The sequence below is a fragment of the Shewanella psychromarinicola genome (assembly GCF_003855155.1).
Lineage (GTDB): Bacteria > Pseudomonadota > Gammaproteobacteria > Enterobacterales > Shewanellaceae > Shewanella > Shewanella psychromarinicola.
In genome coordinates, this window is record NZ_CP034073.1 from 807398 (window position 1) to 922740 (window position 115343).

The 115343-nt window shown below is 44.1% G+C and carries 86 protein-coding genes, 4 tRNA genes, 7 rRNA genes and 1 pseudogene (2 of these 98 running past the window's edge); 38 read left to right on the top strand and 60 right to left on the bottom strand.

All coding sequences use genetic code 11. The annotated features are described in order from the left end of the window. Positions 1 to 193: the final stretch of a lyase family protein gene (locus EGC80_RS03410; protein WP_101033193.1), read on the top strand. Its footprint begins 1184 nt before the window's first position; the window shows 193 of its 1377 coding nt (coding positions 1185-1377); its start codon lies beyond the left edge, outside the window; its stop codon occupies positions 191 to 193. 148 nt (positions 194 to 341) lie between these two features. Here EGC80_RS03410 and EGC80_RS03415 read toward each other — a convergent pair whose 3' ends face one another. The 3 genes from EGC80_RS03415 to EGC80_RS03425 form a co-directional block, all read right to left on the bottom strand. Then, entirely contained in the window at positions 342 to 797 is a 456-nt protein-coding gene (locus EGC80_RS03415) for a hypothetical protein (protein ID WP_101033194.1), read from the bottom strand. A 41-nt stretch (positions 798 to 838) separates the two neighbouring features. Further along, entirely contained in the window at positions 839 to 1120 is a 282-nt protein-coding gene (locus EGC80_RS03420) for a sll1863 family stress response protein (protein WP_232772099.1), read from the bottom strand. A gap of 342 nt (positions 1121 to 1462) precedes the next feature. After that, positions 1463 to 2386, bottom strand: a complete 924-nt coding sequence (locus tag EGC80_RS03425) for a LysR family transcriptional regulator (RefSeq protein WP_124012744.1) — start codon at positions 2384 to 2386, stop codon at positions 1463 to 1465. 456 nt (positions 2387 to 2842) lie between these two features. Here EGC80_RS03425 and EGC80_RS03430 point away from each other — a divergent pair, with 456 nt between their 5' ends. From EGC80_RS03430 to EGC80_RS03440, 3 genes are all read left to right on the top strand, one after another. Continuing rightward, positions 2843 to 3937, top strand: a complete 1095-nt coding sequence (locus EGC80_RS03430) for an L-dopachrome tautomerase-related protein (protein ID WP_124012745.1) — start codon at positions 2843 to 2845, stop codon at positions 3935 to 3937. Positions 3938 to 4065: 128 nt separating this feature from the next. Continuing rightward, a complete protein-coding gene (locus EGC80_RS03435; RefSeq protein WP_124012746.1) occupies positions 4066 to 5109 on the top strand; it encodes an alkene reductase in 1044 nt (347 codons plus the stop codon). Between the two features lie 152 nt (positions 5110 to 5261). Then, on the top strand, positions 5262 to 5552 hold the full coding sequence (locus EGC80_RS03440; protein ID WP_124012747.1) for a putative quinol monooxygenase: 291 nt from the start codon (positions 5262 to 5264) through the stop codon (positions 5550 to 5552). A gap of 546 nt (positions 5553 to 6098) precedes the next feature. On the opposite strand, the gene ansB is transcribed toward EGC80_RS03440, so the two are convergent. Beyond that, positions 6099 to 7157, bottom strand: coding sequence for an L-asparaginase 2 (gene ansB / locus EGC80_RS03445; RefSeq protein ID WP_101033199.1), 1059 nt, complete (start codon positions 7155 to 7157; stop codon positions 6099 to 6101). Positions 7158 to 8281: 1124 nt separating this feature from the next. Here ansB and aspA point away from each other — a divergent pair. The 6 genes from aspA to EGC80_RS03475 all read left to right on the top strand — a co-directional run bounded on the left by aspA (position 8282) and on the right by EGC80_RS03475 (position 16238). Further along, positions 8282 to 9724 (top strand): aspartate ammonia-lyase, encoded by a 1443-nt coding sequence (gene aspA, locus EGC80_RS03450; RefSeq protein ID WP_124012748.1) that lies wholly within the window; start codon positions 8282 to 8284, stop codon positions 9722 to 9724. A gap of 115 nt (positions 9725 to 9839) precedes the next feature. Next, positions 9840 to 11141 (top strand): anaerobic C4-dicarboxylate transporter, encoded by a 1302-nt coding sequence (locus EGC80_RS03455; RefSeq protein ID WP_124012749.1) that lies wholly within the window; start codon positions 9840 to 9842, stop codon positions 11139 to 11141. A 139-nt stretch (positions 11142 to 11280) separates the two neighbouring features. Then, complete coding sequence (locus EGC80_RS03460; RefSeq protein WP_124012750.1) at positions 11281 to 12006, top strand: fumarate reductase cytochrome b subunit; 726 nt, start codon at positions 11281 to 11283, stop codon at positions 12004 to 12006. 203 nt (positions 12007 to 12209) lie between these two features. Beyond that, positions 12210 to 14219 (top strand): fumarate reductase flavoprotein subunit, encoded by a 2010-nt coding sequence (locus tag EGC80_RS03465; RefSeq protein WP_124012751.1) that lies wholly within the window; start codon positions 12210 to 12212, stop codon positions 14217 to 14219. Then, positions 14216 to 14941: a fumarate reductase iron-sulfur subunit gene (locus tag EGC80_RS03470; RefSeq protein ID WP_124012752.1), complete on the top strand. Its 726-nt coding sequence runs from the start codon at positions 14216 to 14218 to the stop codon at positions 14939 to 14941. The genes EGC80_RS03465 and EGC80_RS03470 overlap by 4 nt, the downstream gene beginning before the upstream one ends. A 244-nt stretch (positions 14942 to 15185) precedes the next feature. After that, positions 15186 to 16238, top strand: coding sequence for a porin (locus EGC80_RS03475; protein ID WP_124012753.1), 1053 nt, complete (start codon positions 15186 to 15188; stop codon positions 16236 to 16238). Between the two features lie 184 nt (positions 16239 to 16422). On the opposite strand, the gene EGC80_RS22620 is transcribed toward EGC80_RS03475, so the two are convergent. The 3 genes from EGC80_RS22620 to EGC80_RS03485 all read right to left on the bottom strand — a co-directional run bounded on the left by EGC80_RS22620 (position 16423) and on the right by EGC80_RS03485 (position 17606). Then, positions 16423 to 16536, bottom strand: coding sequence for a nitronate monooxygenase (locus tag EGC80_RS22620; protein WP_232772100.1), 114 nt, complete (start codon positions 16534 to 16536; stop codon positions 16423 to 16425). Between the two features lie 87 nt (positions 16537 to 16623). Further along, positions 16624 to 16893, bottom strand: a complete 270-nt coding sequence (locus tag EGC80_RS03480; protein ID WP_124012754.1) for a hypothetical protein — start codon at positions 16891 to 16893, stop codon at positions 16624 to 16626. 77 nt (positions 16894 to 16970) lie between these two features. Continuing rightward, entirely contained in the window at positions 16971 to 17606 is a 636-nt protein-coding gene (locus EGC80_RS03485) for a hypothetical protein (protein ID WP_101033206.1), read from the bottom strand. Between the two features lie 646 nt (positions 17607 to 18252). Between EGC80_RS03485 and EGC80_RS03490 the strand changes: the two genes are divergently transcribed. The 10 genes from EGC80_RS03490 (at position 18253) to EGC80_RS03535 (ending at position 29179) form a co-directional block, all read left to right on the top strand. After that, on the top strand, positions 18253 to 18585 hold the full coding sequence (locus EGC80_RS03490; protein WP_101033207.1) for a hypothetical protein: 333 nt from the start codon (positions 18253 to 18255) through the stop codon (positions 18583 to 18585). Between the two features lie 175 nt (positions 18586 to 18760). Next, complete coding sequence (cyoA, locus tag EGC80_RS03495) at positions 18761 to 19792, top strand: ubiquinol oxidase subunit II (RefSeq protein ID WP_124012755.1); 1032 nt, start codon at positions 18761 to 18763, stop codon at positions 19790 to 19792. Between the two features lie 2 nt (positions 19793 to 19794). After that, positions 19795 to 21774, top strand: a complete 1980-nt coding sequence (cyoB, locus tag EGC80_RS03500; RefSeq protein ID WP_101033209.1) for a cytochrome o ubiquinol oxidase subunit I — start codon at positions 19795 to 19797, stop codon at positions 21772 to 21774. Between the two features lie 2 nt (positions 21775 to 21776). Next, positions 21777 to 22400 carry a cytochrome o ubiquinol oxidase subunit III gene (cyoC, locus tag EGC80_RS03505; RefSeq protein WP_101033210.1) on the top strand — a complete coding sequence of 208 codons (624 nt, stop codon included), beginning with the start codon at positions 21777 to 21779 and terminating at the stop codon, positions 22398 to 22400. Beyond that, entirely contained in the window at positions 22400 to 22729 is a 330-nt protein-coding gene (cyoD, locus tag EGC80_RS03510; RefSeq protein WP_206191842.1) for a cytochrome o ubiquinol oxidase subunit IV, read from the top strand. The genes cyoC and cyoD overlap by 1 nt, the downstream gene beginning before the upstream one ends. Positions 22730 to 22794: 65 nt before the next feature. Beyond that, a complete protein-coding gene (cyoE, locus tag EGC80_RS03515; protein ID WP_372491447.1) occupies positions 22795 to 23727 on the top strand; it encodes a heme o synthase in 933 nt (310 codons plus the stop codon). Between the two features lie 233 nt (positions 23728 to 23960). After that, positions 23961 to 24761 carry a hypothetical protein gene (locus EGC80_RS03520; protein WP_124012757.1) on the top strand — a complete coding sequence of 267 codons (801 nt, stop codon included), beginning with the start codon at positions 23961 to 23963 and terminating at the stop codon, positions 24759 to 24761. Between the two features lie 117 nt (positions 24762 to 24878). Continuing rightward, positions 24879 to 25604: an osmolarity response regulator transcription factor OmpR gene (ompR, locus tag EGC80_RS03525; protein ID WP_101033213.1), complete on the top strand. Its 726-nt coding sequence runs from the start codon at positions 24879 to 24881 to the stop codon at positions 25602 to 25604. A 9-nt stretch (positions 25605 to 25613) separates the two neighbouring features. Beyond that, a complete protein-coding gene (gene envZ, locus EGC80_RS03530) occupies positions 25614 to 26948 on the top strand; it encodes a two-component system sensor histidine kinase EnvZ (protein ID WP_101034768.1) in 1335 nt (444 codons plus the stop codon). A 275-nt stretch (positions 26949 to 27223) separates the two neighbouring features. Further along, positions 27224 to 29179, top strand: coding sequence for a methyl-accepting chemotaxis protein (locus EGC80_RS03535; RefSeq protein WP_124012758.1), 1956 nt, complete (start codon positions 27224 to 27226; stop codon positions 29177 to 29179). 80 nt (positions 29180 to 29259) lie between these two features. Here the strand turns inward: EGC80_RS03535 and EGC80_RS03540 are convergent, their stop codons facing one another. The 3 genes from EGC80_RS03540 to EGC80_RS03550 form a co-directional block, all read right to left on the bottom strand. After that, positions 29260 to 29733, bottom strand: a complete 474-nt coding sequence (locus EGC80_RS03540; RefSeq protein WP_101033215.1) for a peroxiredoxin — start codon at positions 29731 to 29733, stop codon at positions 29260 to 29262. 34 nt (positions 29734 to 29767) lie between these two features. Further along, a complete protein-coding gene (locus EGC80_RS03545) occupies positions 29768 to 30280 on the bottom strand; it encodes a DUF2937 family protein (RefSeq protein WP_101033216.1) in 513 nt (170 codons plus the stop codon). Positions 30281 to 30506: 226 nt separating this feature from the next. Then, the gene (locus tag EGC80_RS03550) at positions 30507 to 31403 is read right to left on the bottom strand and encodes a LysR family transcriptional regulator (protein WP_124012759.1); all 897 of its coding nucleotides are present in this window, start codon (positions 31401 to 31403) and stop codon (positions 30507 to 30509) included. A gap of 146 nt (positions 31404 to 31549) precedes the next feature. Between EGC80_RS03550 and EGC80_RS03555 the strand changes: the two genes are divergently transcribed. Both EGC80_RS03555 and EGC80_RS03560 read left to right on the top strand, forming a co-directional pair. Next, a complete protein-coding gene (locus EGC80_RS03555) occupies positions 31550 to 31993 on the top strand; it encodes a DoxX family protein (protein WP_101033218.1) in 444 nt (147 codons plus the stop codon). Between the two features lie 45 nt (positions 31994 to 32038). Then, entirely contained in the window at positions 32039 to 32734 is a 696-nt protein-coding gene (locus tag EGC80_RS03560; protein ID WP_124012760.1) for a pirin family protein, read from the top strand. A gap of 69 nt (positions 32735 to 32803) precedes the next feature. On the opposite strand, the gene EGC80_RS03565 is transcribed toward EGC80_RS03560, so the two are convergent. The 3 genes from EGC80_RS03565 to EGC80_RS03575 are packed head-to-tail and all read right to left on the bottom strand — an operon-like array spanning position 32804 to position 34989. Next, the gene (locus EGC80_RS03565) at positions 32804 to 34396 is read right to left on the bottom strand and encodes a PepSY-associated TM helix domain-containing protein (RefSeq protein WP_164839414.1); all 1593 of its coding nucleotides are present in this window, start codon (positions 34394 to 34396) and stop codon (positions 32804 to 32806) included. A 15-nt stretch (positions 34397 to 34411) separates the two neighbouring features. Beyond that, entirely contained in the window at positions 34412 to 34669 is a 258-nt protein-coding gene (locus EGC80_RS03570) for a hypothetical protein (protein WP_124012762.1), read from the bottom strand. Positions 34670 to 34671: 2 nt separating this feature from the next. Further along, positions 34672 to 34989: a hypothetical protein gene (locus tag EGC80_RS03575; RefSeq protein ID WP_124012763.1), complete on the bottom strand. Its 318-nt coding sequence runs from the start codon at positions 34987 to 34989 to the stop codon at positions 34672 to 34674. Positions 34990 to 35720: 731 nt separating this feature from the next. Here EGC80_RS03575 and EGC80_RS03580 point away from each other — a divergent pair. Genes EGC80_RS03580 through EGC80_RS03590 form a run of 3 tightly spaced genes read left to right on the top strand, consistent with a single transcriptional unit; the run spans position 35721 to position 39804 of the window. After that, positions 35721 to 37019, top strand: a complete 1299-nt coding sequence (locus EGC80_RS03580) for a cytochrome c (RefSeq protein ID WP_124012764.1) — start codon at positions 35721 to 35723, stop codon at positions 37017 to 37019. Between the two features lie 18 nt (positions 37020 to 37037). Further along, a complete protein-coding gene (locus EGC80_RS03585; RefSeq protein ID WP_124012765.1) occupies positions 37038 to 37517 on the top strand; it encodes a (2Fe-2S)-binding protein in 480 nt (159 codons plus the stop codon). Continuing rightward, positions 37501 to 39804: a xanthine dehydrogenase family protein molybdopterin-binding subunit gene (locus EGC80_RS03590; RefSeq protein ID WP_124012766.1), complete on the top strand. Its 2304-nt coding sequence runs from the start codon at positions 37501 to 37503 to the stop codon at positions 39802 to 39804. Before EGC80_RS03585 ends, EGC80_RS03590 begins: the two co-directional genes overlap by 17 nt. A gap of 286 nt (positions 39805 to 40090) precedes the next feature. Here the strand turns inward: EGC80_RS03590 and EGC80_RS03600 are convergent, their stop codons facing one another. The 7 genes from EGC80_RS03600 to argC all read right to left on the bottom strand — a co-directional run bounded on the left by EGC80_RS03600 (position 40091) and on the right by argC (position 47880). Then, entirely contained in the window at positions 40091 to 41236 is a 1146-nt protein-coding gene (locus tag EGC80_RS03600) for an HlyD family secretion protein (protein ID WP_101033227.1), read from the bottom strand. 2 nt (positions 41237 to 41238) lie between these two features. Then, positions 41239 to 41622 (bottom strand): DUF3302 domain-containing protein, encoded by a 384-nt coding sequence (locus tag EGC80_RS03605; RefSeq protein ID WP_124012768.1) that lies wholly within the window; start codon positions 41620 to 41622, stop codon positions 41239 to 41241. 741 nt (positions 41623 to 42363) lie between these two features. Beyond that, complete coding sequence (argH, locus tag EGC80_RS03610; RefSeq protein ID WP_124012769.1) at positions 42364 to 43728, bottom strand: argininosuccinate lyase; 1365 nt, start codon at positions 43726 to 43728, stop codon at positions 42364 to 42366. Positions 43729 to 43870: 142 nt separating this feature from the next. Further along, complete coding sequence (locus EGC80_RS03615; RefSeq protein ID WP_101033230.1) at positions 43871 to 45094, bottom strand: argininosuccinate synthase; 1224 nt, start codon at positions 45092 to 45094, stop codon at positions 43871 to 43873. Between the two features lie 75 nt (positions 45095 to 45169). Beyond that, entirely contained in the window at positions 45170 to 46075 is a 906-nt protein-coding gene (locus EGC80_RS03620) for an ornithine carbamoyltransferase (protein WP_101033231.1), read from the bottom strand. A gap of 14 nt (positions 46076 to 46089) precedes the next feature. Next, complete coding sequence (gene argB, locus EGC80_RS03625; protein WP_124012770.1) at positions 46090 to 46869, bottom strand: acetylglutamate kinase; 780 nt, start codon at positions 46867 to 46869, stop codon at positions 46090 to 46092. Between the two features lie 30 nt (positions 46870 to 46899). Beyond that, positions 46900 to 47880, bottom strand: a complete 981-nt coding sequence (gene argC, locus EGC80_RS03630) for an N-acetyl-gamma-glutamyl-phosphate reductase (protein WP_124012771.1) — start codon at positions 47878 to 47880, stop codon at positions 46900 to 46902. A 261-nt stretch (positions 47881 to 48141) separates the two neighbouring features. Here argC and argE point away from each other — a divergent pair, with 261 nt between their 5' ends. From argE to EGC80_RS03650, 4 genes are all read left to right on the top strand, one after another. Further along, a complete protein-coding gene (argE, locus tag EGC80_RS03635; protein ID WP_124012772.1) occupies positions 48142 to 49293 on the top strand; it encodes an acetylornithine deacetylase in 1152 nt (383 codons plus the stop codon). Between the two features lie 152 nt (positions 49294 to 49445). After that, the gene (ppc, locus tag EGC80_RS03640; protein WP_124012773.1) at positions 49446 to 52094 is read left to right on the top strand and encodes a phosphoenolpyruvate carboxylase; all 2649 of its coding nucleotides are present in this window, start codon (positions 49446 to 49448) and stop codon (positions 52092 to 52094) included. Beyond that, positions 52091 to 52630 (top strand): DUF1439 domain-containing protein, encoded by a 540-nt coding sequence (locus EGC80_RS03645; protein ID WP_124012774.1) that lies wholly within the window; start codon positions 52091 to 52093, stop codon positions 52628 to 52630. The genes ppc and EGC80_RS03645 overlap by 4 nt, the downstream gene beginning before the upstream one ends. 182 nt (positions 52631 to 52812) lie before the next feature. After that, positions 52813 to 55875, top strand: a complete 3063-nt coding sequence (locus tag EGC80_RS03650) for a DUF2339 domain-containing protein (protein ID WP_308199778.1) — start codon at positions 52813 to 52815, stop codon at positions 55873 to 55875. 56 nt (positions 55876 to 55931) lie between these two features. Here the strand turns inward: EGC80_RS03650 and EGC80_RS03655 are convergent, their stop codons facing one another. Then, positions 55932 to 57206 (bottom strand): CinA family nicotinamide mononucleotide deamidase-related protein, encoded by a 1275-nt coding sequence (locus EGC80_RS03655; RefSeq protein WP_124013003.1) that lies wholly within the window; start codon positions 57204 to 57206, stop codon positions 55932 to 55934. A gap of 547 nt (positions 57207 to 57753) precedes the next feature. Here EGC80_RS03655 and EGC80_RS03660 point away from each other — a divergent pair. Both EGC80_RS03660 and EGC80_RS03665 read left to right on the top strand, forming a co-directional pair. Next, positions 57754 to 58822 (top strand): IS630 family transposase gene (locus tag EGC80_RS03660; protein WP_407695562.1). Its coding sequence is split into 2 segments (ribosomal slippage): positions 57754 to 58257 and positions 58259 to 58822, totalling 1068 coding nucleotides; the frame shifts between segments, so codons are not numbered across the junction. Between the two features lie 11 nt (positions 58823 to 58833). Next, positions 58834 to 58983: pseudogene (locus EGC80_RS03665) on the top strand (IS630 family transposase); the annotation flags it as partial. Positions 58984 to 59061: 78 nt separating this feature from the next. Here the strand turns inward: EGC80_RS03665 and EGC80_RS03670 are convergent. From EGC80_RS03670 to EGC80_RS03730, 13 genes are all read right to left on the bottom strand, one after another. Then, positions 59062 to 59138 (bottom strand) — tRNA-Asp (locus tag EGC80_RS03670). A gap of 103 nt (positions 59139 to 59241) precedes the next feature. After that, a 5S ribosomal RNA gene (gene rrf, locus EGC80_RS03675) occupies positions 59242 to 59357 on the bottom strand. A 192-nt stretch (positions 59358 to 59549) separates the two neighbouring features. After that, positions 59550 to 62453, bottom strand: a 23S ribosomal RNA gene (locus EGC80_RS03680). 381 nt (positions 62454 to 62834) lie between these two features. Beyond that, positions 62835 to 64377, bottom strand: a 16S ribosomal RNA gene (locus EGC80_RS03685). The 16S, 23S and 5S rRNA genes sit together here with 1 tRNA gene alongside, the layout of an rRNA operon. 2484 nt (positions 64378 to 66861) lie before the next feature. Beyond that, positions 66862 to 66977 (bottom strand): 5S ribosomal RNA (gene rrf, locus EGC80_RS03690). Positions 66978 to 67013: 36 nt separating this feature from the next. Continuing rightward, positions 67014 to 67089, bottom strand: a tRNA-Thr gene (locus EGC80_RS03695). A 31-nt stretch (positions 67090 to 67120) separates the two neighbouring features. After that, a 5S ribosomal RNA gene (gene rrf, locus EGC80_RS03700) occupies positions 67121 to 67236 on the bottom strand. Between the two features lie 192 nt (positions 67237 to 67428). After that, a 23S ribosomal RNA gene (locus EGC80_RS03705) occupies positions 67429 to 70332 on the bottom strand. 352 nt (positions 70333 to 70684) lie between these two features. Next, positions 70685 to 70760: transfer RNA gene (locus EGC80_RS03710), tRNA-Ala, on the bottom strand. A 145-nt stretch (positions 70761 to 70905) separates the two neighbouring features. Continuing rightward, positions 70906 to 70982 (bottom strand) — tRNA-Ile (locus EGC80_RS03715). Between the two features lie 88 nt (positions 70983 to 71070). Next, positions 71071 to 72613, bottom strand: a 16S ribosomal RNA gene (locus EGC80_RS03720). Positions 72614 to 73236: 623 nt separating this feature from the next. Then, positions 73237 to 75957 (bottom strand): preprotein translocase subunit SecA, encoded by a 2721-nt coding sequence (gene secA / locus EGC80_RS03725; protein ID WP_124012775.1) that lies wholly within the window; start codon positions 75955 to 75957, stop codon positions 73237 to 73239. 58 nt (positions 75958 to 76015) lie between these two features. Beyond that, complete coding sequence (locus EGC80_RS03730) at positions 76016 to 76915, bottom strand: M23 family metallopeptidase (protein ID WP_124012776.1); 900 nt, start codon at positions 76913 to 76915, stop codon at positions 76016 to 76018. Positions 76916 to 76942: 27 nt separating this feature from the next. On the opposite strand from EGC80_RS03730, the gene EGC80_RS03735 reads away from it, so the two are divergent. Continuing rightward, a complete protein-coding gene (locus EGC80_RS03735) occupies positions 76943 to 77395 on the top strand; it encodes a DUF721 domain-containing protein (protein WP_101033241.1) in 453 nt (150 codons plus the stop codon). Between the two features lie 4 nt (positions 77396 to 77399). Here the strand turns inward: EGC80_RS03735 and lpxC are convergent, their stop codons facing one another. From lpxC to mraZ, 15 genes are all read right to left on the bottom strand, one after another. Continuing rightward, positions 77400 to 78320 carry a UDP-3-O-acyl-N-acetylglucosamine deacetylase gene (lpxC, locus tag EGC80_RS03740; RefSeq protein WP_101033242.1) on the bottom strand — a complete coding sequence of 307 codons (921 nt, stop codon included), beginning with the start codon at positions 78318 to 78320 and terminating at the stop codon, positions 77400 to 77402. Between the two features lie 210 nt (positions 78321 to 78530). Continuing rightward, complete coding sequence (gene ftsZ, locus EGC80_RS03745) at positions 78531 to 79709, bottom strand: cell division protein FtsZ (protein WP_124012777.1); 1179 nt, start codon at positions 79707 to 79709, stop codon at positions 78531 to 78533. Between the two features lie 26 nt (positions 79710 to 79735). Continuing rightward, positions 79736 to 80971, bottom strand: coding sequence for a cell division protein FtsA (gene ftsA, locus EGC80_RS03750; RefSeq protein WP_011639211.1), 1236 nt, complete (start codon positions 80969 to 80971; stop codon positions 79736 to 79738). Further along, positions 80968 to 81738: a cell division protein FtsQ/DivIB gene (locus tag EGC80_RS03755; RefSeq protein WP_124012778.1), complete on the bottom strand. Its 771-nt coding sequence runs from the start codon at positions 81736 to 81738 to the stop codon at positions 80968 to 80970. Before EGC80_RS03755 ends, ftsA begins: the two co-directional genes overlap by 4 nt. Positions 81739 to 81859: 121 nt before the next feature. Then, entirely contained in the window at positions 81860 to 83317 is a 1458-nt protein-coding gene (gene murC / locus EGC80_RS03760; protein ID WP_124012779.1) for a UDP-N-acetylmuramate--L-alanine ligase, read from the bottom strand. Between the two features lies 1 nt (position 83318). Continuing rightward, positions 83319 to 84422 carry an undecaprenyldiphospho-muramoylpentapeptide beta-N-acetylglucosaminyltransferase gene (gene murG, locus EGC80_RS03765; RefSeq protein ID WP_124012780.1) on the bottom strand — a complete coding sequence of 368 codons (1104 nt, stop codon included), beginning with the start codon at positions 84420 to 84422 and terminating at the stop codon, positions 83319 to 83321. Beyond that, entirely contained in the window at positions 84422 to 85636 is a 1215-nt protein-coding gene (ftsW, locus tag EGC80_RS03770; protein ID WP_101033247.1) for a cell division protein FtsW, read from the bottom strand. Before ftsW ends, murG begins: the two co-directional genes overlap by 1 nt. Then, positions 85626 to 86948 carry a UDP-N-acetylmuramoyl-L-alanine--D-glutamate ligase gene (gene murD, locus EGC80_RS03775; RefSeq protein ID WP_101033248.1) on the bottom strand — a complete coding sequence of 441 codons (1323 nt, stop codon included), beginning with the start codon at positions 86946 to 86948 and terminating at the stop codon, positions 85626 to 85628. The genes ftsW and murD overlap by 11 nt, the downstream gene beginning before the upstream one ends. A 22-nt stretch (positions 86949 to 86970) precedes the next feature. Next, positions 86971 to 88053 carry a phospho-N-acetylmuramoyl-pentapeptide-transferase gene (gene mraY / locus EGC80_RS03780; RefSeq protein ID WP_101033249.1) on the bottom strand — a complete coding sequence of 361 codons (1083 nt, stop codon included), beginning with the start codon at positions 88051 to 88053 and terminating at the stop codon, positions 86971 to 86973. Continuing rightward, complete coding sequence (locus EGC80_RS03785) at positions 88054 to 89442, bottom strand: UDP-N-acetylmuramoyl-tripeptide--D-alanyl-D-alanine ligase (RefSeq protein ID WP_124012781.1); 1389 nt, start codon at positions 89440 to 89442, stop codon at positions 88054 to 88056. It abuts the gene before it with no gap. Further along, positions 89439 to 90932 carry a UDP-N-acetylmuramoyl-L-alanyl-D-glutamate--2,6-diaminopimelate ligase gene (gene murE, locus EGC80_RS03790; RefSeq protein WP_124012782.1) on the bottom strand — a complete coding sequence of 498 codons (1494 nt, stop codon included), beginning with the start codon at positions 90930 to 90932 and terminating at the stop codon, positions 89439 to 89441. Before murE ends, EGC80_RS03785 begins: the two co-directional genes overlap by 4 nt. After that, complete coding sequence (locus EGC80_RS03795; protein ID WP_124012783.1) at positions 90916 to 92655, bottom strand: penicillin-binding transpeptidase domain-containing protein; 1740 nt, start codon at positions 92653 to 92655, stop codon at positions 90916 to 90918. The genes murE and EGC80_RS03795 overlap by 17 nt, the downstream gene beginning before the upstream one ends. 11 nt (positions 92656 to 92666) lie before the next feature. Next, positions 92667 to 92981: a cell division protein FtsL gene (ftsL, locus tag EGC80_RS03800; protein WP_101033253.1), complete on the bottom strand. Its 315-nt coding sequence runs from the start codon at positions 92979 to 92981 to the stop codon at positions 92667 to 92669. A gap of 17 nt (positions 92982 to 92998) precedes the next feature. Further along, positions 92999 to 93937, bottom strand: a complete 939-nt coding sequence (gene rsmH / locus EGC80_RS03805; RefSeq protein WP_124012784.1) for a 16S rRNA (cytosine(1402)-N(4))-methyltransferase RsmH — start codon at positions 93935 to 93937, stop codon at positions 92999 to 93001. A 25-nt stretch (positions 93938 to 93962) separates the two neighbouring features. Further along, positions 93963 to 94421, bottom strand: coding sequence for a division/cell wall cluster transcriptional repressor MraZ (gene mraZ, locus EGC80_RS03810; protein WP_124012785.1), 459 nt, complete (start codon positions 94419 to 94421; stop codon positions 93963 to 93965). Between the two features lie 1054 nt (positions 94422 to 95475). Between mraZ and EGC80_RS03815 the strand changes: the two genes are divergently transcribed. Next, positions 95476 to 95796 (top strand): hypothetical protein, encoded by a 321-nt coding sequence (locus tag EGC80_RS03815; RefSeq protein WP_124012786.1) that lies wholly within the window; start codon positions 95476 to 95478, stop codon positions 95794 to 95796. A gap of 12 nt (positions 95797 to 95808) precedes the next feature. On the opposite strand, the gene glpK is transcribed toward EGC80_RS03815, so the two are convergent. From glpK to leuA, 6 genes are all read right to left on the bottom strand, one after another. Next, the gene (gene glpK, locus EGC80_RS03820) at positions 95809 to 97305 is read right to left on the bottom strand and encodes a glycerol kinase GlpK (protein ID WP_124012787.1); all 1497 of its coding nucleotides are present in this window, start codon (positions 97303 to 97305) and stop codon (positions 95809 to 95811) included. A gap of 641 nt (positions 97306 to 97946) precedes the next feature. Continuing rightward, positions 97947 to 99293, bottom strand: coding sequence for an outer membrane protein transport protein (locus tag EGC80_RS03825; protein WP_124012788.1), 1347 nt, complete (start codon positions 99291 to 99293; stop codon positions 97947 to 97949). A gap of 477 nt (positions 99294 to 99770) precedes the next feature. After that, positions 99771 to 100376, bottom strand: coding sequence for a 3-isopropylmalate dehydratase small subunit (gene leuD, locus EGC80_RS03830; protein WP_124012789.1), 606 nt, complete (start codon positions 100374 to 100376; stop codon positions 99771 to 99773). Positions 100377 to 100397: 21 nt separating this feature from the next. Next, the gene (gene leuC, locus EGC80_RS03835; protein ID WP_124013005.1) at positions 100398 to 101798 is read right to left on the bottom strand and encodes a 3-isopropylmalate dehydratase large subunit; all 1401 of its coding nucleotides are present in this window, start codon (positions 101796 to 101798) and stop codon (positions 100398 to 100400) included. Between the two features lie 11 nt (positions 101799 to 101809). Beyond that, positions 101810 to 102904 carry a 3-isopropylmalate dehydrogenase gene (gene leuB / locus EGC80_RS03840; RefSeq protein ID WP_124012790.1) on the bottom strand — a complete coding sequence of 365 codons (1095 nt, stop codon included), beginning with the start codon at positions 102902 to 102904 and terminating at the stop codon, positions 101810 to 101812. After that, positions 102901 to 104469, bottom strand: coding sequence for a 2-isopropylmalate synthase (gene leuA / locus EGC80_RS03845; RefSeq protein WP_101033261.1), 1569 nt, complete (start codon positions 104467 to 104469; stop codon positions 102901 to 102903). Before leuA ends, leuB begins: the two co-directional genes overlap by 4 nt. Before the next feature lie 525 nt (positions 104470 to 104994). Between leuA and EGC80_RS03850 the strand changes: the two genes are divergently transcribed. Further along, a complete protein-coding gene (locus EGC80_RS03850) occupies positions 104995 to 106836 on the top strand; it encodes a hypothetical protein (RefSeq protein WP_164839415.1) in 1842 nt (613 codons plus the stop codon). Positions 106837 to 106840: 4 nt separating this feature from the next. On the opposite strand, the gene recQ is transcribed toward EGC80_RS03850, so the two are convergent. Then, complete coding sequence (gene recQ / locus EGC80_RS03855; protein ID WP_164839416.1) at positions 106841 to 108688, bottom strand: DNA helicase RecQ; 1848 nt, start codon at positions 108686 to 108688, stop codon at positions 106841 to 106843. Between the two features lie 201 nt (positions 108689 to 108889). Between recQ and EGC80_RS03860 the strand changes: the two genes are divergently transcribed. Then, positions 108890 to 109354, top strand: coding sequence for a thioesterase family protein (locus EGC80_RS03860; protein ID WP_101033263.1), 465 nt, complete (start codon positions 108890 to 108892; stop codon positions 109352 to 109354). 125 nt (positions 109355 to 109479) lie between these two features. Next, the gene (gene rarD, locus EGC80_RS03865; protein ID WP_101033264.1) at positions 109480 to 110388 is read left to right on the top strand and encodes an EamA family transporter RarD; all 909 of its coding nucleotides are present in this window, start codon (positions 109480 to 109482) and stop codon (positions 110386 to 110388) included. Positions 110389 to 110504: 116 nt separating this feature from the next. Here the strand turns inward: rarD and argA are convergent, their stop codons facing one another. The 4 genes from argA to radC form a co-directional block, all read right to left on the bottom strand. After that, a complete protein-coding gene (gene argA / locus EGC80_RS03870) occupies positions 110505 to 111824 on the bottom strand; it encodes an amino-acid N-acetyltransferase (RefSeq protein ID WP_101033265.1) in 1320 nt (439 codons plus the stop codon). Positions 111825 to 112302: 478 nt separating this feature from the next. Next, complete coding sequence (gene rpmG, locus EGC80_RS03875) at positions 112303 to 112476, bottom strand: 50S ribosomal protein L33 (RefSeq protein WP_011494790.1); 174 nt, start codon at positions 112474 to 112476, stop codon at positions 112303 to 112305. Positions 112477 to 112482: 6 nt separating this feature from the next. Continuing rightward, positions 112483 to 112719: a 50S ribosomal protein L28 gene (gene rpmB / locus EGC80_RS03880; protein WP_101033266.1), complete on the bottom strand. Its 237-nt coding sequence runs from the start codon at positions 112717 to 112719 to the stop codon at positions 112483 to 112485. Positions 112720 to 112840: 121 nt separating this feature from the next. Beyond that, entirely contained in the window at positions 112841 to 113518 is a 678-nt protein-coding gene (radC, locus tag EGC80_RS03885) for a RadC family protein (protein WP_101033267.1), read from the bottom strand. 215 nt (positions 113519 to 113733) lie between these two features. Between radC and coaBC the strand changes: the two genes are divergently transcribed. Next, positions 113734 to 114930 carry a bifunctional phosphopantothenoylcysteine decarboxylase/phosphopantothenate--cysteine ligase CoaBC gene (gene coaBC / locus EGC80_RS03890; protein WP_124013006.1) on the top strand — a complete coding sequence of 399 codons (1197 nt, stop codon included), beginning with the start codon at positions 113734 to 113736 and terminating at the stop codon, positions 114928 to 114930. Then, a protein-coding gene (gene dut, locus EGC80_RS03895; RefSeq protein WP_124012793.1) for a dUTP diphosphatase crosses the window boundary here: on the top strand, positions 114927 to 115343 show its 5' portion. Its footprint extends 42 nt past the window's final position; the window shows 417 of its 459 coding nt (coding positions 1-417); it begins with the start codon at positions 114927 to 114929; its stop codon lies off the right edge, out of view. Before coaBC ends, dut begins: the two co-directional genes overlap by 4 nt.

Sequence of the window (115343 nt, forward strand, 5' to 3'; positions counted from 1 at the left end):
ATTGCAGAAAAACCCCATTCTTGCCACCGCACTCAATTCAGTACTGGGCTACGATATGGCCGCTAACATTGCCAAGCGTGCTGATGCAGAGCATAAATCTGTTTTAGAAATTGCACTTGAAGAAACCGAACTGGGCGAAAGTGAACTAAAAGCCATACTCGATCCCTTGCATCTGGCAAAACCCCATCAATAACAGGTATGAATAGGTATGAATAGGCCATAACGATTGGTAACAATAGCGAAGGAAGTAAACACCTAGGGGAAACCTGCTGTGAGGAGCCTCATGCAAGGTGTTGAGGGCGCGAGAGGTTAAATAACTCCGGCTACCCGTTTATGACAGTTTATTCTTTGTGCCTAGATTCTTTTTCAGATTTTCTCCAGGCATCCTCGAGGGTTTTATATGAATCCAAGAACCCTTTTTTCATCTGGTCCCACGAATTGGCAGAACTGGTTTTCATGCTGCCATACCATTGGGCAACTTGATTGCGTTGCTTGCGAACTACCCTAAGATTCTCTCGAGCTTCCTTGCGCGCGGCCTCGCTCATTTTGTCCCAGTTTTGATCAATCGCCGCCTCCAGCGTATCGATACGTTTATCCAGTTTATTCAGGCCCTCTTTTGCTTTTATAACCGCCTCATCTCTTTTATCAGCAGTATATGAGTCGATGGCGGCAAGCAAATCCTGCGTTTCTTTTTTAACCTCTTCTAATGAAGTATTGGCGTTTTCCGTTTGGGCATAACCTAATGGAGTCACACCCAATATGCCGATCAATATCAATGCAAAGACGTGTGATTTCATTTTTAACCGCCTAAATGATTAGCAGCCATAGTGAAGGATGTTTACTTGAATCTTGAAGTCGCAGACTTAAATGCATGACCAAGAGAATCCCACGCACTATCAATACCGACTTTAAGGTCCTCCCAAGCATCGTCACTCGCGTTCTTAAGCTCGGTAAGCTTATTGGTGGCAGTTACCTGCATAGCTTGCAGTTCCTCAATTTTCTTATAGTATTCAAGTTGTTTATCAGCTGCTGCACCGTCGGCTTTTGCTCTGAGTTTGTTGATCTCCGCACTCCACTCGTCTAATTGTGCCTGTAATTTCTTTTCGTATACTTGTTTCATACTCATCATTACGTTCCTGTTAATAAATGGATTAATAAATGGGTTAATAACCCATTTATACTACTAATGTGTCGAATTTTTCGCTTTCACCCCCTTTACTTTTACAGGCATGAAAGTTAAATGATATGACGTCTAAAAAAGCATATTAGTTTTTAATGGCATCGTCAAACAATCACCTGCCCATATTTATTAAGCTCTACAATGCTTTTATTGGCTTTCACTGCCTCAATGATAATGCCAACAAGCGATCAAATAATACAAAGGTTTAAATGGTTTTAATGTTAGCGGCCTTGCTTCAGTCTTTGAGTCAACAAAAGTATTCCATACTGAAGAGGATTGACCTCAACGATCTATGCCATTTTCATCAAGAATAGAATGGATCATTTTTCGAACCTGCGCCCTTATGGCATCATGCTGGGTTCGTTCATGCCAAATTTGAAACACATTGACAGTCGATAGTTGTACTGGACTATTAAAGCGCTGTAAGTTAGCAAATTGATCCATGGCCTGATCGGCAACTGAATCGAGACAAGTCAATATAAAATCTGATTGACTCACTATCTGTGCAGGGATCATAAAGCTTGATATACCAGAGATAACATTTCTCTGTTTTCCCATCAGTGACAAGGCTTTATCAACAACACCATTGAGATCTCCCGTGAGCGTGGTCACGATATGCTTGCATTCTAGGTAGGCATCGAGGGAGAGTGTGTCACCAATGATTGGATGGTCTTGTCTGGCTAACACATTCAATCGTTCTTCTTTTAACTTTTGCTGATAAAAAGTACTGGGGAGATCTGAGTAAAATCCAGCAATCGCGATATCACATTGGCCATTTTCTAGCATTTTTCTGGGCAATTTCCCCTGGGTATTATGAGTCACAATCTGCACAAAAGGCATGATTTTTTGAATTTCAGATAGCAATTTAGGTAGCAGGATGCTTTCCATATAATCGGTTGTATAAATATGGATCACATCTTTCACTTTATCTAAAGGAACGTCTAATTCAGATTGATAAAAGTGTTCTAGCTCACTCACCAAGCGAGATATTTGTGGCGCAATAGCATGCGCCTTGGGGGTTGGGACTAGGCCTTTTATTCCCCTAACGAATAAGGGATCGTCAAACTCCTTTCTTAACTTATTGAGCCTGTGGCTCAGTGCGGGTTGGCTTATCGCCAATCTTTCTGCGGCTATCGAGGCGAGCCCTTCTTGATACAAAATCTGAAACAAATAGAGAAGGTTAATATCACGATTTCTAATATTCATATTTTGGAACTCAGTTATAAATTATATTCAATTTTTAATTATATAGATTAGATCTAAAATGCACACGAGTTAAATAACCGCTTAGCTGAGGACAAAAAGTGAATACGCTTCAGCACAAAGACTCACTCTCAGCGCTATTGTTTATTTGACGCTTGAGCAAGTAACAAAAGGCTGTGATTCACTGACTATTTGAGCTTGCGATGATGCGGTTGATACTATGATAATACTTATCTTTGAAGCCAATAGACGCTTTAGCTATAAAATAATTGCCATCGTCGACATCGACAAACACTGGGCAAACTCAAGATAACTATCACTCATGCTCAACAGTAAATCGTTATCGTTTTAGCAACAGCTCCTGACGGTCACATAATGGTTCTGATCCAAAGAGACAAATCTGAAAATAACGCTAAAAGGTTTTAAAAAATGATAAATAATTTATCCAAGGTTTTGCCAATGCAAAAAACGTTTACGGGCCTACTACTGACACTCGTAGTTTCAGGTTGTGGTTTATTAGAAAACACCAATACCGACCAAAACGTCGAAAAGGCAGCCACTCTTGCTCAGCTAGAAACCGTTCTTGAACTGCCTTTTCGCCCTGGTAATGTGAGTGCCACAAAATCCGGTAGAGTCTTTGCCACAGTCCACCCCTTTGCTGGTGAACAAGGTATACAACTACTGGAGGTGACGGGGCCAAACAGCTATCAACCTTGGCCATCAAGCAAGGTGCAGTCCCCAAAAGGCCAATACAGTGAAAATACCATTGATACACCACTGGGTATCACTAAAGATAAGCAAGGCGGTTTGTGGATCGTAGACATGGGACTGCATATCGGTAAAACCCGAATTTGGGGTTTTGATATCGACAGTGGTGAATTAATCAGCAAAATTGTTCTGCCAACGGATATCGCACCTGCTAACAGCTTTGTTCAGGATTTAGTGGTAGACCGTGAAAGAGGTTGGGTTTATTTAGCCGATTTGGCCAATCCCGGCATACTCGCGGTGGAATTGGCAACCAATAAGGTCCGACGTTTTGGCAACCACCCATCATTAAAGCCCGAAGTTAACGCTAAAATGGTGATTAATGGTCAAGCCGTCATGTTTGGCGGTAAGCCAGCCAACACAGGCATCAACCCAATCACCTTATCTGCTGACGGAGAAACATTGTTTTTCGGTGCAATGAATGGCAGAACTTGGTATAGCGTACCGGCTAAATTGTTCCGTGATGGTGTCGCCGATGACGTTATTGCCCATCATATTACACGCGTAGGTGAGAAACCGATTTCAGACGGTGCCACAACGGATAGCTTTGGCAATCATTTCATTACTAACTTAAATGAAAATGGCATCGATAAGTTGAGTGCTAACGGAGTGTTTACCCCATTTATCAGAGATGCTCGCCTAAATTGGCCAGACAATGTATCGGCTGATGATAACGGCTGGCTCTACATTTCAGTCAACCAACTGCACAAATCTCCGCGCTTTAATGACGGAGCGGATATAGGCAAAGCGCCATATTATATTTACCGTGTATGGGCTAATACTCAATAAAGTCAGTCGTTATTTACACTTAACATTAATCATTTTAAATGATTGATTAACAGTATCGAACTCGTACTATTTTCAGAATATTTACGATGAATTTAAAAACCGGCAAATGATGTAGAGAAGTAATCAACATGACCAGTAATTTATTCCAATCATTCCAATTGAATGATGCAATAACACTACAAAACAGAATTCTTATGGCACCACTCACTCGTTGTATGGCAGACGATAATTTGGTGCCAACCAAAGCGATGGCTGACTATTATGCCCGTCGTGCCGATACCGGTTTAATTATTTCAGAAGCGGTCGTCATTCGACCGGACGCTCAGGGAAACCCTAATGTACCGGGTCTGTTTACCCCTGAGCAAATTGAAGGATGGCGACAAGTTACCGATGCAGTCCATGCCAATGGAGGGAAAATGTTCGCTCAGCTATGGCATACCGGTAGACTTGCACATTCTTATTTTTATGGTGGCGGTGATATTTTAGCCCCATCAGCACTAGCGATTGAAGGCACAGTGCCTCGTCAGCGTGAATTAGTGTATGAAACACCTAAAGCCGTCACAATAGAAGATATTGAACAACTGATTAAAGATTATAGTCAGGCAGCTGCAAATGCTATTGACGCCGGTTTTGATGGTGTTGAAATTCATGGTGCAAATGGTTATCTCGTTGATCAGTTTCTTCACCATAGTAGCAATATTCGCCAAGATAAATTTGGTGGTTCGCCTGAAAATATGACCCGCTTTCCATTAGCGGTTGTTGATGCCATTTCAGAGCGTATTGGTGAACATCACACCGCACTTCGCCTATCACCCGGCGCTTATCATTATATGGAAGAGGACTCTCGTGACCGCCTCGTTTTCGACTACCTGCTTGCTGAGCTTGAACAACGCAACTTAGCTTACCTACATGTTGGGATTTTTGATGACAGCATGATCTTTACATCATTGGATGGCAGAGTATCAGCATATATGCGTGCTCATTACAGCAAGACACTTGTGGGTGTGGGTAGCTATACGCCACGAACCGGGAGCCTGGCTATTAGCGAAGAAAAATTTGATTTACTTGCCATAGGTCGTCCGCTTATTGCCAATCCTGATTACGTTACCAAAGTAAAAATGGGCGAAGCGTTAATTGAATTTTCAGACGATATGCTCTCGCAATTGATTTAACCTTACTTATGAGCTGAAATATTAGGTATTCCCTATATATTTCAGCTAATAAGCCTCAATAACAAGTCTATTTTCAGTGAAGGATTCACTCACGGGCCTCCCAATGAGTGTCTATTCCGACAGTGTATAAACGTCTATTTAGGTAAATAAATATGAGCAATAAATTGACAATCGTAGCAAGAATTGAAGCTAACAACGACAAAGTCGAACGGGTTAAAGCTGAGCTATTAAAGCTAATTGAACCCACGTTAAAAGAAACGGGCTGTATTCAATATCACTTACACCAAGACAACGAAAAACCTAGCGTATTTGTATTCTATGAAATATGGGAAAGTCGAGCGCTTTGGCAGCAACACCTGAGCAGTGTTCACATTCTTGAGCATAGAAGTGCCGTCGATGGTGCTATTTCATCTTTTACCCTAAATGAAATGACTCATCTATAGCATCTTACATGCAGCTAACCTATTTAAAATAAAGACTTTAGTGGCACAATGTCGTTAGGAGTAATATAAATATAACTAATATAAATAGCTCCCATATAAATAGGACAAATATAAATAGAAACCATGTGATTATTTTATTATATGCACAAGATTCATTAGCAATAAAAGCGCACGTTAATCGTTATTAACGTGCGCTTTTATGTGTGGCAGCGCTTAACCTAAATTAATGATATATATGCAATACAATTCGATTACATTATCAAGTACAAGCCAAAATCAATATGGTTTTAGACAGCAATATGATTTTAGACAGCAATGAGCCAGAACATGTTCTCTAACCCAAAGCGTTTAGATAGTACAGATCTTTGCCGGTATCCACTCTAGAATGCCCCAAGATAAACTAAACTGCACGGATGTTCTTTGTTCGGCGCCACGACTGTGATGTTGATAAAAATCAAAATGTAGCACATAAAAAAGCCAGTCGGAGTGGCCGCTGGCTTGATAACATAGTCGATGAAATTTAGTGCTAATCACATAAATTAGCGCCTAAAACGTCTGGAACCAACGCTGAATTTGTTGAGGATCTTTGCTTTGGGTTAAAGATAGCATCAACAGAATACGGGCTTTTTGTGGATTAAGATTGCCTGCAGCGATAAAGCCATATTTGTCATCATCTATCTCGGCATCAAGAGTCGTAGCACCCGTTGGTACGCGGCTAGAGCGAACAACTAAAATCCCTTTTTTACTCGCCTGAGCTAACGTGTCGAATATAGAGTGGTACATGTTACCGTTACCCACACCAGCACTCACTATGCCATCAAATCCCGCTTCAACCATAACTTTGGCGGGTAAATCACTGGCATTAGCGTAGTTATAAACGATGCCTACCTTTGGTAGCTTGTCGAGTTTACTGATATCAAAAGGCGTTTGAGTCGTATGTTTACGCTCAGTGTTGCCCATGTATTCAACCTTACTGTTATGAAGGACGCCAAGTGGACCAAAATTAGGCGCGGCAAAGGTGTGCACTCCGGTAGTATTAGTCTTAGTCACATCGCGGGCGTTAAGTACGGTATCGTTCATTACGACTAAAACACCTCGGCCTTTAGATTCAGGGTTAGCAGCGATGGCAACCGCGTTATAAAGATTCATCGGACCATCGGCACTCATCGCGGTTGATGGACGCATTGCACCAACGAGTACGACAGGCTTATCGCTCTTAACAGTTAGATTCAAAAAATAGGCGGTTTCTTCTAAGGTGTCGGTACCGTGGGTAATGACGATGCCGTCGACACTTTTATCGGCCAGTAAAATATTAATCCGCTTGGCTAAAGCTAGCCAAACTTTATCGTTCATGTCCTGTGAACCGATTTTAACCAGTTGCTCACCTTGGATATCGGCAAGTTGTTTCATCTCTGGCACAGCCGCAATTAAACTATTAACCCCCACCTCTCCAGACTGATAAGTAGACTCAGTGGCCGACTGGCCCACCCCAGCAATAGTCCCACCAGTGGCAATAATGTGTACCTGTGGAAGTGCCTGCGCCGCAGAGGAGATAAATAACCCCAAGGTGACTGAAAGCAAGAGCTTACGCATAGAAAATTTCATCTTTGTATCCTTTTATTCATTATAAACGCCCCACAGTTTGCACTATTATTTAAGTATCACTGTGACAGTTCTCACTAAAATAGAATAACAATATTGGAGCAAAAAATTTAATTTATTAATAATTAAATACAAATTAACTTATCTGTTCTTTACTAAAAATTACTAATAACATTCAATATTAACGCTAAGGTAACATAGTAGGATGATTAACCTTATAATACCAATTTAATTAATATTTTCTTTATTAAAAAAATCTAATAGACCGGCATTAAATAACAACATCCGAGTAACACCGTTGATTGGTTAATACTAAAAAATATATATTGATGAATCTATTATTTATTAAACAAACCTAATAGACCTTCATTAAATAACAACATATCAGTAACACCGCTGATTGGTTAATACAAATAAAATATATACTTGTTCATCTATCCTTTATTAAGCAAGCCTAATAAGTTTTTATTAAACAACAACATTCGAGTAACACCGCTGATTATTTATTACTAAAAAATATATTTCGATTAACCTATTATTTATTAAGCAAACCTGATAGGTCAGCATTAAATAACAACGTTTGATAGATTAACACTAAAATATATATATATTGATTAATCTATCCTTTATTATGCAAACCTAATAGACTTGCATTAAATATCAACATTTGAATAACACGATCTATTTATTAAACCTCAAATACATCTTGATTAACCTACTCTTTATTAAAAATATCTAATGGATTAAAATAAAATTCGTTAATTAATAAAGTGTAACTTTATACGGCTATTTATTTAATAAAACTTTGGATAACTATTTCACAAGTTAATAAATAAAATAACAAAATATTATCTAATTTATATCAAGACGTAATAGCTCACACAAACTTATCTAGTTGAGATATTTATCTAACAACTAAAAAAAACCTTCCATTTCTGGCGTTTAAGTGATCTTCATCGATATTGAGCTACCTCTAAAAGAGTAATCTTCAATTCAATAGTTAAGGAGACGATTCTCCTTTATGTTTTCGAAGAGTAATTTTCATGTGTAACTTAAATTTATATACACATCCCCAACTCTAAGGTCGAAAATATATCTTACTATTAACTAGATTTAATAGGACCGAAATGAAAGATACTAATAACGTACGGATCGAAGAAGACTTATTGGGTAATAAAGAAGTTTCCAATGAATTCTATTACGGAATACACACATTACGTGCCATCGAAAACTTTAAACTAAGTAATCAAAAAATTTCCGATGTCCCTGAATTAGTTCGAGGCATGATGCTGACAAAAAAAGCGGCTGCCATGGCTAATAGCGAATTGGGTGTCGTTAACCCCGAAATCGCCGATAAGATTATTGAAGCCTGCGATCTGATCCTCACAACAGGGCGATTCGTCGATCAATTCCCAGTCGATGTTTATCAGGGTGGCGCTGGAACTTCGGTGAACATGAATACCAATGAGGTATTAGCCAACGTAGCATTAGAACTCATGGGGCTAGAAAAAGGCCGTTATGATGTCATCAATCCTAATGACCATGTTAATAAGTGCCAATCCACTAATGATGCTTATCCAACGGGTTTTAGAATTGCAGTGATCAACAGCACTGATACCCTACTAGACGCATTAACCGATCTCATCAGTGCTTTTGATACTAAAACCAAAGAATTTGAGACCGTCTTAAAAATGGGCCGCACTCAGTTACAAGACGCAGTGCCTATGACATTAGGCCAAGAGTTTCATGCCTTTGCTGTCACGCTGCGAGAAGAGATTAAATCCATCAAGCGTTGCCAAGAATTATTACTCGAAGTGAATTTAGGCGCAACGGCCATTGGTACGGGTCTTAATACCCCAGAAGGTTACTCCTCACTGGCCATTAAACGTCTGGCGGAAATAACTGGACGCAACTATGTGCCAGCGGAAGATTTGATTGAAGCGACATCGGATTGTGGCGCCTACGTCATGCTACACAGTGCTATTAAGCGTATGGCTATTAAAATGTCCAAAATCTGTAATGATTTGCGCTTGCTTTCGTCGGGTCCACGTACCGGTCTCAAAGAGATCAATTTACCTGAGTTGCAAGCGGGTTCATCTATCATGCCCGCCAAGGTCAACCCTGTAATCCCAGAGGTCGTTAATCAGGTCGCCTTTAAGGTTGTCGGTAACGATATCACTATTACTATGGCCGCCGAAGCGGGCCAATTACAACTTAACGTAATGGAACCTGTCATTGGTCAGGCGATGTTTGAGTCACTCAGTCTTATGGGGAATGCCTGTGTCACGCTGCGCGAGAAGTGTGTTGAAGGGATCACTGCCAACCCAGAAATCTGTATGAACCATGTGATGAACTCCATCGGTATCGTGACTTACCTTAACCCAATTATCGGCCACCATGAAGGTGACATTATCGGCAAAATTTGCGCCCAAACGGGTAAAAATGTTCGCGAAGTGGTGTTAGAGCGCGGTTTATTAACCGTTGAAGAACTAGATGAAATTCTCTCGGTTGAAAATCTGATGCATCCTAAGTTTCAGGCTAAACGAAATACGAGCAAAACCAAAGTGTAACTCAGTGGGGCTGGGGGATCCTCCTCAGCCCAAACTCGATTATTCAACAATAAGCCTGTGTATAACTGACACTTAGAGATACATTGGCAATTAACAACAAAACAGAGTTAACGCTATGATTATATTAGAAATAATTATTGTACTTGGGTCGATTTACCTAGGTGCAAGAATGGGTAGCATGGGGATCGGCTTTGCTGGCGGTCTCGGGGTACTGATACTGACAATGGGACTTGGACTGACACCGGGGACTATACCGATTGATGTGATCCTAATCATTATGTCGGTAATCACCGCCATTGCAGCCATGCAAGAATCGGGTGGGATGGACTATCTCGTCTCACTAGCAGAGAAGTTATTACGTAAACATCCAAAACAAATCACCTTTCTGGCACCTGTCGTCACTTACTTTATGACACTCTTTGCGGGAACGGGTCACACAGCATTTTCAACCTTACCTGTTATTGCCGAAGTGGCAAAAGAGCAAGGTATACGTCCATCTCGCCCTCTCTCTATTGCAGTTGTAGCATCTCAAGTCGCCATTACCGCCTCACCTATTTCGGCGGCAGTTGTGTTCTTCTCGGGCATCCTAGAACCCTTTGGAGTGGATTATTTAGTACTCCTAGCCATATGTATCCCTTCAACTTTTATCGCCTGTATGGTCGGGGCCGTCATAGCCAATGTAATGGGTAAACCACTCGCGGAAGATCCTGTCTACCAAGATCGTTTGGCCAAAGGATTAATCAAAAAACGCGGTAAAACCCAAATTAATATTAAAGACGGTGCTAAACGTTCAGTAGTGATTTTTTTGACAGCGATTGCGACCGTGATGATTTATGCCACTGCAATTTCGGAAAAAGTGGGATTAATTGTTGATCCTGTTTTGCCTCGCAACTCAGCCATCATGGTGATAATGCTAACTGCAGCTGCAGCTATTACGATTATTTGTAAATTAGACGCAAGCAAAATATCGAATGCTGCCACCTTTAAATCAGGTATGTCTGCCTGTGTCTGTGTGTTGGGCGTTGCGTGGTTAGGCGATACTTTTGTTTCTAATCATATTGATGAAATCAAAGGTTTTGCCGGTACTTTATTGCAAAATCAGCCTTGGTTATTGTCGGTAACCCTATTCTTCGCTTCTATGCTGCTCTATTCACAAGGGGCCACAACTAAAGCGCTGATGCCTGCAGCCTTAGCTATTGGTGTAAGTCCTTTGACTGCTATTGCCTCTTTCGCTGCGGTAAGTGCGTTGTTTGTATTACCTACCTATCCAACACTACTGGCTGCTGTCGAGATGGATGACACCGGTTCGACTCGAATTGGTAAAGCTGTATTTAACCACCCATTCCTGATCCCAGGAGTGGTGACCATTGCTACCAGTGTCGCGTTAGCTTTCTTGTTTGGCGGCATGGTTTTATAGCTCAATTTAAAGCAAAATAATTGACGGGCTAATGCCAACAACTGGATTAACCCGCTTATTTTAATCTGTATCTATAGACTTTGTTTTGGCGTAATGCTTGCGCAATTACATCATGACAAACCTTTTAAGTGGTGAATTAATGTCAACAAAAACGCGTGTTCCAACCGCCATAAATGGCGGACCATTTGGGCAAGCTTGGTCGGCGAGAGCCGACGGTTTACAAAGTTTGGCCGGTATTTTACTGGGCGCTTTCTTATTAGTGCATATGCATTTTGAGGCAAGCATTTTATTAGGCAAAGAAACCTTCTTTCATGTCGTGCAGTTACTGGAAGGTAGCATGTTTAGTTCTACGGGGCATGGCTTCCAGATAGTGACACAAATCTTTTCGGTCTTTATTTTAGTGTTAGTTGTCGTTCACGCAGCACTGGCATTACGTCGTTTTCCGGTGCAAATAGGTCAATGGCGGGCACTGCGTGGCTTTATGTCCAATATAAAACATAAAGATACTCGAGCATGGTACTGGCAGATGATCACTGGGTTCGTGTTATTTTTCTTAGTATCCGCGCACCTTGGGACTATGATTTTGAATCCTGAAATTGGTCCACACCTCTCGGCCGAACGAGTCTATGATGGCCACGCTTGGCTCTTATATATCGTCTTCCTTCCGGTCGTATTAGTACATGGCATCATTGGGTTATACCGCGTGATATTAAAATGGGGAATAAGCAGTAACCGTCCCCTCATCCGCAAAATAGCTCAGATTTTGATCATCTATTTACTCTGTTTAGGCTCATTAAGTCTAATTACTTACATCTCTATTGGCAGTGAATTATTACATCCAGTACAGCCATTTATGCCTAAGTAATAGACATGCTAAGGGTGACGCTAAGTGTGATTGCATGGCAACAAACAGCCATAACAAATAACGATATGGGCGCACCCATTCCTTTTCGCAAGGCGAAACTAACACACAGATCATCCTCTAACGGTAGGTGCATCACATCTATCGTAGGGGAGTGCAATGATAAATCCATACATATTATCTAAATTATTAGATAAGGAGCTGATTTGAAACTTATTTATACAGACTCATTAGTTATTGGTGCAGGACTAGCGGGCCTTAGAGTCGCAATTGCCACCAAAGAGCAAGGCCTAGATACACTGGTATTATCGCTCATTCCCGCAAAGCGTTCACATTCAGCGGCAGCTCAAGGCGGAATGCAAGCGAGCCTTGGCAACACAGTTAAAGGTATGGGTGACAACGAAGACATACACTTTCAGGACACGGTAAAAGGTTCTGACTGGAGCTGTGACCAGGATGTGGCACGTATGTTTGCCCACTGCGCACCCAAAGCTATACGTGAAATGACTAACTGGGGAGTGCCTTGGTCTAGAGTTTCTGCTGGTCCGCGCGATGTGATCATGAACGCGAAAAAGGTGACCCTACATGAAGCCAAGGAGGCCCATGGCCTCATCAATGCCCGTGATTTTGGCGGCACCGAAAAATGGCGAACCTGTTATACCGCCGATGGTACAGGTCACTCATTACTGTATGCGGTAGATAACCAAGCGATATCTATGGGTATTCCGGTACACGAACGGATTGAAGCCCTGTCATTGATCCATGACGGTAAGCGTTGCCAAGGAGTAATAGCACGTTGTTTAGTGACGGGTGAGCTGCGCGCCTATGTGGCCAAATCAACCACGATTGCCACTGGCGGTTACGGCAAAATTTATGAAATTTCAACCAATGCCACCATTTGCGAAGGTATCGGTCAAGCGTTAGCACTCGACACAGGTGTCGCGACCTTAGGCAATATGGAAGCGGTACAGTTTCATCCCACGGCAATCGTCCCCGCGGGGATCCTTACCACTGAAGGTTGTCGTGGTGACGGCGGCATATTACGCGATAAAGACGGTCATCGCTTTATGCCAGACTACGAGCCTGAAAAAAAAGAACTCGCCTCCCGAGATGTGGTATCACGCCGCATGACGGAACATATGCGCAAAGGTAAGGGTGACGACAGTCCTTACGGTCCACACCTCTGGCTAGATATTACCATTCTAGGGCGTGAGCATATTGAAACCAATTTGCGCGAAGTAAAAGAAATTTGTGAATATTTTCTCGGAATTGATCCCTGTAAAGAGTGGATCCCTGTTAGACCAACCCAGCATTATTCCATGGGCGGAGTCCGTACCAATGCCACAGGTGAAAGCCCACAACTTAAGGGACTATTCAGTGTCGGAGAAGCCGCATGTTGGGATATGCATGGTTTCAATCGTTTAGGTGGTAATTCTGTTGCAGAAACCGTAGTGGGTGGCATGATCATCGGCCAATATGTAGCGGATTTTTGTCAACAAAATTCCTTAGAAATTGATACTGCTCTCACCCAACAATTTATCGATAAATTACAAAACGAGATCGATAATTTAGTCGATGGTAACGGCACAGAGAATCCCTTCCAATTAAAGAAAGAAATGCAGCGGGTCATGATGGACTATGTCGGTATTTTCCGAAATGGTCCCGAGCTAGAAAAGGCCATCAAAGAGCTTAAAGCATTACTTGTTCGCACAAAAAATCTTGGCCTTAAGTGTAAAAAACGTCATTCAAATCCCGAATTGGTTGAAGCTCTGCGCGTCACCAGAATGTTGCGAGTAGCCTTAACGGTCGCCTGTGGAGCCGCAGCCCGCACAGAAAGCCGAGGAGCCCATTCGAGGGAAGATTACCCACAACGTAATGATAAAGATTGGCTCAACCGAACACTGGCCACTTGGCCAGATGCCGAGTCACTGGAACCCGTATTGCATTACGAAAACCTAGATGTGATGAAAATGGAGTTACCACCGGGATACCGTGGTTACGGCAACGATAACACTATCGCCCATCCGGATACTGAAAAACGGAACCAAGAGATAAGCAAGGTAATCGCAGAGCTAGGCGGCAACCCAGATAGAGAGACGCTGCAACAAGCCCTGATGCCATATACGCTACCTAGCCATCTACAGCCATCCAATGAGCGTCTTAGCGATACTTTAGCGGTCACGCCATCTCAACCAGTAGGAAATAAACCATTATGAGCCGTCAAATCAGCTTTAATATCTTCCGTTTCGATCCGCAAGATGACCAAGACAAGCCAAAGATGGAACGTTATCAGTTGACAGAAACAGATGGTATGACAGTGTTTATCGCATTGAATCAACTGCGCGAACAACAAGATAGCTCGTTACAGTTCGACTTTGTCTGCCGAGCGGGTATTTGTGGTAGTTGCGCCATGGTGATTAATGGCTTGCCAACGCTTGCCTGTCGAACCTTAACGGCGAATTATCCTGACGGTGAAATCACCTTAATGCCCCTGCCCGGCTTCGAACTGATTGGCGACTTGTCCGTAAACACGGGTAAATTTATGCGTGAATTAGCCGAAAGATTAAAGCTATGGCTGCATCCTAAATCCGATGACCAAGACATGCACCGCCTTGAAAATCCAATGGCGCCCGAAGAAGCTGCGCGGATTTATGAGCTGGAGCGCTGTGTCGAATGTGGTGTCTGCGTCTCCGCATGTGCCACAAAACAAATGCGTGAAACCTTTGTAGGCGCGGTAGGTCTGATGAAAATTGCCCGTTTCGAAATGGATAGCAGAGACAACCGCAGCGCGGATGATTTCTACCATGTTATAGGAAATCAAGATGGCGTATTCGGTTGTATGACACTGTTAGGCTGCCAAGATAACTGCCCTAAAGATCTACCTCATATGAAGCAAATTGCCTATTTACGCCGAAAAATGGCCTCGACAATACTCTAACCTTAAGCCCCCTTTAATCAATATCCCGTTGTGGTTTGGCTGGATTGATAAGGGTGACACAACGCCAAAATTGCTGACAGGCCTCCCCATCTGCCAGCAGCCGACATGAGGGGCCTTGGCATTTTAGCTAGGCTCCCCTACTCAAGCACTATCACAAGTGCACATCCTTACTACTTGCAGTGCTGTTGCATCGGCAATAAAACTGATTAACAGAGTGCTCGTAGTTGTTATGTAAGGAACACAAATGAAACAGTTCAAACTAACATCAGCAGTGCTGATGTTAAGCTTTGCCGCGCCGACTTTCGCAGTCCAATCCAATAACAACACAGAGACTAACGACGAGTTACGAACTGAATTACAACAAATTCAACACAGACTCGCCATGCTCGAAGCGCAAGAAAGTCAGGCATCTACTCCCTCAAATACTCAGTTTACTGTTTATGGTACTTTACGTCCCACGTTCGGTCTTACCCACACCAATTCAGACGATGTGTGGGATGTTAACGATGCCAGCTCACGGATTGGTTTTGCGACAGAGCAACAATTAGGCGACGGCCTAACGGCCTTTGCTAAAGGTGAGTTTAAGGTCGATATAAAGAATGACGGCGACTTTGGCGATGCACGAAAAGCCTATGTAGGAATAAAGGGATCTTTGGGCCGAGTTGCTATTGGTAAGCAAGCTGTCACACAGGAAATTATTTCCAACCCCGTTGATATTTTTAATCGTTCAGGCACACCCATCGCCTATGACAGTGCGGGTCCATTTAGACTGAATAATCTAGTGACCTATCGCAAACAATTCGGCGATATATTATTTTCAGCTGATGCCCAATTCGATGGTAACAAAGGCAGTGGCGGAAGTGATTTTGTCAACGCCGGTGTCCGTTACAAAAGCGACCTAATCTATATTGCCGCGGCGTTTTACAACAAGGAATTAGAAGACGATAAAGATGAAAACACGCTAGGTGTAACCATCGCAAAAAGCTTCGAATCTCTTTACCTAGCGGCAGCTTATCAAAACATAGAAAAAGACAACGTCGATGGTTCAACGCTGGATGTAGTCGCAAGCTACTTCATCAATGAAACCTATAAAATTAAACTGGGAGTGTCGAAATTCGATGATGGTGGCAACGATATCAGCTCTGGGAACTATAATGCATATAACACGACACTCGAATGGCATAAAACACCGAAATTTAGAACCTTTATCGAGTATCAAGTAAAAGATTATGAATACCGTGAAACCAATGACCAGATAATGGTCGGTATGCGCTACAACTTCGATTACACGTTTTAAGCAGCGCTAAACCAACAACAATTAATGTCATTACACACTCATGCCTGAATCATTGTTGTTGGTTTATCTCTTGAACAAATAAAATACCGACCGTTATCGGTACAGTAATCAGTCCTTTAAACGTACGCTGATTTTTTGTCTCATTGGTATATCTTGAATATAATTAAGTGTCAATAAACCCCATCTACTGAATATACTGTGCTTTTTGTAAATGGGTTGCTGTGGCGATGGTATAAATACCGGCTTGCTTTAGGGCGCTAATTTTTTCACATGATGGCAAGCCAAAATGAAAACTCATCACCGCAGGACGTTCATTAAGCTACATCTTGAACATGGCTTCATCGTCGACAAAACTGTTATCAATTTCGTCAATTTGGGTTGGCGTTTATGCACTGCACACTACAAATAAGTCAGCAAGATGATGTAACCAAGCATGTTCTTTTATTGCATCACGCTGCGCCGGTGCATGACAAAATACATTCACATTAAACGGCGCATTGGTAAGCAAGCGTGTTTCACTAATCGACTGTTGAGCTTGCGCTACTGAACTCGCACCAATCCCCAATGATCCAAGGCCGCGGCATTCGATACAGCGGCGGCCAATTGCGCCGTGGATACACCCGCCATTGGCGCTTGGATAATAGGGTAATATCAAAGCGTGCAGTGAAAGAATTAAGTCTACTCACAATAACGCCTCAAATTTTAAACATAACATTAAGCCTAAGGTAAGTATTACTGCTCTGTTTGATCCATAGATTTGGGGTTCGGGATTAAACCAATGAACCTCGCTAAACTTAGAAGCGTCATAAAAAGCCCAATCATTGCCTGGCCAATAACAAGAGTGTAAGCCAGTACGCCAAGAGGAGTGACGTTATAAAACCCAAAACTAGTCATAACAACAAAGCTAGTATATATCGCCCCTAAAATGCTTTCTTGAGATCCTGCAACGGTAAAACCAAACATATCCTGAAAAAATATGTATTGAGCTGCAAACCAGAATATAATTTCAAAGTAATTCTGAATAAGAAGAATTATCATACGACGATAACCGTGTAATGCGTATGAACCTCCCGATTTGATCGCTCGATACTCGTCAAATAACAGCACATTTATTTGATAAATAACCACTTCGAACACTCGCAATAGCGCATAAATCGCGATACAAAAACTAATTATATCGTTTTTAATATATAGGACGGCTGGAACTGACGCGATTGAAAGAAACACATGAGAAAGAGCCCAAACCTCTGAGAAAAAGCCCGTTTTCGCTTTAGGAAACATCCATCGAACAAAATTAAAGAACGATATTTTGCCCAAATATCGAAATACCACTTCCCAAAAGTTAACAATAAATGAACTTTGCATCATTACCCTAACGTCCCTAATTTATAATATTTGTATAGTCCCCATGGGCATTTACTTCAATAGAACAGAAAAAACGCGCATGGCTAATCATCTGATTTAGTGAATATTATCAGATTTTTTCCCACTACACTCTAAACCTAATCACCCACAGTTCAGATAAGTATTGGCCAGAATCGCATACAGAATAAATACGCCAATATTAAGCCGCCATTCAACGCTATTATCCTTGTTGATCTGAATAGATAATGCACAGATAAACTAGCTTACTAACATCAAATAGAGCGCTTTGGTGGTGAAAGTAATCACAAAACAATACCGCTATCATCACACTAACCCGCCCAAGTTAGGTGCGGCCGGTCACACTTTTGTGGTTATTGCGACCTCAAATCATGACCGCTTGGTTAATTTTGTAAACGAATAGTGTAAACATTGTTCTAGTTAAGATTTATTTAATAATCCCACGGCTCCCCTACCGTAATTTACTTTCAATTAATAGTCCCTTGTTGTTACTCTGCAGCTAATGAAATTGCCAGTTGGATCTGTTGATTTAACTACCCACTCCTTTGAGCTCGGTTGAAAACGTTTCTTGAAACTAACCCTTTGCCAATTCCTTGTTAAACCGCTTAATCGCATCGCAAGGTTGTCCAAATTGAGTAAAACACATTTAACCTTGTGTTTCGGATTACTGTTGCTGCAACCTTTAGCTGATTCTTTTTCTCTGTCGATGGGGCACTTCATCGATATTACTGAATTTATTGCCATTGCGGATACCGTATTAGCTGAAGTCCTGGGCGTAAGTTTACTGGGCTTATTAATATTTAATCCATTGGTGATCGAGCAATTTTGGCGTTTATTTCATCTCAACTCTACATTTTGTCATCTTCTTGCACTTAGCAATGGGTTAAGTGCCTTGTCGGTTATTGTCCCAAAACCCCTTGAATATACGGCTCACGGTTGCCGCGCTCCTCCTCTATCAGCTTAAGTTTTCACTCAACATACATCATTCGCTCAATACCGCCTTAAAACGCAAGCCAAATCACTCGCTACTGATTTAGTTAAGCTTTTTGACGCCGCTATTGGCGTGTGACGATTATTCTGCAACTGCCGATCCCCCCATTGGTAGCGTAGTAAGCTTTTAAGGTTAGAGGAATCTTCCTTTGTTAATTCGACATTTAAGTAAACCAGCACTGGCAGCATTAGCTTTTATGCTAGCCGGTTGTGAAGGCGGCGTACTGGATCCCAAAGGTCAAGTAGGCATGGATGAGAAACATCTCATTATTGTGGCGACTTTACTGATGCTGATTGTGGTTATTCCGGTAATTTTCATGACGTTATATTTTGCATGGAAATACCGCGATGGCCGCGACCAAGAAATCTATGCGCCCAAATGGGCACACTCAACCACCATTGAAATCGTGGTGTGGGTCATACCGATTATTATCGTGGTCATTCTTGGTGTTATCACTTGGAATTCGACTCACGATTTAGACCCTTATAAGCCTCTCGATCATCCCGCTAAGCCGGTGACGGTTGAAGTGGTGTCACTAGACTGGAAATGGTTGTTTATCTATCCAGAATATGGCATTGCATCAGTTAATGAATTGGCCTTTCCTGCCAATGTGCCAGTTAATTTCAACATCACTTCAGACACGGCAATGAACTCATTTTTCATTCCGCAGTTGGGCAGCCAAATTTACTCAATGGCCGGTATGGCGACCAAGCTACATCTTATCGCGAATGAACCTGGCACTTTCAATGGTATTTCAGCTAACTACAGTGGTGCAGGGTTTTCTGGGATGAAGTTTAAGGCCATTGCGACGCCAACCATTGGCGATTTTGATGCCTGGGTGGCTAAGGTAAAACAGCAAGGTAGCAGCTTGAATGTTGAGCAGTACAAGCTACTGGCTAAAAAGAGCGAAAATAATCCCGTTCAATATTATGGCTCTGTGCAACATGGCATATTTAACCACATCGTTATGCAGTACATGCACCCAGATTCGAATATGAAACCAATGGACACCATGGAAGAAATGAACGACATGGAATCGATGTCGAGTAGGGATCATGCCAAGCATATGCAAGACATGGAACACATTACTGACACGGACGTTGAACATCATTCTGGACATTCATCCTCTACACACTCAACCACAGAGCATTCATCGACTGCTTCTGGGGAGGCGGAATAATTATGCCATTTTTTGGAAAATTAACACTCGAGTCAATTCCATATCACGAACCGATTATTATGGTGACCCTTGCGGCTGTCGCCATTATTGGAATCGTTATTGCGGCCTTAATCACTAAGCATCAAAAATGGGGCGTGCTTTGGCACGACTGGTTAACCTCGGTTGACCATAAGCGCCTTGGTATTATGTATATCGTGCTAGCGATGGTGATGCTGGTCCGGGGTTTCTCTGACGCACTTATGATGCGAACCCAGCAAGCACTGGCTACCAATGGCGCGGCGGGTTATTTGCCTCCTGAGCATTATGACCAAATCTTCACCGCCCATGGCGTGATCATGATTATCTTTATGGCGATGCCATTTATGATTGGTCTGATGAACTTGGTCGTGCCGTTGCAAATTGGTGCTCGCGATGTGGCGTTCCCTTTCTTAAACAACCTAAGCTTTTGGCTCACCGCATCTGGGGCGATATTAATCAATATCTCACTTGGATTAGGTGAGTTTGCCAAAACAGGTTGGGTAGCCTACCCACCCTTGTCAGAGCTGGCGTACAGTCCGGGGGTGGGGGTCGATTATTATATCTGGGCCTTGCAAATATCCGGGATAGGGACAACCTTAACCGGGGTGAACTTTATCGCCACCGTGTTAAAAATGCGTGCGCCTGGCATGAAGCTAATGCAGATGCCCATTTTTACTTGGGCCTGTACTTGGGCGAACGTGCTAATTGTTGCGTCGTTCCCAATTTTAACCGCTGTTTTAGGTTTATTAACCTTAGACCGTTATTTAGATTTCCACTTCTTTACCAATGATGGTGGCGGTAACGCCATGATGTACATCAACCTGTTTTGGGCTTGGGGTCATCCTGAAGTATACATTTTGGTATTACCGGCCTTCGGTATTTTCTCTGAAGTGCTTTCAACCTTCACCTCGAAGCGCTTATTTGGTTACACCTCAATGGTGTGGGCAACGGGTGCGATTTCTGTGCTTGGCTTTATCGTGTGGTTACACCATTTCTTTACCATGGGGTCGAGCGCTAACGTTAATGCCTTCTTTGGGGTGATGACCATGGTGATTGCGGTGCCGACGGGGGTAAAACTGTTTAACTGGTTATTTACCATTTATCGCGGCCGTTTACGCTTTACCGTCCCAGTATTGTGGTCTTTAGGCTTTATGGTGACCTTCACCATAGGCGGCATGACCGGAGTACTGTTAGCATTACCTGGCGCAGATTATGTATTGCATAACAGCTTATTTTTAATCGCTCATTTCCATAACACCATTATTGGTGGAGCGGTATTTGGTTACATGGCTGGTTTTGCCTATTGGTTTCCTAAAGCCATGGGCTTCCACCTCAATGAACGTTTAGGCAGGGCATCATTCTGGTGCTGGCAAATTGGTTTCTATGTCGCATTTATGCCGCTATATGTGCTTGGTTTTATGGGTATGACTCGTCGTATCAATCACACTGATAACCCGGCATGGAACTTGTGGATTTACTTTGCGGTAGTAGGCGCGTTTATCATCCTCGCGGGCATCATTTTACAGTTTGTACAATTGTATGTCAGCTTCCGAGACCGTGAGCAAAACTTAGATACTACTGGCGATCCATGGAATGGCCATACGCTTGAGTGGTCAACTTCTTCACCACCGCAGTTCTATAACTTTGCCCAGTTACCCCAAGTAACTGACATTGATGCATTCACCGATATGAAAGAAAAAGGTGAAGCGTATCAACGCCAGAAAACATACCAACCTATTCATATGCCCAGAAACACTGCCAGCGGTATCTTGATGGCGGCGGCCATTACCTCGGTGGGGTTTGCCGCAATTTGGCATATTTGGTGGTTAGCTATGGTTGGGTTTGCGGGTACGTTTGTGCTGTTCTTGATCCGTGCTTACAACAACGACATTGACTACTACGTGCAACCAGACCAAGTCGCGCAGATTGAAAATGCACACTTAGATAACGTAGCAAGGGGCTGATAATGAGTATTGCTATCCAAGCAGATTTACACCTGGCTCACTCTGCTGAGCATCATGTTGAACATCATGATACAAGCGGCAACACCTTATTCGGTTTTTGGATTTATCTGATGACCGACTGTATTTTGTTCGCATCCGTTTTTGCAACTTATGCTGTTTTGTACATGAACACCGATGGTGGTGTGTCCGGTAAAGATATTTTCGAATTAGATTTCGTGCTTATGGAAACCGCCGCCCTGTTGATCAGTAGTATTACTTATGGCTTTGCCATGATTTGCGCTAAACACCAAAAGAAAGTCGCCACATTAGTGTGGTTGCTGATCACCTTCGCCCTAGGGTGTGCGTTTATTGCTATGGAAGTGTCCGAATTCAGTCACCTGATTGAACACGGTAATGGCCCAGATCGCAGCGCCTTTTTATCGGCATTTTTTGCTTTAGTGGGCATGCATGGTTTGCATGTCACTGCTGGTTTAATTTGGATGCTGATCATGATGGTCGAAGTGCTAACAACAGGTTTAGGTCATCGCAGTATTACCCGCCTAAGCTGCTTAAGCTTATTTTGGCACTTTTTAGACATCGTTTGGGTGTGTGTGTTTACCGTCGTTTATTTGTTAGGAGTCTTGTGATGAGTCATGCACATTCAAGCCACACCGAAGGTGATTTTGCCGCTAGCGTTAAGTCTTATATCGTCGGCTTTGTGTTATCGGTGATTTTAACTGCTATTCCATTTTGGTCAGTGATGACCCACCACTTTAACCATGCAACCACCTTATGGATTGTGGTTGTCATGGCCATAGTGCAAATTGTGGTGCATTTAAAATACTTCCTCCATTTAGATTTTTCTAAAAAAGGTAAGCTTAATACATTTTCGTTCTTATTCACTGCGTTGATTATTGTCATGGTGGTGGGTTTATCTGTGTGGATTATCACCGCAGCTAACGAATTGATGATGTAAACAGCGCAATGTCATTAGCGCAATGTCAAAGCACTGCAACCAAAGTATGCAACCAGACAGCTATCATCAATAATCAAGGTCAATCTATGTCAGCACAATTAACCTCACGCTTGCGAGGATATGTTCAGGTTACTAAGCCTGGCATCATCATGGGCAATTTAATTTCTGTCGCCGGCGGTTTTTTACTCGCCGCTCAAGGTAGCGTTGATTGGACCTTGATGCTTGCCACTATGATAGGACTGTCATTGGTGGTGGCGTCGGGTTGCGCTATCAATAATTGTATTGATCGTGATATCGACGCCAAAATGCAGCGAACGCGCAACCGAGTCACCGTCACAGGTGAAATATCGGTGCAAGCGGTATTGAGCTTTGGCATTGGTCTGGGGATCATTGGCTTTACTATGCTAGCAATATTCACCAACAGCTTAGCGGTATTGTTTGCCGCTATCGGCTATGTGGTTTATGTCGGCGTGTACAGCCTATACATGAAGCGCAACTCGGTTTACGGCACTTTAGTGGGCAGTTTCTCCGGTGCGGTGCCACCGGTTGTCGGTTATTGTGCGGTCACCGGACAAATGGACACAGGCGCCATTATTTTGCTGCTAATGTTCAGCTTATGGCAAATGCCGCATTCATACGCGATTGCAATTTTTCGTTTTGACGACTATGCCGCAGCCAATATTCCGGTGTTACCTGTGGCTGAGGGCATGGCTAAAGCAAAATTACATATTGTGCTCTACATTGCCGTGTTTGCATTAGTGAGTGCGCTGTTACCTTTGGCCGGTTACACGGGTATCGCCTTTATGGCTGTCACTTGCGCCACGAGTTTATGGTGGTTAACTATGGCGTTAAAAGGCTATCGTCGCGACATTAATCTGCAGTCTTGGGCTAGGCAAGTGTTTGGCTTTTCCATTGTGACTATCACGGCATTAAGCGTGACCATGGCATTGGATTTTCAAGTAGTTGCTCAACCTGCACGGCTAATATTGGTGCCTTAATAAGGCAGCATTATCAAACAAGCCCATGGCCTCTTGGTCAGTGGGCTTTTTTTTATTTGATTAATCAGCATTTTTTACTACGATTGAGTACTAGAATTGAATACTGGAATTGAATACTACGATTGAGTACTAGAATTGAGAACTAGAATTGAGTACGACTCAAAAATACCGCCCGCGGTTCTAAAAATAAAACTGAACTGCACAGGCAAACATAAAGGGATCTTATGTTTATCATGTCGCGCACCAGCCAGCGCAAAACACCTTCACTTAACACCATAAAAAACTTTGTCCTGCTGTTAGCATTCGGGTGCAGTGTACTCACGGTCAACTCACTGCAGGCGACCCCATCACCTCGGCCTACAACCACAGACAGCATTTTTGGTAATTGGATAATCGATACTCCAGAACAAATAACACTATTACAGTTAAATCGCGACCACAGTTACTTATACATGGAATTTAACTTAACTAAACCGCAAAACAGCGTCGCAGAATGGGGGCAAATAGACATCCAGCCAATAGGAGTGCGCTTTATCCCAAGCTATAGCAATAATCAGCAACAAGGCCTCGTTGCTTATCAAATTAACCATCTAAAACTGCAAATAATGCTCACGCCACAACGGCAACAGTTAGCATTCACTATCGACACTAATGCCGACAGTGTTGCCGATGAACAATATCAATATCATATCTACCCGAGTCAATCCGTTTATGGCGTATGGCATGAGCTGTCAAGGTTTATGCTGAGTAGCTTAGTGCTACTCGATAATGGTTACTACGCTGTGGTGCAAATCAACTTACACCAAGACCCGCAAGCTAATCCTCATTACACACATTTACAATGGGGACGCTTTGAACGTCAACAAAACCAACTGTTCATCGAGCCTATTTTTGATAACCCTCCACAACAAAGCGTTAGCCAATTCGACACCATGACAAGCGTTTTTTATCACCTTACTCGTCAACAATTGGCGCTATCGTTTGCGGTTGAAGATGACAATGTAAATGCCCATCAACGCCGATTTAGACGATAAACCGTCATTTACAGCTATTTAGTTACAATTTCTGCCACAATCAGCTATTCAAATTCAAGCCATTACACTTCATACTGAACCATAGCTGGTATCAATTTAGTGTTAAAAGGATATTTCATGGGCCAAGAAACCTCGAAGATTCTCGTCGTCGATGACGATATGAGATTACGTTCATTATTAGAGCGTTACTTGATAGAGCAAGGCTTCCAAGTTCGTAGTGCAGCCAATGCCGAACAAATGGATAGATTACTTGAGCGCGAAAACTTTCATCTTTTAGTACTCGATCTGATGCTACCCGGTGAAGACGGTTTATCAATTTGTCGCCGTTTACGCCAGCAAGAGAACCCTATTCCGATTGTGATGCTGACCGCAAAAGGCGATGAAGTCGACCGCATTATCGGCCTCGAGCTCGGCGCAGACGATTACTTACCTAAGCCGTTTAACCCGCGCGAACTACTCGCGCGTATTAGAGCCGTAATGCGGCGTCAAATTGCCGAAGTCCCTGGTGCGCCAGCGCAGCAAGAAGAAGTGATTGCCTTTGGTGAATTTTCACTAAACCTTGCCACCCGCGAAATGTTTCATGGCGATGAGAGTATTGCCCTCACCAGTGGTGAATTTGCGGTATTAAAAGTGCTGGTTAACCATCCTCGTGAACCCTTGTCTCGTGACAAGTTAATGAACCTTGCCAGAGGTCGTGATTATTCCGCTCTTGAGCGTTCAATTGATGTTCAGGTATCACGCCTACGTCGTTTAATTGAAAAAGATGCCGCCAACCCTCGCTATATTCAAACTGTGTGGGGCCTTGGCTACGTATTTGTACCCGACGGCACCACGCGTAAGTAAGCCATGAAACTGAAGTTAAAATGGTGGCAACGCTTTTTACCCCGAAGCGCTTTTAGTCAGACGGTATTGTTGATTGGCAGCTTATTGCTGATTAATCAATTAGTGTCTTACTGGTCTGTCGCCGTTTACTTTATCAAACCCAGTTACGAGCAAATCAACCAACTGATTGCCCGCCAAATCAATATTTTATTTGTTGATGGTGTCGATGTTGGCCGTGAACACCTCACCATGGTTGATGCCTTAAATGCCAAAGTTCGTGACGATGGCATGACGGTTTACAACCTCAAACAAGCTCAAGACGCTGGACTAAATCAAGCCACTTATTATAGCTTTCTATCTGAGCAAATGTCGGTGTATTTGGGCGGCGAAGCCGAAGTGCGTTTTTCGCAGGGTGACAAACTCGATGTATGGATTAAGCCACCGCAAGCACCTTCTTTGTGGATAAAAGTGCCGCTGACCAGCATTAACGAATCTGATCTATCGCCGTTGACCTTATATTTATTAGTGATTGGCGCGCTCAGTGTCGCCGGTGGCTGGTTGTTTGCCCGCCGGCAAAACCGGCCGTTAAAAAGACTTCAAAAAGCGGCATTTGCCGTATCAAAGGGCGATTTTCCGCCGATGCTGCCGTTAAGTGGTTCAACCGAAATTGTTGAAGTAACCCATGCTTTTAACCAAATGGCCAACAGCATGAAGCAACTTGAACAAGACCGTGCCTTATTGATGGCTGGTATTTCACACGACTTGCGTACACCCTTAACTCGTATTCGGTTAGCGTCTGAAATGATGGTCGACGATGACCAGTATTTAAAAGAGGGCATCGTCACCGACATTGAAGACATGGATGCAATTATTAACCAATTTATTGCTTACATTCGTAACGACCAGGAAGGCGTGCGCGAGCCAGATCAAATTAACCGCCTAATACAAGAAATTAGCCAACAAGAATCGCACCGCGAAGAGACGATAGAATTGTCGTTAGCAGACTGTCCCGACATCGCGATGGATAGTGTGGCCATTAAACGGGTGTTGAGTAATTTAGTTGAGAATGCCTTTCGATATGGTAATGGCTGGATAAAAATAAGCTCGTACCATCAAGGTAATGCAGTCTGTTTTAGCGTTGAAGATAATGGCCCAGGCATTGATGAAACTAAAGTTGAGGCACTGTTTCAACCCTTTACCCAAGGCGATTCAGCCCGTGGCAGTGTTGGCTCTGGTTTAGGCTTAGCCATTATTAAACGCATTATTGACCGTCATCATGGCAAGGTAAAACTGTCTAACCGTCCCCAAGGTGGATTAAAAGCACAAGTATGGCTGCCGTTAATCAGCAAACGCCGATACAGCTAAACTTACATAATTCAGCTATCACGACGCTGCTATTTCAATGTCTTGATGAAGACGCAGCTATTCCAATGTCTTGATGAAGGTGTCGTGCTGAAAATGTCGCGCTGAAAATGTCGCGATCAATGTGCGTGAACTCAAAAATAAATCACAAAACAATGTAGTGACTCAATTTAAACGGTTTTACGGCTCCCTCGAAATCAATAATCATCCCACACGATAAACGGTAACATTAGTGCCATAAAATACTCATAATGGTCTTTATCTGAAGTCTGGGTAGCATGAAAATATCAACATTATCACTTAGTGCATCAGCGTTATTATTACTCCTTGCAGCCTTATTAGCCGCAACCGTGTTGTGGAGTAACCAACAACGCCAAGTGAGCGAGCAGCTCAATCAAAACTTACAGCGGATCCAACATACGTTTCAGTACGATGTGCGCAATAACATCAACAATTACCTACGAACAGGACAAAGCAACTACCTAGAACAGGCGCGCGCCGACATCACCAGTATCACCGTCAGCATCACCCAATTACACCAAGCGCATCCACAATTAGGCAGCGCCTCGCTGATCGAGTTAATGGCCCAATTAATTGGCGACTTAGACACTAAATACCGCGCCGCGGGTAAATTGGCAGGTAACCCGCGTCAATTACTGGCCTTTGCTGAGTCAGAGATGCTCGATTACAATCGCAACTTAAGCCGTTATGCTCAATCCGCCCGCCAAGGCAACAACATCGCACAGCAATACCTAGCCCTCAGCCTTGAATTACCCAGCTTGGTTTACCCATTATCGCAGCAAACTCAGACCCTACTGATAGACCAAGATACCAGCGTGACCAACAGTGTTAACTTCTCCATTAGTGCGCTTAATACCTGGCACGATAAACTACAAAGTCTACCCTTATTAAGGATTTACCGCACCGAAGCAGTGGATGAGTTTGCCTTAGGTGATGATGAACCCGAACGCATTGAAGTTGGCGAAACGCCACGTGCTGAATTACTTAGTTTGACCCAACGCTACAGCAAAGAAGTCGCCAATACCAAGCAGATGATCGCCGACAACCAAACGGTGCAAACCGCACTGATTAACGCCACCAGCCAAGTCGAGCAGCAATTAGTGACCCTAGCAAATAGGCAAACTCAAACAGACCAACAATTAAAGCTCAACTTACAATGGTTGCTGTATGGCATGGTGACCTTGCTAGCGTTGTTTTCGGTGAGTTACTTCATCTTGCAGCAACGCCGAGTGGTCACCCCGTTACGACGCTTAAATCGCGCGTTCTCGATGTTAAGCGAGTCTAACCAACGTGAACAGTTACCGGTAACAAGCCAATGTGAAACCGGCCAGATTGCGGCACACTTTAACCGACTGCTGCAACGATTTGAACAAGATGATGAACAGCAAAAACACAATATGATCCAGGTTTCACAGTCATTAAGCCAATTAGTGACCCGAATTGGTTCGTTATCAAACAGCACCCAACAAACACAAACAGTCGTACAGCAAGCACAGGGGCAAACTGCTGATTTAATTGCATTAGCCAATAAAGTAAACCGGTCGTCTAGTGCGCTAACAGCAAGCGCACAACAGACCATGAATGACATGCTGGCCAGTCAACAAGAGGCACAAGGCGTATTAACTGCTACAGAACATACATTGACCAAAGTGGATCAATGTAACCACTCGCTAACCCAGCTAAGCACCTCGGTCAGTGATGCGGCTAAAATTGTCGATGTGATAGGTAATATTGCCGATCAAACTAACTTACTGGCACTCAATGCCGCCATCGAAGCCGCAAGAGCCGGTGAACAAGGACGCGGGTTTGCTGTTGTGGCCGATGAAGTTCGCAACTTATCCCACCGTACCCAGTTATCGCTCAAGGACATCATGGCAATATTAACCCAGTTAACGACATCGAATGCCGCGCTGAGTCACAGTGTAAATGACATTAGCGAGGCTTCAGAACAGCAAAAAAGCCGGGCCCAAAGCTTGTTAACCTTTGCTCAGCAAGTACAACAACAGGCCAGCGCCATGGCAAAGAGTGCCTGTCAAGGGAGTGAACACGCAAACCAACAAGTGCATCATCTTGACGAGTTTGTGGTTGCCATGGACAGTTTACTGCTGCGAGCAAAACACGCCTTTGAACAAAGCGAAACCATTGCATTAGAAGTCAGCAACAGCGTCAACAATATAGAACAAAACTTAGGCATTGCCGCTGGGAAGGCTTAAACGTCTATCACGTTCGAATATAAAAATGGGCGCCACATTGGGCGCCCATTTTTTATCTCTAATAACCTATTATGTATAGATTATAGTGCCGCCATCACAGCTTCTGCGGTGCTGACTTCAAATGACTTACCTTGTTCAACATTAAGTAAAGTCACTACACCATTGTCGATCACCATGGCATAACGTTGTGAACGAACACCACCAAAACCTGCGGTATCCATTTCTAAGCCTAATGCTTTAGTAAAGCTGGCATCACCGTCTGAAAGCATCATCAATTCAGATGCATTTTGTGCTTCGCCCCAGGCTTTCATGACGAATGCATCGTTAACCGCAACACAAGCAATTAAGTCAACGCCTTTGGCTTTAAATTCGTCTGCCAATACCACAAAGCCAGGTAAATGGGCTTCTGAACAGGTTGGTGTAAATGCACCAGGCACGGCAAACAACACCACTTTTTTACCGGCAAATAACTCAGTCACATCGTGGTTAACCATACCGTCTTTAGTCAGTTGGCTTAATGTAGCTTTTGGTAGCGATTGTCCTTTAGCGATCATAATTATTTCCTTAATTATTAGTTAAAACGATAGGTTATCTTGGCGCCAATACCTTACGGCAGCCCAGAAATAGAATAGATAATACGGATTCACATAAAATCGAGATCAACAGCCCCAATAACATACCAATCGCAATGGCTTCTGGTTTTAACAAAATCACATGGGAATAGTTTTGCCACACCTCAGCTTGAATGTCTTTTTTTGGCGTAAGGATCACTTGTTGATAGGGACTGTAACTGTGTTGACGAAACCGTGTTAATGCATCGGTTAATGACACATAACGTTGATAAATAGACTCGATACTTTCACCGCCAGCACTAAATACTGGATCATTATTTTGTCGATAATGGCGGATCAGTTTATTGATATCCCCACCAAAAAAGCGGTCCGCATCGTGCTGAAACTCAGCCAAACTTAGCTTAGCTTCAAGCTGGTGCGCCTCGAGTCGCTGGCCGTATTGGTCAACAAAACCGGGAACTTGAATACCAATCAATACGCCACAAACAAACAGCACTAAGCGAAGGTAATCCATTAAATGTTTTATCATGATGTCATCGGTTGCGATAAAGATAAATTCAGAAAGGTCACAATATCACCAATTAGTTAACTAAGCATCTTGTATAAATGGATGTTAATTTAACGTGCAGCCGCTGAGGATTTGTAATCCAACATTCACCAATGATGGCATCACAAGCAACGGCTTAATGTCGACACCATCATCGTATCAACACGCTCAAGGGCATCGTCATACGCCCATGAGCAATACAAATAAGTTAACTCAATCCCCAATTCACTTTAGGTAGGTGTTCAACAAACCAGTCAAAGGCGCGCCCTTGATGATCTTTATGCCAAGCAATATACACACTTTGATTGGGCCTTGGGATTGAACATGGCTTTTCAATTAGTTGACCACTATCAAGGTATGATTGCACCATATGCCGCGGTAAAAACCCAATGCCCAACCCTTGCACTTGCGCCGCAATTTTAGCTTCCATGGTATTAAGGCGGATCATCTGCTTACTTTTAAAGATACCGTTATCGCGAATAGGCAAAAGCTGTGAAGTATCGGCCACCACCAGCGCCGAATAATGTGTCAATCTGTCGGCATCCAACATGCCATCCACAAACGCCAGCGGATGATGCGGCGCTACGGCAAACACAAATTCAACTTCACCCATTTTATGGGTTTGAAATACTCCTCTTGGTAGCTCGCCTGACGCGCCAATGACAATATCGGCGCGGCGACTGTGCAGTGCATCCCAACCGCCACCAACCGCTTCAACATCTAAGGTAATATCAACACTGTGCTCTAGTTGATTAAACTGCTCGATCAAATTAAACAATGGTCTCTGATAAATAATGGTATCGCGCGATAAGCGAATTTCATTTTCCCAGCCAGACTCGAGTTGCTGTACCGAATCAATTAACCGATTTGTCGCCAATAAAATTTCTCGCCCATGCTCGAGCACTAACTTACCTGCAGGGGTTAATTGCGCTCGCTGTTTTGAGCGGTCAAACAAGGCCGCACCCATTTCCTCTTCAAGTTTTTTGATGGTATAGGTCAAGGCCGACGGCACTCGATATAAAGATGCCGCTGCGGCAGCAAAACTGCCCTTACGCTCAATGGCATCTAAGGCGCGTAATGCATCAATAGTAATCGGGTTTTGCATGACCTTCTCCATATTCAAAAAAATTGAACTATTACCTCAGTTTATTCCGATTTTTTATTCAATCAAGTACCAATATACTCATCATCAATCAGTGAGACAGGCTCACTTCAAACACACAATGTTTAACCTTATTGAGGATACATACCATGAAAGCACTCGCTAAAAACATCACCCACTCTACTGCAGGTTTCAGCACATTAGCATTACGCTTACCTATTGGGATTATTTTTATGGCTCACGGCGGGCAAAAAATATTTGGTTGGTTTGGTGGTTATGGCCTTGAAGGCACTGGACAATGGATGGCATCAATTGGCATTGAGCCTGGCGTATTAATGGCCTTCTTAGCCGGCAGCGCTGAATTGGTTGGTGGATTATTTATTCTATTGGGTTTACTGACTCGCCCATCAGCGGTGGTGTTGGCTTTTACTATGATTATCGCCATTGTCAGTGTGCATTTAACCAACGGTTTATTTATGGCTAACAATGGTTATGAATTTGCATTAGCACTGTTAGCTGCCAGTGTGTCACTTGCGCTGTCTGGCTCAGGTAAAGTCGCAATCGATAACACCATTGCCACTAAATTAGCTTAAATAAATATCGGCTTAGTCTTTTTAATGGCTCTTTAGGAGAAAGTTATGATCTCATTACGTCATGCAAATCAACGCGGTAAAGCCAACTTTGGCTGGCTGGACAGCAAGCACAGTTTCTCATTTGGTAGCTATTACGATCCACAGCATATGGGGGTTTCAGCGCTGCGAGTCATCAATGATGACCGCGTTACGCCCGGAGCAGGGTTTGCGACTCATGGCCATCGTGATATGGAAATTATCAGCTATGTCCTTGAGGGCTCTATCGTCCATAAAGACAGTGAAGGTAATGTGGAAGTATTGCCTGCGGGTGAGTTTCAATTAATGTCTGCTGGCAGCGGTATTACCCACAGTGAATACAATGCATCAAACACTGAACCACTGAAGTTTTTACAAATTTGGATCCAGCCTAATACCTTAGGCAATACACCGAGATACCAGCAAAAAAACTTTGGTCAAACATTGGGCTTGACCACGATTGCCACACCAACAGGTGAAAACGGTACTTTGCAGATCAAGCAAAATGCGACATTGTCACAACTGATTTTGGCGCCTAAATCTAAAATAACCTATCAGATTGCGACTGACCGTAAAGTGTATGTTCATCAAGTCGCTGGCGAACTGAGCATTGAAGATCAACCGCTGAGTGCAGGTGATGGCGCAAAACTCACTGACATGTCCACAGTGACCTTTATTAACCCATCAGACACTCAGTCAACGGCACTCGTTTTTGATTTACCCTAAATGAGTTCAGTGAATGATTAGCCTGCGGTCGTTTCCCTGCAGGCTAAATCACATCAATCTAACGTTAGTTTATTGTCCACTGGTGGGCGTACTATTTTCAGGCATCGATGACAATGAATGGCGGTACCCGCCTAACTGACATGCGGTCCATAAACACACTGCCGTAACCAACATCATCCCAATCTGTACCCCGATTACCCCATGATAACCAGTTTGCCATAACGCCATTATTTGCTCAGAGAACATCAGCCAATCTGCAGCAATGGTGACCACTAATATGCCACTGGTCAGTAGCAATAACTGACTAATATGCCGCTTAGTATCATTCACCTTAATGCTATACAAGATCACCGCTACTAACGATGCCACAAAACAACCAACCAGCCATTCGCTTCGCCCTGGCAAGGTTGCTGGCAATAGTCTTTCACACAAAAAGCCAACGGCTGTCGCCACAATAATGCCGCCGCAACCACCAATCGTCATCGCGGTCACAATAGCAATACTGCGCGGCGAAGACTGACGCTGAGCACGGCGTTTATTAATCCACAGCATATTGCCCGCGACAATCATGGCGCTGATGGCCATTGCCAATATAAAGTACAAAATGCGGATATCTACCCCGGCAAAGTTACTAAAATGCAATGTCACTAATACATCTCTACCTTGGCGGAATACATTGTAATTATCGACATTAACCTTATTCATCACACTGCTATCTTGGACGCGATAAGTCACTTCATCACGTTGGGCAAAATTAGCCGTGTCGGTTCCACGCACTTGCACCAGAGCATTATCGGCGCCGTAATGATGGAAAATAATATTGCGTAATTCAAAATTCGATTGCTGTTTAGTTTGTTCAATTAAGGTAAACGCATTGCTCATATCCAGTGATTTTTCACTGCGCGGTTCGCTGATACGGTTAAAGCCAGCATCATTAAATAATGCTTGTCGATCGCCCTGGTAAATAAACACCACAAAAGCCAGCTGGAACACTATGGCCAAGTTAAGGATCAAGCCGCTTAGTGCATACATCAAGGTAAAGGGCAGTGTCATCACCCCTGCTACGGTATGAAGATCGAGCAGTTTATCGCGACGCTGTTTATCGACCCGATACAAAAAGAACTGTTTTAGCAATTTGCGGGCGTGAATAAAAATCCCCGACACTAATGCAAATAAAAAGATCAGTGTCACCATACCAATCAGATAACTGCCACCGGGCAGATCGAGGTTGTAATGCAAGCGATAAATAAATTGCGATAGATAAAAGTCATCTTTGCCAGCAACAGTTTGACCGTTTTTAGGATCAACCAATATCGCCATGGATTGAGGCGCTGATTGTGGAGCGTCTCCCACTATATCAAAGTAAAAAATATAATAAGGTACTAGCTGGGTCGGCATATTTATCCGAAAACGGCCATTATAATCAAGCGGATATTCAGCCAACTTTTGCTCAACTAATGTCGCTAGTGGTATGTCTGCTTGGCTGTTATCGACAGGATGATGCGGGGTGATGGCCCATTGCGTTATTTCGTCGTGAAATAAGGTTACGGCGCCGGCCCAAAATACCAAAAATAATAACGGTGAAATAATTAACCCAAGCCAACTGTGGGCTTCGATAAGGTTTTTAATGACTTTGTGCTGTACGGGAGAATCAGATTTCATTGAGGTATTCATGACTTAGGTTTGAGAAAAAAATAACAATGCATTGATAAGGCTACTGGCCACAAGCCATTTTGCACACACCAAGCTGGCGGCCTTTGCGCTATTACGGCTATAACAAAATGCCATCACCATAACCCACATACAAAAACCCAGCATAAGCCCGACAAAGAGTTTTACATCGACATCCACAGGTAAGATCCGAAATACCATGAGCATTAAACTGATTGCCAATAATAATCCCCAAAAAAATGCCGAAAATGACTTAGGCCACATGATTATTTAACCCCAACCAGCACGATACTGACAAATAGCGCAAAGCCTAACGAGCTCACCCAAATACTGCGACCTTTATAATGCGACGCCACCAGCACCAGTAATATCCACATGGTCATCATACAAATCAGCACCACTAAACTGGCCACTAATACACTGTAAGAATGGCTAAATCCCCACAAAGCGAACAACACCGCTATACCGCATAAACTCCAAGACAGTAATTTAGGCAAAGGAAAACTGATAAGCTGCTGTTTATCAGATGCCAAATAGGCAAACAAACAACCAAGCCATAAAGAAGATACACTGACAAGTTCCATTTGATAAGGTCTCAAGATAATTAATGCAAATGATAATGATTTGCATTAATTATCCCGAATGTGCTCGGGTAATACAAGTAGATTGTCAATAAACCTTAAAAACAATCCTCAATCAGTGATCTGATAACGCAGTAACGACCTCTGGTGGCATAATTATTACTGCAAAAAATGATCACTTGTGCAAATAATCGCTGTAAAAAATAACCACCCAGGAAAATAACGACGACATTAACGCTCGCTATGACGATGAAACCGGCAGGCCACAGATAAGTGAATCGCCGAGTAACGTCGCCGCATACCTTAAAGCAATCGTATTAACGGTAAATATGCTCATTTTGGCTTATTTATCCCATCTATTAACCCTAATTGAGGTTAAATAGTTTTTTTAGTCAGCGTCTCCAACGGCCGGTCAATGCAGTTTGGCCGCTGACATTACTGATAGATCCCTAAGATTACCGCAACATAGCGTCAACCTATAAACCGGTTAGTTAACAGCAGATTAACTAAAGCTCATTATTTCTCAATCCACGTGTCACTCATCACATTGCTGATGTATTATGTGATGCTAAGACATAAACAGATAAGTTAATATCATTGCTGGACAAAGGGTCTTCCCTTGCTTAGGATTAATATTTGACCAATCACAATAATAATACAACGTCGAACAGGGAACGTGAGATGAGATATTCCCTTCTTAATACCATTTTTTATTTAAAATAAGGCAATGTAATATGCTAAAACGCATCGTTTACGGCGTATGTGGCGCAGCTATTGTTGGACTCGGCTTATTCAGTTTATACGCTTGGAATCCTGCAATTGACCCCGTCATACCCGCTCAAACAGATTATTCGCCACAGGTTATCGAACAAGGCAAAACCCTCGCCGCAGCAGGTTATTGCAGTACTTGTCACACCCCGCCCGGTGGTACGGCTTATGCCGGTAACTATGAAATGCACACTGATTTTGGCACCATTTATTCAAGTAACATTACCCCAGATGTCGAAACAGGTATTGGTAACTGGTCAGAAGCGGCTTTTAGTCGCGCTATGCGCACTGGTGTAAGTCGTGATGGACATCATTTATTACCGGCGTTCCCTTATGAGCACTTTAATAAAATGACCGACGATGACATTAGTGCTATTTATGCTTACATCATGACGTCAGTCCCAGCCGTCAGCCAAGTCAAAAAAGACAACGGTATTCCATTCCCGCTCAATATCCGATGGTTTCAAGCCGGTTGGAAACTGCTGTTTGCAGACACTCAACCTTTTGAGGTTAACAGCCAGCAATCTGCCAAATGGAACCGTGGCGCTTATTTAGCTCAAGGTATTGCTCACTGTGGTGCATGTCATACTCCGCGTAATGCACTGGGCGGCGAAAAATATGCACAAATGTACCAAGGCGCAGCCATTGATGGCTGGATAGCACCGTCATTAACCTCAACAAGTACTTCACCGATCCCTTGGCGTTCGCAAGACTTTTACGAATACCTCACCACAGGTAACTCGCCTTATCACGGCAGTGCGGCAGGCCCAATGGCGCCGGTGATGCACAAAGGATTATCTGCGCTCCCCAGCAGCGATCTTCAGGCCATTAGCGGTTATTTTGCCGATCTTGCCGGCACGAACAAAACTGACCAGTCACAAACGAGCAGCACTTTACAGGCGGCAATAACGGCGCAGCATCAACAACCGGATCTACGGATTGATGAAGGCGCGCGTTTGTATGCTTCTGCTTGTCAAGCATGCCACTACAATAGCGACCAATTAGTTAAAGGCCGTCCATTGATTACTATCGGTTCGGCGACCCATCTTGATGCTCCAACTAACCTGATTAACGTAATACTCGATGGCGTACGTAACGATCAAGGGATCCGCGGCGTGGTAATGCCAGGATTCCGAGATGCGCTGAGCGATAAAGATATTAGCGCAATAGCAGCCTATTTGCGTCAAACCGCTGGGGAAAGTACCTGGCCGAAATTACAACAACAAGTGGGCGAGATCCGCAATCAACCCCGATTTGAGCACTAATTCACTGGAGAAGTGACAATGGCAAAATTTATTTTAAACGGCAAGCCGATGACTGCCGATGTAGAGAGTGATACGCCTCTACTGTGGGTAATTCGCGATGAACTCAACATGACCGGCACCAAGTTTGGTTGCGGCATTGGCACTTGTGGTGCCTGCACAGTCCATGTTGGCGGCCGAGCAACACGGTCATGCATTACCCCAATATCGTCAGTTGAAGGGGCCGAAATCACTACGATTGAAGGTCTTTCAGAACAAGGCGACCATCCATTGCAAATTTCTTGGCAAAAGCTGCAAGTGCCACAATGTGGTTACTGCCAGTCGGGCCAAATTATGCAAGCGGCGGCATTATTAAAAGATATTCCAAAGCCTTCAGACAAAGACATTGACGCTGTGATGGGCGGAAATTTATGCCGCTGTATGACCTACGTTCGTATTCGTAGCGCCATTCATGAAGCCGCAAACGCAACCAAGGAGAGCAACGATGAGCAGACTGCCTAAACGTGGATCGGTTGGCATGAGCCGCCGCGGTTTTTTAATTGCCATGACAGCTGTCGGTGTCAGTTTTGGTTTTCCTCGTCACTTGATGGCGGCAATGGATCCTGCCAGCCCAGACGGTAAAGTACTCCCGAGTGAAGGCGATATTTACGAACCTTCATTGTGGTATTCAATCGACACCGCAGGCAAAATTAAAGTCAACATTATGCGCTCAGAAATGGGCCAACATGTCGGCACCGCTATTGCGCGTATTCTTGCTGATGAGCTAGAAGCGTCATGGGATGATATTGAAATTATCCATGTCGACAGTGATCCACGCTGGGGTTACATGGTCACTGGTGGTAGTTGGTCTATTTCGCAAAGTTGGCCGGTATATCGTCAAGCAGGCGCCGCCGGTCGTACTGCGTTAATTGAAGCTGCCGCTAAAAAATGGGGCCTTGCGCCACAAGACTGTAAAGCCAGTAATGGGAAAATTATCTCAAGTAAAGGCGAGCTGTCTTATGGTGAGTTAGTCACCATGGGCTTAACGCGTGAGTTTACTGAAGAAGAACTGAAAACCCTGCCGCTTAAACCCAATGCAGACCTAAAACTGGTCGGGCAGCAAGTGACGTCTCTTGATATCGCCAATAAAACCAACGGTAAAACGATATTTGGTATCGACGCTAAAGTCGATGGCATGGTATACGCCAACCCGATTTTACCTCCGACCCGTTATGGATCTAAAGTGGTTAAGTTTGATGACTCAGCCGCAAAAGCAGTAAAGGGTTATCAGCAAACAATCGTGCTAGACGATGCCAGTGGCAGCGTACCTGGTTGGTTAATGGTAATCGCCAGCAGCTTTAATGCGGCGCAAAAGGCCTCAAAACTGGTTAAGGTTACATGGGATGCGGGTGAAACGGCAAACGTGTCTGAAGCAGATATTATTGCCCATGGTAAAACACTGCTTGGCGATCAAACCAAAGGCAGTATTTTAGACACTGGCAATAGTAACACTGAGCCCGTTTTTGCCAGCGCCAGCAGCACTATTGCCGAAGAATATATCACCAGCACGGTATTGCATGCACAAATGGAACCCCTTAATGCCTTGGTATTTAAAAACCCAGACGGTGTATGGGAAGTGCATTCAGGTACTCAATGGCAGTCACTTACGCTACCCGTACTAGCCACAGCATTAGGCGAAGATGAAGCTAACATTGTTATTCGTAGCTACATGTTAGGTGGCGGCTTTGGCCGTAGACTTAACGGCGATTATACTATTCCGGCCGCATTAACCTCTAAAGCATTAGGCGGGAAACCGGTTAAAATGGTGCTAACGCGCCCACAAGACATGCTATTTGATAGCGCGCGATCAGCTTCAGTACAGCAGCTAAAAATGGCCTTTGACGATAAAAAAATCGTTACCGCCATGGAACATCACGCCACTGCAGGTTGGCCAACCCAAGCATTAGTCCCTGGCTTTATGCCAAAAGGCACCAATGGCGAACCCTATGATCCGTTTTCAATTGCAGGCGCAGACCATTGGTACAGCGTTGGCGCCCAAAAAGTACGGGCAGTATCAAACGATCTTGCCATGGCAACCTTCAGACCGGGTTGGTTACGTTCTGTCGGACCCGGTTGGACTAATTGGGCCGTTGAAAGCTTTATGGATGAAGCCGCCCATCATGCAGGTAAAGATCCATTGCAGTTCCGTTTAGACATGCTGATCGCCGAAGGCCGCAATGCCGGTAGTACGCCGGTTGCCGAAGGCGGCGCTGCGCGCCAAGCCGTAGTATTGAAAAAAGCCGCCGAGATGATTGGTTGGGGCACACCTCAAGCCAAAGATACCGCGCTTGGAATAGCATCAACCTTTGGTCAAGAACGTGATATGCCAACATGGGTATCGTGCGCGGTACAGGTCCATGTCGACAAAAGCAACGGTATTGTCAATGTGCAAAAGCTTTATATCGCCATCGATGCCGGTATTATTGTTGATCCAAATGGCGCAGAAGCGCAGTGTCAAGGTGCAGCATTATGGGGATTATCCATGGCGTTATACGAAGGTACTGAACTGCTTAATGGTCAGTATAAAGATTCAAACTTCAATACCTATACCCCGCTGCGCTTAGGTCAAACTCCTGAAGTTAAAATTGAGTTTATCCCAGGCAAAATGCCACCTTCTGGATTAGGTGAGCCAGCAGTAACCCCTGTAGCCCCAGCTATTGCCAATGCAATCTACAATGCAGTCGGTGTACGTTTACGTAAAATCCCGATGAAGCCTAGCGAGTTGAAAAGTGCACTCACTAAAGTGTAATAGCTTACTACACCGCTAACAAAAAGCCCGATACCTTGTATCGGGCTTTTTCATACCAATTTTCATATCATTAACACAAATCAAAGCATTAAGATTACGGCCTCCATCAGCAACAGCACACTAACTGACGGAGACTGCTCAATGAAAGATCGCTTTAGTCGCGCAGATAAAGCGCTGTATTGCGCCAAACGAGGCGGGCGAAACCAAATACAACAAGCACAGACTCGATAATCCCGATCATTTATGTGTCATAGTCATCCGTCACAAATGCCTCCATACAACAAGGCTAATGGCCTTCGGCAAATAAATAATTGAGCCAGCCCTGCATTCTTAACAATACCTTTCGCATGACCGCAACATGGCTAAAATGATCGGTATAAATAGCCACTTGTCCCGCAACCCCCGCAGGCAATGATTGCCTTATTGCGTTATCTTCTAGCTCAATCAACACCACGACTCGGCCGCGGTGAAACAACTTATTTGATGACTGTAAATTACCACTAAATTGGATCTCACCTTCTGCCATTGCGGGCAGTATTTTGGCAACTTTGCCTTTAAACACTTGCCCTGGCATGGCATCAATTATCACCTCAGCCTCATCACCTTCTTTAAGGCGTAACAGTGAGTTTTGCCAAAAAGCACCGGCAAAATATCGGGTTTCATCCGGAATAAAGGTTAATGCAGGACGTAATGGTAAAGGCACTGCCATAACACCTTTTCGCAGCGCCAACTGCGTCACAACACCATTTGCCGGCGCCCTAACGACTGTTTGTTGTAAGTCATACTCGGCCTTGGCGAGTTCAGCTTGAAGGCCCGCCACTTTGGTATTAACCCCGTCAATATTTGACTCATAGGCCAAACGAGTCCGCAGTTCCTCTGCTAAGGCGCCATCAAGTTGCGCTAATGAGGCAATGTATAACTGGCGGCGGTTGTCGAGTTCAAGCTCAGTAAAGGGTGAATTACGCCCGGCTTTTTTACGACCGTCGTCATAACGACGATAAGCGGATCCGCTACGATCTTTATCTGCAGTGGCTTGTTCAACTCTGGCAGTTGCAACCTGAAATGCGGCTTCAAGCTGCGGCACTTGCAGCTCAGCTTCTTTTAGCGCTGCTTGTTTTTGCTTAACCATTGCAAGGTAAGGTGTAGGGTCAATTTTAAATAACACCTCACCTTCTTTCACTGGCGTGTTCGGCTTAACATTGACTTCGATAACCAATCCTTTAACTGCGGGCACAATCGGAATAGTGACGAAATACTCGCGAGCAAATTTCGAATAGGGGTGGTTGTAATTCATTAAAATTAATAAAGTACCAATTAACACAATTCCGCCGAGAATGGCCGTCGGCACGGTCCATTTAGTTAACGGAATTTTAAATACTTTAAAAACTGCGATGCAAAATGCGGTATAAGTCAGTATGAGTAGTAAGTCCATGCTTATGCCTCTTGTGAATGTTCATCTGAAACGGGAGGAGTCGAGACGACAGAACGTTGCTCTAATAGCGACAAACGATCTGTTAGTACTGTGACATGATTCATTAGCTCTTTAACTTCACCCTCAAGTATCAATTCTCGCTTTCTCGAATCACTAAACCCCCAGCCTCTATCTTCACGATATAACGTGGCCCAAATCCATAAAAATGGCCAAATGGCATGCAAAGTAAATAAGCTTACCCAACCGGCAATATGCAGTGCATCTTGTTGTGGATGATTACGTTTTTTCGCAATCTCGTAGGGAATATCATGAATCGCAATAATGCCGTAAAAAATAAATATCACTACAAAAAATATAATCCCTAGCGCAAAATAATCTAAAAACATAACGTCTCCCTGTTACCTTGATTAAATATAAGTCATTTCAATCAGTATAGAACCGATTAAAAAAAGAACCTGTTGATGTTAAAAATATCCATAAAAAACCCTCTATTATGCGTCAACACAATAACGGGCTATTTATGTAAACATCAGGACAAATCAAGTCGGTATTAATCACCTACCATTGTTGCAAAAACTCAAGTCGCGACATATCTTACTCATCCGGTTGCCATGGTTCATCAGACAAGGACTCAACCGTAAAGTCACCTAACGCCGTAGGCTCTTCACTGTGACATAATGAGTTCATTGGCTAAGTAATGCAGGACGGCGCTCTAATACAATGTGCCTAGCACATAGGGCCTTTGCGTTGGGCTAATGCACCTTTATACACTTTAAGATCCATCAACACTGACCTTCCCCCTGCAAGCTCACGGTGTAACGTTGCACTAACGCCATTAACCCGTCACCCTTTCACTTCAAACGTAATGAATAGGATCTGAAAAACTAAAGCGATATTTAGGCCGCATAATGCTGGCGCGGGCGCCATAGTGTAATAACACAGACTGGAAATATAGGCATTAGGATTGAGCAAGTAACTATCATCAACCGACAGCAGCATTGAATAAGAGGACAAGGTTCACTCGCTAGCGTAACCCTCGGCCATGAGTGATTAACACAAAAAAGCCCTGCCGACTTATGTCCACAGGGCTTTTATAGGCAGTCGTCCAGCGTCGAACGATGCAAAGATTAAGCTTTTTTAGCCGCTATCGCTGCTTGAACTTGGTTAATAGCAGTGCCACCTAATACGTCACGTTTTTCTAAACAGGCTTCAATAGTCAAGTTAGGATACACGTCATCGCTGATCACCTTGGCAAACGGCTGTAACTCAGCCACGGTGAGATCTTCAATCGGCTTTTGCTGAGCAATAGCAAATACCACCACTTCACCCACCACGTGATGTGCTTCACGGAACGGCATACCTTTAGCCACAAGGTAATCAGCTAGTTCTGTTGCATTAGCATAGCCTTGTTGTGCGGCCACCAGCGCTTGTGGACGGTTCACTTTTAAGCCGGACAACACTAAAGCCGCCATATCTAAACAAATAGCCCAGCTGTCGACCACATCAAACAAGCCTTCTTTGTCTTCTTGCATATCTTTGTTATACGCCAATGGCAGGGCTTTCATGGTGGTCAAAATGCCCATTAAACTGCCATAAACACGGCCTGTTTTACCACGAATAAGCTCTAATGCATCGGGATTTTTCTTTTGTGGCATCAATGACGAGCCAGAGGTCACTTCGTCAGCCAATGAGATAAAATTAGCTTCGCCAGAGTTGAAGAAAATTAAGTCTTCGGCCATGCGGCTTAAATGCATCATGCTGATTGATGCTGCGCTGCATAATTCAACCACATGGTCGCGATCTGACACACTGTCTAAGCTGTTTAAGGTTGGGCGAGCAAAGTTTAACGCTGATGCGAGCGCATGACGATCAATCGGATAGGCGGTACCCGCTAACGCACCTGAACCTAATGGGCAGGTATCGGCACGATTAAGCGCATCTTGCAGGCGGCTAATATCACGCTCATACATTTCCACATAGGCTAACGCCCAATGACCAAAGGTGATCGGCTGTGCACGCTGTAAATGGGTGTAACCCGGCATAACCGCATCAACTTCACGTTCAGCAAGGGCAACTAACTCTGCATGCAATGTACCTAAACGTACCAGCAAAGCTGCACCTTCTTTTTTACACCATAGCTTTAAATCAGTCGCGACTTGGTCATTACGAGAACGACCTGTATGCAGTTTTTTTCCTAAGTCACCGACTTTGGCAATCAACTTTTGTTCAACAAAGCTGTGAATATCTTCCGCGCCGTTGCTGATAATGGCCTGTGGATCATTACCCACTTCCACCAGCAGTTCATTTAAAGCCGCTTTTAAGTCGATACATTCTTTAGCCGTAATAATCCCGACACTGGCAATAGCGTCTGCCCATGCGATAGAGCCGACAACATCTTGTTCAAATAAGCGGTAATCCACTGGCAGTGAGTCATTAAATAATTTGAAAAGTGCACTGGTTTCGCCCTGAAATCTTCCGCCCCATAATGCCATTTCGGTATCCTCTTTTTCGATATTACAATTCAATGATGTCGGTGTAGTTGATATCAACTTTGTTATAATCACTTTTTTAAAAATGAGCAAAAGTGATTATAAGAAAGGCGCTTTGCAGCGCCTTATATTGTTTGCTTACTGTCTATTTAGCGTTTAGCGCGCGAATACGGCTTGGTAACGAATATAAACGAATAAAGCCTTCAGCGTGTTTTTGATCGTACACGTCATCTTCACCAAAGGTGGCAAAAGATTCTGAATACAAGCTGTTTGGCGAACGTTTTTTAACAGCCGTTGCTTGGCCTTTGTAAAGCTTAATGACCACATCACCGTTAACCGATTCGGCTAATGATTCAGATGCAGCAATAAGTGATTTACATAATGGTGTAAACCAACGACCGTCATACACTAGGTGTGACATTTGGGCGGCAATTTGCTCGCGCCACGTACGGCTGGTTTTGTCCAAGACTAATTCTTCAATGGCACGAAGACCGGCAAACATTACCGTTCCACCTGGGGTTTCGTAACAGCCACGTGATTTCATCCCTACAAGACGGTTTTCGGTAATGTCGATACGACCTACACCGTGTTTACCTGCGATGTCGTTTAACGTCATTAATGCAGCATATGGCGATAAAGCTTCATCGTTTACATGAGTAATACGGCCATGTTTAACGCCTAACGACACATATTCTGGCTCGTTTGGCGCATCTTCTGGGGCAACGGTTAACGTCCATACGCCTTTTGATGGCTCGTTCCACGGATCTTCTAACTCGCCACCTTCGTGGGAAATATGCCATGCGTTTGCATCACGGCTATAAATTTTAGTCGCTGAAGCTGCGGTTTTAATATTACGCTCTGCGAGGTAATCCAGTAAGTCTTCGCGGCTACGCATTTCCCACTCACGCCAAGGCGCAATCACTTTTAAGTCTGGTGCTAATGCCGCAAAACAACCTTCAAAGCGTACCTGGTCATTGCCTTTGCCGGTACAGCCATGGCATACCGCGTCAGCGCCAACTTTACGGGCCACTTCAACTTGCGCTTTGGCAATGATTGGACGCGCCATTGAAGTGCCGAGTAAATAGGTACCTTCGTAAATAGCACCCGTTGCGATAGTGGGGTAAATGTAATCTGCCACCAACTCTTCTTTTAAGTCAACGATATAACATTCGCTGGCACCTGAGGCTAACGCCTTTTCAGTTAAGCCCACTAACTCTTCTTCACCTTGGCCTACGTCGGCACAGAATGCGACGATTTCGCAGTTATCATAGGTTTCTTTTAGCCACGGGATAATGGCTGAGGTGTCTAACCCACCAGAATACGCCAATACCACTTTTTTAACGCCGGTTTTTTTCACTGCATTAGACATGTTTATTTCCTAAAATCGATTACGTATATAGTTAATTTAATAACGCCAACGGCACTATTGACTTATATAATGAGACTAACTTAATAAGGTGACTAATACTGCATTTTGCGCATGCATACGGTTTTCTGCTTGATGTAAAACCAATGAACCTTCACCGTCCATCACCTCGTCGGTCACTTCCACGCCGCGATGCGCAGGCAAGCAGTGCATAAAGAATTTAGCCCCAGCTTTAGCCATTAACGCACGGTTGACTTGATACGGTGCAAAACGGGCTTTTATATCCGCCAGCGGTGTTTCATCACCCATTGAAATCCACGTATCCGTATAAATAGCATCGTGGCCTTCTATGGCATTAATGTCAGCACTTAAGGTCAATTTGCCACCATTTTTTTGTGCTAAAGCTTGTGCTTCGCTGACGATTGATGCGTCAGGGAACGCGCCCTCAGGGCAAATCACTGTCATCGTTAGGCCCAAAATAGCCGCACCGTAAATGAGTGAGTGTGTCACATTGTTACCATCGCCCACATAAGCCAGTTTAGCTTGGCTCACATCATCAAACTGCTCGGCTAACGTTAAAAAGTCAGCAAGTGCTTGGCACGGATGGTACAAGTCTGACAAGGCATTAATAACAGGTACGCTGCCATGTTCAGCTAATTGCTCAATCGTGGTATGCGAGTAGGTTCTAGCCACAATAGCATCGGCCCAACATGAAATGTTAGTGGCAAAGTCAGCAACCGATTCGCGTTGGCCCAAGGCACCATTTTGTTGATCTAAGTATAAGCAATGACCACCTAATTTATTAATGCCAATATCAAAACTGACTCGGGTACGCAATGATGGTTTTTCAAATAGCATCACAACGCTTTTACCATCTAAGGCGCGACGGTACTCAGCAGGGGTGTTCTTAATTTTTTTAGCCAGTTCAATGATGGCTAAAAGCTGAGATTGAGTTAACTCTTTTATCGACAATAGGTGCTGCATAGACTACTACTCCATTAAGGTTGTATTTGAGTCCCGACGGACCCACCTTTGACTAAGGTTTTTAACTGTTCAGCATCACGCCACGAAGCAATCTGCACGGGTTTCCCCATCCATTGCGCGACTTCTAATGCGGCTTCCACTTTAACTTTCATGCCTTTTTCAATCACCCCTTGGGCGACTAAGTATTCAATTTCACTTTTATTTAAGCAGTTAATTAACTGGCCTTTACCGTCTAATACGCCCGACACATCTGACAATAAAACTAAGGTGCCATTAACCAATTTAGCTAACGCAGTTGCCGCTTGGTCAGCATTAACGTTTAACATTTTACCTTGGCTAGAAATGGCAATGGAGCTACAAATTGGCATCCAACCTTGGCCTAAAATAAAGTTTAAATAGGTGGCGTCTTTTGGCTCAACTTCACCAACGAGGCCTAAACGCTCATCTTTAATTTTGGCACTTACCGTGTTGCCATCGCCTAGGCTCATGCCCACACTCACAATACCCGCTTTAGCAGCCGCGGCTTGTAGAATTTTGTTCGATGTGCCCGCTAATGCACCAACCACAATAGGAATTTGGTCTTCTGGCGTGACACGTAAACCATCGAGCTTAATGGTTTCTTTACCATTAGCGGCTAACTGTTCGTCAACTAGGCAACCACCGCCATGGACTAATATGACTTGCTGACCTGCAGCAAGCATTTCTGCTGCGGCTGTCATTAAACGCGCAATACCCATTTCGCACTGGAGTAATGCACCACCCACTTTTAATACTAATACAGATTTTGTCGCCATGATTCTTATTCCTTTACTAATGCGATCCGATTACACACCGAAATGGATTTTAATGCACTGTAGCCCTTGGCTCGCAGCACCTTTCATTAAATTATCAATCGCACTGGCGACCACTAAATAACCGCTATTGGCATCATATTTCCAACCTAAATGACAATTTGGTGTATTGACGACATCATCCACTTTAGGAAATTGATTATGCTTTACCGTCACGATGGGTGCGTTGTCATACACGCTATACGCTTTGATCACATCGGCTTCGGTGGTACCTGGTTTTAGTTGTACGGTTATCGTCGCTAAAATACCACGCTTAAAGTTACCTAAATGCGGCGTAAAGATCACTTCTTGGCCTAAATGTATGGCAATTTCAGGCTGGTGTCTGTGGCCTAACACACCGTATGGCGTTAAGCTGACTTCGCAAAAATTAGTGTGCAGTTGCGCTTTACGACCCGCACCAGTGACACCACTAACGGCATTAATCACCGGATACATCGAGGTTAATAATGACTTTAATGGTTTTAATGCAGTGAGCGACGCTGTGGGGTAACAACCTGGCACAGCAATCATTCTGGTTTGTTTAATCTGCTCGCTATGCCACTCTGCTAGACCATATACCGCCTGAGCTAATACGTCAGGATGAGTATGCTCAAAGCCGTACCATTTAGGATACTGTGCCACATCAGCAAAACGATATGCACCGCTTAAGTCGAACACTGCCAGACCTTGGTGGTAAAACCATGCGGCAAGCTCTAGGCTCACTGAATGCTCAGTCGCTAATACCACGGCATCGGCTTCGGCAACGATTCGCTTTTTAGCCTCATCGGATAGCGGCGAAAGCGTGTAAGCCATGTGGCTATATGTAGGGTATAAGTCGGCTAATTTACGACCTTTATCTACACTATTTTCCGACACATACAACCCTTGAACGCTGAGATTGCAGTCTGCGTTAATCAACGAGGTGATTTGTGCACCTGTGTAACCACTGGCGCCAATAATTGCGATGCTTTTCATAAGTTTGTTTTCTTTTTGATAGTGATAGAAAGTGTCAGCATAGACTATGTAGACGGGATCCGTCTAATTTCGGACTATCGTCGCAGGACGTTCGCGTTGATTATTGATATAGTGGATTTAGCAGCGAGAAAGCACATATTTATTTTCATTTTTATCGTTCTATTTATGGTGTCGGTTAATGCTGTTTGCTAGACTACCACACAATATTAATTATGCAATATATGTGAATAAGTATTTTAAATATTATTTTTAGGATAACCCATGAGCACACTCCCAAATCTAAAAAGTTGTTTTACACAGCTGATTGCAGCGCCATCAGTCAGTGCAATCGAAGCTGAAGACGATATGAGTAACCATGCAGTTATCAACTTGTTGCAAAACTGGTTTAGCGAGCTTGGTTTTGAATGTGAAACGCCTACAGTAGAAGATTCACGTAACAAGCAAAATCTTATTGCTAGAATAGGTTCTGGCAGCGGCGGGTTATTATTAGCAGGCCATACCGATACCGTACCATTTGACGAAGGCCTCTGGAGCCAGAGCCCATTTGAGATGGTTGAAAAAGATAATCGCTGGTATGGTTTAGGCACCTGTGACATGAAAGGCTTTTTTGCACTAGTGCTTGAAGCATTAAAAGACATGCCACTGGACCAATTTAAACGCCCGTTGACTATTTTTGCCAGCGCGGATGAAGAGACCACCATGAGCGGTGCCAAAGCGTTCGCCGATTCCAAAGCAGTGGCCCCTGATTATGCGGTTATTGGTGAACCCACCAGCTTAAAACCTGTCTATATGCATAAAGGTCACTTAGCTCAAGGGATCCGTGTGATTGGTCGCAGTGGCCATTCATCAGATCCAGCGCGCGGCCTCAATGCCATTGAAGTTATGCATAAAGTTATTAGTCAGCTAATGACACTAAAACAGCACCTAAGTGAAAATTATCGCGAAGATGCATTTACAGTGCCTTACCCAACAATGAACTTTGGCCATATTCATGGTGGTGATGCTGCCAACCGTATTTGTGGCTGCTGCGATTTACACTTAGATATTCGCCCATTACCTGGCATGGAGTTAGCTGAACTCGAATTAATGGTATTGAACTACTTATCCGATATCAGTAAGGAGTATCCTGGTAGCATTAGTGTCAGTACTTTGTACCCAGGTGCAGAATCGTTTGCTGGAAAAGCAGATAATCCGTGGACCAAATTGGTGGCAGAGTTATCTGGACATGATGCCGAAGTGGTGAACTATTCAACCGAGGCCCCCTATATTAATAAACTGGGCTGCCAAACCTTAGTATTGGGCCCAGGGAGTATTAACCAAGCTCATCAGCCAGACGAATTTATTGGCTTAGAATACCTAACGCCCACGGTCGAGTTAATTAAGAAAATGATTTATCACGCATGTATGAAGTAATCGTCTCGGTTAGGTTTTTTTAATCATATAAATGTAATATTTTTACGAAATAAAATTACTAAACACACCACCCGTGTATTGACCGATATTGATACGCTGGGTATTGTAATGGTTGAGTATTGACAAAGTAGTTCTTTTTTTGGGGAGTTAGTATGACAGAGCAAACGGCAGATATGTATGCGTCACTTCGATCAAATGTAGGAAATTTAGGTCAGATATTAGGTGAAACGATGCAAAACCATTTAGGTGGTGCATTTTTAGAAAAAGTAGAACAAATTCGTATTTTAGCCAAGAAATCTCGCCAGGGTGACGAAGCCTCTCGCGAGCAAATGCTCGCATTATTAACGGCTTTACCTGACGAAGAACTGGTGCCTTTCGCTAAAGCCTTCAACCAATTTTTAAATTTAGCCAATATCGCAGAACAATTTCATACCATTAGCCGCAATTGCGACGAGCTCGTGTGCGTGCCCGATCCAGTAGAGCAGTTACTCGGACACATGCTGGATACCGATTTAGACAAAAAAGATGTCATTGAGTGCTTAAAAGATTTAGACATCGATTTAGTATTAACCGCGCATCCAACAGAAATTTCACGTCGTACGTTAATTCAAAAGTACGCTGGGGTAGTTGATTGCTTAACCGAGCAAGAGAACAAACAGCTAACGGAGCGCGAACGCAGACAAAGCACCCTGCGTCTTCGTCAACTTATTGCCCAAATTTGGCATACCAACGAAATCCGCAGCGAACGCCCTACACCCGTTGATGAAGCTCGCTGGGGGTTAAGCACTATCGAAACCTCATTGTGGCAGGCTATCCCTGATTTTTTGCGTCAACTCAATGATCAAGTTGAACAAAAAACCGGACAACAGCTGCCTATCGATGTATGTCCAGTCAGATTTTCAAGTTGGATGGGCGGCGATCGTGATGGCAACCCATTTGTGACTTCAATCGTTACCCAAGAGGTACTCGACCGTAATCGCCATGCTGCAGCAAGACTGTACTTAAAAGATATTGTAACCTTGCTTGGCGAACTTTCGATGGATCAAGCTAATGCTGAATTATCAGCGTTAACCGACAACAGCAAAGAACCGTACCGCGATGTATTACGCCAATTGCGTGGTCAATTACGTAACACCATCGATTACCTTAATGCCCGACTTGAAGGCAAAAAACCAGACATAGATACCAGCGAGCTGATTTGGCACAAAACTGATTTACTGCAACCACTAGAGCTACTTTACAAAAGCTTATCCGATTGCGGTATGAAGTTGATCGCCAATGGACTATTACTCGACATCCTGCGCCGTTTAGCGTGTTTTGGTATTCACATGCTACGCCTAGATATTCGTCAAGATGCATCACGCCACAGTGACGTAATAGCTGAACTTACCCGTTATTTGGGCATGGGCGACTACAATCATTGGGACGAAAATGAAAAACAAGCCTTTTTACTGCGCGAATTAACCAGTAAACGTCCGCTCATCCCAGTAAACTGGCAACCTAGCGATGACGTCGCAGAAGTCATCAGAACCTGTGCTTTAGTCGCACAACAGCCAGTAAATGCATTAGGGTCATACGTGATATCAATGGCCAGCAAACCGTCTGATGTATTGGCCGTATTATTACTACTAAAAGAAGCCGGTTGCACTAACCCGATGCATGTAGTGCCGTTATTTGAAACCTTAGCCGATTTAGAGAGTGCAGCTGATTGCATGACTTCGCTACTGAACATTGATTGGTATCGAGGTTATACCAAAGGTATGCAAGAAGTCATGATTGGTTATTCTGACTCCGCTAAAGATGCCGGCGTAATGGCAGCGGCTTGGGCACAATACCGTGCACAAGAACAATTAGTTGCGGTGTGTAAAAAAGCCGACGTTAAATTAATGTTGTTCCATGGTCGTGGCGGTTCAATCGGTCGTGGCGGCGGACCGGCTCATAAAGCGATTTTATCGCAGCCACCAGGCTCGGTTGATGGCCGTATCCGCGTGACAGAACAAGGCGAAATGATCCGTTTTAAGTTTGGTTTACCTAAATTGGCAGTCCAAAGCTTAGCCCTATATACCTCAGCGGTGATGGAAGCGACATTATTACCGCCTCCTGAGCCTAAAAAAGCGTGGCGAGATTGCATGCAACGCATTGCTGAAGAGTCGGTGTTGCATTATCGCGGTATTGTTCGTGAGGAACCTGACTTTGTTGCGTATTTTAGAGCCGCCACACCAGAAGTTGAATTAGGAAAACTGCCATTAGGCAGTCGCCCAGCTAAACGAAAAGTCGACGGTGGTATTGAAAGCTTACGCGCCATTCCATGGATTTTCGCGTGGTCACAGAATCGCTTAATGTTACCGGCTTGGCTTGGCGCTGGCGAAGCATTACAAGATGCGGCAGATCGCGGCGAGCTTGAACTATTACGCGAGATGGAACAACAATGGCCATTCTTTGAAACCCGTATTTCGATGCTAGAAATGGTGTACACCAAAGCAGAGCCTAACTTGGCGAAATACTATGAGCTGTGTTTAGTTAAGCCAGAACTACATCATTTAGGTGTCAAACTACGTCAACGTCTGCAACTGGGCATTGACGCGGTATTGTCATTAACCCAAGCAACAGAGTTAATGTCACATACACCTTGGAGTCGTGAATCTGTTAAACTGCGCAACCCTTACATAGACCCTCTTAACTTTTTACAAACCGAGCTATTAGCCCGTACACGTAGAGAAGTTGAGCCGTCGGAGCATGTTCAGCTAGCATTAATGCTGACCATTGCCGGCGTAGCAGCAGGAATGAGAAACACTGGATGATACCCTTGATCAAAACCTTTGGGCTTGGACTGTTATTGTTACTGACTGGCTGTGCCAGTCAGTACAGCATCACCGAGTCGGAAATAGAGCAATACCTTAATAAAGACATGCACTTTGAAGTCAAGCAAGGCAACAAGTTAATTGGTGTCTCAGTGAAGCTCAATGACATGCAAGTGGTATTAGGCGCTAAACCCGATACCATGGCAGTCACGGCAGCAACGATTATTACTGTAAATAATCCGTTACTACCCATTCATGCCAAGCTGAAGACTACATTTGAAGCGGTGCCTTGGTATGACACTAATACCAAAAGCGTTTATCTGCGTCAGTTAGACTTAGTGAGGGTTGAGTCAGAACCCGCTGATATTGAGCGTTACATCAGCCAAGTTACCCCACAATTAATGGGTTTTTTACGTAATTACCTTGAAAACCAGCCAGTGTATACCTTAGACACTCGCGACAGTAATCAAGCATTAATGGCGAAAATGACTAAAGAAATTGCGGTGCAACAAGGTAAACTTGTAGTGAAATTTTAATGTTATTATCACAGTAATAGAAAGCACCTTAGGGTGCTTTTTTATTGCTTCAAACTTACCTACATGCACATAGTCTAGAAAGGCTGAACTTCTCAAGTCTCAGAAAACGGTGCATTTCCTAATCAATCAGAACCACGTACAATAACTTGGCAATATTGGAGTGCATAATAATCATGGGATAAATGATGCCGTTAATGGATGACGTAGCAAAACTAAAAGCACAGCTGGCGGAGCTGTCTTCACAGCAAGGCGCTCAACAAGCTGACTTAACTCGACAACTCGATCAGTTTAGCCAACAACTTGATGCATTAGCCCTGCAAGTGCAGGCGCAAAATAATAATGAACAACCAATAGCGTTGTCTGATGAAAACATACATGCACCTGTGCATAAGAGTCGACCAAACGATTCGAGCGGCAGTATCGTTGCCGATACACCTCAATACTCGTCTGCTGCTTGGGAGCGCCAATCGTTAGACACAAGTCATTCAGCGTCAACATCATCCATATCAGCACAACAAACTTCGGTAGTAACAAAGTCACCAGCCAGACAAAGCGCCTTAAGTGCAATGGTCGCTCAATTAGCTGAAGCCATCGGCGAGTTGAGTACTTCGGCGTTTTCACCCTTATCTGGGTTAACCGAACAAGCAAAAGAATTCTACCAACATTACCAAACTAAAGGATTAGGCCCAGTCTTTTTAATGACCGTTGCCGGCATTATCACGCTTACATTAGGCTTTGGCTATTTACTGCAGTTTTCAATTAATAATTGGTTTTCTGAGTTAGGTAAGGCCTTACTGGGCCTAGGTGTCGCCAATAGCATTATCGCTGGCGGCGTATTCATTCGTCAGAAACGTCCTGGCATGCAGGACTTTGGCTCTGGGCTTGTTGGCCTAGGACTTATTCTCAACTATATGTGTCTGTATTTTCTTGGGCCATATTTTAATCTTATTAGTGATATAGCCTGCTTTAGCTTGTTATTGCTTAATACGATATTGGGTTATGGCTTATCATTAAAACTCGACACCAAAGTGGTCGCAATTGTCGCCTTGCTTGGCGGTTCGCTGGCGCCGCTGATGTTACTTGATGGCGGCCAAACACCGTTATTATATTTACCCTACTTAATGCTTATCGGTATCTGCTCTATGGTACAAAGCCATAAGTTAGCCTGGCCGATGTTAATTGAAGTAACCGCACTGCTTCATATTGCCTGTATCCAAATACTCCGTTTATTTATTCCATTACCGTTTTCAATAATCGATTGGCAAACCGGCTTAGCATTGCTGATGATCAATGGCTTATTTTACCTCTATAGCATTGGCAGTTTGTTATTTATCATAAAATCGACGTTAACACCAAGGCTGCTAGCGGTTCCAATCGCACTCATGGTTTTTACTCTCTACACCCTAACGGAGTGGAGTGTATTTGCTGGTGAGCTATTTGCACTTAATGCTTTCCTTTGTGCACTATTGTATTGGGTGATTAAACGCGACAAGGATATTGGCGCTCTTTCTTTGGCCTTTGCGGGGAGTTTTGCAGGCTTTGCGGCTCTATTTTTACTCAGCGCTGAACTGATAGGTTTAGTATTGCTGCTAGAAGGTTTATTGTTATTGTGGATTGGCTGCAAACATCTGTTTAGCCCCATTCGAGCAGAAGCTTATGTATTACTAATGGTAGGTATAATCAGCAGCTTTATTCATGTTTTCGATGTGCTAGCTCAATCTCATTACAATGATGAAGGCATATTGGGTTATCAGGGTCTACTGACTCTATTGATGATCCTGACCTGCGCGATGACCTATTTAGCGCAAAAACTACTATCTCGACATAAAGCTGACTTAGTGAAATTCGAACACCTTGCGGTGCGATTTATTCATGAGTTACTTGGGGTACTTTATTCGGTCACGATACTACTCATCAGCTTTTTTATCACTGATGAATATTGGCTCAATACATTGCCACTTATTGGTTTATTACTTTTATACATGAGCGCTAAGCACACCTTACGTTTTAGTGAAGTATTAGCCTGGCTATGGCAACTGCCTTTATTAGGTGTAATCATTTTTGCCATGCTGGACGCCAATAGTCTTAGCTTTTCAGACCAAGCCCTGAATGCCAAGTTAGCCCGTATCGAACTGTTTGTGGGATTATTACTGGCCTATTATTGGTACCAAAAATACTATGCTGCTGCCAAGTTAATCCGCTTTGCTTACTATGTTCAGTTAGCTTGTTACTTAGCCTTACCGTTACTGTTATTACCCAAAATAGTTCGTAGCTACCCTGATTACATTGCTATTTATTTGTGGTTCAGTTGTATTGTGAGTGTTGGTTTAGCGTATTTTGTTAACCACAAAAGTCTTCGTTATGAAGCGCAAATACTCACAGTAATGGCAACCATAATCACCGCCGCTATGTGTCTGGCAGAGCAATGGCAAGGGCTTGTTGCATTAGTTTTAGGTTTACTCTTTGTTGGATTTATTACTTTACGCTATTTGCAATTCCCCACAAAATGGCAGCAAATTACCACCCTACAATGGCACCTTGGACCGTATTACATCGCCTTGGTGATGGCAGTATTAAGCCAAACGTTAACTAACTTACTGCATCCTTCATGGGCAATTACCGCATTAATAGTGTGTGGTTATTTCTGCATTATTACCGAAAGAAGCAATCGTGTCGGTCAACGTTTAAAGCAAGCCTTAGCGCCGAGTTATAGCTTGGCGTACTCTGCAATCTTTATCTGTGCCATTTTACCTATCGTGTTTCACAGTGAAGCACAGTTAACGTTAAACATTGATAGTTTGCTGACTAATTTAGCAGAGTTTGGAGTGCTCGTTTTATTAGGTCGATATTTACTAACAGCCAGATTAGGCATTAGGGCACACAGAAAAATTATCTCTTATATCGCGCTTAAGTGGGCTTGGCATGCTTTATTGGTGATAAGTTACCTATTATGGAGTTATCAATTCAACCTGAGTATTGCTGCGCCAATGAGTGCTGTGCTGCTGGTTGTGCATGCCTGTGTGGTGATGTTTATAAGCTTACGACCTAAGCAAGCAAGCCTAGTCAGGCTCGCTGCACTGCTATTCGCTTTGGCTTGTATAAAGGTGATATTTGTCGATATGGCGTCCTTTGAACTCATTCAAAAAATCGTCGCCTTTATTCTGATTGGGGTTATTTTACTGACAGTCGCTTACTTTTATCAAAAAGCTAAAAACAGCCAACCGTTGAACGAAGTTGAACCCTAGTCATTAAATCAAGCTTGCCTACCCTTTGTTTACGGGTAAGCAAACTTGTTATGCGACTATTTGGCGAAACGAGTTATAGCAGGATAATCGACTATTACAGCTTCTTCGAGTAACGCGCGGCGAAGCATATCGTAAGCAATCGCGGTACTCATACTGCGAACAAGCTGACGAGAACGCTTTGGTAATTTCACCATTTGGCTATACACGCTATGCTTTGTCGCAAGCGCTATTGCAACAGTCCCTACGGGTTTGTCATCAGAACCACCCTCAGGACCAGCAATACCGCTAGTGGCTAAAGCAAAGTCACTGTCTAAAATACCTCTTACACCTTGCGCCATAGCTTCAACAGTAGGAATGGAAACCGCACCATGATCGTCTAGTATCTGTGGATTAACACCCAATACCTTCACTTTAGACTCATTACTGTAAGTTACTAATCCATGGTGTAAATAAGAAGAGCTGCCAGCAAAGTCAATCAACTGACTGGTGATCATTCCGCCAGTACAAGACTCTGCCACACTTAAGCTCAAGCCTGACTGAAATAAACGATGATGAATTTCGGCTGCTAATGTAGGACGATTCTCCGCAACAACGGCACTTCCTAACAGAGTTTTTACCTGTTTAGTGACATCATCCAAATAGCGCATAGCCTTCTCACCACGGGCAAATATCTTAATTTCAATGTGCGGCATTGAAGAACGATACCCTAACTCGATACCCGCGGGTAATGTAAGTTCCGATAAAGTGTCTGCCAATGATGACTCACCATGACCAATCGTAAGTAACTTTTCTAGAGCCGATTTTTCAGCGACCCCATACTCTTTGGTGATAAAGGGAATAAACTGCTCAGTAATCATGTGTTTTAGCTCAAATGGCACACCTGGGGTAAAGAATAACCACGCATTATTCAATTTAACCCTAAAGCCGCAAGCAGTGCCAACGGGGTTATCGACCATAATCGCCGAGGCCGGTAACCAAGCTTGCTTTAAATTGCTTTTGGCCATCACTCGATTATTACGGGTAAACCAGTCTTCTAAATGTTCACGCCATTGCACATTCTCGACAAGATCTTCGCCCTTAGCCTTAGCCATCGCTAATGCTGACATATCGTCGCTGGTAGGCCCCAAACCACCATTAACAATGATCACATCAGCATGCTTGCTACGCTCTTGGAATACGGCAACAAGATCAGCTAAACGATCGCCAACTGTCACTCTGTGCTGCATTTCAATACCCATTTCCATCATGGTATTAGCAACCCAAGCAGCATTGGTATCTACTATCTGGCCTGATAACACTTCTTCGCCTGTGCAAATCATTTCTAACTTCATCATTATTCCTTATCACATCCAATTGGCACTAACTTAGGTGACCAATATGTGAATGGCAAGAAAATAGACCGAATTATAGAAAATTAGATAATAAGTAGATGAATGAATTACAACAATTCAACAGAAATTGCTCAAAATAATTAAATGAGATCACACAAATACTCTAGAGCAGATTTGAGCGAATAGAGACAAAAACACAGATTCTGTTGTGACTTACAATCCCCTAAGTGAATGATAATATTGCAATCTATAGATATTATTGGTCTGCAAGGTTAGTATTTTTATATGTTGAGGATCCGTTGTACGAGGCAAAGTGGGAGCTGATAGTAATGAGAATAACCCCGTATGCTTTCGGCGCACCAGACAGGCAGTTTTAGTGTGATCAGCCACTAAATTCGTCAATGATGGGAGTGAATGTCCAATAATAGAGGAAATATTGTTGGCTCAATTGAACAGCGAAGTTCACGCAGACAAAATGTCGTCGAGACTATAGATGATCGATAATGATCGCTCTATGATACCAATCCGCATTAAATTATGATCTAATATGCTCACCACTTTCAAATTATTTTATACTGTGAAAAACTACACATCTGTTGAGCTTGTTAAGCTATCAAAGTCAGAAAAAGACGCCCGTATGCGTATCCGCATATTGGCTGTTTCTTGCTTTCTGGAATGTCACAATCGCGCTCAAGTCGCTCGCCAATTAAAGGTTAGTCGTCGCAGTGTCAATGAATGGGTTAAAAACTACTTAAATACTGGCATTGATGGCTTGAAAGCCAATATGAATTCGACAAATGCTAATAAACTCGACGAACACCAAAAGCAGGTTCTTTATCAATATATAGATGAGTTTAGCCGCTCCGAACAGGGTGGACGATTAACGGGGTTAGACGTTCAATCACATATAGAGCAGCAGTTTGGCATCCATTATCATATTAACCATGTATATAAGGTACTAAAAAATATTGGCCTAAGCTGGATAACAAGTCGCTCTAAGCACCCAAAACAATCCTTAGCAGCCCAAGAAGATTTTAAAAAAACTCATTTCTAAAACGATCGCAACGATCCCTGTCTATATTCCTTTAGACACCGTCGATATTTGGTTTCAAGATGAGGCTCGATTTGGTCAACAAAATACCACCACGCGACTATGGGCAGCAAAAGGCTCGAGGCCAAGAGCGGTAAGGCAGCAACAATTTGAATATGCTTATCTTTTTGGTGCAGTTTGCCCTGCAACGGGTGCAACAGAAGCCTTGGTCACTCCATTTGTTAATAGGGCGGCTATGTGGCAACACTTAAAACAAATTTCAGAAGCAACTCATTCGGATAGGTATGCACTTGTTATCATTGATGGTGCAGGTTGGCATACGGATGATATAGCAAAAGAATTCAGTAATTTATCGGTCCTCAAATTACCACCCTATTCTCCGGAATTAAATCCCATTGAACAGGTATGGCAATGGCTAAGACAGCATTGTTTGGCAAATAGGTGTTTTGAAGGTTATGACGATATCGTTGAACAGTGTTGCCGCGCTTGGAATACGTTTATTCAGTGTAAGGACAGGGTAAAAAGTTTGTGCACACGAGACTGGGCCAATATGGGTAAAGTCTAATGCGGATTGGTATAAGACAGCATTGTTTGGCAAATAGGTGTTTTGAAGGTTATGACGATATCGTTGAACAGTGTTGCCGCGCTTGGAATACGTTTATTCAGTGTAAGGACAGGGTAAAAAGTTTGTGCACACGAGACTGGGCCAATATGGGTAAAGTCTAATGCGGATTGGTATGACTTGTATTTCACCAAATTTCAGATACAAAAAAGCCTCGTCATATGACGAGGCTTAGATGTAATTGGCGGAGTGGACGGGACTCGAACCCGCGACCCCCGGCGTGACAGGCCGGTATTCTAACCAACTGAACTACCACTCCTTTAGCAAATTGCTTACGCACGATGCTAAATGCTTTTTAAGTCGCTAGTGTGTCAGCACAAGGAGACTTGCTTTTTCAAGCTACTCTTTCGAGTAAATTAGGCGCCTGGAAATGACCTACTCTCGCATGGGGAGACCCCAAACTACCATCGGCGCGATTGCGTTTCACTTCTGAGTTCGGAATGGGATCAGGTGGTGCCACAATGCTATGGTTTCCAGACAAATTTGCATATCTACCGCCTTTAAGGCCGTAAATAATAATTCGGAAAGCTGATTTTTTTGAGTCTGCAAAACACTGTTTAAGCGCTCTATTCTAACACTAAGGTTATGCTCCCGGTCAGTACGACCTCCATGGAAGGAGGAAGTGCTAGAAAATGTCGGGAACATTTTCAGTAAAACCCATCTGGGTTGTATGGTTAAGCCTCACGGGTCATTAGTACAAGTTAGCTCAACGCCTCACAACGCTTACACACCTTGCCTATCAACGTAGTAGTCTCCTACGGCCCTTTAGAGAGCTTAAAGCTCTAGGGATGACTCATCTTAGGGCTCGCTTCCCGCTTAGATGCTTTCAGCGGTTATCGATCCCGAACGTAGCTACCGGGCAATGCCATTGGCATGACAACCCGAACACCAGCGGTTCGTCCACTCCGGTCCTCTCGTACTAGGAGCAGCTCCCTTCAATCATCCAACGCCCACGGCAGATAGGGACCGAACTGTCTCACGACGTTCTGAACCCAGCTCGCGTACCACTTTAAATGGCGAACAGCCATACCCTTGGGACCGACTTCAGCCCCAGGATGTGATGAGCCGACATCGAGGTGCCAAACACCGCCGTCGATATGAACTCTTGGGCGGTATCAGCCTGTTATCCCCGGAGTACCTTTTATCCGTTGAGCGATGGCCCTTCCATTCAGAACCACCGGATCACTATGACCTACTTTCGTACCTGCTCGACGTGTATGTCTCGCAGTTAAGCTGGCTTATGCCATTGCACTAACCGTACGATGTCCGACCGTACTTAGCCAACCTTCGTGCTCCTCCGTTACTCTTTGGGAGGAGACCGCCCCAGTCAAACTACCCACCAGGCACTGTCCCGAACCCCGATTAGGGGCCGCGGTTAGAACATCAAAACTACAAGGGTGGTATTTCAAGATTGACTCCACTCAGACTAGCGTCCAAGCTTCAAAGTCTCCCACCTATCCTACACATGTAGGTTCAATGTTCAGTGCCAAGCTATAGTAAAGGTTCACGGGGTCTTTCCGTCTAGCCGCGGGTATACGGCATCTTCACCGCAATTTCAACTTCACTGAGTCTCGGCTGGAGACAGCGTGGCCATCATTACGCCATTCGTGCAGGTCGGAACTTACCCGACAAGGAATTTCGCTACCTTAGGACCGTTATAGTTACGGCCGCCGTTTACCGGGGCTTCGATCATGAGCTTCTCCGAAGATAACCCAATCAATTAACCTTCCGGCACCGGGCAGGCGTCATACCGTATACGTCATCTTGCGATTTTGCACAGTACTGTGTTTTTGATAAACAGTTGCAGCCACCTGGTATCTGCGACTGCCAACAGCTTAAGGAGCAAGTCCTATCACCGTCGGCAGCGTACCTTCTCCCGAAGTTACGGTACCATTTTGCCTAGTTCCTTCAGCCGAGTTCTCTCAAGCGCCTTGGTATTCTCTACCCGACCACCTGTGTCGGTTTGGGGTACGATCCCCACTAACCTGAAGCTTAGAAGATTTTCCTGGAAGTATGGCATCAACTACTTCATCACCTTAGTGACTCGTCATCAGTCCTCAGTCTTGCAATTAAATGCGTATTCCCGGATTTGCCTAAGAATACAACCTACCACCTTAAACGCGGACTACCAACGCCGCGCTAGCCTAGCCTTCTCCGTCTCTCCATCGCAGTTAGTGAAGGTACAGAAATATTAATCTGTTTCCCATCGATTACGCCTTTCGGCCTCACCTTAGGGGTCGACTCACCCTGCCCCGATTAACGTTGGACAGGAACCCTTGGTCTTTCGGCGAGGGAGTTTTTCACTCCCTTTATCGTTACTCATGTCAGCATTCGCACTTCTGATACGTCCAGTGTGGGTTACCCCTTCACCTTCAACCGCTTACAGAACGCTCCTCTACCGCGCACTTCTAATGAAATGCACCCGTAGCTTCGGTGGTATGTTTAGCCCCGTTAAATCTTCCGCGCAGGCCGACTCGACTAGTGAGCTATTACGCTTTCTTTAAATGATGGCTGCTTCTAAGCCAACATCCTAGCTGTCTGAGCCTTCCCACATCGTTTCCCACTTAACATACACTTTGGGACCTTAGCTGACGGTCTGGGTTGTTTCCCTTTTGACAACGGACGTTAGCACCCGCTGTCTGTCTCCCGAGTAGTACTCATTGGTATTCGGAGTTTGCAAAGGGTTGGTAAGTCGGGATGACCCCCTAGCCTTAACAGTGCTCTACCCCCAATGGTATTCGCTCGAGGCGCTACCTAAATAGCTTTCGAGGAGAACCAGATATCTCCGAGTTTGATTGGCCTTTCACCCCCAGCCACAAGTCATCCGCTCATTTTTCAACATAAGTCGGTTCGGTCCTCCAGTTGATGTTACTCAACCTTCAACCTGCCCATGGCTAGATCACTCGGTTTCGGGTCTACACCTTGCAACTAAACGCGCAGTTAACACTCGGTTTCCCTACGGCTCCGCTATTCGCTTAACCTCGCTACAAAATGTAAGTCGCTGACCCATTATACAAAAGGTACGCAGTCACGGTCTCAAGAACCGCTCCCACTGCTTGTACGTACACGGTTTCAGGTTCTATTTCACTCCCCTCACAGGGGTTCTTTTCGCCTTTCCCTCACGGTACTGGTTCACTATCGGTCAGTCAGGAGTATTTAGCCTTGGAGGATGGTCCCCCCATATTCAAACAGGATGTCACGTGTCCCGCCTTACTCGTTTTCATCTACGGTTAGTTTTCATGTACGGGGCTATCACCCTGTGCCGCTGTGCTTTCCAACACATTCCACTAACACCCCATAGACTTAAGGGCTAATCCCCGTTCGCTCGCCGCTACTAGGGGAATCTCGGTTGATTTCTTTTCCTCTGGGTACTTAGATGTTTCAGTTCCCCAGGTTCGCCTCATAACGCTATGTATTCACGTTATGATGACCACTTATGTGGCCGGGTTTCCCCATTCGGATATCGTTAGCTCAAATGCTTATTACTAGCTCGCCAACGCTTTTCGCAAGTTATTACGTCCTTCATCGCCTCTGACTGCCAAGGCATCCACCGTATACGCTTGGTCACTTAACCATACAACCCAAATGAGTTTCACTTGCGTGAACCTCTGAGCCATATCATGACCAGCTGGTTTTTACTTGTCTCACCTCCGGGTAGGAAGTGGACTCGCCTTAGTTTTTTAGAATATTCAAGACACTTAAACAGTGTGTTGAGAACTCAAGATACTAATGCTTTCGCATCAGTATTATTTTTCGCACTAACGTAATCACACAAACGACAACGAATCATCATCTATGCGCCTTTAGTTAGTACTATCAGCTTTCCAAATTGTTAAAGAACAATGCTAACCGGCTGGCGGCGCATTTCACTCTACTTCCGAAGAAGTTAACAAGTAATCTGTGTGAACACTCACATGCATCGCTGCACTTTTAGGTATTGAGTTAGTCGTATAGGTAAGGAGGTGATCCAGCCCCAGGTTCCCCTAGGGCTACCTTGTTACGACTTCACCCCAGTCATGAACCACAAAGTGGTGAGCGTTCTCCCGAAGGTTAAACTACCCACTTCTTTTGCAGCCCACTCCCATGGTGTGACGGGCGGTGTGTACAAGGCCCGGGAACGTATTCACCGTGGCATTCTGATCCACGATTACTAGCGATTCCGACTTCACGGAGTCGAGTTGCAGACTCCGATCCGGACTACGACAAGCTTTGTGAGATTAGCTCCACCTCGCGGCTTTGCAACCCTCTGTACTTGCCATTGTAGCACGTGTGTAGCCCTACTCGTAAGGGCCATGATGACTTGACGTCGTCCCCACCTTCCTCCGGTTTATCACCGGCAGTCTCCCTAGAGTTCCCGCCATTACGCGCTGGCAAATAAGGATAGGGGTTGCGCTCGTTGCGGGACTTAACCCAACATTTCACAACACGAGCTGACGACAGCCATGCAGCACCTGTCTCACAGTTCCCGAAGGCACAAGTCCATCTCTGGTCTCTTCTGTGGATGTCAAGAGTAGGTAAGGTTCTTCGCGTTGCATCGAATTAAACCACATGCTCCACCGCTTGTGCGGGCCCCCGTCAATTCATTTGAGTTTTAACCTTGCGGCCGTACTCCCCAGGCGGTCTACTTAATGCGTTAGCTTGGGAGCCCAGTGACTAAGTCACCAAACTCCGAGTAGACATCGTTTACGGCGTGGACTACCAGGGTATCTAATCCTGTTTGCTCCCCACGCTTTCGTGCATGAGCGTCAGTCTTTGTCCAGGGGGCCGCCTTCGCCACCGGTATTCCTCCAGATATCTACGCATTTCACCGCTACACCTGGAATTCTACCCCCCTCTACAAGACTCTAGTTCGCCAGTTCCAAATGCAATTCCCAGGTTGAGCCCGGGGATTTCACATCTGGCTTAACAAACCGCCTGCGCACGCTTTACGCCCAGTAATTCCGATTAACGCTCGGACCCTCCGTATTACCGCGGCTGCTGGCACGGAGTTAGCCGGTCCTTCTTCTGTAGGTAACGTCACAGTAACGGGCTATTAACACGCTACCTTTCCTCCCTACTGAAAGTGCTTTACAACCCGAAGGCCTTCTTCACACACGCGGCATGGCTGCATCAGGGTTTCCCCCATTGTGCAATATTCCCCACTGCTGCCTCCCGTAGGAGTCTGGGCCGTGTCTCAGTCCCAGTGTGGCTGATCATCCTCTCAGAACAGCTAGGGATCGTCGCCTTGGTGAGCCATTACCTCACCAACTAGCTAATCCCACCTAGGTTCATCCTGTCGCGGAAGGCCCGAAGGTCCCCTCCTTTCCCCCGTAGGGCGTATGCGGTATTAGCAGTCGTTTCCAACTGTTATCCCCCTCGACTGGGCAGATCCCTAGGCATTACTCACCCGTCCGCCGCTCGTCACCTCAGAAGCAAGCTCCCTTGTGTTACCGCTCGACTTGCATGTGTTAGGCCTGCCGCCAGCGTTCAATCTGAGCCATGATCAAACTCTTCAATTAAAGTTTTTTAAAAACCCCATTCTTACAAGTAAGAACGACGCTTTCGGCTCAATGAATTCTGATTTCATTAATTAGACTCGGAAGAATCTAAATAATGTTTGTACATATTACTATGAACACTCATCGTTACATTGAGTTGAAATTTTTTGATTGCCAACATTCCGAAGAACAGAAGACAATTTCGAATAACTCAATACCTGTGAATGTCCACACAGATTTCTTGTTTAGATTGTTAAAGAACGTTGCTAACATGAACATCTTTCGATTTTTCATTCAGCGGCCGTTGACGCTAGGTCGTTGGCTTGGGGTGCGCATTCTACGCTTTCCCGTTGTTGCGTCAAGTGTTTTTTCAAACTTTCTTTTCGCCTTGAACTCAGTGTTTAGAACCACTTAATTCAACCCAACTCGGTGACTGCTTTCGCTGTCTGCCGTGTCAGTGGATGCGCATTATAGGCAATACAAGATTTAGCGCAAGCCCTTTATTAACAAAATAATCAATTAATTTTTATACTTAAGTTAACACCAGTTTAGGAACATCTTATTCACAGATTTATCCACAATCATGTCTAAACAAATTAAAAATCATCTAATTTTAAGACTGTTTTTTTACATTAAATCTTTAGATTACATCCATCGAACTCGCTCTAAATGCCGTTAAATATAAGCGAAACAGCTTATGGCCAATAATAATGTTGTGGAAACTATTAATCCTGCCTCGCTTTAGAACTATTAATCCAGAATCAAGCTGTCGATATTTGTCTAATTACATAAATTGATTGTCACAGAGACCTTAGAGCATAGCGGCCATAAGTCTCTACAACGGTAAAATGAAGATTAACGAATGTTTTCTACTGGATAATATTCATTTTACAGCTCGTTACCGAATACGGATTTCAACAGTAATGAACAGCTTTGACCCTACTGGCTAGTCCAAGCTCACTATTGTGTGTTAACTGATCGAAACACCATTGGCATATTGAAGATAGTTGACGGTAGCAGAGACTTGGAAGTGTCATGACAAACATGGTTACTTTAGAGATCGACGTTATCAATGCATAATTTCTGATTTCCACTGCCAATTTACTAAAACGGAAAGTTGAGTCTTAATAAAATTAATCACCGTTATTTACCCATACCAAATGATGCCTTCAAAGGCTAGGTGATAAGGTTCACTTACTCACTCACATTTATGGTAAATATATACATGGTCACTGTTAAATTCATGACCATTGTTAATCTCTAATATTCAGGCTAAATTGACCAATGATGCTATGGGGATCTCGTTATGGATCAGTCGCGTCAATATGGACTGATACTACAATGAAACATAATATTGAAAGACCATATAGGCCCAATCATGAGCAACAAAGTATTTATTAACTGATAGATAAATTGTTCTGAATAGAATCAATAATGAAAGGCTTACCTGTGTTAGAAATTCCAAATTTCTTGGATGTTGTTATAGACAGAAATGTATTTATAGACGGACATTGGAATGACCCTTTGACACGGTTAACTTATGTACAGGTTTAATTCACCAGATTATATAGAGGTGGAAGGCCGATAATAGCTAGGAGCAATTACGGCACGTGTTAAAGCGTACGGCCCAGACCTTTGCTCATAATTGACTGCCTCATAGAGCGTGTTGTTTAGTAGACTAAAACCTAAGCAATGATTTCTTATCCTTAAAGGGGATAGTCACTACGCAACAGCAATGCTAGTTTCATTGGCTGGTATTTATTAAATTCCAGGCTAAAAACACCTGTGAATAGTCTACTCGGGACATATCACCATGGATGGCGATAAATAGAATAACCCATTACAGTAGAACAATAAGAGATAGAGTGAAGCAGTATGCTAGAACCGAGAAGCTGTTGTCGAAGCTCTCAACGTTACGTAACCACACAAAACTGCGCGTTATTGACACCAAGACTTCACACTATAACTAACATGGATATAAGCAGCACCGTGAATTACCGGCATTAATTACAGTCTATTATTATGTCTTTTGGGTACACATGGTATAAAAGCATGCTTTGCATAAACACTTTATATTCCATGTTCGAGTATTCATTTTATAGATGAATAATCGATGCCCCGCAAACACTGCGTGCTGAAGGTTCATCACTACTCTTTCAAGTAAATTAGGCGCCTGGAAATGACCGACTCTTTTATCCCCGAAGGGGACGCATGGGCATATTCGACAAACTGCTGTCCTATTTTGGCCAATAACAAACTCTAGACTATAAATTGCAGACGTAAAAAAGCCCACTATGTAATAGCGGGCTATTTCACTACTCTTTCAAGTAAATTAGGCGCCTGGAAATAACCTACTCTTTTATCCCCGAAGGGGACGCATGGGCATATTCGACAAACTGCTGTCATGTTTTCGCCAATAACAAACTCTACACCATAAATTGCAGACGAAAAAAAGCCCGCTATCTAATAGCGGGCTGTTTCACTACTCTTTCGAGTAAATTAGGCGCCTGGAAATGACCTACTCTCGCATGGGGAGACCCCAAACTACCATCGGCGCGATTGCGTTTCACTTCTGAGTTCGGAATGGGATCAGGTGGTGCCACAATGCTATGGTTTCCAGACAAACTGTTTTCTAGGACATTACACTAGATTATTCTTGGTGCTGATACCCAGAATCGAACTGGGGACCTCATCCTTACCAAGGATGCGCTCTACCAACTGAGCCATATCAGCAAAACTAGCTACTACGTCGAGCTTATTAGGCGCCTGGAAATGACCTACTCTCGCATGGGGAGACCCCAAACTACCATCGGCGCGATTGCGTTTCACTTCTGAGTTCGGAATGGGATCAGGTGGTGCCACAATGCTATGGTTTCCAGACAAATTTGCATATCTACCGCCTTTAAGGCCGTAAATAATAATTCGGAAAGCTGATTTTTTTGAGTCTGCAAAACACTGTTTAAGCGCTCTATTCTAACACTAAGGTTATGCTCCCGGTCAGTACGACCTCCATGGAAGGAGGAAGTGCTAGAAAATGTCGGGAACATTTTCAGTAAAACCCATCTGGGTTGTATGGTTAAGCCTCACGGGTCATTAGTACAAGTTAGCTCAACGCCTCACAACGCTTACACACCTTGCCTATCAACGTAGTAGTCTCCTACGGCCCTTTAGAGAGCTTAAAGCTCTAGGGATGACTCATCTTAGGGCTCGCTTCCCGCTTAGATGCTTTCAGCGGTTATCGATCCCGAACGTAGCTACCGGGCAATGCCATTGGCATGACAACCCGAACACCAGCGGTTCGTCCACTCCGGTCCTCTCGTACTAGGAGCAGCTCCCTTCAATCATCCAACGCCCACGGCAGATAGGGACCGAACTGTCTCACGACGTTCTGAACCCAGCTCGCGTACCACTTTAAATGGCGAACAGCCATACCCTTGGGACCGACTTCAGCCCCAGGATGTGATGAGCCGACATCGAGGTGCCAAACACCGCCGTCGATATGAACTCTTGGGCGGTATCAGCCTGTTATCCCCGGAGTACCTTTTATCCGTTGAGCGATGGCCCTTCCATTCAGAACCACCGGATCACTATGACCTACTTTCGTACCTGCTCGACGTGTATGTCTCGCAGTTAAGCTGGCTTATGCCATTGCACTAACCGTACGATGTCCGACCGTACTTAGCCAACCTTCGTGCTCCTCCGTTACTCTTTGGGAGGAGACCGCCCCAGTCAAACTACCCACCAGGCACTGTCCCGAACCCCGATTAGGGGCCGCGGTTAGAACATCAAAACTACAAGGGTGGTATTTCAAGATTGACTCCACTCAGACTAGCGTCCAAGCTTCAAAGTCTCCCACCTATCCTACACATGTAGGTTCAATGTTCAGTGCCAAGCTATAGTAAAGGTTCACGGGGTCTTTCCGTCTAGCCGCGGGTATACGGCATCTTCACCGCAATTTCAACTTCACTGAGTCTCGGCTGGAGACAGCGTGGCCATCATTACGCCATTCGTGCAGGTCGGAACTTACCCGACAAGGAATTTCGCTACCTTAGGACCGTTATAGTTACGGCCGCCGTTTACCGGGGCTTCGATCATGAGCTTCTCCGAAGATAACCCAATCAATTAACCTTCCGGCACCGGGCAGGCGTCATACCGTATACGTCATCTTGCGATTTTGCACAGTACTGTGTTTTTGATAAACAGTTGCAGCCACCTGGTATCTGCGACTGCCAACAGCTTAAGGAGCAAGTCCTATCACCGTCGGCAGCGTACCTTCTCCCGAAGTTACGGTACCATTTTGCCTAGTTCCTTCAGCCGAGTTCTCTCAAGCGCCTTGGTATTCTCTACCCGACCACCTGTGTCGGTTTGGGGTACGATCCCCACTAACCTGAAGCTTAGAAGATTTTCCTGGAAGTATGGCATCAACTACTTCATCACCTTAGTGACTCGTCATCAGTCCTCAGTCTTGCAATTAAATGCGTATTCCCGGATTTGCCTAAGAATACAACCTACCACCTTAAACGCGGACTACCAACGCCGCGCTAGCCTAGCCTTCTCCGTCTCTCCATCGCAGTTAGTGAAGGTACAGAAATATTAATCTGTTTCCCATCGATTACGCCTTTCGGCCTCACCTTAGGGGTCGACTCACCCTGCCCCGATTAACGTTGGACAGGAACCCTTGGTCTTTCGGCGAGGGAGTTTTTCACTCCCTTTATCGTTACTCATGTCAGCATTCGCACTTCTGATACGTCCAGTGTGGGTTACCCCTTCACCTTCAACCGCTTACAGAACGCTCCTCTACCGCGCACTTCTAATGAAATGCACCCGTAGCTTCGGTGGTATGTTTAGCCCCGTTAAATCTTCCGCGCAGGCCGACTCGACTAGTGAGCTATTACGCTTTCTTTAAATGATGGCTGCTTCTAAGCCAACATCCTAGCTGTCTGAGCCTTCCCACATCGTTTCCCACTTAACATACACTTTGGGACCTTAGCTGACGGTCTGGGTTGTTTCCCTTTTGACAACGGACGTTAGCACCCGCTGTCTGTCTCCCGAGTAGTACTCATTGGTATTCGGAGTTTGCAAAGGGTTGGTAAGTCGGGATGACCCCCTAGCCTTAACAGTGCTCTACCCCCAATGGTATTCGCTCGAGGCGCTACCTAAATAGCTTTCGAGGAGAACCAGATATCTCCGAGTTTGATTGGCCTTTCACCCCCAGCCACAAGTCATCCGCTCATTTTTCAACATAAGTCGGTTCGGTCCTCCAGTTGATGTTACTCAACCTTCAACCTGCCCATGGCTAGATCACTCGGTTTCGGGTCTACACCTTGCAACTAAACGCGCAGTTAACACTCGGTTTCCCTACGGCTCCGCTATTCGCTTAACCTCGCTACAAAATGTAAGTCGCTGACCCATTATACAAAAGGTACGCAGTCACGGTCTCAAGAACCGCTCCCACTGCTTGTACGTACACGGTTTCAGGTTCTATTTCACTCCCCTCACAGGGGTTCTTTTCGCCTTTCCCTCACGGTACTGGTTCACTATCGGTCAGTCAGGAGTATTTAGCCTTGGAGGATGGTCCCCCCATATTCAAACAGGATGTCACGTGTCCCGCCTTACTCGTTTTCATCTACGGTTAGTTTTCATGTACGGGGCTATCACCCTGTGCCGCTGTGCTTTCCAACACATTCCACTAACACCCCATAGACTTAAGGGCTAATCCCCGTTCGCTCGCCGCTACTAGGGGAATCTCGGTTGATTTCTTTTCCTCTGGGTACTTAGATGTTTCAGTTCCCCAGGTTCGCCTCATAACGCTATGTATTCACGTTATGATGACCACTTATGTGGCCGGGTTTCCCCATTCGGATATCGTTAGCTCAAATGCTTATTACTAGCTCGCCAACGCTTTTCGCAAGTTATTACGTCCTTCATCGCCTCTGACTGCCAAGGCATCCACCGTATACGCTTGGTCACTTAACCATACAACCCAAATGAGTTTCACTTGCGTGAACCTCTGAGTCATATCATGACCAGCTGGTTTTTACTTGTCTCACCTCCGGGTAGGAAGTGGACTCGCCTTAGTTTTTTAGAATATTCAAGACACTTAAACAGTGTGTTGAGAACTCAAGATACTAATGCTTTCGCATCAGTATTATTTTTCGCACTAACGCAATCACACAAACGACAACGAATCGTCATTCATGCGCCTTTAGTTAGTACTATCAGCTTTCCAAATTGTTAAAGAGCGGGCTTAAAAAAGCCAAAGATAAAGTTTCATTTATCTTTGGCATCTCTAACCTATGCATATGTTTATCATCATGATAAGTGTAAATGGTGGAGCTATGCGGGATCGAACCACAGACCTCCTGCGTGCAAGGCAGGCGCTCTCCCAGCTGAGCTATAGCCCCATTTACATGCAGTTGAGATTTTACGTTTACCTTCAATGAAGGTCTTACCAAAAAAATTGGCTTGCCAATCGTTTCTAATCAAGGCGGTTGATAGCGACGTTTAGTACACTAAACGAGTTATCATCCAACGCAGAGTAGGAAAGATTGGTGGGTCAGAGTGGACTTGAACCACCGACCTCACCCTTATCAGGGGTGCGCTCTAACCAGCTGAGCTACAGACCCAACGTAATTTCTCTTTCTTCTATCAAGTAATCTGTGTGAACACTCACATGCATTGCTGCACTTTTAGGTATTGAGTTAGTCGTATAGGTAAGGAGGTGATCCAGCCCCAGGTTCCCCTAGGGCTACCTTGTTACGACTTCACCCCAGTCATGAACCACAAAGTGGTGAGCGTTCTCCCGAAGGTTAAACTACCCACTTCTTTTGCAGCCCACTCCCATGGTGTGACGGGCGGTGTGTACAAGGCCCGGGAACGTATTCACCGTGGCATTCTGATCCACGATTACTAGCGATTCCGACTTCACGGAGTCGAGTTGCAGACTCCGATCCGGACTACGACAAGCTTTGTGAGATTAGCTCCACCTCGCGGCTTTGCAACCCTCTGTACTTGCCATTGTAGCACGTGTGTAGCCCTACTCGTAAGGGCCATGATGACTTGACGTCGTCCCCACCTTCCTCCGGTTTATCACCGGCAGTCTCCCTAGAGTTCCCGCCATTACGCGCTGGCAAATAAGGATAGGGGTTGCGCTCGTTGCGGGACTTAACCCAACATTTCACAACACGAGCTGACGACAGCCATGCAGCACCTGTCTCACAGTTCCCGAAGGCACAAGTCCATCTCTGGTCTCTTCTGTGGATGTCAAGAGTAGGTAAGGTTCTTCGCGTTGCATCGAATTAAACCACATGCTCCACCGCTTGTGCGGGCCCCCGTCAATTCATTTGAGTTTTAACCTTGCGGCCGTACTCCCCAGGCGGTCTACTTAATGCGTTAGCTTGGGAGCCCAGTGACTAAGTCACCAAACTCCGAGTAGACATCGTTTACGGCGTGGACTACCAGGGTATCTAATCCTGTTTGCTCCCCACGCTTTCGTGCATGAGCGTCAGTCTTTGTCCAGGGGGCCGCCTTCGCCACCGGTATTCCTCCAGATATCTACGCATTTCACCGCTACACCTGGAATTCTACCCCCCTCTACAAGACTCTAGTTCGCCAGTTCCAAATGCAATTCCCAGGTTGAGCCCGGGGATTTCACATCTGGCTTAACAAACCGCCTGCGCACGCTTTACGCCCAGTAATTCCGATTAACGCTCGGACCCTCCGTATTACCGCGGCTGCTGGCACGGAGTTAGCCGGTCCTTCTTCTGTAGGTAACGTCACAGTGATAGTTTATTAAACTACCACCTTTCCTCCCTACTGAAAGTGCTTTACAACCCGAAGGCCTTCTTCACACACGCGGCATGGCTGCATCAGGGTTTCCCCCATTGTGCAATATTCCCCACTGCTGCCTCCCGTAGGAGTCTGGGCCGTGTCTCAGTCCCAGTGTGGCTGATCATCCTCTCAGAACAGCTAGGGATCGTCGCCTTGGTGAGCCATTACCTCACCAACTAGCTAATCCCACCTAGGTTCATCCTGTCGCGGAAGGCCCGAAGGTCCCCTCCTTTCCCCCGTAGGGCGTATGCGGTATTAGCAGTCGTTTCCAACTGTTATCCCCCTCGACTGGGCAGATCCCTAGGCATTACTCACCCGTCCGCCGCTCGTCACCTCAGGAGCAAGCTCCCTTGTGTTACCGCTCGACTTGCATGTGTTAGGCCTGCCGCCAGCGTTCAATCTGAGCCATGATCAAACTCTTCAATTAAAGTTTTTTGAAAACCCCACTCTTACAAGTAAGAACGAAGCTTTCGGCTCAATGAATTCTGATTTCATTAATTAGACTCGGAAGAATCTAAATAATGTTTGTACATATTACTATGAACACTCATCGTTGCATTGAGTTGAAATTTTTTGATTGCCAACATTCCGAAGAACAAAAGACAATTTCGAATAACTCAATACCTGTGAATGTCCACACAGATTACTTGATAAATTGTTAAAGAGCGTTGACCGTTTCAGTAGGTCAGGGGTGCGTATTCTACGCATTCCCTTTATGGCGTCAAGTGTTTTTTCAAACTTCTTTTTGCCTGTTATCAACACTATTAAGTAGTTGTTAATAACGCTAACCGGTTTTTGCTTTCGCTGTATGCCGTGTCAGTGGATGCGCATTATAGGCAGCTTGAGATTTAGTGCAAGCGCTTTTGTGTAAAAAAATGACCTTTTTATGATCTTTTCTTCATTTCACCACTTAACTACAAGATACCCACTATTTACCCCCAAAGTTATCCACAATTGGTTAATTTATCAGAGAGTTTTAAGATAACAGAAACAAAAAAGGTAGCGAATAATCGCTACCTTTTTTATCTAATATCAATGATGAACTGATAATTAACTGAGTTTACCGTGACATTGTTTGTACTTTTGGCCTGAACCACATGGGCATGGATCGTTACGGCCTATCTTCTCACCTTCACGGATCACCGTTTTAGGCGCTTTTGCTTGTTGTGTATCTTCATTGCCTAATGCTTCAGCTGATGCGTGTTGATAAGCCAGTTCGATCTTTGCTTCTTCGTCACGGCGACGCTGTTCCATTTCGTCTACATCGGACTGAGCTTGCACTTGGACCTTAGATAGAACACTTATCACATCATTTTTCAATGATTCAAGCATTTGTTGGAATAACTCAAAAGATTCACGCTTATATTCTTGCTTTGGATTTTTCTGTGCATAGCCACGTAAATGAATACCTTGACGCAAATGATCCATAGCAGCTAAGTGTTCTTTCCAGAGTCCATCGAGTGTTTGTAGCATTACCGATTTTTCAAATTGACGTAATACCTGTGCACCGACCATTTCTTCTTTAGCTTTATATAAATCAGTCCATGATGTCACGATACGTTCGCGTAAGGTTTCTTCATGCAGATTATCATCTTTATCTAACCATTCTTGTATCGTTAACGCTAGACCAAACTCATTACTGAGGCGTTGCTCAAGCCCAGGCACATCCCAGAGCTCTTCGAGTGAACGTGGTGGGATATATTGATCGATAATAGCGCTGATCACATCTTGTTCGATATTCTGAATCGTTTCTTGAATACTTTCAGCATCCATTAACTCATTACGCTGTGAATAGACGACTTGACGCTGATCGTTAGCAACATCATCATATTCCAGTAGTTGCTTACGAATATCGAAGTTACGCGCTTCTACTTTACGCTGGGCATTTTCGATAGCACGCGATACCCAAGGATGTTCAATCGCTTCACCTTCTTCCATCCCTAGTTTTTTCATCATGCCTGAAACACGATCTGAGGCGAAGATACGCATTAAGCTGTCATCCATCGACAAGTAAAAGCGTGAAGAACCGGCATCACCTTGACGACCTGAACGGCCACGTAGCTGATTATCGATACGACGTGATTCATGACGTTCTGTACCAAGAATATGTAAACCGCCAGCTTCGAGTACTTTACCATGCTGAATGTTCCAGTCTGAACGAACCTTAGCAATCTGTTCAGCCGTTGGATTTACTAATTCTTCAATTTCAACTTTCCAGTTACCACCCAGAACAATATCCGTACCGCGGCCAGCCATGTTTGTTGCAATGGTTACTGCGCCAATACGCCCGGCTTGAGCAATAATCTCTGCCTCTTTCTCGTGGAATTTGGCATTCAATACACTGTGTGGAATTTTTGCTTCTTTTAGTAATGATGCTAAAACTTCAGATTGTTCAATTGATACGGTACCAACAAGCACTGGCTGACCACGTTCACGACAAGCTTCAATGTCTTTAACAATAGCTGCATATTTCTCTGGCGCGGTGAGATAGACCAGATCAGGCATATCGTTACGCACCATAGGCTGATTGGTCGGTACAACAACAGTATCTAAACCATAGATATGTTGAAATTCAAATGCTTCAGTGTCTGCAGTACCTGTCATACCGGCAAGTTTGTCATACTGTCTAAAGTAGTTTTGGAAAGTAATAGAAGCCAGAGTTTGGTTTTCATTCTGGATTTTAGCGCCTTCTTTGGCTTCGACAGCTTGATGTAAGCCTTCAGACCAGCGACGTCCAGGCATAGTACGACCTGTATGTTCATCGACGATAATGACTTCATCATCTTTGACAATATAATCGATATCTTTTTCAAACAAGGTATGTGCGCGAAGTGCGGCATGAGCATGGTGCAACAAAGAGATATTCGACGCAGAATAGAGTGAATCACCTTCTGCTAACATGCCTTTCTCAATTAAGAGTAGCTCAACTTTTTCTTGCCCACGTTCAGTTAAATAAACCTGCTTACCCTTTTCATCAATTGTGTAATCACCTTCGCCAACATAGTCTTCGGTATCTTCTTTGTCTTGACGGATTAAACTTGGGATTAATAAATTGATTTTAGCGTATAGCTCAGAACTGTCTTCGGCCGCACCAGAAATAATCAACGGTGTACGGGCTTCATCAATTAAAATTGAATCGACTTCATCAATAAGGGCATAGTGCAATGGTCGCTGAACACGTTCTTGGGGAGAAAACGCCATGTTGTCACGAAGGTAGTCAAAACCAAATTCATTATTGGTGCCGTAGGTGATATCGGCAGCATAGGATTCTTTCTTTTCAAATTGGCCTATACCAGAAATGTTAATCCCGACACTTAAGCCTAAAAACTCAAACAGTGGGCGGTTATTTTCAGCATCACGCGTTGCTAAGTAGTCGTTCACAGTAATGATGTGAACACCTTTGCCCGTTATTCCATTAAGGTAGGCTGGCAGGGTTGCCGTCAGGGTTTTACCTTCACCGGTTCGCATTTCAGCAATACGATTGCTGTCTAATACCATGCCACCGAGTAATTGAACATCAAAGGGACGCATTTCAAACACACGCTTTGATGCTTCACGTACAACAGCAAAAGCCTCTGCCATGATATTATCTAACGTTTCACCATTTTCTAGACGGGTACGGAACTCTGCAGTTTTAGCTTTAAGTTCTTCATCAGAAAGTTTTTCGTAATCAGATTCTAATGCATTAATTTGATTAACAATTTTTCCAAGACTTTTCAGGGTGCGGTCGTTGCGACTTCCGAATACTTTTGTCAGTAGTTTGCCTAACATCTTAATCACTTATCTGTTGTAGGTTTGGCTCATTTGAGCGCATTAACCGTTAATATTATTAACTTGCTTTGCGGTAGACGTATTTCTGTGGATCTATTTGTTGTTTACCGCGCAGCACTTCGTAATGCACATGGGGGCCGGTTGAACGGCCTGTGCTTCCCATACTGGCAATTTTATCGCCTTTGGCAACGACGTCACCTACGTTTACTGACAGAGATTTATTATGTCCATACCGAGTGCGAAGACCATTTCCATGATCAATTTCGACTAACTCACCATAGCCAGACATCCTTCCTGACCATGTTACTACGCCTGCAGCAGTCGCAGTAACATCTGTCCCTTCTTTACCGGCGAAATCAATACCTTTATGCATTGTTCGTCGGCCATTAAAAGGGTCATTTCGTAAACCATAGGACGAAGATAACCAACCTTTATCGATTGGCCGCCCTGATATAAAACGCTCTTCATCTATATGGAGATTAGATGCTACTGTTTCAAGTAGTGATAGCTGAACGTTATTATTATCAATTCTAGATGCCAGCTCACTCATTTCATCGATAAGCTGACTTAATTCGACACCATTGCCTATTTCGCTTAAACCGCCGATACCAACTTCTGTAGAGAAATCAAATTGATCATCAAGGAGGTTATTTTGCGCTACTTGTTGCCCCAGGGCTTCAAGACGGGTGATTTTGGCTTGCATCTTGGCCACATGAACAACCAAAGTTGTCAGCTGGGTTTCTGTTGCAGTTTTGAGTTCTACCACTTGTTGCTTTTGCTGTTGGCGCAGTTGTTTATTTTCATCAACTTTCGCTTGTTGGTTAGCAAAACGCTCAGTGCTATATTGATATATTCCTGTGCCTGTGGCCATTAGAATAATAGGTAGGAGTAACCAACGCTTGCTAGGTTGCCAGCGCGTTACACCATTTCGACCTTGGATAAAAACTGTTACACTCATAGCTTCATTCAGCCATCTAATTATCATATGAAAAAGCCCCCTCAAGATCTCAGTAATTTAGTTCATCTGTCTGGGAGACTGCCTGAACTGGCCGAGAAAGCAGAACTACTTAATAATCTGAATCGTTATGTAAAACAGACGTTAAATGGTCCTGTGGCCGAGCAGCTCAAAGTCGCCAATCTCCGCCAGGGTGTTCTTGTTATTGAAACTACATCAGCAGCATGGGCTGCTAGAATAAACTTTCAAAAGCAGAAGCTATTAAAACAGCTTCAAACTGATACGCTTCCGATGCTTACCGGTATTGAGGTGAAAGTCAATCCTGGACTTGCCTTAGCAAAACCACAATCTCAACCTAATCAAAATATGATCAGCACCACTGCTGCAAAACATATTGAAGCATTAGCAGAACATATCGATGGTTCTTTAGGTGAAAAACTAAAACGGCTGGCTGCATTAGCCAGCCGTAATAGGCAATCTTAACCAGTTAAGCGAGTGTTAACGCACCTGGAACCATGAAACTGACAGGTACATCAGCCTCTTTGTCAAAGCTCACTAATTCCCACGCATCTTGCTGAGCAAGTAATGCACGGACAAGTTGGTTGTTTAACGCATGACCAGTTTTATAAGCCGAAAACTCACCGACAATGGCATGGCCAGCAACATATAAGTCACCAAATGCATCGAGAATTTTATGCTTAACGAATTCGTCTTCATAACGCAGACCATCAGGGTTTAATACACGATATTCGTCAAGTACAACGGCATTTTCCATGCTGCCACCCAGTGCAAGATTATTCGCACGTAGATATTCAATATCTCGCATAAAACCAAATGTTCTGGCACGACTAATGTCTTTCACGAACGCTGATGTCGAAAAGTCCATCACCATGTGTTGCTGACTGCGAGCAATTTCTGGGTGAGCAAAGTCAATTTCAAAATCAACTCTAAACCCTTTGAAAGGTTTTAACTCGGCCCATTTATCGCCATCTTCAACACGCACAGGTTTGGTGATTTTTAGATATTTCTTCGCGGCTGCCTGTTCTTTAATACCTGCACTTTGCAGTAAGAACACAAATGGACTTGCACTGCCATCCATAATCGGGATTTCTGGAGCGTCAACTTCGATAATAGCATTATCGATGCCTAAGCCAGCAAGTGCAGCAAACAAATGCTCAATAGTTGATATTCTTATACCGTCATCGTTTACCAGGGCTGTACACATTGTTGTTTCACGAACCATATTGGCCTTTGCTGGTATAGACACAGCTGGGCTAAGATCGGTACGCTTTAGCACAATCCCGGTATTCACAGGTGCAGGCTTAATGCACAGAGTCACTTTGTTGCCAGAATGTAATCCGACACCAGTGCTCTTCACCATTTTTTGAACAGTTCTTTGAAAAATCATTCAGAAGCCCATAAATATCAATATTAAACAAATAGTTGCAATTATAGCCTCAGGCTATCATGCATAACTGATACAACATCTTACCATAAATTTGGCTTTTCACAAAAAAAACGCCAAACACATAGCAAATTATAAACCTGTTTACAAAATAACCCTTGTCAGCACATCGCGCTCATTAGTCACGCAAAAACATAGCGTTTTATCCGTGTACTAATCAGCTTGTTTACGCAAGAATGCTGGAATATCAAGATAGTCAGCATCTGTGCGCGGTACTGGTTGTGTCTGTGTCTGTGTCTGTGGAACAGCATTACCTTTTGACGCAGCATAACTTTGTTGTGATACAACTTCATCAACAGGTTCTGGACGAGGCTCCATTACAACGGGCTCTGGACGAGCAACAGGCTTAGACACTAATTGAATGTCTGGCTTTTTCTCTGCACCAATACCTGTCGCAACAACGGTTACTCGCAATTCGTCACTCATTTCTGGATCAATAACAGCACCCACAACAACAGTTGCATTCTCAGATGCATAGGCTTTAACGTGATTACCCACAGTTTCAAGCTCTTCAATGGTGATATCCATACCGGCGGTAATGTTCACTAACACACCGCGAGCACCTGCTAAATCGATATCTTCAAGTAATGGGCTGGCAACAGCTGCTTCTGCAGCTTCTTCAGCGCGATCATCACCACGAGCAACACCGGTACCCATCATGGCATTACCCATTTCAGACATAACGGTTTTCACATCGGCGAAATCGACGTTGATAAGACCTGGGCGAGTAATTAGCTCTGCGATGCCTTGAACGGCACCAAGCAATACGTTGTTAGCAGCAGCAAAGGCATCAAGTAGTGATGTGCCACGGCCAAGTACTTTTAATAACTTTTCGTTTGGAATCGTAATTAAAGAGTCAACATGTTTTGCTAATTCTGCAATACCAAGTTCAGCGTAGGCCATACGCTTTTTCCCTTCGAATGGGAAAGGCTTAGTCACTACTGCAACCGTTAGAATACCTTCTTCGCGAGCAATTTCTGCCACGACTGGAGCAGCACCAGTACCGGTACCACCACCCATACCGGCTGCGATAAAGATCATATCAGATCCTTTAATCGCCGCACGAATATTCTCGCGGTCTTCTTCAGCGGCTTGACGACCGACATCTGGGTTTGCACCCGCACCGAGCCCTTTGGTCACGTCGCGACCAAGCTGAATAGTTGAACCCGCACTTGATTTACGCAGTGCTTGTGCATCTGTATTTGTGACGATAAATTCAACACCTTCGATGCTGTGCTTTACCATATGTTCGACAGCATTTCCGCCGCCGCCACCGACGCCGATGACTTTAATCACCGCTTCGTCTGAATGTGTATCCATGATCTCAAACATTGTCTGATCTCCGATTGTCTGCGTTATTAAAATTCACCTTTAAACCAACTTTTGACCCGATTCAAAAAGCTGGTAACCCCTTGTCGCTCAGGTCGTTCGAACTGACGTTCGATAACTCGCCTTGCTCCATAATGAAGCAACCCTATTCCTGTCGAATAAATAGGTTGATCCACATATTCGTATAATCCTTTTACTGGTAGCGGTGATGCGACACGAACTGGCATGCCAAAGGTTGCTTCAGCAATTTCAACGGCACCCGATATCGAGGACGTTCCCCCAGTAAGCACAATCCCTGCTGCAATTTGATCTTCTAAACCGCTATCTTGTAACTGCTTGAGAACAAGCTCAAACAGCTCTTGGTATCTTGGCTCTACCACTTCTGCCAGAGTATGTCGTGACATGCTGCGTGAAGGACGACCACCCACCGATGGCACTTCAATACTGTCTTCACGACTTACCGTTGAACTTCTGGCACTAGCAAACTGCACTTTAATTTGTTCTGCATGGGTTAACGGTGTTCTGAATATCTTGGCGATGTCACTGGTGACTTGATTACCCGCGACAGGGATCACCGCACAATGACGTAATGCGCCGTTGGTATATACAGCAATATCGGTCGTTCCACCACCAATATCGACAATGCAGACACCTAAATCTTTCTCATCATTTGTGAGTACTGAATCCGCTGAGGCAATACCCGAAAACACGAGGTCATCCACTTTTAAGCCACATCGTTCAACACTTTTAGTAATGTTCTTTGCCATGTCATTGGCACACGTCACAATGTGAGCTTTGGCTTCCATACGCATGCCCGACATTCCAATTGGGCTCTTAATCCCGTCTTGAACATCGATAGAATATTCTTGCGGTAGTACATGCAAGATACGACGTTCTGTCGGGATCTTAACCGAGCGCGCAGTATGGATGACATTATCAACGTCTTCTTGAGTCACTTCTTCGTCGTTAATCGACACCATGCCGTTTTCATTTTGGCAGGCAATATGTTTACCCGAAATACTTAAGTACACCGATGACACCTGGCAATCCGCCATTAACTCAGCTTGATCTAACGCTCGTTGTACACTACGTACAATTGAGTCGAGATCATTTACACCGCCTTTATCCATGCCACGAGAAGGATGATTACCTAAACCAATGACACTAATCTCACCATCAGGTAATACTTCGCCAATGATCACTGCGACCTTGGATGTCCCTATATCTAACCCCACGATGAGGTTTCTTTCCTGATTTTTGGTCATTTATTGTCGACTCTCTGTTTTGAATCATCCCAACCTACGGCGAAACCGGTATCGTAACGTAAATCAACGGTCGCAACGGGTTTATTACTTTGCTTCAAAGTAGGATACACATTAATAAAACGTTGTATCCGTGACATTTTATCTTCTCGCCCAAGCTCAATTTCAATTCCATTTGCTAGTACGGCATGCCAGGCATGGCGTGGGCTTAAGCGTAAACTAGCCAACTTAAACTCGTTTATTGTCAATAAATCATCTAACTGCTGATAACTGGTCAAGACTTCTATTTCAGTCCCTTCTGGGCCAGATAACTTGGGTAGAGCATCATGTTCGGGATGCGCTAGCGCATCAAATATCTCACCGTTAATATTGAGCCACGACACTTCATTCCAATGCGCTACAGCTTGTTGCTCTTGCAAGGTGACCTTAAACTTTGCCGGCCATTCTCGTCTCACTGATGCATGATAAACCCAAGGCAAAGCCTCTAATGCTTTTTGTACATCCACGACATCGGCGTTAAAAAAACTACTTTGCATTAATGACTGCAATGCGTTTTTAATTTCGTCATCGGTGGTATAAATTCGCTCGCCTTTAATAGCAACCGCTTCAATTGGCAGTGTATCTGCATCATTTAACAGATCGTGTAGTTGCACACCGCCCCAGACTACGGTGCCAAGCACACTGCATAAAAACACTACACCAGTGCAAAAATACCAATTAACACGAGCCAGTTTATGTTTTAGTTGCCGCCCTTTATCGCTCCACGACACCTTAAATCCGCCTCTGACGTTGTTCTGACATTAGCCGCAAAAGATCGGTCATTATATAGGCCAATTTAGAAGGATTAAAGCCCGATTTTCACACTCAATAATGGGTGAGAAATCAATCACTTTATTGACCTTCTGCAGGCACTTTACAACCCAGATTATTCTGGGCTAATTCTTTCGATAAGCTACCAATATTACCTGCGCCTTGAGTCAGAAATAAATCCCCATGTTGCAATACATCAGATAATACTGACGCAAGTTGATCTGGGCTGGCGATAAAAATAGGGTCTAATTGGCCACGTAGTCGAATTGAACGGCACAATGAGCGCCCATCGGCACCGGGTATTGGCGCTTCACCTGCTGCATAAACATCTAATAACAATAAACAATCTACTTGTGATAATACGTCAACAAAATCTTCATATAGGTCACGGGTACGGCTGTAACGATGCGGTTGATATGCCATCACTAAGCGTTTATCTGGCCAACCTGCTCGCGCCGCTTTAATCGTTGCTAATACTTCACTTGGATGATGGCCGTAGTCGTCTACGAGCATCACACTGCCATTAGGCGTATCGAATTCACCTACATGCTGAAAACGACGGCCTATGCCTTCAAATTTTGCAAGTGCTTCTACAATCGCACTATCATCAATGTCATCTTCACTGGCGACAGCTATCGCGGCTAATGCATTAAGTACGTTATGCTCTCCAGGTAAATTAACCACAAAATCGACATTCTCTTTACCATGGCGCTTAACGGTAAAACTTGATTGGTAGCCATTCTGGGCAAAATTAATCGCCTGAACATCAGCCTCTTCGCTAAAACCATAAGTGACAATTTTACGACCTATTCGCGGCATAATTTCACCAATAACCTCATCGTCAATGCACATAACTGCCACACCGTAAAAGGGTAAATTATGCAAAAAATCGACAAAAGTGTTTTTCAACTTTTCAAAATCACCACCATAGGTATCCATGTGATCGGCTTCGATATTGGTGATCACACTCACCATTGGCTGCAAATGTAAAAAGCTTGCATCGCTTTCATCGGCTTCGGCAATGAGATAACGACTTGTGCCTAAACGTGCATTAGTACCTGCACTATTGAGCAAACCACCAATCACAAATGTTGGATCTCGTCCAGCTTGACCATAGACACTGGCGATTAGACTGGTTGTCGTGGTTTTACCATGGGTGCCAGCAATCGCAACACCATGACGATAACGCATTAACTCGGCCAGCATCTCTGCACGGCGCACGATCGGAACGCGTAACTCTTTAGCAGCAATAATCTCAGGATTTTGCTGGTTAATGGCAGTCGAAACGACAACCACATCAACCTGTTCAACACTTTGGGCCTGATGGCCAATAATGATTTTTGCGCCTAAACTCGCCAAACGTTCAGTGACTCTATTGATGGCGATATCCGAACCACTGACTTGATAACCTTCGTTCAAAAGTACTTCCGCAATACCCCCCATGCCAGCACCACCGATGCCAACAAAATGAATGCGCTTGATCCGCCTCATTTCAGGGATCATGCTACGAAGCTGTGCGTATCTTTCTGTCTTTGTCATTTCAACCCTTTATCGCAAATGAGGCACAAATATCTGCTACTCGTTGAGTCGCATCTAATACTGCCACGCCTCTTGCTTTGTGACCCATTTGGACCAGTTCTTGTCTATTTTTAGCAAATAACTGCAATTTCTCTGCAAGATTATCTGCATTTAAAATGGTTTGAGGTAATAAAAAACCTGCACCTGCATCAACAAGCACTGATGCATTAACGGTTTGATGATCATCAACCGCATGGGGGTACGGAACTAAAATACTCGGTAAGCCCACTGCAGCAAGTTCTGATACTGTAAGAGCGCCTGAACGGCACACCACTACATCGGCCCAACGATAAGCCGCTTCCATGTCATCAATAAATTCAGCAACATTTACACTGTCTGATTGTCCGAGTTGTTGATAGCTCGCTTTCACAGTGGCGAGGTTATTTTTACCCACTTGGTGCCAAACTGTCAGTGAATGGTGCTTGCTTAAATGAGCAACCACTGCTGGCATGACATCATTCAATACTTTGGCGCCTAAACTGCCACCCACCACCAGTACTCTTAACGCATCAGCTTGTGACGCTTTAATTTGTCCGCCTAACTCTATCAATTCTTGGCGAATTGGATTGCCCACAACCTCCACATTAGCCACGTGGCTGGCAAAGGTATTTGGGAATGCACACAATACCTTTTTGGCAATCTTAGATAACAATTTATTGGTTAATCCTGGAATCGCATTTTGCTCATGCAATACTAAAGGAATACCTGATAATCTCCCTGCCACGCCACCAGGGCCACTGGCAAAACCGCCCATGCCTAAAATCACGTCGGGCTGGAAATCATCAATCACGGCTTTGGCTTGAATGATTGAACGAATAATTTTAAACGGTGCCGCTAATTTGCGAATAAGTCCATTACCACGCACGCCTTTAATATCAATAAACTCAATATCAAATCCATGTTGCGGAACAAGGCGAGCTTCCATCCGCTCAGCAGTACCTAACCAGCGAATTTGCCAACCTTTGTCTGCTAAGTACTTAGCCACCGCAAGTGCTGGGAAAACATGGCCGCCAGTGCCGCCAGCCATAATCAATATCTTAGGAGAGCTACTAATATTACTGTTCATTAACTCGTTCTCCCTTGTACTGCTTGCACCAAACTAACTCGACGTTCATGATCTATCCTAACAAGCAACATCACAGCAGCGGTCATAATCCACAAACTACTGCCACCATAGCTAATAAACGGTAGGGTAAGCCCTTTGGTTGGTAACATACCAATACTGGCTCCCACATTCACTACGGTCTGAAAACATATCCAAATACCCACACCATAGGCGACATAACTTTCAAATGGTCGCTGCATTTTCAAACATAAATTACCTAATCTAATCGCACGAATAGCAATAAAAAATAATGTGGATAACACAATAATAATACCGATAAACCCCAGTTCTTCACCAATCACCGCAAAAATGAAATCAGTATGGGCTTCGGGTAAATACGCTAACTTCTGAATACTGTTACCCAATCCCTGACCAAACCAATCACCGCGGCCATAAGCCATTAATGATTGTGTTAATTGATAACCACTGCCAAATGGATCTTCCCACGGGTCCATAAATGAGGTCACTCGTCGCATACGATAAGGCTCAAATAGCACCAGTAATACGAATGTTGCTACGCCAAGTAAAACCAACACCATAAAGTCAGTAATGCGGGCACCAGCTAAAAACAGCAAGCTTACCGTACACACAAATAGCACCACCACGGTGCCAAGGTCGGGTTGTAATAAAATCAACACGGCGAACAGACCGTAAACCCCAATCGGTTTATAAAAGCCTTTACGGTTTTCACGAAGCTCACCATGGCGACGCACCAAGTAACCCGCCATGTAAACAATAAATACAAACTTGGCTATTTCGGCTACTTGGATCCTAATCGGACCGATAGACAACCAACGACGCGCACCGTTAACAGATGTGCCGATAAACAGCACTGCTATCAATAAGACCAACACGGCGAGCATCAACATGCCGCTATTTTTTTCCCAATAACTGACTTCGAACTTAAGTACCACATACGAAATAATCACGCAGCCCACAAGATAAAGCACATGGCGGTACATAAAATAAAATGGATCGCCAGTCAGTTTGGTCGCTTCAGGCATCGAAGCGGACATTACCATTACAAAGCCAAAACATATCAAGCCGACAATCGCGACTACAAAACTTCGGTCGTACAGCAGCATATCAGGAGCATGCTCATCCGATAATAACGAGGGTAAAGACCAATTAAGACCTCGTTTAAACAAGCTCAGTTGCGGCTCGTTATTCGCCATTGGCTAACAACTCCACACACTGCCTAAAATCATCACCGCGGGCCATAAAGTTCTTGTACATATCTAAACTGGCACACGCAGGAGACAATAGTACTATGTCTCCCGACGACGCTAATTCAGCAGCTTTGGCGACAGCATCGGCCATTGTTGCCACCTGAAGAGTGCCTTTTTTTAATTTGGCTATCTTGGGGCCATCTCGCCCCAAGGTAATCAATTGAGTAATATTACTCAGCGGTTTTGTCAGTGGACGAAAGTCGCTTCCTTTGCCCGCGCCCCCTGCGATCAAGTACAAATCGCCTAAGTGTGAATTAAGCCCCTCAAGTGCGGCAACTGTTGCGCCGACATTAGTGGCTTTGGAGTCATTGATGTACGACACACCTTGTTTAACCGCAATCAGCTCACAACGATGGCTTAAGCCGACAAAGTTTTTGGCCACTTTAATCATGGCCGCTTTACCCACATCACAAGCATCGGCTAATGCCATTGCTGCGACTAAGTTTGCATGGTTGTGGCTACCAATTAAGGTCACATCAATTAAATTAATAATCTCACTGTCACCATGAAAAATTTTGCCATCACTTAATCCCCATGCATCACCCTCTGGCACGTCTAAACCAAAATTATTTTGATTCATCGGCTCAAAAGGATAAGTCAGCTGATCGTCACGGTTGTACATCACAAACCGACTTTGCGGGTATAAACGTAATTTGGCTTCGCGATATGAATTCAAATCGCTGTAACGATCCATATGGTCTTCGCTAATATTAAGGCACGTTGCCGCAATACAATTTAACGAATAAGTCGTTTCCAATTGGAAACTCGACAACTCAAGCACATAAATTTCAGCATCTTGAGCTAATAAATCCAATGCGGGTGTACCAATATTGCCGCCAATCGCAACAGACTTACCCGCAGCGAGCAGCATTTCGTATACTAATGTGGTGACCGTGGATTTACCGTTTGATCCGGTGATGCCGACAACACACGGTTTTTTGTCTGCAATGTGGCGCGCAAATAGCTCAACATCACCGATAACTTCAATGCCCATATCCAATGCAGCACGCACTTCAGGCGTATCAACCGGTACACCTGGACTGATAATAATTTGGCTGGCCTGAACTAAATAGCGACAATCAAACCCACCAGCTAATAATTCAATATCGGCAAACTCTTGTGCCAACGTCTCAGCACCAGGCGGATGACGACGGCTGTCCATCACTAAAGGTTTAATGCCTTTAGTCGCTAAAAAACGCACGACCGAGAGCCCTGTAGCCCCTAAGCCTAAAACAATGTGCGTGTATTGAGTGTGCATAATACTGACCTTTATTAATTGCTTAGCGTAATTTTAGAGTCGCAAGACCCAGTAACACTAAAAACAACGAGATAATCCAGAAGCGCACAATAACCCGCGGCTCTGGCCACCCTTTTAACTCATAGTGATGATGAATAGGCGCCATACGGAAAATACGTTGACCACGTAACTTATACGAGCCCACCTGTAAGATCACCGATACCGTTTCCATCACAAAAACGCCACCCATAATAACCAACAAAATTTCTTGGCGAACTAAAATGGCAATCACACCCAATGCGGCGCCCAATGCTAATGACCCCACATCCCCCATAAACACTTGTGCGGGATAAGTGTTAAACCATAAAAAGCCTAAACCAGCACCGACTATTGCAGTACACACAATCACTAATTCGCCCGCTAAAGGTAAATGAGGAATGTGTAAATAATTGGCAAATTGAGCATGGCCAGATAAGTAAGCAATTAATGCAAAGGCAGCCGCGACCATCACAGTTGGCATAATCGCCAAGCCATCTAAACCATCGGTTAAGTTAACCGCATTACTGGCACCAACTATGGTGAAATACGCTAAAACGATAAACATGATGCCTAATTGAGGCATTATATCTTTAAAAAATGGCACCACTAGTTGGGTTTCGCCGACCATGGTCGATGTACTGTACAAATACACTGCCACCACTAAAGCGGCGATAGACTGAAAAGCATATTTCCAGCGAGCAATCAGACCTTTAGTATCTTTTTTTACCACTTTACGATAATCATCAATAAAGCCAATAAGCCCAAAACTAGCCAATACAAACAAAGTCACTAATACGTAACGGTTGGATAAATCACCCCATAACAACACGCTGATAAAAATACCCGCAAGGATCAATATGCCACCCATTGTCGGCGTACCGCGTTTGCTAAAATGAGACTCTGGGCCATCACTTCGAACCACTTGACCAATTTGCAACATCTGCAAACGATTGATCAAAATAGGTCCCCACCACAAACTAAATACCAACGCGGTTAACAAGCCTAAAATAGCCCGGAACGTTACATATGAAAAAACGTTAAACCCTGAATAAAACTGGGTTAAATACTCGGCTAGATAAACCAGCATTTACACTAACTCCCCACGCCCGTAGGCATCTAATAAACTGTCCACAACTCGCTCCATAGCCGCGCTGCGGGAACCTTTAACTAAAACGGTGATATTACCTGTGATACTTGCTAACTGTTTTTGTAATGCCACAATTAATGCCTCTTGAGCAATAAAGTGTTTACTACCAAATGCTTCACTGGTATTTGCCGATAGCTGGCCGCAACAAAATAACGACTCTATGGTTGCATTTTTAACCTGCAATCCAATACTGGCGTGTAAAGGGGCAGCATTGTCGCCTAATTCGCCTAAATCTCCCAGCACTAAACAACGATATCCATCTCGTTGTTGCAACCAATTAATCGCTGCACTGACCGATGTTGGATTAGCGTTATAACTATCATCAATTAATAACACTCTACCAAGGTCGTGAGGTTGCATTCGGCCCTTTACGGGTTGGAGTAATGCAAAGCCTTGGGCAATTTCAACAAGCGATAGTCCTAAAGCAATACACATAGATGCCGCGGCAAGCGCATTACTCACTTGATGCATACCAGCAAGTGGTAACTGCACCACTTCACGCTGCCCAGCAAAGGTTAATGTAAACTGAGAACAACCATTGGTATCTGTCACTATGTCTGTCGCGGTAACATCGGCATCAACATTTATCTCACGGGAAAAACGCAGTTGTTTTCGCCCAGTGGACCGTTGCAACATAAAATCGGCAAATGTGTCATCAGCATTGATAACTGCGGTGCCATCTTGTGAAAGATGATTAAAAATTTCAGATTTAGCCTGAGCAACACCTTCAAGCGAACCAAACCCCTCAAGGTGAGCATTGCCAATATTATTAACCAATGCGACTCGGGGTTGAACTAATGATGAGGTGTAATCAATTTCGCCACGATGGTTTGCACCAAGCTCAAATACCCCATATTCATCACCTTCAGTTAACCGCAGCAAGGTTAACGGCACGCCAATATCGTTGTTAAAATTACCCGCGGTAAACAACACTTGGTGATGTTGAGATAAAATAGTGGCCAGCATTTCTTTAACGCTGGTTTTGCCGTTTGATCCGGTTAAGGCCACACAAATAGGTGCAACGGTTTGGCGAACTAAAACGCCCATTTCGCCCATAGCTTTTTGGGGATCAGCGACCACAATTTGCGCAATATCTGCTGTAACAGAGTTATCGACTAATAGATGATCAACCAAAAGTGCTACCGCACCATTTTTTACCGCTGTAGCAGCAAAATCATGGCCATCAAAACGCTCGCCTTTTAATGCGATGAACAAACATTGAGCGGCAATATTGCGACTATCTGTACTAACACTGGTGATGACGCTATCTTGACCTGTTAACGTGCCATTAAGGTGCTGCGCTAATGCTAAGAGATTGACACTTATCATAACGTCTCCTGAGACAACTTGAATGCTAAGGCACGTTCATCATAATCAATTCGCTCGCCAGCCACTTCTTGATAGGTTTCATGACCCTTACCCGCAAGCAGCACTATATCGTCAGCTTGTGCCAATGAGACAACATGGGTAATGGCTTGAATACGATCAACCTCGGTGAGTACGTTTTGAGGCTGACTAATACCTTGTAAAATATCATTGATAATGGCTTGTGGATCTTCGCTTCTGGCATTGTCACTCGTGATCATCACTTTATCTGCATATTGCTCAGCGGCTTGTGCCATCAAAGCACGTTTACCTTTGTCACGATCGCCACCGCAACCAAATACACACCATAACGTCCCTTTGCAGTGCAGTTTTAATGCTTTTAAGGCTTGTTCAATGGCATCAGGAGTATGAGCATAATCAACAACCAAAGTAGCTTTATTAACCGATGAAAAGCGTTCCATACGCCCCGCAACAGGGATCAACTGTGGCAGCACGGCTAATATGGATGCCATTGCCATTCCTTGTAGATATAACACCGATATGGCTGCTACAAGATTAGACAAATTAAAGGCACCTAATAGCGGTGAGCTAAGCGTCCCACTTAGCGGGCGCCCACTGTCAATGTCGGTGAAATGCAGTGTCGCCGTCACCCCAGCATCATGGTATTGGATGGCATCACAGTAAAAGTCCGCTGTGGTATTAGCTTGAATGCTGAAGGATTTATTCTTTTGGTTCGCCAGTTCTGTCAACCATTTGGCGCCGACGGTATCATCAAGGTTAATCACACCATGTTGTACACTGGGGAATTGAAATAAGCATTTTTTAGCTGCGGCGTAGTTATCCATATCACCATGATAATCTAGATGATCACGGCTTAAATTAGTAAAAACAGCTATCTTAAATGGCGCCGCTTCGACGCGTCCTTGGACTAAACCATGGCTTGACACTTCCATCGCACACAGTTCAGCGCCTTGAGCAACAAACTCTCCAAGTTGGCGCATAATAGTCACCGCATCTGCAGTTGTATTGCCGCTATCAACAAGTTGCCCCCACAAACCATTACCTAACGTCCCCATCACAGCGGCTTGATGGCCGAGTAAATGAACAATTTGAGCGATAATTTGGCTAACAGAGGTTTTGCCATTGGTCCCCGTTATTCCAATTAAAGACAACGATTGACTATTAGGTAAATAAAACTGTGCGGCAACGGCCGATAATTGACGGCTTAACTGGGAAAAATACACTAATGGCACAGTATACTGAAGGCGATCGACCCTGCCATGTTCATCAGAATTATCAGTATGAATCAGTATTGCCGCAGCTCCCGCTTGGATCGCTTGAGGAATGAAGACTCGACCATCGACTTTATGACCGGGCAAGGCCACAAATAAACCACCCGCTTTAACATCACGGCTGTCTAGCGTTAATCCATTAATGGATTCGCCGCCAGAATAATGAAACCACGGTGCTAATAGATCATTTAATAACATCATGGTGGACTCCTTGCACAGCGGCCAAGTGAATAGCATCCCTCGGTTCAACATTAAGCATTTGTAAGGCACCAGACATAATTTTAGCAAATGCGGGGCCAGCAACGTCACCACCGTAATATTTGTCACCTTTGGGCTCATTAATCACCACCGAAATGGCCAAACGCGGTTTATGAACCGGCGCAACGCCCGCAAATATAGCCACATAGTCATCGCCATAGCCACCAGCAACGGCTTTACGGCTGGTACCGGTTTTACCGGCTACAGGGTAACCATCAATATGAGCTTTCGTCGCCGTTCCTCCAGCCTCAGTCACACCCACTAACATTTCCATTACGTCGTGAGCAACTTGAGTTGAAATCACTTGTTCACCCTTGGGTGCTTTCCTTAGCTTTAATATCGACACAGGATAAAGAATGCCGCCACTGCCTAGCGTGGCGTACATACGTGCAATTTGTAACGGCGTCGCAGTCAAGCCATACCCGAAAGACAGGGTGGCACGCTCAAAGTCAGACCAGCGATGACGAACATGAATTAACCCAGCACTTTCACCGGTTAAATTAATACCTGAATAATTACCTAACCCCATTGATTGATAAGTGGCTAATAACTGTTGTACAGGTATCGACAACGCCAGTTTACTAATGCCAACGTTACTCGACTTAACCAGAATTTTAGCTAATGACATTTCACCGTAATTATGGGAGTCACGAACTTGACGCCCACCGAGCCGGATCCAACCTGGTGATGTCGATATCAATTCATTCACTTTCACTGTGCCAGCTTCAAGCGCTGCAGCAACAACAAAGGGTTTTATGGTTGAACCAGGTTCAAATGTGTCAGTTAACGCGCGATTACGCATTCGATGTGGCTGTAAATTATCTCTGGCATTGGGATTATATGATGGCGTATTCACCATCGCTAATACTTCGCCAGTATTAACATCAATAACCACCACAGACCCAGAAGTCGCTTGGTATGTTTCAGTCGCACGCTTCAGTTCGCGATAAGCCAATTGCTGAATACGTTGATCAATACTGAGCACTAAATCATTAGAGCTTTCGCCTTCTTGTACTATATCTAACCGCTCAACAACGCTACCATCGCGGGATTTACGGACTTTTTGTTTAGATGGCGTCCCGGTTAACCACGTATTATACGTGTTCTCAATGCCTTCAATACCCACATCGTCAATATTGGTAATGCCAATTAATTGAGCGGCTATTTCACCTGAGGGATAATAACGGCGAGATTCTGGTTTAAGATAAATACCGCCAATTTTAAGCTCCTCAATATAGTCAGCAACCGCTGATGTGACCTGACGTTTGAGGTATACAAAGCGTTTGTCAGGGTTGTTTTTAACTTTATTAACCAGCTCATCAACAGGCTCTTGCAATACATCGGCGAGGGCTTGCCAACGGCGCATATCTTTAAACGCATCTTGATCATAGGCATGTTTGGGATCCGCCCACACCGCTCTCACGGGCACACTGACCGCCAGCATATCGCCATTGCGATCGGTTATTAAGCCTCGCTGAACTTGGTTACTGGTTGTGCGTAACGTGCGCATATCACTTTCGTGACGAAGCCTGTCTGGTTCAATAATTTGAATATAAGCTGCACGTGCAACTAGACTGCAAAATAATAACAATACAAAACCCACCACAACGTATAAACGCCATGGAATAAGTTCGTGATTTAATTTTTGTTTTGCTTGTCTAGCCATATTCCCTATGCTCACTTGACTCGAATCATCACTTCCTCCTTAGGAAGCGGCCGAGTCATATTTAATTCTTTGGTTGCAATCCGAGTCACGCGACTGTGCTCAGATTGCGATTGTTCTTCTAATAATAAATTTCGCCATTCAATATCCAAGCGATCTTGCTCTTGCAGCAACTGATCCCATTGGGTAATCAACTTACGCGTTACATGGCTGGTGTAAACTACGGCTACGCCATTCATCACAACCAATACACTCAACAGCAATATCCACTTGTGGTGCCAAATGTCGTGTAACACAATCTGAGGCAAATTTAATGGTGATTGGCTCACATTACCCTCAGTGGTTATTAATCCAGACGCTCGGCAACTCGTAACACAGAGCTGCGCGCGCGTGGATTTTGCTCTAATTCCGCATCAGAAGGCTTCATCGCCTTACTCATGGCTTTTAATTTACGAGATTTATTAATTTCAGCTTCTGTGATCGGTAAACCATGTGGCACGCTATCACCTTGACTATGACGACGAATAAAACGTTTCACCATACGATCTTCTAGGGAATGGAAACTGATCACTGATAGACGGCCCTGGGGAGCTAACACCGCTAAAGCACCTTCTAACGCTTGATTTATTTGTTCTAATTCGCTATTGATGTAAATACGAATCGCCTGAAACACTCGCGTCGCTGGATGCTTATTACGCTCTTTCTTTTTGGTAATACGCGCGATTAAATCGGCTAAGTCTTTGGTGCGTAAAAAGGGTGTCTTCTCACGATCAGCTGCAATACAACGTGCAATATGGCGCGAATTCTTTTCTTCACCGTAGGTTTTAAATACCCATGCCATATCTTCAATTTCTGCACGCGCTATCCACTGGGCAGCGGTTTGACCTTGACTGTTATCCATACGCATATCGAGCGGGCCGTCACGTAAAAAACTAAAGCCACGTTCCGCATCGTCTAATTGTGGCGACGACACGCCAAGATCAAGCAATACACCATTAATCTGGCCTGTTAATCCAAGCTCATCGACATACTCAGCTAATTGACCAAAGCCACCGTGGACAATTTGGAATCGAGGGTCATCAGCAAACTGCTTAGCAGCCTCGATGGCTTGCGGATCTTTGTCTATCGCAATTAAGCGACCATTTTCACCCAAATGACTCAACACATGACGCGAATGCCCACCACGGCCAAAAGTGCCATCAATGTAGATGCCATCACTTTGGATATTGAGACCATCGACGGTTTCATTTAGTAATACAGATAAATGGGCAAACTCTTGGCTCATTGGATTCTTCTAACCTTTTTGGTCACTACAGTGAAAAGTATGCCAAGCGTTCATTGCTGGCTAAATCTTGGCTTTGAATGAGCGTATTGCCATCATCCATTTGTTGTTGCCAAGCACTCTCTTCCCATAATTCAAATTTATTCAGTAAGCCCACCAGCATGGTTTTCTTTTCTAAACTGGCGAAACTTCGTAATGCCGGCGGGATCACTATGCGTCCGTGGCTGTCTAGTTCGCAATCTTGTGCGTGACCTAGTAATTTTCGTTTAAAGGAGCGCTCAAGTGGATCGGTATCAGAAAGCAATCTTAGCTTTGCTTCAATCTGCTCCCATTCGTGTAGCGGATAAATCAATAAACAAGCGGCTTCAATGTCTACGGTAATAATCACAGTACCGGCATGTTCGACACGCAACGCATCACGGTATCTCGCTGGAATAGCGATCCGCCCTTTAGCATCCATGTTGATTGCACTGGCACCACGAAACACGTTATTGAGTCCTTATTGTTATCATTTGATCCACAATGATCCACTTCTTCCCACAAATGCTAAGTTTAGGGACTCTATGCAAGTTTTGTCAAGGGATGGACAGATATATTAAATCCAGACACCAAGCGGGTTAGCAGCAAATTAATATCAAGCAGGATGAATGACAGAGCCATTTGTAGAAAACAGCTAAAAATCAGGGTAAATGAGTTAAACCAGACACATAACGGTCGTTTTATCGGCAAAAATAAACACGTGATCTTTTTAATTAATCTTATTTTATGCTTCGAATACTCCATCTTTACGTCGTAATCTTGCCCATAAACGCCATTTTAATCACATTAAAGATCAACAAATAGTCGACTGAGTCCACTTTATATCGTTAAAAACCGCCTTATCTTATGCAATGTCTTGCGACTGTATTCAATCTCAGCATTGATCGCCGCGTTATTGAGACGTAAAAGCCTCTTTATTCACCTTGATGTGCATTGTACTGATGAAATGAATAACAATGCTTAAACGACTTGGTATCATTAGCTTATGCTAAAACGCTATCACTCAAGATCACGGTATTTGTCTTCGATATCTTAATGTTGAGCGCAGCATTTTATCAATTTATCTGGCAATCACAGTTAATTATGTTTAATGCCTTAAGGGTCATGCGGTTGTGATGACTCAATGAAAACGGTTAAAGGCAGTGCTCGAAAGTGAATAACGCGGTGATCACACTAAATCTAAATCCAACCAGAAGTTACACCTTCTTTGGTCAGCTAAGATCAAAGCGATGCGTTGTTGACGTCACTCTGTTAGTAACGCTCTGTTAGCATTATTCTGTTAGTGTTAATGCATCATTGAAATAACGCATAACAATAATGAAATGAGCATATTTGCTGATACCCACCACAAGCAAAGGGCCAGTCTAAATGCATCAATCAAGAGTATGAAAATGTCAGCCAAATTATTCTTAACCTAAAAAGATTAAATTTTAACCAACCTGAGTCGATAAACAGTTATGATGATTAACATTAGCGTCATTTCATCGTTACAGGAGAGCAACATGAGTATTGACAGCATTTATGCCATGCTAGCCAGGCCAGTACAGGCTGTGAGTGAACGTAAACGGATTGTTGAACAAGTCAAAAATGCCAGTGCGATTAGTGCTGACAGTCACGAGGCGCCTCAGTCACAATTACCACCAAACATTAGCCATAAAATGCCTATTCAACGGCAGGAAGCACCTCGACAAGATAGACGAGCCAAACCGCGAACGGTTAATGAGAAAAAAAATGTCGGTAACAAAATTAGACTAATGAAAAGTGATAAGCGATTCTCCACTCGTGGAGAAACCGCCAGTCAGCATATTGATATTGAAGTGTAACGCTTGCCTTAGTTAAGCAAGGTTACCATTAGGACTCACTTGAGATACTGCTTGCTTCCAACCATGGTACAACTTTGCACGGATCTCTATATCCATTGTCGAGGTAAATTCCCGCTCGGTAGACAGCATGGTTTGTAATTCATCCGTCGACTTCCACACACCAACGGCCAAGCCCGCTAGAAATGCCGCCCCCATCGCGGTGGTTTCAGTTACAAGGGGACGAATAACTGTTGCCCCAGTAATATCTGCTTGAAATTGCATTAAAAAATCATTTGCCACCGCACCACCATCGACTCGAATTTGTGTCAGTGGTACATTAGAATCTTTACTCATAGCATCAAGCACATCACGTGATTGGTAAGCAATCGCCTCTAACGCCGCACGAATAATATGATTCCGATTGGCGCCACGGGTTAAGCCAATGATGGCACCACGGGCATCGGCATCCCAATAAGGTGCACCTAAGCCCACAAATGCAGGCACTAAGTACACGCCATTGGTGTCACTCACTTTGTCGGCAAAATATTGAGTGTCGCAGGCATCGGTAATAAGACCTAGCTCATCACGCAACCATTGAATCACGGCCCCGCCCATAAATACCGAGCCTTCTAAGGCATAATTCACTTTTGCATCAGTACCAATAGCAATGGTGGTTAATAAACCATGGGTTGACTCGACAGCTTTGACACCGGTATTCATTAACAAAAAACACCCTGTGCCATAAGTATTTTTAGCCATCCCAGGTTCGATACATAATTGGCCAAACAAAGCCGATTGTTGATCACCCGCCATCCCCGCCACAGGAACAGGATTGCCTGCAAGTTCGGTATAACCGTATATTGCGCAAGAAGGTTTCACTTCAGGTAACATTGCCCGAGGTATCGTAAACAAATCGAGTAATTCTGGGTCCCACTGTTGATCGTGAATGTTAAATAACATGGTCCGAGAGGCATTAGTCGGTTCGGTCACATGAACGTTACCTTGTGTTAGCTTCCACACCAACCAAGTGTCAACGGTGCCAAACAATAGATCGCCCGCTTCTGCTTGTTCACGAGCACCGTCAACATTATTCAAAATCCACTCAATTTTTGACGCCGAAAAGTACGGATCAAGTACTAGCCCGGTTTTCTGACGCACCATCTCTTCAGCACCTTGTGCTTTATGATGTTGGCATATTGCTTGGCTGCGGCGGCATTGCCATACAATGGCGTTATATACTGGCTTACCTGTGTTTTTATTCCAGACTATCGTGGTCTCACGTTGATTGCTAATACCAATCGCGGCAACATCATGATGACTTATCCCTTTACGAGTCAGTACTTCAACCAGTACTGAACTTTGTGAAGACCATATCTCCATGGGATCATGCTCTACCCATCCCGCTTGCGGATAATGTTGGGTAAATTCACGCTGAGCCACGGCGACGATATTGGCTTGATGATCAAACACAATGGCACGAGAGCTTGTAGTGCCTTGGTCTAACGCGACAATGTATTTATTGGCAACCATCTGACTTCCTATCTCATGTAGATGTGATCTGTTATGTGGTTTTATTATTCAATTATTTACATAATTGTTTTATCTGAATTTTATAATTTTTTATATCGTTTCTGTACTGACTAATCCAACATTACATCCTAAATCGATATATAAAATCAATGCAAGTAAATGTCCTCTGTTAGCATAAACCCAAACCACTTCAGCATGCTCGTGTCAGTACTCCCGTAGGAAAACGAACAAGGCAGTAATAGAAGGTAATAGTGACAGCCTTACCGAGAGCGTCGCTTCGCGACTGATAGGTTCTAGGAACTGGCAAGCTCGCCAGAGGGCGGACTTCGTCCTTCTAGATCCTAGCAGCCGCAGGCTCTCTAGCACCTAGAAGCGACCCTAGACCGCGCTATCCGTGAGCGCAGCGTTCGCTTGTTATCCGTTATCAGCTTTCCGTAAGCATAGCGCCCTATTCCTAGCACCTTAAACCTTGTCTCTTCTCGACATGCTATATACTGCATCTAGGGGTCGTTTAGACATAAACCTCATCGTGATTTTAGGCTATTTAATGATGTTAGTAGCTTAACTGCATCACGTAAATAGCAGACTAAAAGGCCCCGCAATTGCGAGGCCCTTTGATCAATGATATCCAACGACATCGATTACATTTTATAGTTTAACTGCACGCCTGTTATCCAGACATCACCGGTGGCTTCACCAGTATAGCTAACAGCAGCAAGGCCTAATAGGTCTTGTGTTTCAGTAATAGGCGCATCACCGTGGGTTTTAATATACGTCACCCCTAAATCTACATTCAGATTTTTAGTCAATTGATAGCCTGTACCAACGCTGAACCATAAACGGTCAGAATCAGGGATTGTGGTGGTGCGATCTTGATCGTCAACTGCGGTTTTATCTAATGCCATACCTGCACGTAATGTCCACTGATCATTAAGGGTATAGGTAGTACCGAGCGCATAACGCCAGTTATCATTAAAGTTCTCTTCTTTTACTATGTTTGACGTTAAGTCACCGACAGGCTTAACATCACCAGGGAAATACGCCACTAGTTGCTCAAACACATTCCATTCAGTCCAGTTTACGCTGGCATGCATTGCCCAATTTTCAGTTAACTGATGATAAGAAGCAAGTTCGGCAAAGGCAGGTAACTCAACCGGCAAATAACCTTCAATTTCGATATCTTGACCACCAGTATAAACCACGCCATCAACATGACCGTCGAGTTTAAGGTCGACGCTACTGTGGTAAGCCAAACCAATGCGGTTAGCGGAGTTAATTTGCCAGCTCGCGCCCGCTTTCCAACCATAGCCAACATCATCACCTTCCATTGACTTTAGATTAGTCCCACCCGCGGGTAAACGTGCGCTAATGCTTGCAGGTAAACTCGTTTTAATCGTATCAATCCAACCTGGCGCAGTAGCACCCACTTCACCTTCGCCGTACACCACACGAAGGCCAGCGCCTACGGTAAATGCATCATCAAGACGGTAGGCAACATTCGGGTTAAATTCGACTGTCGTAATTGAAGTTTTACTGCCAAAAATAGCCGCCGCATCCGCCACTGGAATATTGGTTTCTAAACCATAATTTGAATTGACGGCTAAACCCCAAGTCCATTGGTCATTCAACTGGTTTGAATAGTAAAAGTTTGGCACGAGTGCATTATCAGCAACATCGTAGTCATCTGCACCTATCACTAATGGCTCTGAGCCTAATAGTGGTGAAGAAATGCCAACATCACCCATCACATCCACATTTGGCATGACATAGATGCCGCCTGATGACAGCTGGCGGCCTTCGAGATAAGCAAGCATCGCAGGATTACGCGCTTGAGTTGACGCATTATCTGCAATGGCGGCTTCACCAGCAAATGCACGGCCTAAACCTGTCGCTGAATATTCTGCAAGTTGGAAACCTGCCGCATTCACTTGAGTCGTTGCCCCAAATACAATGGCGCTAATCGCCAGTGTTAACACTGTTTTTTTCATTATAATTCTCTGTGTTTAGATTCAAACTGCATAAATCGGCTTACATAGAGTTAAAGCTCGACTTAAATGAAGCTGTCAGTGTACTGATCCAAAAAAGCATTGCAACAGCCGCAAGGGACTGAACAAGAAGTGAGTGATTCAATTTTAAATTGTGATCGTGATCAAACTTTTGATTTAATGATGTAAAAGACAACCCGAAAAACAGGGTAACGGTAAATCTAATGGACCTCACCTTACCAATAGTTAATTTTTTGCATTAATAAACAGTACCTTAAATAAAAACTATCGTATAACAATAAGCTTAAATGGTTAAAAATATTGGTCTAAAATAAGCCTAGCTTGTTTTTGTGTACAAAATGGTTACATAAAAGTTTTTACAATTAAAAACAAAAAAAACCTCTTCATGACAACATGAAGAGGTTTTAATTCATTGTTTACACAATATTAACGACACACTAAACACTCAGTGATAGCCGATTATGCATACCAAGCGGGTATATGAGCTTCATAGTCACTGATCTGTTGCTCAAATGACAATGTCAATCCGATAGCATCCAGACCATTGAGTAATTTATGCCTTGCAGACTCAACCATGGCAAAATCAAACACACAACCAGAGGGTGATGTGACCGTTAGCGCATGTAAATCTACTGTAATCTGCGCTCCTTCTTGGGCTGCCACTTCATCCATCAATTGTTGTACTTCAGCAGAGGTTAGCGTTACCGGTAGAAAGCCATTATTTATCGAGTTGCCGTAAAATATGTCCGCAAACGTCGGGGCAATGATGACCCTAAGACCAAAATCAGCTAATGCCCAAGGTGCATGTTCACGTGATGACCCACAACCAAAGTTTTCTTGCGCTAATAAAATAGAAGCACCTTGGTAACGAGGCTGATTGAGCACGAACTCAGGATTAGGCTGATCACCCGCATCATCTAAATAACGCCAATCATGGAACAAGTGCACCCCAAAACCGTCACGAGTCACTTTTGACAAGAACTGCTTAGGAATGATTTGATCAGTGTCAACATTGGCGCTGTTAATGGCTACCGCTAAACCGGTATGTGCTGTAAAAGCTTGCATAAAATATCCTTGTTTAGCTGATTAATAAGGTTGACGAATATCAACAAAGTGGCCCGCAACTGCTGCAGCTGCAGCCATAGCAGGGCTAACCAAATGGGTACGACTGCCACGACCTTGACGACCTTCGAAATTACGATTGCTGGTTGATGCACAGCGATCACCCGCGTCTAAACGGTCATCATTCATTGCCAAGCACATCGAACAACCTGGTAAACGCCATTCAAAACCGGCTTCAATAAAAATCTTATCTAAGCCTTCAGCTTCTGCTTGCCGTTTGACTGGGCCCGATCCCGGCACCACAATCGCCACCACGCCGTCAGCCACTTTACGATTTTTAGCCTGCGCAGCAGCAGAACGTAAATCTTCAATGCGCGAGTTAGTACAAGAACCAATAAACACTTTATTAATGCTAATGTCGGTCATTTTAGTACCCGGCGTAAGGCCGATATACTCTAACGCTTTGACCATACTCGTCCGATTGGTAATATTGGTTTCTTGTTCAGGATTAGGCACCACACCGTCAATAGCCACCACTTGACCAGGGTTAGTACCCCAGGTTAACTGCGGCGCTATATCGTTTGCGTCAAATACCACTTCAGCATCAAATACCGCATCAGCATCGGTCTTCAATTGTGACCATGTGGCAACCGCTTGCTCCCACAGCGCATCTTTAGGAGCAAACTCACGGCCTTTAAGATAGTTAAATGTGGTCTCATCAGGCGCGACCATACCGGCTTTGGCACCCATTTCGATGGCCATGTTGCACAAGGTCATACGCCCTTCCATGGTTAATGCCTCAATGGCATCACCACAAAACTCAACCACATAACCTGTGCCGCCATCCATACCTAATTTACCAATAATGGCTAATACGATATCTTTTGCTGTTACGCCATCGGTCACTTGGCCGCGAACATCAATCTTCATGGTTTTGGCTTTTAACTGGCGTAGGGTCTGGGTGGCCAATACGTGCTCAACTTCTGAGGTGCCAATACCAAACGCCAATGCACCAAATGCACCATGGGTCGCGGTGTGCGAATCACCACACACAATAACGGATCCCGGTAGAGTAATCCCCAATTCAGGCCCCATTACATGGACAATACCTTGATTAGGATGATGAATATCATACAAACGCACGCCAAACTCTTTACAGTTTTGCGCTAGGGTTTCAACTTGGGTGCGGGCCATAGGGCTCAGTGCATCTAAACTGGCACTGCGGGTCGAGGTATTATGATCCATGGTGGCAAAGGTTTTGTGTGGTGCACGTAGTGTGCGTCCAGCCACTTTTAAGCCACTAAATGCTTGAGGTGATGTCACCTCATGCACTAAATGCCGGTCAACATACACGACGGGGGCTTCGCCTTCAGGAGAGGCGACAATGTGTGCATCCCACACTTTTTCATATAAGGTTTTACCCATAACTTGAGCCATTACACACCTTCCTTTATCGCTTGGGCAATAAAATCGCCCATTTGTGCGGTCGACTTTGCTTCACTACGTTTATCTGCTGCCATAAGTTCGCCGGTTAAATAACCACTGGCGAGTGCTTTTGTCACCGCGCGTTCAATGGCATTAGCGGCGTCTTCTTGCTTTAAGCTATGACGTAACATCAGTGCGGCAGATAAAATCTGCGCCACCGGATTAGCGATACCTTGACCAGCAATATCGGGGGCACTGCCGCCGGCCGGTTCAAATAAACCAAAGCCTTTACTGTTCATGCTTGCCGAAGACAATAGCCCCATAGAGCCGGTTAACATGGCAATTTCATCGGATAAAATATCACCAAATAAATTAGAACATAGCATCACATCAAACTCATCTGGACGACGCAATAGCTGCATAGTCGCATTATCGATGTAGATGTGCTCTAAGGTGACATCAGGGAAGTCTTTGGCCACTTCTTCTACCACTTGACGCCATAGCACTGAACAAGTCAACACATTGGCTTTATCTACAGAAGTGACTTTGTTTTTACGTCCACGCGCAGCTTCAAAAGCAATACGAGCAATGCGGCTAATTTCGCGGCGACTATAACGCATAGTGTCGAAGGCTTCTTCGTCGTCACCTTCACCTTGACGCCCTTTTGGCTTACCAAAGTAAATACCGCCGGTTAACTCACGTACGCACAACACATCAAAACCACGAGCTGAAATGTCGCTGCGCAGTGGTGACATATGCTCTAAGCCGTCATGTAATTTGGCTGGGCGTAAATTACAAAATAGCTCAAAGTGACCACGTAACGGTAATAATGCACCACGTTCCGGTTGATCATTGGGTGGTAAATGTTCCCACTTGGGGCCACCAACGCTGCCAAATAAAATGGCATCGGCAGCTTCACAGCCTGTTAACGTTGCATCAGGTAAAGGACAACCATGGTTATCAATCGCAATGCCGCCAACATCATATTCGGTGTAGTTAATATCTAATCCAAAACGCGCTTCTACCGCACTCAGCACTTTACGCGCTTCTGCCATCACTTCAGGACCGATACCATCACCCGACAAAACTGCTATTTGATAACTCATACGCCACCTAACTCCCTATTTTTATGGATCTGTTGTTTAAAATCAGCAACCTTGTCTGCGCGGTACACTAAATTCATCACATGAACTAACGCTTGGGCTGACGCCTCAACCACATCGGTGGCTAATCCGACACCGTGGAACGTCTGCTCGTTGTATTTCGCGGTAATATCAACCTGCCCTAGGGCATTTTGGCCTTCACCTTTGGCACTTAATTTATAGTTGGTAATATTTATTTGACGACCGGTTGCCCGTGCAATGGCATTATAAGCGGCATCGACAGGTCCATTACCTGTCGATGCTTCGGTAAGATCTTTGCCATCTACCGCAATACGCACCGTCGCGGTGGCCACACCTTCAGTCGAATCTGAATGCACCATCATATGTTGTAGTTGATATTTATCATCATCTTGAGCTTGCGACTCCACGAACACTAACGCTTCTAAGTCGTAATCAAATACCTGACCTTTCTTATCTGCCAAGGTTAAAAACTGCTCGTAAAGGCTGTCCATATCATAATCGCTTGGCTGGTAACCCATTTCTTCCATGCGATGCTTAATCACATGGCGACCAGAGCGTGAAGTCATGTTCATATTATTACGATTCAAACCAATGCTTTCTGGGGTCATGATCTCATAGGTATTTTTGGCTTTTAGCATACCATCTTGATGGATACCCGATGAATGAGAAAATGCATTAGTCCCCACGATGGCCTTATTAGCTTGAATAGGCATATTACATAGTTGGCTGACCAACGACGACGTACGATGTATTTCTTTGGCGTTAATACCACACTCTACATCAAGCAAATCTTTGCGTGTTGCAAGGATCATGGCAATTTCTTCTAACGAGCAATTACCGGCTCGTTCACCAATGCCATTAATAGTACATTCTACTTGGCGAGCGCCCATCTCTACTGCAGCAATCGAATTAGCAACCGACAAACCTAAATCATCATGACAATGAACCGAAATCACCGCTTGGTCGATATTTGGCACTCGATTAAATAAGGTTTTAATAATGCCAGCAAACTCGCTTGGCACAGTATAGCCAACAGTGTCTGGAATATTAATGGTACGGGCACCGGCTTTAATTGCCGCCTCTACCATACGACACAAATTATCTATCGGCGTGCGGCCAGCATCTTCGCATGAGAACTCAACGTCATCCGTAAAACGTCTGGCGTACTTAACCGCATTAACGGCCATCTCTAACACATCGTCAAAAGAGCGCTTTAATTTACTTTCAACATGAATGGTCGAGGTTGAAATAAAAGTATGGATCCGAAATTGATCGGCTACCGATAAGGCTTGGGCTGCGGCATCAATGTCCTTTTCAAGTGCACGGGATAACGCGCACACTCGGCTATTTTTAATGGTCTTGGCAATGGTTTGCACCGATTTAAAATCACCAGGAGAAGACACCGGGAAACCCACTTCCATTACATCAACGCCTAAACGTTCCAGCGCTAAGGCAATTTGTAGCTTTTCTTTAACGGTTAAACTCGCTGCCAGCGCCTGCTCGCCATCACGTAGCGTAGTATCAAAAATTATAACTCTATTGGACATCGAATTTCTCCATCGACCATCATGTATCTATTTACCCAACTGCAAACAGCACAATTGGTACATTTCAAAAGGGCTAGAAACAAAAAACCCCGCGACTGTTAGCGCGGGGTTTGTGTATGCTTAATGAATTATTTTGCATGTAACACAAAGGACTCCGCGCAGGGTATGCGAGAGAGGAGAAGGAGTCCGAGTAAAAACAATTGTGTGTTCATGGTGTTAATATTCACTTTTAATAACTAAATATGCTAAATGTGTGACGCAAAAAATATGTCTATACCTAATATGTAACTCGACCAGCCTTCTGTGTCAACCCTAATTTAACCATCGTGAAAAAGATGATAGTGTACTAGTGCCTCATTACAGTTAACCAACTACATTATCAGCCAATATGGATTCGCTTTCAATTAATGAACTTACCTCTCAAAGTGCAAATAAACATCAATCTAAGTTGCTGCATCAATTATATTTTTATGTATCTGGATATAAATAATCGTATACTGCTACCACCCCATGTTAAGTAGATATATGACGATGATGTTGTCGAAAAAGAGTATTGAATATAACTTTAGTCGCATTTTTGCTCTAATCTTTGGCATCACACTATATTTAGCGACTACGGCAGTTTTTGCTCAACCAGCGCAACGTTTATTACTCTCCGGCGATATCATTGCTCAAACTCAACAACTGAGCGCTCGTAAGCAGCTCGATGTGATCAACAGTATCAATTCTCAACGATCTACGGACGCAAAATCACTGATTGATTCTCTTGAGCAACAACATGCTCAACAACCATTAGCCAATATCGATGCGCTACGATTAACGCTGTTACGTTGTGTTAATTTATTGGAATTTGGTGAGTTCAATCAGGCTATCACCTTGGCAAAACAAGGGGAAATAAAGGCCAGGCAATTTAAGTACGATACCGCGCGTCCCTACTTCATGCAATGCCAAGCTGCAGCACATCAAAGCCTTGGCAATACACTCCAAGAACAACAACTCACCGAAGAAGCACTACGCTTGGCAAAGCGATACTCTGAAAAGCAAGCGATTGTAAATAGCCTTTTTTTAAACAGTAGCCAAAACACCAGCCTAGAAAACTACAATCAATCGATTGAGGATTTACGCTTAGCATTAGCTATTTTTGATGAGGCTCAAGCACAGTTTCAGGATTGGTATTTGGTCCCTAAATCCTATTTACTCTCTGAAATTACTAATGTATTTTTCTCCATGGGCGATCTTGAAGAAGCATTACACTTTGCAGAACTCGCTTATAATGACCCATCTACCTTCGGTAAACTTAACTTTGCATTTGCGATTAACTTAGCCCGAATTAATATGGCACAAAAAGATAAAGCGCAAGTGTTGTATTATCTTAACAAGGCAAAAACTGAAAATAGTAAAAATACATCGGAAAAAGACTTTGCAATCGGTAATGCCTTACTGGCCAGTATTCATTTATACGTTGGTGATTATGACATCGCCGAGCAACTCGCCCACTCAAGCATCAACCTTTTAACAAAATACCAAGAGCCTCTTTACGTTATGCGCATCAAGCGCACCTTAGCCAAAGTGTATTTTGCACAACATAAAGATATACAAGCATTGTCGCTACTCAATGAAATTATTGAACAAGCCACTGAACTTAAACAATTTTCTGATTTAGAAGAATTTAATCAAATAATCAGCCAATACTACGCTGAACAAAATCAATTCGAGTCGGCTTATCAATTTCAAGTGCAGCGTTTTGACGCTGCTAAACAAGCTGCGGCCAAGTTAAACAATGCCCACTTTATGCAGTTTAAAGCCAGAATAGCTGCACAAAGTGAAGTCAGTACAGCACCCGAAAAACCTGCCAGCAACATCAATCAAAATTTGACCATTACAGCTTTAATCATTTTGTTACTGTCCGTTGGATTAGTGCTGTTTTTGGCCCGAAGACCACAACGCCTCAATGCTGATACTCAAGAAGAAAACCAGCAGCAACGTATTGATCATATGCTGAGCAATGCCAAACAAGGGCAGTATCAACTGAGTCTATTGCTGATTAATATCAATCATATTAATCTCGAGGATATACCGTTTATGATCCCACGACTCAAACTCACACTGAGAGAACAAGACCAATTATTTCGTCACAACACTGACGAACTCATTATTATCCTGCCACACACCTCGTCAATGGGAGCGGCGAGAGTCGTAACCCAAATAGAACGAGTACTCAGCGAATGGAAAACGGGGATCAAAGTAAATATTGGTATGGCGAGTTTACAGCAACTTGACAACTTTGACGTGCTAGTAAAAAAAGCCGTTATAAATCAATTAAACAAAATAAAACTTCAAGAGACCCCGCCTAATGATGAACATTAAATGACTAACTTTTGGTCAGATAATCAGAGATTTCATCTAAAAAATCTCCGCCAAATCGGTCAAGTTTAATCTGCCCAACCCCGTTTACCGCGAGCATCTCTCCAGGACTTGTGGGCAGCATGACACACATTTCAACCAAGGTAGCATCGTTAAAGACTAAATAAGGTGGAATGTCATTCTTTTCAGCCAGTTCACGGCGCAGTAATTTTAAACGCGCAAATAATTTACGATCATATTGCTGCGGCCCACGCGCACTTGGCTTACGTTTAACATTGATTAATTGAATTCTGGGTTCCGCTAACTTTAACGATAGCTCAGCCTTTAACACCGGCCTCGCGGCAGGATTAAGCTTAATCGCAGATCCCCGAGTAATATCCTGACTCATCAAACCTAAGTGAATTAACTGGCGGATAACACTGAGCCAAAACTCTGTTGATTTATCTTTACCAATGCCCCATGTCGATAACTTATCATGGCCTCTATCAACGATATTAGCCGCTTTAGACCCGCGTAATACTTCAATAACATGGTGGATACCAAAACGTTGCTGCAAACGATAAATACAAGAAAGCACTTTTTGTGCATCTTCAGTACCATCATATCGTTTAGGTGGGTCAAGACAGATATCACAGTTACCACAAGGCTTAGAAGCCACTTCATCAAAGTAGTTTAATAGCACTTGGCGACGACAAGTCTGCGCTTCAGCAAAGGCTGCCATGGTATGCAATTTATGAAATTCGACTTGCTGTTGCGGACCCGGTTCAGATTGCTCAATCAAATGTCTGACTCGGCCTATGTCAGCAGGGTCAAACAACATATAAGCTTCAGCGTCTAAACCATCACGACCAGCTCGCCCGGTTTCTTGGTAATAAGCTTCAATGCTTTTGGGAATATCGTAATGCACCACAAAGCGCACGTTAGACTTGTTGATCCCCATGCCAAAAGCCACGGTTGCCACCACAATATCGATTTGATCTTTTAGAAATTTATCTTGAACGTTGCCTCGATCTTGCTGGCTCAATCCTGCGTGATACGCTTGGGCATTAAACCCCTGTAGGCGTAAACGCTCAGCCACCTCATCAACTCGTCGCCGGCTACTGCAATACACAATACCACTGGTGCCGTTTTGCACCGTTAAAAACTGACGCAGCTGATTCGCCGCATTCAGTTTTTCAGCCACGGTATAACGAATATTGGGGCGATCGAAACTCGACAGCAAAGTATAAGGTGTTACCCCTAAACGTTCGCAAATGCTTAAACGCGTGGCGTGATCTGCCGTCGCGGTTAAAGCCATTAATGGTAAATAAGGAAAATATTCTTTTAATTGACCTAATGCAGCATATTCAGGTCTAAAATCATGGCCCCATTGACTAATGCAGTGCGCTTCATCGACGGCAAACATTGAAATATCAACTGATTGCAGACGCTCAATAAAGTCAGGACGTAACAAACGCTCTGGCGACACATACAACAATTTAATCTCGCCTGCATGAAGCTTGCGTAACACCTCAGCACTTTGTTCGCGCGGTAAAGATGAATTGAGATAAGCTGCCGATACCCCACTTTGCAATAAACTGTCGACTTGGTCCTTCATCAACGAAATTAATGGTGACACGACCACAGTAACGCCAGGCAACACAATAGCAGGCAATTGATAGCACATACTTTTGCCGCCACCAGTAGGCATAATCACTAAGGTATCTTGGCCTTGTAAACTTTGCTCAATGACTTCTCGCTGCCCTTCACGAAAGGCGCGATAACCAAACACTTGCTGCAAGCTTGCAGCAAGTACATCTTGCTCTGTCGTCAACACATCTGAGGACGCAATATTGGCCGAAATCGGAGTATCCATTACACTACATCATCATTCAAGGGGCACTCATTTTAAAGCACTCAGCCACAGATGTCTTGAACCAAAACACCTTTACGCTGTTTTCACCCAAGATAGAAGATTGAGTCAATGTCACTTTAGGGTTAGATTAAATACTCTTTAGCAGTAAGCCACCCCTACAAACAACAAGCATAATAATTATAAAACAGACAAGGATTGCTCATGACCACCGCTATTCAAACCCAAGTATTACAACAAGTTGCACAAATATTTGACCAACATGTTCCGTTTCATAATCTACTCGGATTAGACATAAAACATTACGACATCAATGGGGTTGAAGTGGTGATAAAAATGAAGCCTGAGCTTATTGGTAATATTCATCAAAACATTTTACATGGTGGTGTCACAGCAACCTTACTCGATGTTGTCGGCGGGCTCACGGTATTTGCTGGGCTAGTTGCCAGTAAAGAAAATTGGACAATAGAGGAATTACAACAACGTTTAACCACCTTAAGCACTATCGATATGCGCGTCGACTTTCTTCGTCCGGGTCGCGGTGAAGTCTTCACTGGCACAGGCAGTGTTATCCGAGCGGGTAATCGCGTATCAGTTTGTCGGATGGAGTTACATAATGAACAAGGGGTCCACATCGCCTTCGGCACAGGGACTTATATGGTGGGATAAGCTAAACGCGCTGCCATTTAAAGCTGACAACCGGTTTATAAAAGAATTCGCTTAATCACTTGTGTCATCCAAAATGGCGACCTACAATCGCCATCTATTATTGTTCTTCCCACTGTTGACTCACTATGCCTGATTTAGAATACCGTAAAGGGGTTTTACTGGCCGTTTGCGCTTACACCATTTGGGGTGTCGCACCGCTGTATTTTAAACTTTTACATAATGTCCCCGCGACAGAAATATTAATGCACCGTGTGATTTGGTCATTTATTTTTATGATCATCATGATGCAGTTTATCGGTGGTTTTGATCGTCTGCGTCTTATTCTCAAACAACCTAAACAACTTGCGGTACTGTTTGTCACCTCGGTGCTAATTGCAGCAAATTGGCTAATTTTTATTTGGGCGGTCAACAACGACCATATGCTCGATGCCAGTCTAGGTTACTTTATTAACCCGCTATTTAACGTATTGCTTGGGATGGTATTTTTAGGTGAGCGTCTACGTAAATTGCAATGGGTTGCGGTAGGTTTAGCCAGTACCGGAGTGCTGGTACAATTAATTTCTTTTGGCTCTATTCCACTATTGTCATTAGCCTTGGCGGCCAGTTTTGGTTTTTATGGTTTATTACGTAAAAAAGTTAATATCGATGCTAAATCTGGATTATTGGTCGAAACGGCCATTTTATTACCTATTGCCTTAGGGTATTTACTCATCACCTTAGACAGTTCGACAACGAGCATGCTAACCAACACTCTCGACCTCAATTTACTGTTAGTCGCTGCCGGTATTATCACAACGATTCCGTTACTATGTTTTGCAGGTTCCGCCGTCAGAATTCCATTTTCGATTTTAGGTTTTTTCCAATATATTGGCCCAAGTATCATGTTTATCTTGGCGGTAAAACTCTTTAATGAACCGTTTGATATAGAGAAAGGCATTACCTTTGGATTTATTTGGGGCGCGTTAGTTATCTTTGTTGGCGACATGATATTGCAACGTCAACGACGTAACGCCTTAGCCAAAGCGTCAGCTTGATAATTCAACATTGGTTAGTTTAAGCCACTAAAATCATTGATAATTGACTCACAAAAATGCCAGATTACTTTGTTCAGTAATCCGGCATTTTTTATGTGTTAACTGTCTTGTTACTTCTACAAATCTAACGCAAGAATTTTTGAGCGACGTTGATAGTTATACAGCTGCTTTTTCATATTCGGGAGCACATCGACATCGACAATATTAAAGCCATGCTCTAAAAACCAATGAATACTCCGAGTTGTCAGTGCAAATAAACGCGAATAACCACGAACACGGGCCTGACCAATAATATTATTTAGCAGTAAACTACCTCGGTCAGCATCACGATAATCGGGGTGCACCACCAGACACGCAAACTCACCCGCATTGTCTTCTTCAAATGGATACAATGCTGCACAGCCAATAACCAAATTGTCACGTTCAACCAACATAAACTGCTCGATTTCCATTTCAAGTTGCTCACGAGAGCGGCGCACCAAAATACCTTGCTCTTCCAAAGGCCGAATAAGATTTAAAATACCGCCGATATCGCTAATGGTTGCCCGGCGTAAACGTTCGGCGCTTTGGGTCACAATTTGAGTACCAATACCTTCGCGTGAAAATAATTCTTGTAATAATGCGCCATCTTCTAAATAGCTCACCAAATGACAACGTGGCACGCCTCGGCGACACGCTTCAACGCTGGCTTTTAAGAAAGCCATCGTCCCCACAGAAGCATGCGTATCTGTAGACATCGTCTTAAGCATTTCTTCAACTTCGTCTGGCATCAGTTCAGCAATCACGTCGCCATTTTCATCCAAAATACCGTGACTATTACTAAAACCAATAATCTTATCAGCCTTTAGCTTTATCGCGACTTGGGTCGCGACTTCTTCTGCCGTAAGGTTAAAACTTTCACCGGTAACTGAAGCCGCAATCGGTCCCATCAAGACTATGCCATTATTGTCTAATTGACGACGAAGACCCAACGCATCAATACGGCGAACCTTACCACTCAAACAGAAATCAACACCGTCTTCGATGCCTAACGGTTGCGCAATCACAAAATTGCCACTAACAAGGTTAATTTGGGCATTTTGCATTGGCGTGTTGCCTAAACACATCGACAACCTTGCGGTGATATCAAATTGAGTCGCTCCCGCAACCTGTTTGATAATTTTAAGGGTTTCATCATCAGTAATGCGTATACCGTTATGATAGGCGGGTTCAATTCCAGCAGCCTTCAACCCCTCATCAATCTGTGGCCTGGCCCCGTAAACTAATACCACCTCTATTCCAAGTGAGTGCAACATAGCCACATCATTTAAAATACCGCGAAACTGCGGATGTGCTAAAGCCTCGCCACCGAGCATGACGACAAAAGTTTTACCTCTATGTGCATTAACATAAGGAGCAGAATGACGAAATCCATCAACCAGTTCAGTGGTTCTCACAGGCAAATTCACCTCAGGATAAGTTTGATATTCATTAATAGTTATGACAAAGAACATCACATGATTTTTTATTACGTTAAAAGGAATGGTATTGCATTTTAATTCACTTTTAAAGCATTTTATTTCACTTTTAATAAAATATAGTGTGTCACTTTAGTGTGAAAAAATCATGACAGCCAAAAAGTTAACTCATTTTAGCCGCTAATAGCCCTTTACGCATTTTTTATATCGATTGGGTTACATTTTTACATCAAAATATTAACGAAATAGCAGGTTACCAATGTTGAGGACCCAATCAAAATAGAATGATTTTATGATGAGCACATTAGATCAACGCTGTAAATTAGCACAACTTGGGATAATAAACGCTTATCAAACATTTTTGTGGCCAGTCTAAGGTGTTATTCAGTATAGACTATTTTTAAACGGCCATAAAAAAAGCCCCTATTAAGGGGCTTTTTTAAGAATCAAAAATCAATTACTTGATTTTAGCTTCTTTGTACATAACGTGCTGACGAATGACTGGATCAAATTTCTTGATTTCCATTTTTTCAGGCATGTTACGCTTGTTCTTTTCAGTAGTGTAGAAGTGACCAGTTTTAGCACTAGATACTAATTTGATCTTCTCACGATTACCTTTAGATTTAGCCATTTTCTATTATACCTTCTCGCCACTGGCACGAAGTTCAGCAACAACTACTTCAATACCTTTTTTGTCGATAATACGAATACCTTTAGTAGATACACGTAATTGCACGAAACGCTTTTCTTCTTCTAACCAAAAACGATGGTTTTGTAGGTTAGGTAAAAAACGACGACGAGTCGAATTTTTTGCGTGCGAACGGTTGTTACCAACCATTGGCTTCTTGCCAGTTACTTGGCATACTCTTGACATGTCAATCTTCTCCAAAACAATTTTTTAACGCTCGAGCATTAATGTGCCTCGTATGGCCGTCGCCCGAGGCACAAAGAGGGCGCATTTTATACACGATTGACCATATAAGATCAAGCAGTGTTTATACTATCCACCCTCGCTCAGCAAAGGAGACTATCTCCTGATCACCTACAACCATATGATCTAACAAAGAAACATCTATGGTTGCCAATGCATTTTTTATTCGCTCAGTTATTCGCCGATCAGCCTGACTTGGCTCTGCGATGCCAGACGGGTGATTGTGACACACTATTACTGCCGCTGCTTTTTTCTCCAAAACAAGGCTTACAACCTCGCGAGGATAAACAGAAGCGGAATCGATGGTGCCACGAAATAATTCTACAAATTGAATGACTCTATGTTGGGTATCCAACAATAGTAAGGCGAACACTTCATAGGATCGGTCGCCTAATTGTCTCATTAAATAGTCCCGAGTTAAATCAGGATTTGTCAAAATTTGCCCTCTTTGTAGATTTTCATGGGCAATTCGCTTAGAAATCTCGGCCGCGGCCTGTAATTGAGCGTATTTTACCGGTCCAACGCCAGCTAATTTACACACTTGGCTTTTCGATGCACTCAGCAAACTGCGCAAACCACCAAACTGACTGATCATCTCTCGGGCTAAATCCACCGCATTTTGCCCCGCCAGACCATTACGCAATAACACCGCAAGCAATTCTGCATCAGACAAATGTCCAGCGCCTTTGAGCAGTAACTTGTCTCGAGGTCCTTCTCCTTGAGGCCAATCTTTAATTCCCATGAATGTCCCTTATATTCAATGTGGCGATTTAATTGCACGCATTAACTCGACGCTATACCCGATGACCACACCCACAACGGCTGGTTATCTTTTTCAACAACAGAGTTCGAATTAATGACTACAGTATGGTTGATATTTTTGAGATTGGATCTGCGCCACTTGTCATAGGTTTGTGATATTGTTAGCCGTAATTAGATTTGAGTCGGATAATGTGCATCATGCTGACAAATAAAAAAGTATTACTCGGAATTGGTGGCGGCATTGCCGCCTATAAAAGCGCGGACCTTATTCGCCGTTTAAAAGAGCGTGGCGCGGATGTGCGAGTCATTATGACTCAAAGCGCCATGGCGTTTATCACCCCGTTAACCATACAAGCGCTTTCTGGCAACCCAGTGGCCTCTGACTTGCTTGATCCCGCAGCAGAAGCGGCTATGGGTCATATCGAACTCGCTCGTTGGGCTGAGGTGGTATTAATTGCTCCAGCAACAGCAAACATAATCGCGCGGATCAATGCCGGTATGGCTAATGACTTATTAACCACAACCTGCTTAGCCACCAGTGCGCCTGTCATTGTATGCCCAGCGATGAATCAACAGATGTACCAAAATATTGCCACCCAAGAGAACATGGCCAATTTAGTCCGTAAAGGCCTGATAATTTGGCACCCAGCATCGGGTAGCCAAGCCTGCGGTGAAGTCGGCCCCGGCAGAATGCAAGAGCCCGTGGTGATGGCAGAACAACTGGTACAATTTTTTGGTCCTAAAACACTTCAAGGTCATCAACTACTCATTACTGCCGGGCCAACGCGCGAAGCGATAGACCCTGTGCGTTATATTTCCAACCACAGCTCAGGGAAAATGGGTTTTGCCTTAGCCCAAGCCGCAGCAGAAATGGGCGCCAGCGTAACATTAGTGTCTGGTCCAGTTAACTTGGCAACCCCAGCAGGTGTGACTCGTATTAACGTTGATTCTGCACAGCAAATGCTTAACGCAGTGATGGAACAGGTTGAGCAGCATGATATTTTTATCGGCTGCGCCGCAGTAGCGGATTATCGAATTGCCGATATAGCAGAGCAGAAAATCAAAAAATCAGCCGACAAAATGCAGCTTGCACTAGTACGTAATCCTGATATCTTAGCCACGGTTGCCGAGCACACACCTCGACCTTTTACTGTCGGTTTTGCAGCAGAAACTAACGATGTGGAGCAATACGCTCGCGGTAAATTACAACGCAAAAAGCTCGATATGATTGCCGCTAACGATGTTTCTATTCAAGGCTTAGGCTTTAATGCCGATAGCAATGCACTACAGGTATTTTGGCAACACGGCAGCCAACAACTACCAGCAACAGACAAACTAACACTGGCGCGCCAATTACTCTCATTAATAGAAAAACAATTAAAAAAATCATGAAAACACCCATTGAACTAAAAATTCTCGACTCGCGTATTGGCAGTGAATTTCCATTGCCAGCCTACGCAACTCCCGGTAGCGCAGGCATGGACTTACGTGCCATGACCGACACCACTATGGTGATTGAACCTGGCCAAACGGTATTAATTCCAACGGGTATTGCCATTCATGTGGCCGACCCAAGCCTTGCCGCGGTTATCTTGCCACGCTCAGGTATGGGTCATAAACATGGCATCGTTTTGGGTAATTTAGTGGGCTTAATTGACTCCGATTACCAAGGACCATTAATGGTGTCATGTTGGAACCGAAGTGATAAACCATTCACGCTCGAAATAGGCGATCGTTTAGCCCAATTGATGTTTGTACCCGTGGTACAGGCAACATTTACCTTAGTGGATGAGTTTAATCGCTCA

Excerpts from the sequence above, each read along its gene's own strand:
- EGC80_RS03735 (WP_101033241.1), top strand. The coding sequence starts at position 76,943 with ATGAAAAAGCCCCCTCAAGATCTCAGTAATTTAGTTCATCTGTCTGGG.
- secA (WP_124012775.1), bottom strand. The coding sequence starts at position 75,957 with ATGTTAGGCAAACTACTGACAAAAGTATTCGGAAGTCGCAACGACCGC.
- EGC80_RS03565 (WP_164839414.1), bottom strand. The coding sequence starts at position 34,396 with ATGAAATCTGATTCTCCCGTACAGCACAAAGTCATTAAAAACCTTATC.
- EGC80_RS03785 (WP_124012781.1), bottom strand. The coding sequence starts at position 89,442 with ATGATAAGTGTCAATCTCTTAGCATTAGCGCAGCACCTTAATGGCACG.
- murC (WP_124012779.1), bottom strand. The coding sequence starts at position 83,317 with ATGACAAAGACAGAAAGATACGCACAGCTTCGTAGCATGATCCCTGAA.
- EGC80_RS03590 (WP_124012766.1), top strand. The coding sequence starts at position 37,501 with ATGAGCAGACTGCCTAAACGTGGATCGGTTGGCATGAGCCGCCGCGGT.
- EGC80_RS03815 (WP_124012786.1), top strand. The coding sequence starts at position 95,476 with ATGAGTATTGACAGCATTTATGCCATGCTAGCCAGGCCAGTACAGGCT.
- aspA (WP_124012748.1), top strand. The coding sequence starts at position 8,282 with ATGAAAGATACTAATAACGTACGGATCGAAGAAGACTTATTGGGTAAT.
- EGC80_RS03615 (WP_101033230.1), bottom strand. The coding sequence starts at position 45,094 with ATGTCTAATGCAGTGAAAAAAACCGGCGTTAAAAAAGTGGTATTGGCG.
- EGC80_RS22620 (WP_232772100.1), bottom strand. The coding sequence starts at position 16,536 with ATGAGTTTTCATTTTGGCTTGCCATCATGTGAAAAAATTAGCGCCCTA.
- EGC80_RS03570 (WP_124012762.1), bottom strand. The coding sequence starts at position 34,669 with ATGTGGCCTAAGTCATTTTCGGCATTTTTTTGGGGATTATTATTGGCA.
- ftsA (WP_011639211.1), bottom strand. The coding sequence starts at position 80,971 with ATGACCAAAAATCAGGAAAGAAACCTCATCGTGGGGTTAGATATAGGG.
- EGC80_RS03560 (WP_124012760.1), top strand. The coding sequence starts at position 32,039 with ATGATCTCATTACGTCATGCAAATCAACGCGGTAAAGCCAACTTTGGC.
- EGC80_RS03645 (WP_124012774.1), top strand. The coding sequence starts at position 52,091 with ATGATACCCTTGATCAAAACCTTTGGGCTTGGACTGTTATTGTTACTG.
- EGC80_RS03620 (WP_101033231.1), bottom strand. The coding sequence starts at position 46,075 with ATGCAGCACCTATTGTCGATAAAAGAGTTAACTCAATCTCAGCTTTTA.
- argB (WP_124012770.1), bottom strand. The coding sequence starts at position 46,869 with ATGGCGACAAAATCTGTATTAGTATTAAAAGTGGGTGGTGCATTACTC.
- EGC80_RS03860 (WP_101033263.1), top strand. The coding sequence starts at position 108,890 with ATGACCACCGCTATTCAAACCCAAGTATTACAACAAGTTGCACAAATA.
- EGC80_RS03470 (WP_124012752.1), top strand. The coding sequence starts at position 14,216 with ATGAGCCGTCAAATCAGCTTTAATATCTTCCGTTTCGATCCGCAAGAT.
- argH (WP_124012769.1), bottom strand. The coding sequence starts at position 43,728 with ATGGCATTATGGGGCGGAAGATTTCAGGGCGAAACCAGTGCACTTTTC.
- EGC80_RS03730 (WP_124012776.1), bottom strand. The coding sequence starts at position 76,915 with ATGAGTGTAACAGTTTTTATCCAAGGTCGAAATGGTGTAACGCGCTGG.
- EGC80_RS03535 (WP_124012758.1), top strand. The coding sequence starts at position 27,224 with ATGAAAATATCAACATTATCACTTAGTGCATCAGCGTTATTATTACTC.
- rpmG (WP_011494790.1), bottom strand. The coding sequence starts at position 112,476 with ATGGCTAAATCTAAAGGTAATCGTGAGAAGATCAAATTAGTATCTAGT.
- recQ (WP_164839416.1), bottom strand. The coding sequence starts at position 108,688 with ATGGATACTCCGATTTCGGCCAATATTGCGTCCTCAGATGTGTTGACG.
- EGC80_RS03580 (WP_124012764.1), top strand. The coding sequence starts at position 35,721 with ATGCTAAAACGCATCGTTTACGGCGTATGTGGCGCAGCTATTGTTGGA.
- EGC80_RS03425 (WP_124012744.1), bottom strand. The coding sequence starts at position 2,386 with ATGAATATTAGAAATCGTGATATTAACCTTCTCTATTTGTTTCAGATT.
- leuA (WP_101033261.1), bottom strand. The coding sequence starts at position 104,469 with ATGTCCAATAGAGTTATAATTTTTGATACTACGCTACGTGATGGCGAG.
- EGC80_RS03455 (WP_124012749.1), top strand. The coding sequence starts at position 9,840 with ATGATTATATTAGAAATAATTATTGTACTTGGGTCGATTTACCTAGGT.
- radC (WP_101033267.1), bottom strand. The coding sequence starts at position 113,518 with ATGGGAATTAAAGATTGGCCTCAAGGAGAAGGACCTCGAGACAAGTTA.
- lpxC (WP_101033242.1), bottom strand. The coding sequence starts at position 78,320 with ATGATTTTTCAAAGAACTGTTCAAAAAATGGTGAAGAGCACTGGTGTC.
- ansB (WP_101033199.1), bottom strand. The coding sequence starts at position 7,157 with ATGAAATTTTCTATGCGTAAGCTCTTGCTTTCAGTCACCTTGGGGTTA.
- murD (WP_101033248.1), bottom strand. The coding sequence starts at position 86,948 with ATGCACACTCAATACACGCACATTGTTTTAGGCTTAGGGGCTACAGGG.
- rsmH (WP_124012784.1), bottom strand. The coding sequence starts at position 93,937 with ATGAGCCAAGAGTTTGCCCATTTATCTGTATTACTAAATGAAACCGTC.
- ppc (WP_124012773.1), top strand. The coding sequence starts at position 49,446 with ATGACAGAGCAAACGGCAGATATGTATGCGTCACTTCGATCAAATGTA.
- EGC80_RS03520 (WP_124012757.1), top strand. The coding sequence starts at position 23,961 with ATGTCGCGCACCAGCCAGCGCAAAACACCTTCACTTAACACCATAAAA.
- EGC80_RS03795 (WP_124012783.1), bottom strand. The coding sequence starts at position 92,655 with ATGGCTAGACAAGCAAAACAAAAATTAAATCACGAACTTATTCCATGG.
- ompR (WP_101033213.1), top strand. The coding sequence starts at position 24,879 with ATGGGCCAAGAAACCTCGAAGATTCTCGTCGTCGATGACGATATGAGA.
- leuC (WP_124013005.1), bottom strand. The coding sequence starts at position 101,798 with ATGGGTAAAACCTTATATGAAAAAGTGTGGGATGCACACATTGTCGCC.
- EGC80_RS03475 (WP_124012753.1), top strand. The coding sequence starts at position 15,186 with ATGAAACAGTTCAAACTAACATCAGCAGTGCTGATGTTAAGCTTTGCC.
- EGC80_RS03415 (WP_101033194.1), bottom strand. The coding sequence starts at position 797 with ATGAAATCACACGTCTTTGCATTGATATTGATCGGCATATTGGGTGTG.
- rarD (WP_101033264.1), top strand. The coding sequence starts at position 109,480 with ATGCCTGATTTAGAATACCGTAAAGGGGTTTTACTGGCCGTTTGCGCT.
- EGC80_RS03575 (WP_124012763.1), bottom strand. The coding sequence starts at position 34,989 with ATGGAACTTGTCAGTGTATCTTCTTTATGGCTTGGTTGTTTGTTTGCC.
- EGC80_RS03850 (WP_164839415.1), top strand. The coding sequence starts at position 104,995 with ATGACGATGATGTTGTCGAAAAAGAGTATTGAATATAACTTTAGTCGC.
- EGC80_RS03555 (WP_101033218.1), top strand. The coding sequence starts at position 31,550 with ATGAAAGCACTCGCTAAAAACATCACCCACTCTACTGCAGGTTTCAGC.
- EGC80_RS03600 (WP_101033227.1), bottom strand. The coding sequence starts at position 41,236 with ATGGACTTACTACTCATACTGACTTATACCGCATTTTGCATCGCAGTT.
- EGC80_RS03585 (WP_124012765.1), top strand. The coding sequence starts at position 37,038 with ATGGCAAAATTTATTTTAAACGGCAAGCCGATGACTGCCGATGTAGAG.
- cyoC (WP_101033210.1), top strand. The coding sequence starts at position 21,777 with ATGAGTATTGCTATCCAAGCAGATTTACACCTGGCTCACTCTGCTGAG.
- rpmB (WP_101033266.1), bottom strand. The coding sequence starts at position 112,719 with ATGTCAAGAGTATGCCAAGTAACTGGCAAGAAGCCAATGGTTGGTAAC.
- EGC80_RS03430 (WP_124012745.1), top strand. The coding sequence starts at position 2,843 with ATGCAAAAAACGTTTACGGGCCTACTACTGACACTCGTAGTTTCAGGT.
- EGC80_RS03460 (WP_124012750.1), top strand. The coding sequence starts at position 11,281 with ATGTCAACAAAAACGCGTGTTCCAACCGCCATAAATGGCGGACCATTT.
- argC (WP_124012771.1), bottom strand. The coding sequence starts at position 47,880 with ATGAAAAGCATCGCAATTATTGGCGCCAGTGGTTACACAGGTGCACAA.
- EGC80_RS03550 (WP_124012759.1), bottom strand. The coding sequence starts at position 31,403 with ATGCAAAACCCGATTACTATTGATGCATTACGCGCCTTAGATGCCATT.
- EGC80_RS03420 (WP_232772099.1), bottom strand. The coding sequence starts at position 1,120 with ATGAAACAAGTATACGAAAAGAAATTACAGGCACAATTAGACGAGTGG.
- cyoD (WP_206191842.1), top strand. The coding sequence starts at position 22,400 with ATGAGTCATGCACATTCAAGCCACACCGAAGGTGATTTTGCCGCTAGC.
- EGC80_RS03650 (WP_308199778.1), top strand. The coding sequence starts at position 52,813 with ATGATGCCGTTAATGGATGACGTAGCAAAACTAAAAGCACAGCTGGCG.
- argE (WP_124012772.1), top strand. The coding sequence starts at position 48,142 with ATGAGCACACTCCCAAATCTAAAAAGTTGTTTTACACAGCTGATTGCA.
- EGC80_RS03655 (WP_124013003.1), bottom strand. The coding sequence starts at position 57,206 with ATGAAGTTAGAAATGATTTGCACAGGCGAAGAAGTGTTATCAGGCCAG.
- EGC80_RS03605 (WP_124012768.1), bottom strand. The coding sequence starts at position 41,622 with ATGTTTTTAGATTATTTTGCGCTAGGGATTATATTTTTTGTAGTGATA.
- leuD (WP_124012789.1), bottom strand. The coding sequence starts at position 100,376 with ATGCAAGCTTTTACAGCACATACCGGTTTAGCGGTAGCCATTAACAGC.
- mraY (WP_101033249.1), bottom strand. The coding sequence starts at position 88,053 with ATGCTGGTTTATCTAGCCGAGTATTTAACCCAGTTTTATTCAGGGTTT.
- ftsZ (WP_124012777.1), bottom strand. The coding sequence starts at position 79,709 with ATGTTTGAGATCATGGATACACATTCAGACGAAGCGGTGATTAAAGTC.
- leuB (WP_124012790.1), bottom strand. The coding sequence starts at position 102,904 with ATGAGTTATCAAATAGCAGTTTTGTCGGGTGATGGTATCGGTCCTGAA.
- EGC80_RS03540 (WP_101033215.1), bottom strand. The coding sequence starts at position 29,733 with ATGATCGCTAAAGGACAATCGCTACCAAAAGCTACATTAAGCCAACTG.
- cyoB (WP_101033209.1), top strand. The coding sequence starts at position 19,795 with ATGCCATTTTTTGGAAAATTAACACTCGAGTCAATTCCATATCACGAA.
- EGC80_RS03545 (WP_101033216.1), bottom strand. The coding sequence starts at position 30,280 with ATGATAAAACATTTAATGGATTACCTTCGCTTAGTGCTGTTTGTTTGT.
- EGC80_RS03435 (WP_124012746.1), top strand. The coding sequence starts at position 4,066 with ATGACCAGTAATTTATTCCAATCATTCCAATTGAATGATGCAATAACA.
- glpK (WP_124012787.1), bottom strand. The coding sequence starts at position 97,305 with ATGGTTGCCAATAAATACATTGTCGCGTTAGACCAAGGCACTACAAGC.
- EGC80_RS03825 (WP_124012788.1), bottom strand. The coding sequence starts at position 99,293 with ATGAAAAAAACAGTGTTAACACTGGCGATTAGCGCCATTGTATTTGGG.
- ftsW (WP_101033247.1), bottom strand. The coding sequence starts at position 85,636 with ATGGCGAATAACGAGCCGCAACTGAGCTTGTTTAAACGAGGTCTTAAT.
- EGC80_RS03440 (WP_124012747.1), top strand. The coding sequence starts at position 5,262 with ATGAGCAATAAATTGACAATCGTAGCAAGAATTGAAGCTAACAACGAC.
- murG (WP_124012780.1), bottom strand. The coding sequence starts at position 84,422 with ATGAACAGTAATATTAGTAGCTCTCCTAAGATATTGATTATGGCTGGC.
- murE (WP_124012782.1), bottom strand. The coding sequence starts at position 90,932 with ATGATGTTATTAAATGATCTATTAGCACCGTGGTTTCATTATTCTGGC.
- EGC80_RS03485 (WP_101033206.1), bottom strand. The coding sequence starts at position 17,606 with ATGATGCAAAGTTCATTTATTGTTAACTTTTGGGAAGTGGTATTTCGA.